This is a genomic window from Buchnera aphidicola (Cavariella theobaldi) (assembly GCF_964059165.1).
In the GTDB taxonomy this organism is placed as follows: domain Bacteria; phylum Pseudomonadota; class Gammaproteobacteria; order Enterobacterales; family Enterobacteriaceae; genus Buchnera; species Buchnera aphidicola_BO.
In genome coordinates, this window is record NZ_OZ060413.1 from 403,701 (window position 1) to 519,043 (window position 115,343).

Consider the following 115,343-nt stretch of genomic DNA (forward strand, 5'->3'; position numbering starts at 1 on the left):
AAATCTCCAAAATCTAAATCTCTTACATATAATTCATCTAAAAATGATAATATATCTGAATGGTGTATTTTATTCGTAGTTAATAAAGATTCAGTAACTAATTCAAATGTCATTTTTACTCACTTATTTAAGATAATGTTCATTGTACCACTAAATATTTTTTAAAAATATTACTACCACTTCTTAAAAAAAATTTACTTTTGTATATTTTACATATTATTAATATTATAATATAATAATCAATTTTATATATGATTATTTAAAATAAAATAAGGTTTAATTCTAGAATTAAGTATTAACAATATAATATTATTGTTATCAAAAAAATATTATACAATATATAACATATTTTTATAATTTATATTTAACATATGCTCAATAAGAAGAAATAAAAAAATGAAAAAAAATAAAATGAAAATTTTATTAATCAATGGGCCTAATCTAAATCTTTTAGGAACAAGAGAAACTAGTATTTACGGAAAAACTACATTAAAAAATTTATTAAATGATCTAAGAAAAGAGGCAGATAATCTCAATATAGAATTAATTGATACACAATCTAATGCAGAGCACGTATTAATTGAAAAAATTCATACAGCAAAAGATATCATTAATTATATCATCATAAATCCCGCTGCTTTTTCCCACACAAGTATTGCTATTAGAGATGCATTAATGGCGATCGATATTCCTTTTATTGAAGTTCATATTTCTAATATTTATGCACGAGAACATTTTCGCTCGCACTCATGGTTATCAGATATTTCTCAAGGTGTTATTTGTGGGTTAGGTATGGACGGTTATTTTTGGGCTTTAAAAACAGCAGCAAAAAGATTATTAGATATGCAAATTTATAAAAAAAAATAATATAAGTAATATAATAATGGAAACCATTTTATTCGATACAATACAAAAATGTTTTTAAATATTATAAACATTTTAATAAATTCCTCATATCTTTCGGTAATGGAATAACCCATTTCATCATCACCTTAGTAATTGGATGAGAAAAGGAAAGAGAATAAGAATGAAGTGCCTGACGAGGAAACATATATACTGAATCAATATCTTTGTTTATCATATTAATTATCGGACGACGACATACGCGATTAAAATATACATGATCCCCTACTAATGGATAACCAATATATAACATGTGAACACGGATCTGATGAGTGCGTCCTGTATCTAATTGAACAGATATATGTGTATACCTAGAAAATCGCTGAATAACTTTATAATATGTTACGGATTTTTTTCCCGCATGATTAACTGTCATACGAGTTCTTTGAGTATGATGACGCATTATCGGTTCATTTATTACACCCCCCGAAATCATAACACCATGTACAATAGCTTGATATTTTCGTATAATTTTTCTTTTCTTTAACAATATTAATAAATGTTTATAAGCAATCATAGTTTTTGCAATAACCATTAAACCACTAGTATTTTTATCTAATCTATGCACAATACCAGCACGTGGTATATATTTAATATTTATATAATGATAAAGTAAAGCATTTAATAGTGTCCCATTCTGGTGCCCAGCACCTGGATGTACAATTAATCCTACTGGTTTATTAATCACTAATATGTCTTCATCTTCATAAATAATATCTAAATTAATATTTTCAGGAGAATCAATACTATCATGAACAGGAGGGGGGTAGAAAAAAATTTTTTCTCCCCCGAATATTTTTTTATCGGGATGATTTTCTACTTGATCATTAATAAAAACTTTATTTTGAAGAATACATTTTTTTAAAAAAGAACGAGAATATCCTTTTAAGAAGTATGCTAAAATTTGATCTAATCTTTTTCCTAAAAAACATCTATTAGGTATATTGATATTTATTTTTTTTTTCAATATGAGAATCCTATATTTGTAGAAATCTTTATTAAAATCTACCAATTTAATTTTTATATAATATAATATTCTGTATATTATCAACTACAAAAATTTATTAATTTATACTGATTATATACTAATGAAAAAAAGAAAAAATATTTTATTTATTTTAATTATCATGTTTTTTAGTGATCCATTATATTGTCAACCCTTATATAACCATCCAGTTATTCACACCACTAATCTATATCATATAATACAAAAAAAACTAAAAAACAACGATTTTAAAGAAGTCATAACAATAATAAATAATATAAAAAATAAAGATATTATGTACTATTATAATGATAAAATTCAAATAAACTTAATTTATGCTTATTATAAAAATTCTGATTTCGATATAGCACAAGAAAAAATAGAAATATTTAAAATATTACATCCACAACATAAAAATATTGATTATATTTTATATTTACAAAGTCTAATTTATATTGCACTTGATAATGATGTATATTTTAAATATATACCTATCACACATAACAAACGCGATCCTATTTATGCGATAAAAGCATTTTTTCAGCTCAAAAATATTATTTTAAATTATCCTCATAGTCGTTATCTTATTGATGCAAAAAAACATTTGATATGCTTAAAAAATCGTCTAGCCATGCATGAATTTAACATTTTAAAATATTATTTCTCAGAAAAAGAATACATTTCTGTTATTAATCGTGGAGAAGCAATAATAAAAAATTATCAAGATACATTAATTGCAAGAAAAACATTATTATTATTAGAACAGTCTTATCGTGCATTGCATTATTTTAATCATGCACAAAAAATTTCTCAAATTATTAATTTAAATAAAATTTTTTAAAAATTGACGATAAAAATAAATTTATTGTATATGAATGCATCTATAAAAATATTAAAAAATTATTAAATTATATTATGATAAATTTATTTAATAAATTTTAAGAGTATATATGAATAAAACAACCGATGAAATACGTGATGCATTTTTGAGTTTTTTTAAGCAAAAAGGACATGTAATTATACCCAGTAGCTCATTAGTGCCTAATAATGATCCTACATTATTATTTACTAATGCAGGAATGAACCAATTTAAAGATATTTTTTTAGGTAAAAAACAAAGCTGTCATTCTAGAGTTGTTACTTCGCAGCACTGTTTAAGAACAGGAGGAAAGCATAATGACATAGAAAATGTGGGATATACTACACGACATCATACATTTTTCGAAATGCTAGGTAATTTTAGTTTTAATGATTATTTTAAAAAAGAAGCAATTATTTATGCTTGGGAGCTATTAACTTCTCCACAATGGTTTAATATACCCAAAAATAAATTGTGGATTTCCGTATATACTGACGATAAAGAAAGTTATGATATATGGAGTAAAGTTATAAAAATATCACCAAATCATATTTTTAAAATTGGTGATATTAATCATGTCAAATATAATTCCGATAATTTTTGGCAGATGGGCGATACTGGCCCTTGTGGTTTTTGTACTGAAATTTTTTATGATTGTCAAGAAAATGATATTCATGATAATGACAATATATTAGAAAACAAGAAAAAATATTTAATTGAAATTTGGAATATTGTATTTATAGAATTTAATCGTATTTCAGAAAAAAATCTTATTCCACTTCCTACTAAATCAATTGATACAGGAATGGGTTTAGAAAGAATAACTTCTATTCTACAAAATGTATTTTCGAATTATAAAACTGACATATTTAAAAAATTGATTAAGTCGATATCAAAATTTAGCCCTGTTAAAGATTTAAATCATACTTCATTTAAAATAATTGCAGATCATATTAGAGCATGTGTATTTATTATTGCAGATAATATTATTCCGTCCAATGAACATCGTGGTTATATTTTAAGACGAATTATTAGAAGAGCATTAAGGCATGGACATAAACTAGGCATTAAAGAAAATTTTTTCTATAAATTAGTTCCGGATGTTATTAAAATTATGTCTGCAAAAAATAAAATATTGAACAGTAAAGAAAAAATAATAAAAAAAACATTACAAATAGAAGAAATACAATTTACTCAAACTCTGGACAAAGGTTTAAAATTATTAAAAAAAGAAATTAAAAATACAAAAAATAACGTTTTTAATGGTGAAATAGCATTTTACTTATATGATACATTCGGTTTTCCTATTGATTTAACAGCTGATATTTGTAATGAAAAAAAAATAAAAATTGATTACGAAAAATATAAAAAAGCAAAAGAAAATCAAAAAAAAAAATCTAGTTCTATCAACAAATTTTATAAAAATTATAACGAATCCATCATTGTAAATTATCATGATACATGTTTCTTCCAAGGATATGATCAAAACAATATTCAAACAATAGTAAAAAAGATTTTTATCCACAACACAGAAGTTTTTGAAATAAATCCTAATCAAAAAGGAATTATTTTTCTTGATAAAACGTCTTTTTACGGAGAATCAGGTGGACAGGTAGGAGATATCGGACAATTATACAATGAAAAATCTATGTTTCAGGTTGAAAACACAAAAAAATACGGTAATACCATTGGACATATTGGATATTTAATTTCAGGAAAAATTATTGTCAACGACCATATATGTAGCAAAATTAATCAAACATATAGAAATTCCATTCAATTAAATCATACTGCAATACATTTATTACATGCAGCATTACGATATTATTTAGGTAATGATGTCTTTCAAAAAGGTTCGTTTGTAAATGATCAATATTTAAGATTTGATTTTTCATATTCTAATCACATTCATCTGTCTCAACTACAAAATATTGAGAAAATAGTTAATATGAAAATAAGAGATAATATTCTTATTAAAATTAAACATTTATCTCTCGAAGAAGCGAAGAAAAAAAAAGCTCTTGCTTTATTTGATTATTATAATAAATCTTCAGTCCGTGTAGTATTTATAAATGATTTTTCTATAGAATTATGCGGAGGAACTCATACTACAAGAACGGGTGATATTGGGTATTTTAAAATTATTTCATATTCTAGTATTGCATCAGGTATTAAACGTATTGAGGCAGTTACTGCAGAACAAGCAATTAATTATTTGCATGAAAAAGAGAATGATATACAAGATATTTCTATTATTTTAAAATCTAATAGTACAACAGTTAAGGATAGTATAAAAAAATTAATAAATAAAGTAAATATATTAGAAAAAAAAAATGATCATTTACAAAAAAAAGAAAATAAATATCTTATTAAACAAATAATACAACAAATTGAATATATACAAGAAGTTAAGATTATAATACAAACACTAAATAAATATGATCGTCAAATATTACGGAAAATTATTGAGCAACTACACAAAGAGATTAAAATAGGAATTATAATATTAATTAATATAAAAAATAATAATTTTGTAGTAATGTCTACTGTATCAAAAAATTTAACACATCGTATACAAGCAAATAATATCATTAAAGAAATTTTAAAAAAAACTAACGGAAAAGGAGGAGGTAATCATGAAATTGCTGAAGGTGGTGGTGTGAATATTAAAATAATACCTTTAGCATTAAAATATATTAAATTATGGATTAAAACAAAATTGTTAAATACAAAAAATTAATAATAAAAATATTATATTATTAATACGCTTTTATGGTCTACGTTTAACCCTATATTTTTTGCAATGCTAGGAACTGAATAGGCCAAACTATTTTAATTTTTTAAGGACCAAAGAATGCTTATTCTCACTCGCCGGGTTGGCGAAACATTAATCATTGGTGATGAAATTACTGTAACAGTACTAGGAGTAAAAGGCAATCAAGTTCGTATTGGTGTGAATGCTCCTAAAGAAGTTTCAGTACATCGCGAAGAAATATATCAACGTATTCAAGCTGAAAAAAAACAATCTCAGAACTCTTGATAAAAACTGCGTCTTACTATCATTAAGTAAGATGCAGTTGATTTTTTTATTATATAAAAATATAAAAAATATTTGACTTATTCAACAAAAAAAGTAATATTATAGACAATAAAAATGTTTTTATTAAAAATAAAATACAGTGGGTGAGATGGCCGAGAGGATTAAGGCGCTCCCCTGCTAAGGGAGTATACAGAAAAACTGCATCGAGGGTTCGAATCCCTCTCTCACCGCCAATATTTTGATATTGCATCCGTAGCTCAGTTGGATAGAGCACTCGGCTACGAACCGAGAGGTCGGAGGTTCAAATCCTTCCGGATGCAAAATTAAAATAGTCAATCTTATCTCTAAATATCTTTTTTCAATTATTTTAAATGTTATTATAAAATTAAATATTTAAAAAAATAAATATTGATATTAAATGTTAATATTAAATGGAATATTAAAAACATGGTAAAAAATATAAAATAAAATACAAAAAAATTAACATAGGAGATAAAATTGATACATGATATCTCGAAAAAAATTTCTTGGATTAAAAAAAATCCTATAATTTTACAAGGTATTTTTCGGGGACTTGAACGTGAAACTCTAAGAATTAAAAAAAATGGCATATTTTCTTCCAAGAAACATCCATATTCTCTTGGATCGTCATTAACACATCCATGGATTACTACTGATTTTTCAGAAAATTTGTTAGAATTTATTACTCCACCAAGTCAAAACATAGATTATGTGCTAAATTTTTTACAAGATTTACATATTTTTGTTACACATAATATGAAAAATGAATATATGTGGCCTTTAAGTATTCCACATTTTATTAGAAATAAAAAAGATATTAAAATTGCACAATATGGAAATTCTAATATTGGAAAAATAAAATATATATATCGAGTAGGTTTAAAACATAGATATGGTAGTCTAGTCAACACTATTTCAGGAGTACATTACAATTTTTCATTGCCAAAAATATTTTGGAAGCAATTTAATAAAAATGCAAAAAAAACAAATAAAAAAGAATATATTTCATCTGGATATTTGAATTTAATTAGAAATTATTATCGATTTGGTTGGATAATTCCATATCTTTTTGGAGCATCACCTGCAATATCATCCTGTTTTTTAAAAAATTCTACAAAACACATATTTACAAGAAACGAAGATGATACATTACATTTACCCTGGTCTACCTCGTTAAGACTCAGTGATTTAGGATATACTAGTACATCTATTATTGATTTAAATATTATGTTTAATGATTTACCATCGTATATACAATCCTTAAAAAGAGCAATGCAAACTACATCTAATAAATTTCTGAAAATAGGATTAAAAAATAAAAAAGGCCACTTTAAACAACTCAATACTAATATATTACAGATGGAAAGTGAGTTATATACACAAATACGTCCCAAAAGAACAATAAAAAATGGTGAATTATTATCTGATGCTTTATATAATAAAGGAATTGAATATATTGAAATACGATCTTTAGATATAAATCCATTTTCTCCAATTGGCATTAGCAAAAACCAAATACTTTTTCTAGATTTATTACTAATATGGTGTGCATTAATAGACGCACCTAAAATGGATAAACTAGATTGGTTACTAATCGACAAAAATTGGAAAAGAATTATTTTTGAAGGACGAAAACCTAATCAAACTGTATACATTAATAAAACAAAAGAAAAAATAAAATTAGTAGATATAAGTAAAATAATATTTAAAGATTTAGAAAAAATTGCTAAAATACTTGATTCCTGCACTTCAAAAAAATTATATCAAGATGTCTGTCATAAAAAGATATTATATTTTCAATATCCAGAACTTACTTATTCATCTCAATTCTTAAATATTTGTATTGAAAATGGTATTAAAAAAACCGGATTAATATTAGCTGAAAAATATTCTCACTATTTTTATAAAAAACCTTTTTCCATTCTAGACAAAAATACTTTAGAAAAAGAAACTATACGATCACACAAAAAACAAAAAAAAATGGAAGAAGAAGACATTTTATCTTTTGAAGAGTATTTAAAAAGATAAAAAGTTATCCCATTCTAATCAACATGGGAAAATTAAAAAATAGATTATATTATTACATAATATCTTCATTTCTATATATTTTATAAAATAATTGCTAATATAAAAATCTATAAAGATAAATCATTTATTTTATCAACTTTTTCCCATGGAAATTCTTCACGACCAAAATGCCCATAAACAGCGGTTTTAAGATAAATAGGCTGAAGAAGATTTAACATCTTAATCAATCCATAAGGTCTTAAATCAAAACAATGACGAATTAAAGAAATTAAATATTGATTATTTTTTCTACCAGTACCAAATGTTTCAACCATCATAGAAGTAGGTTCTGCAATGCCTATCGCATAAGAAAGTTGAATCTCACAACGATCTGCTAAGCCTGCAGCCACAATATTTTTTGCAATATACCGAGCAGCATATGCAGCTGAACGATCTACCTTCGAGGGATCTTTTCCAGAAAAAGATCCTCCACCGTGGCGTGAAGCACCACCATAGGTATCTACAATAATTTTTCGACCTGTAAGTCCACAATCTCCCATAGGACCACCTACAACAAATCTTCCTGTAGGATTAATAAAAATTTTTGTATTTTTATTTAACCACTTTTTAGGTAAAACAGGTTTGATAATTTCATCAATCACGGCTTCTCTTAAATCTCTTTGTAAAATATTTTCTATATGCTGAGTAGAAAATACAACAGTATCTATACTTAGAATAGCATTATTTTTGTATTTAAATGTAATTTGACTTTTAGCATCAGGTCTTAACCAAGATAAAGTTTTATTTTTTCTTAATTCTGATTGTTTTTTTACTAAAAGATGTGCATAAGTAATCGGAGCTGGCATTAACGTTTCTGTTTCATTAGTAGCATAACCAAATACAATACCCTGATCTCCCGCTCCTTGTTCGAAAGGATTAGAACGATATATACCTCGGTAAATATCTGGAGATTGTTTTCCAATAACATTTAATACTGTACAAGAAGAAGTATCAAATCCTGATTCTGAATCAATGTATCCTATATCTTTAATAGTATTACGAGTAATTTCTTCAACATCTACCCGAGCAGTTGTTGTAACCTCCCCTCCAATTAATACCATACCAGTCTTGATATACGTTTCACAAGCGACACGGGCTTTTGAATCTTGTTTAAGTATTTCATCCAATAATGCGTCAGAAATTTGATCAGCAATTTTGTCTGGATGCCCTTCTGAAACAGACTCAGATGTAAAAAGATATTCACTCATTTGATCTTAATCCTGTTTATTTTTAAGATTAATTAAAATGTATTTATATATTAATATTATACTATTTAGTATAACTTTTAAAAATAACATAACAAGAAACATTTAATAAAATATACAATTATCTTCAATAAAAAATTTTTATTTAAAATATTAATATATCATGATAATATTTGTTTTTTTGGAGTAATGTAAAATGTTGAAAATAATATTTATTATCATTTTTAGTTTTATATTTTTTTTTTATTTTCTTATAAAACAGAAACAATTAAAAAAAATAATATCAATACTTTTTATAAAGCAAAAATTGCAGCAAGTAAAATACACCATACAGCACCAGGATCTTTTTATTGTGGATGCAAAATAATATGGAAAGATAAAAAAGGAATACCTGATTTATCTTCTTGTGGATATAAAATTAGAAAAAATAAAAATCGAGCAATGAGAATAGAATGGGAACATGTAGTACCAGCATGGCAATTTGGGCATAAAAAAAAATGTTGGAAAGATGGTGGTCGTAAACAATGTGATCATGATCAGACATATAAATCTATTGAATCTGATCTGCATAATTTACAACCTGCTATCGGCGAAATAAATGGAGATCGATCTAATTTTATGTACAGTCAATGGAGTGGTAACGAGCGACAATATGGAAAATGTACAATAAAAATAGATTTTAAAAATAAAAGAGTAGAACCTCCTGAACGCGCAAAAGGAATGATAGCCAGGACCTATTTTTATATGCATAAAAAATATAAAATTGATTTATCAAAAAATTTAGAAATATTATTAAAAAAATGGGACGATAAATTTCCAGTAACTAAATGGGAATGTATACGAGAAAAGGAAATATTTAAAATACAAGGTAATCACAATGATTATGTCTATAAAAAATGTTATCATATAAAACCATGAACAAAAAAATACCGCGTATTTATATAATGAATTCTTTAAAAATAAATACATATCTCGTTTTACCTGAAAATGAATATCACTACATAAAAAATGTACTACGCATGCAAGAAAATGATCTTTTAGAAATATTTAATAATACTAATTATGTTTTTTTGGCAACAATAAAAAATATTAAAAAAAAAAATATAACAGTTTTTATATTAAAAAGTGTGTTCAAAAGTGTAGAATCAAATATTGATATTCACTTAGGGCAAATAATTTCTAAAGATGAAAAAATGAATTTTACTATTCAAAAATCTATTGAATTAGGCGTAAAAAGTATTACGCCATTATTTTTAAATAAGATTCATGCTGTAAATAATTATATATATACTGAAAAAAAAATAATACGCTGGAAAAAAATAGCGATTTCAGCATGTCAACAATGTCATCGCAATATCATTCCAAAAATAAAAGAACCAATTGATCTTCAATCATGGTGCGCCAATTTTCAAAAAAAAGAAACAAAAATTGTTTTTCACCCTGAATCGTTATTTAACATAAACCAATTACAAAAATCTATACAAGAAATATACATACTAGTAGGATCAGAACAAGGCTTTTCTAAAAATGAAATAAAAAAAATAAATAATTATGGATTTATTTCAATATCACTAGGACCTAGAATTTTAAGAACAGAGACTGCATCTATTGCTGCACTGTCTATTTTACAATTTCAATTTGGAGACGTAAATTAAAACAATAAAAAATATATACTAATAATTTTTTATTCATCATACTATTTTTTTAAAAAACATCACAATATATTATATATAAAAAATTATATAAATATCTTTGATAAATTATATAAACAATGTTCTTATGCGTCTTAGTAAATATTACTTTTTTTTAATGTTTGAATACCATTATTGGTACCAATAATCATAATATCAGCACTTCTTAAAGAAAATAATCCGACAGTGACTACACCAGGTAAAGAATTAATTTTTTTTTCCATAGAAATCGGATCTGAAATGCGTAGATTATAAACATCTATAATAATATTACCATTATCCGTAATAACATTTTTTCGATATTTTGGAACCCCTCCTATTTTAATCATTTCTTGTGAAATATAAGAAAAAGCCATAGGAATAATTTCAATTGGCAGTGGAAAGTGACCTAAAGTTTCAACTTTTTTAGATGGATCAATGATACAAATAAATTTTTTTGACATTGCAGAAACAATTTTTTCACCGGTTAAAGCACCACCTCCACCTTTAATCATCTGTAATTTGTAATTAATTTCGTCTGCACTATCAACATATATTTTTAAAGATGGAAAATGATTTATATTAAATACTTTTATACCGTGCTTTTTCAACAATATAGTAGAAGAATTTGAAGTAGATACTGCTCCACTGATTAAATTTTTTACTTTACTTAATGCTTCAATAAAATAAAAAACAGTACTACCCGTTCCTACACCTACCACAGTACCTGGACGTAAATATTTTAATGCTGCCCATGCTGCTTTTTTTTTTAATGTATTTGCATTCATATACAAAAAACCTATTTTCATTGAAATATATATAAAATTAAAAAAAAGAACATATTTTAATTTACTATATATAAGACTTATTATTTGATTTTAATATATAAAATATTTATTATGCAATAAAATGATTTTTTATTATGAAGGAAAAAAAGAAAGGACAATATTGAGAATTTCTGGGGTACCTGGATTCGAACCAGGGATGCCGGTATCAAAAACCGGTGCCTTGCCGCTTGGCTATACCCCATTTAAAATTATTGTTTATACTAAAATACGGAAGGCGAGACTTGAACTCGCAAACCTTGCGGTGCCAGATCCTAAATCTGGTGCGTCTACCTATTTCGCCACTTCCGTAAAAATATTGGCTACGATGGGAATTGAACCCATGACCTCAGCGTTATGAGTGCTGTGCTCTAACCAACTGAGCTACGTAGCCTAAATTAATTATAAATTGTTATTTATAAAATTTAAAATAACAATTCTATTGTATATGAGATTATAGATAAAATCAATAATTTTTACTGGTGAAAATATGAAAATAGTTTAAATATTTTAATTAATATACTTAAAGGGTATATCAAAAAATAATTTATAGGAAAAAAATGAATAACAAAATAAAAAAATATAGTAACAATTTTATTTATCATATTATTGATAAGGATTTAAAAAAAAATAAAAAATTATCTTTACATACTCGGTTTCCGCCAGAACCTAATGGTTATCTTCATATAGGGCATGCAAAATCAATTTGTTTAAATTTTGAATTAGCAAAAATATATCAAGGAAAATGTAATTTGCGTTTTGATGATACGAATCCTATAAAGGAGAATATAAAATATATTCATGCTATTCAAGATGATATTCATTGGTTAGGTTATAATGGATACAATAATATCTACTATGCTTCAGAATATTTTGAAATATTTTATAAATATGCAAAAGAACTAATCAAAAAAGGATTAGCTTATATAGATGAGTTAACAAAAGAAGAAATACGTGAATATCGAGGAACACTAAATAAGCCAGGAAAAAACAGTCCATATCGAAATAGAAGCATAGAAGAAAATATAATACTTTTTAAAAAAATGAAAAATGGAAAATTTTCTGAAGGACAAGCTTGTTTAAGAGCTAAAATTGATATGAGTTCTGCATTAATGATTATGCGTGATCCTGTTTTATACCGTATTTTATACACGCCGCATCATCAAACAAAAAGCAAATGGTGTATATATCCAATGTATGATTTTGCTCATTGTATTTCTGATTCTATTGAAAATATTAGTCATTCCCTTTGCACTTTAGAATTCCAAGATAACAAAAATTTATATAATTGGATTTTAAAAAATATAGATATTTTACATTATCCAAAACAATATGAATTTTCTCGATTAAATTTAGAATATTCTATACTATCAAAAAGAAAATTAAATATATTAGTTAAAAAAAAAATAGTTTTAGGATGGGATGATCCTCGAATGCCCACCATTTCTGGATTAAGAAAAAGGGGATACACGCCATCTTCTATTCAAACATTTTGTGAAAAAATTGGTATAACAAAACAAAATCATTTAATACAATTATCTCTATTAGAACATTGTATTAGAAAAGAACTTAATGAAAATGCAATTCGTACCATGGCGATATTGGAACCAATTAAAATATTTTTATATAATTTACATGAAAATTATGAAGAAACATTAACCATTCCTAATCATCCGTTTCATGCTGAACTAGGTACTCATGAAATTCTTTTTACTAATATGATCTATATTGAAAGAAAAGATTTTCAAGAAAAATATGATAATCAATATAAAAGATTAAAAATCGGACATGAAATTCGATTAAGACATGCATATATAATAAAAGCAGAAAAAATAAAAAAAGATAAGAATAAAAATATTATTTATATAATATGTTCTTGCAATCTAAAAACTTTAGGTAAAAAATCGAGTAATAATAAAAATCCTGCAGTGATACACTGGATATCAGTAAAAAATTCTTTTCCAGCACACTTTAGATTATATAATTCTTTATTTAATATCAAAAATCCCGAACAAGAAGAAAATTTTTTATTACATATCAATAAAAATTCTTTCATTATTAAAAAAGGTTTTATTGAAAAAAATTTAGCAAATGATATAAAAAAAAATAGCATTGATAAAAAAATAAAATTATTTTTTCAATTTGAAAGAATTGGTTATTTCTGCACAGATACTGATACTATACAAAAAAAATATTTAATATTTAACCGAACTGTGAGTTTAAGAGATACATGGAATATAAAAATGAAAATAAAAACTACGACTAATAATTGAGATCAGTATATAATCTTTAAAAAAACAATATTTGTTTTTTAAAATACATAGTTTATTAATAATAATTCAATTATAAGTTGTCAACTATAATTTAATTCCTTATGATTAATCACTTTAAAAACAAATTTTATATTATTTATAATCCTAAAAATTAAATAAATATATTCTAAACACTTTTTAAAAGTATATTTAAGAATAACTATATTATTTAATATAACTTATATTTTTATTTAGAATGACTAAAAATTATATTTTTATCACCGGCGGAGTAGTATCGTCTTTAGGAAAGGGAATTACAGCTGCTTCTCTGGGTGCGGTATTAGAAGCAAGAAATTTAAAAGTAACTATTATCAAGCTAGATCCATATATTAATGTTGATCCAGGAACAATGAGCCCTATGCAGCACGGAGAGGTATTTGTTACTGAAGATGGTGCAGAAACGGATTTAGATTTAGGGCATTATGAACGTTTTATTCATACTAAAATGACTCATCTTAATAATTTTACTACAGGAAGTATTTATTCTGAAGTATTACAAAAAGAGCGAAGAGGAGATTACTTAGGATCCACTATTCAAGTTATACCTCATATTACTAATGCTATTAAAGAAAGAATAATTTTATGTGCTAAGAATAATGATATTATTCTAGTAGAAATAGGCGGCACAGTTGGTGATATTGAATCTTTACCTTTTTTAGAAGCTATCCGTCAAATGGCTGTAGATATTGGTCGAAAAAATATTATATATATACATTTAACATTAGTACCGTATATTTCTACAGCTGGAGAAATCAAAACTAAACCTACTCAGCATTCAGTAAAAGAATTACTTTCTATTGGAATACAGCCGGATATACTAATTTGTCGATCTGAAAAAAAAGTGCAAATAAAAGAACGAAAAAAAATTTCCCTTTTTTGCAATGTACCTGTAAATGCTGTAATTTCTTTAAAAGATGTTAAATCAATCTATACTATACCTAAATTATTACAAAAACAAAAATTAGATCAATATATTTGTGAATATTTTAAAATAAATGCTCCAGAAGCAAATTTAAAAACATGGGAAAAATTAATTGACGCAGAAAAAAATTCTCATAATACAGTAATAATTGGTATTATCGGAAAATATATTACTTTACCTGATGCTTATAAATCAGTAATCGAAGCTTTAAAGCACGGCGGTTTAAAAAATCGAATTAAAGTTAAAATTAAATTGATTGATTCTCAAGAAATAACAAATAAAACATGTGTACTTCTTCACAAACTTAACGGTATTGTAATCCCAGGTGGTTTTGGAGATCGTGGTATTATAGGAAAATTACTTTCAGTACAATATGCACGTGAAAATAATATTCCCTATTTTGGAATATGTTTAGGAATGCAAATAGCCATTATAGAATTTGCAAAAAATGTTGTTGGTATTATTAATGCAAATTCTACAGAATTTGATTCACAGTGCACATTTCCTATTATTGATTTAATGAAAAAAGAAAAAAACATAATATATAATATTGAAAAAAAAAATACAAATATAAATTTTGGTGGAACAATGAGATTAGGAAGTCAAACTTGCAAATTAAAAAAAAATAGTTTATCTAGGCATCTTTATGACAAAGAAAAGATTATAGAAAGACATCGACATAGATATGAAGTTAATAATATTTTATTTAAAAAAATAGAAAAAGCAGGATTGATTGCAACAGGACACTCTGAAAATAATAATATCATTGAAATAGTTGAAATATTACATCATCCATGGTTCGTAGCATGTCAGTTTCATCCAGAATTTACTTCTACACCTCGTGATGGACATCCATTATTTATAGATTTTATAAAATCTGCTGCAAAAAATAAAAATTTTAAAAAGGTTTGAAAAATGTCAAAAATTACAAAAATTATTGCTCGTGAAATAATAGATTCTCGAGGAAATCCTACTGTAGAATCTGAAGTACATCTTCTAGATGGTTGCATCGGAATTGCTTCCATTCCTTCAGGAGCTTCTACAGGATCTAAAGAAGCAGTTGAACTAAGAGATGAAGATAAAAATCGATTTATGGGAAGAGGAGTTAAAAAAGCAGTATCATCTGTTAACACCATAATATCTCACGCTTTAAAAAATAAAAATTCGTGTAATCAAAAAGAAATTGATAATATTATGATCCAGTTAGATGGGACAGAAAATAAATCAAAATTAGGAGCAAATGCTATTTTATCTGTATCATTAGCAACTGCCAAAGCGGCTGCACTATCTAAAAAAATACCATTATATGCTCACATTTCAGAATTAAATAATACAGATAATATCTTTTCTATGCCCCTTCCTATGATGAATATTATTAACGGTGGAAAACATGCCAGTAATAATATTGATTTACAAGAATTCATGATTCAACCGATTAGCGCTGTTAATATAAAAAATGCTATTCGTATAGGTTGTGAAATATTTCAATCCTTAGGAGAAGTTTTAAAAGATTATAGAATGAATACAACAGTAGGAGATGAAGGGGGATACGCTCCCAATTTAACATCTAATGCTGAAGCTTTCAATCTTATTTATAAAGCTATAAAAAAAACTAAATATAAATTAGAAAAAGACATAACATTAGCTATAGATTGCGCTGCATCAGAAATATACGATAAAAAGAAAAAAAAATATGAACTTAAAGGTGAAAATCTCAGTTTAAATTCTATAGAGTTTACTGATTATTTAGAAAAATTATCAAATCAATATCCCATTCTCTCTATTGAAGATGGACAAGATGAATCAGATTGGTCTGGTTTTTTATATCAAACAAAAAAACTAGGTGATAAATTGCAATTAGTAGGAGATGATTTATTTGTTACTAACACCAAAATTCTAAAAAAAGGTATTAAAAAAGGTATTGCGAATGCTATTTTAATTAAACCAAATCAAATTGGTACTTTAACTGAAACTTTATCAGCAATTCAAATGGCAAAAAATGCAAAATATAATGTAATTATTTCACATCGATCTGGTGAAACAGAAGATTCTTTCATATCTGATTTATCTGTAGGGACATCTTCAGGCCAAATAAAAACTGGTTCTATGAGTCGATCAGATAGAACATCGAAATATAATCAACTCATAAGAATTGAAGAAAGAATAGGAAAACAGAATGTACCATTCTTTCATTTTAAAAAAATTTAAAAATTATTTTTTGATATTTTTTATATCTTTATTTTAAAAATCTATTATTCCCAGAGAATCAGGTATATCTTACACCTGCTTCTCGCAAGAGAATATAATTTATATATCAAATAATCTTTTGTTATAATAAAGATACTTATATTTTTAAAAATGATTCAATCATACTCTTGCAAAGATACTGATGAATATTTATTAAAAATATAATAAAAAAAGAAGTTTAAATCTACATTTAAAAAAATTTTTTAATATTACATAATTTTATATATTACATTTTTATTTAACAATAAACCTTTATCATTATATAATAATTTAAAATTAAAAAAAAATATTTTCTATATGTTTTTTATATTTTTATAATAACTTTAAATATTATTTTTTTATATTTTATAAAAAAATTTGACAAGAGTAACATAAAAAAATTTAGTAAATTTTATATCGTTTTAAATAATTTATAGTCAAATTATATTGATAAATTTTTATATAAAAAATATTATTTTAATTTAAATTTAATGAAATAAAATTACGATTATGTAACATTTGAATAATCTTTTTTACATTGCTTTCTAATATTAATGTGCCATTTAAATGTAAATCAGGTTGTTGAGGAATTTCATATGCTAACTGCAGACCAGTAAAATTAGAAATTTTTCCAGAGCGCGCTTTTTTATATAATCCTTTCGTATCACGCTTTTCACAAATACTTAATGGTGTATCTACATAAACTTCTACAACATTCTTTCTTCCTAACAATTGATAGACCATATTTCTATCGTATTCATAAGGGGAAATAATAGAAACTAATACTATAATACCCGTATCTAAAATAATTTTTGTCACCTCTCCTATACGTCTAATGTTTTCTTTGCGATCAGACGTACTAAAGCTCAAATCCGAACATAAACCAGATCGAACATTATCTCCGTCTAATAAATAAGTACTAATACCATGCCGAAATAAAAATGTTTCTACAGCATTAGCAATAGTTGATTTTCCTGAACCAGACAATCCGGTAAACCAAATTACAATGGATTTATGATTATGATTTTTTTCGCGATGTATACGCGTTATGTCATATTGTTTCCAAAAAATATCATTTTTTTTATTATTATTCATATCATTTACAGCCTTTATTTATATTATCTATATTGATACTCCAATGAGGAAAATATTGACATATTAAAGAACGCAAATCTAGTTCAAATTGTTTCATATCAGGTTCTTTTTTTATTATTTTTTCATTTATACTTTCAACAATCATACCGGCACCCACTGTATTATTTGTCAATAAATCAATCAATATTATATTACCGGTAAATCTATTATCTTGATATGAATCAAAAATCATAGGAATATTGAAAATTATTTGAATACGACCAATATTATTTAAAGAAAGTTTATTACTTTTTATTTTTTTTAAAGTATTAATATCAATTGTATATAAAATTTTTTCTATATAAACACGTGTTTTTTTCCCAGATAATTTAATCATATACTCTTGCCCTACTAACAATGTTGTATCAGTCATCCATACAACATCTATAACAGCTTTTTTATGAGCGATTAAATCTGAATTCACATTAACCAAGAAATCACCACGACTAATATCTATATCATCTTCCAATACTACTGTAATAGCTTGTCCACTATAAGCTATTTTTAAATCCTTTTCAAAAGTTACAATACGAGCAATACGAGAAGAAATATTTGCAGGTAATATTTTTATTTTCTGCCCCACAAGCATTTTACCAGAAACTAAAGTGCCAGAATAACCGCGAAAATTAGCATTAGGCCGATTAATGTATTGAACTGGAAATCTGATTTCTTCTATATTAGTATGATGGTGGATATCAATTGTTTCTAAAATACGTAATAATGTAATACCATCATACCAAGCCATAAAAGAACTAGGAAATACAATATTATCACCTAATAACGAAGATATCGGTACAAAAAAAATTTTTAAATTATGAGAAATTTTTTCAGAAAAAATAAGAAATTGCTTTTTTATATTTAAATATATATCTTTTTTATATTCTACTAAATCCATTTTATTAATAGCAACGATAAAATATTTAATACCTAACAATGAAGAAATAAAAGTATGTCGATATGTTTGTTTAGATAAACCTTTTCTAGCATCTACTAATAAGATTGATAAATCACATGTTGACGCTCCCGTAACCATATTACGTGTATATTGTTCATGACCCGGTGTATCAGCGATAATAAATTTTCTTTGATTAGTAGAAAAATAACGATATGCCACATCAATAGTAATTCCTTGTTCACGCTCATCTTGTAAACCATCTACTAAAAGCGCAAGATCTATAGTATCCTTATCTTGTGTTCCGTACCGTTTACTATCATTCTTTAATACATTTAATTGATCCACATAAATTTGTTGTGTATCATGTAATAAACGACCAATTAATGTACTTTTTCCATCATCTACACTACCACATGTTAAGCACCGTAATAAAGGGCGATTTTTATCAGAATAACACCAAGATTTAAAATTGTCTGATGTTTTTATTTTTGTGTTTATATTACTATTCATTTTATACTATTAACCTATTAATTAAAAATAACCTTGTTTTTTTTTAAACTCCATAGAACTCTTTTTATCATAATCAATTAATCGTCCTGTTCGTTCACTAGTAGTCACTTGTAATGTTTCTTTTATAATATCTAATAAGTTTTTTGCTTGTGATTCAATGGCACTAGTTAAAGGCCAGCAACCTAAAGTTCTGAAACGAATCATTTTATTTTCTATTATTTCGTGTGGTTGTATATTAATACGATCGTCGTCAATCATTAATAATATTCCATTTCTTTTTAATACCGGTCGCATTGCAGAAAAATAAAGAGAAACAATTTCAATTTTTTCTAAAAAAATATAATGCCAAATATCTAATTCCGTCCAATTTGATAAAGGAAAAACCCTCATATTTTCTCCTTTGTTAATTTGTCCATTATAATTAGACCATAATTCTGGACGTTGCTTCTTTGGATCCCATTGATGCAACCCATCTCGAAAAGAATAAATACGCTCTTTAGCTCGTGATTTTTCTTCATCCCGTCTTGCCCCGCCAAAAGCTACATCAAAATTATATTTGTTTAAAGCCTCTTTTAACGCTTCAGTTTTTAAAATATCAGTATATTTAGAACTGTCGTCAGTAAAAGGATTTAATTTTAATTCTATTCCTTTTGAATTAGTGTGTACAATTAATTCTATTTTTGAATCTTTAGCAACATAATCACGGAAAGAATACATTTCTTTAAATTTCCACCCAGTGTCAATATGTAATAAAGGAAAAGGTATTTTCCCTGGATAAAATGCTTTTTTAGCGAGATGTAACATGACTGAAGAATCTTTTCCGATCGAGTATAACATTACTGGAGAATCAAAATCAGCCATTACTTCTCGCATAATATAAATGCTTTCTGATTCTAATTGACGAAGATGAGTAGAATTTTCTTTAAACATATTTTATCCTTATAATAAATTTATTATAGAAGATCTATAATTAATCGTCTTAAATACATTCGAATCATAAAACCATTCTAATTTTTTATGTAAATTAACAACATTACCAACAATTAATAGAGAAGGATGCAGAGTTAGTTTAATCATTTTTTTCATTTCATCTAAGCGTCCAATAATAACTTTTTGATTAATAGTAGTACCTTGTCCTACAATAGCCACAGGAGTAGACTGTAAGCAGCCATGTAAAATAAGTTTTCTAGAAATATCCACCGCTTGTAAGCTACCCATATATATAACTAAAGTATAAAAAGAATCACACAACATTGATAAATTTTTTTTAGTAAAATAAGCAATATTATGTCCAGTGATAAATATGACACCTTTAGCATATTTACGATGTGTAAGAGGAATACCAGTATATGCTGAAATACCAATACCAGCAGTAATACCCGGTACAACTTGTATATTAATACCAGCTTGTTTTGCTGCTTCTAATTCTTCACCTCCGCGACCAAAAATAAAAGGATCACCACCTTTTAAACGCACTACTGTGTTACCTTTATGAGCTAAAGATATTAATAAATCGTTAATTTGACTTTGAGAAATAGTTTTTATACCAGCACTTTTCCCTACGCAAATACGCTTTGCATCACGACGAATTAAATCTAAAACATCTGTAGTAATTAAATAATCATATAAAACAATATCAGCTTCTTGTAAAACTTGTAAACCACGTAATGTAAGCAGGCTGCTATCACCCGGACCAGCTCCTACTAAAATAATTTTCCCTGTTGATAGAGTAGAACCACTAATATACTTTCTAAAAGTATTAATAGCATTTTTAATTTTTCCACTAATAATTTGCTCAATAAAAACACTTTTAAATAGTTTTTCCCAAAAATGTCGTCTCTCTAAAGTACTAACAAAACGATTTTTAACTAATATTCTTAATTTACCCGCTATTTTTGCTACTGTACCTAATTTAATAGGAATTATAGATTCAATTTTTTCACGCAAAAATCGCAATAAAACCGGTGCAGTACCACCTGAAGAGATAGCTATCATAATGGGAGATCGATCAATGATAGATGGAAAAATAAAAGAACATTTAGACTGATTATCCACGATATTTACAAATAAAAAAAGATCATTACATATTTGAAATATTCTTTTATTTAAATCCATATTATTTGTAGCGGCTATCACTAAAAAAACTTTTTTTAAATATACTGGATCAAATTCTTTGGCAATCCAAAAAATTTTTTTTTTCTGTAAAAGCATTTCTATTTCTGTATTAACTTCTTGTGCAATAATTTGTACTTTTGCCCCAGCGCGTAACAATAATACAATTTTATTAAATGCTACAGATCCAGCGCCAACAACAAGCACATTCTTATATTTTAAATCTATAAAAATAGGAAGATAGTTCACATTCACCTTAATTTAAGAAAAGAAAATATTTTTATATATATTATAAATTCCAAAAATTATAATATAAAAATACTTTATGTTTTTATATAAAAAAATTAATTTTAATCTTTATAAGATACCAAAGTACTACAAATTTTTTAGTATTAATGTGTTACAATTAATACTGTAAAAAATATTTTATATTATATATATTTTACTACTAAAAATTTTGTTTTCGCTAAATAAAATATTTTAATAATTTAACTCTCGTGTAATCCACATTCACGTTTTAACCCAAAAAAACGAGTATCTTCTTCTAACATGCCTTTTTTATATTTTTTTGTTGTATGAATATCACCTATTGATCGATAACCCTCTTTCCATAAGGGATGATATTCTAAATTATTTTTTTTTAAATATTCGTCTACCTTCTTATTAGACCAATCTAAAATAGGTAAAATTTTAACAATATTTTTTTGAATAGAAATATACTGTAATTTAGATCGGCTACTTGATTGGATACGACGTAATCCTGAAAACCATGTTCCTACTGATAGCTGATTAAAAGCTTCATTCATAGGTCTAACCTTATTAATCATATTATATAAATTTATCCCGCGAACATCTTGTTTCCATAATTTTCCATATCTTGCCTCTTGCCATGCTGGAGATATATATGATCTGAAAACTTTTAAATTTAACGTAAACTTCTTAGTTAACATATCAATAAAATGATATGTTTGAGGAAATAAATAACCAGTATCAATCAAGATAACAGGAATATCAGGTTTATACTGAACCATAAGATGTAACAAAACAGAAGATTGAATACCAAAACTAGATGACATAATCTGTACGTTAGGTAAATTTTTTAATGCCCAAATAATACGTTTTTCTGTAGAAAAATTTTTTAACATTAAATTAGTATTGTGTAAAATTATATTTTTTTCTTCATCTTGTAATAAATGAACATTCTGAAAATCACATGTAGACATTTTTCTATCAACTCCAAAAATCATTTATTGGATTAATAATTTCTTTAACAATACCCTTGCGAATAACAAAATCTCCAAAATCTTCTTCTAGAATTTCACTTTCGGACCACATTTTTACAATATTCTCTAAATCAATTAATATCTCTTTTTCATTAAGATTTTCTTTATAAATCTTTGCAATACGATTACCAATTCTATTTCCACCTAGATATAAATTATATTTTCCAAGCGATTTTCCAATTAATCCTATCTCTGCTAATAACGATCGTCCACAACCATTAGGGCATCCTGATACCCGAACAATAATAGATTTTTTTTCTAATCGGTGTTTTAGTAGTAAATCTTCTATTTTTTTTATAAAACATGATATCATTCGCTCAGCTTCCGCCATAGCCAATGGACAAGTTGGAAAAGAAACACACGCCATAGAATTTTTTCGGACATTACTAACATGTTTTATTAATCCATATTCTATAGCAATTTTTTCTATTTTATTTTTATCTCCAAGTGGAATTTCAGAAATTATTATGTTTTGATTAGCTGTCAGTCTAAAATTGCCTTTATGAACAGTAGCAATTTTTAATAATCCCGTTTTTAATAATTGATTTTTACTATCGCATATTCGTCCATTTTGAATAAAAATCGTTAAATTCCAATAATTATCAATTCCTTTTATCCAACCAAACCTATCCCCTCTATCAATAAAATGGTATGAATGAACTGATTGAAATAGTACATTCGCTCTTTTTTCTACTTCTTTCTTAAAAACATTTAAACCAAAATTATGTATCGTATATCGTGTTTTTGCATTTTTTCTGTTAACGCGATTCCCCCAATCACGCTGTGTTGTAACAATAGCTTTTGCAACAGATAAAGTATTTTTTGTTGAAATATAACCTAACTCTACAGCAGGAAAAGGCCAAGTCATATGATTTCCATGATCAATAGATAACCCTCCACCTACTAGAACATTAAAACCTATTAAGTGATTGTCTTTCACAATAGATATAAAATTCATGTCGTTAGCATATAAATCTACATCATTATATGGAGGAATAACAACAGTAGTTTTAAATTTTCTCGGTAAATAACTCTTACCTAAAATAGGTTCTTTTTCTGTTTTTATTTCTGTGATTTTTTTATGATCTAACCAAATTTCTGCGTATGCCTTAGTTTTTGGTAATAAATATTCCGAAATTTTTTTTGCCCATTCATAAGATTCTTTATGAATTAAAGATTCCATAGGATTGGAAGTACAAAGTACATTTCTATTGACATCATTAGCAGTAGCTAAAGAATCTAAACCTATATCATGCAACATTTTATGTGCATTTTTTAAATCTTTTTTTAAAATCCCATGTAATTGAAAAGTCTGACGATTAGTGAGTCTAATTGTTTTATATAGCGTATGATGAGTAGCAAAATCATCAATTTTTAACCATTTTTTTGCTTCAATGATCCCTCCAGGCATTCTGCAACGTAACATCATTGCATGACGAGGCTCTAATTTTTGTTGATTTCTTTCCAAGCGCAAATCACGATCATCTTGTTGATACATACCATGAAATCGAATTAATGAAAAATTATCCCCAATAAAGCCATTAGTCATCTCATTTTTTAAATCTTTACTAATAGTACCTCTTAGATAATTACTTTGAATCTTAATACGTTCTGCATCTGTAATTATTGCATCTAAAGATATGTTGTCATTATCCTTTTTTTTCATTAATATACATCTCTTTGATAACGTCGATTGCAACGTAAATTATTTAAAAAATCACAAGCATGTTCCATGTTCATACCACCATTTTCAATAATAATATTAATTAATGTTCTTTCAACATCTTTAGCCATCTTGGCAGCATTTCCACAAACATATATAAATGCTCCGTTTTGTATCCAATCCCATATATCTTTAGCATTGTCTCGTATTTTATCTTGAACATATATTTTATTTTTTTGATCTTGTGACCATGCAGCATTAAATTTTGTTAAAAGACCTTTCTTGATATATCTTTGCCATTCTACTTGATACAAAAAATCTTCAGTAAAACTAGGATTACCAAAAAAAATCCAATTTTTTCCTTTTGCATTGTCAATATCCCTTTGCTGCATAAAAGCTCGAAATGGAGCAATGCCTGTACCAGGACCAATCATAATAATGGGAGCATTTTTATCTAAAGGTAAACGAAAGTTATTATTAGTTTCTATAAAGATTTTGATCTTATCATCTTCTTTTAAAAACTGTGATAAATAACCAGACGCACCTCCAAAATGTAATTGTCCATCAAATAAATTTTTCACTACACCAACTGTAATATGAACTTCATTTTCTACATCATCTTGGGATGAAGAAATAGAATATAATCGTGGAGTTAAAGGACGTAAAAAACTAATTAAATCTTCTGATGATATTTTGGCTGGATAATCACGAATCATATTTATCAAAGGAGTATTAATAACATATTCTTTTAATTTTTTATTATCACATATAATGTTTTTTAAAAAATTATTACCAATGCAATCAGCATATGCTTTAACAATAGATTGAGTATTAATTGTTAACTCAAAATGATACTCTAATGCATTCATAATAGTCATAGAATTATTATTAATAATAATTTTTTTTAAAGAATTTATAGATAACAATTGTAATATTTCTTTTACTAAATTTATATCATTTCTATACCATACACCTAAAGCATCACCTGGTTGATATGTAACATTTAGATGACTAAGATCAATCTCAATATGATGTACATCTTTATTGGAATAACGGCCAGTAATTTTTTGATTGGTTAATATAGGTGCTAATAGAGGATTATTTTTAGTGCAAATAGAAATTGATTCTTTACTATGTAGTTTATTATCTGACACTGTTTCGGTGTTAACAGGCGATAATTTCATACTATTAACAATATGAAATAATTCTTTTGACCATTTGTTATAATAACTTTGATAATCTATATCAGCATCTATACGTTTGCATAAACGAATTGCTCCTAATTCATTAAATCTTTTATCAAAATCTTTTCCTGCTTGACAAAACAAGTTATAAGATGTATCGCCTAATGCAAATATACTATAACGCAAACTAGGTAGTTTTGGAGCTTTTTTTGACATAATAAATTGATATAAAGACCACGCTTCTTCTGGAGGTTCACCCTCACCTTGCGTCGAAATAATTAAAATTAATATTTTTGCATGAATAATTTTTTTAAAATTATAATCATAAGCACTTGATAAATTACTTTTAATTTTTTTTTTAGTAAAAAATTCATGAAGATTTTTTGCTAATAGCTTCGCATTACCAGTTTGTGAAGCAGAAACGATAGTAATAGCATTTCCTGTGTCTATCTTTTTAGAACCATTAGATATAATATTAGACGCTTGATTAGCTTTTTGCCATAAATATCCTGAAAGCCATGCTAGCTGAATATTAGAGCAGGTGCTAATAGTTTTTTTAAAATCATTTAGTTGACTTGCACTTATTGGCAACGCATTATCAAATAGATTATTATTTTTCATAATACTAATAACTCATATTTTTCAATAGATTATCATTTATAAAATATTAGTTTTATCTATTTTAATAAGCAAATAAATATTTATATTTTATGATATGATAAAATTTTTACGTAGAATCCTATAAAAAATTATTTTAATAAACATTAAATTTTGGTTTAAAAAAATACTTGAAATAAAATAATATGTTCTTTTATGGTTAATTATTTAAAGAATTTTTATACAAAAGTTTCAAAAAATTTTTAAATAAAAATATATTTGTATTTTATACATAATAATATGTAATTCCTAAAGATTATATTATAGAATTAGCATTTTTAAAATATATAGTAATTTTCATAAAAACAAAAAAATTTCTAATAGAATGTTATAGTGGTATTTTTGAAAAAAATGTTTTTTATTTTAAATAAAACAAGAATTAAATTCGCATGTTATTAAGTATGAAATTTTAATACATATATATAAATATATTTCATTTTTCATGTTTAATAGTGATAAAAATACATAAAATATATAAAAAATAAAAAATAATATTTATATTATGACACAATTAAAAATCAGGTGAAAGATGAAAAAAATATTAATGATATTATTCAGCATTATTTTATCGTGGAATACTTATGCTAATAATTTTACTAATGGTAAAGAATATTATATATTAAGCCAACCAGTATTACACGTTCCTAAAATAATAGATTGCTTTTCATTTTTTTGTCCATACTGTTATGAATTTGAACAAAAGCATCATATAAGACATTTTATCAACCAGGTCAAGGATAAAAATATAATATTTCACTCTTATCATGTGAATTTTTTCGGTGGAAAACTAAGCACTTTATTAACAAAAGCTTGGATAATGGCTAAATATCTTAGATTAGAAGAAAAAATAATGATTCCGTTTTTTAAAGCTGTTCAAGAAACACATACAATTAAAAATGAAGATAGTATTCGAGCGTTATTTATAAAAGAAACTAATATTAGTGTTAATCAATATAATAAATTATGGAATAGCTCCATTATTAATACATTAGTGCAAAAACAAGAAAAATACATCAATAAAATTCCACTGGATCATGTTCCAGCAGTTATCATACAAGGAAAATATATACTAGATTATTATTTGTTAGAAAAATCTTTTAAAGATGATTTTGTCACAAAATATATAAGTTTATTGAAATTTTTAAGTACAAAATAAACATTTTTAATATTCAAAAAATATAAAATAAAATCTTGTTTATATTCTTTTAAATTATATCTTTTAAACTAAATAATATTTCTATATCCAACATGTGTTTCATTAAAATATGCAGTATATTAAAAAAAATCCTATTATTATTATAGACGGAAGCTTGTATCTGTATCGTTCTTATTATGCATTTCCAGATTACATAAATACTTTAGGCGAACCATACGGTGCAATATATGGTATGTTACAAATGATCTATAATATTTTAAAAAAATACCATAATATAAATAAAATGATTGTTGTTTTTGATGAATCAAAAAAAACATTTAGAAATGATCTCTTTAAAGACTATAAAAAAAATCGATCACGTATGCCAAATACGTTAGCAATACAAATTCCACCGCTTTTAGAAATAATGAAAAAAATTGGCGTCAAAACCTTTTCTATTCCGGGGGTGGAGGCAGATGATATTATTGGAAGTTTAGCACACACATTAGAAAGTACAGGAGAAAATGTGCTAATTATTAGTAATGATAAAGACATGTTACAACTTGTTACAAAAAATATTTATATTTTTCAAAAAAATAAAAATCTTCTAATTAAACCAAATATTATCAAAGATATATATGGTATCAATCCAAAAGAATTTATTGATTTTCTAGCATTAATGGGAGATCCTTCGGATAATATTCCCGGTGTACCAAAAATAGGAAAAAAAACTGCATTATTCTTATTACATAATTTTTATAATTTAAAAAATATTTATAATAATATAGAAAAAATATCTACGTTATCACTACGTAATTCCAAAAATATTTCAATAGAATTAAAAAAAAATAAAGATATGGCTTTTCTTTCATATCAACTAGCAAAAATAAAACTTAATATAAATATAAATATTACTCTTCAGGATATGACAATAAAAAATTCTTATAAAAAAAATTTATTTTATTTTTTAAGGCTATGTAATTTTAATAAAAATAAATTTTATTTATAAAATATTTTAAAATTTCTATAAAAAAGAATTATGCCATAAATTCAATGTATTTTTTAATATATTGATACCTGTTTTACGAATGGATGAAAACAGTACTACAGGGATATCATGTATAAAATTATTTAATTCATTTTGTACTATTTTAAATTGATGATTTTGCTGACTTAATGTCATTTTATCAGATTTAGTTAAAAGAACTAAAAAAAAAATTTTTCTCTTTTTAACCAAATCTAATATTTTATAATCTAACTTTTTTAAAGGATATCTAATATCCATTAAAAGAATAATACCTTTTAAAAAATCTCTTTTTTCTAAATAATGATATAATATTTTTTGCCATTTTAATTTTACTATTTCAGGAGCAGTAGCATAACCATATCCAGGTAAATCTACAATCCTAAATTCTGAATTGACTTGAAAAAAATTAATTAACTGAGTTCTTCCTGGCATTTTACTAAAACGTGCTAAATTTTTTTTATTTGTCAAAGCATTAATTGCACTAGATTTTCCAGAATTAGAATATCCGACAAATGCAATTTCAATTCCATCTTGAATATTTATATCGTTTATTTTTGAAAAACTATTTAAAAAATATGTTTTATTATAATTTAGAACAAACATAAAAAAGTCCTTATTATCAAAATTTCAGTAATAATATATACAAGAATATTTAATATTTATTATTGGAACAAATAATTATAACATGTTTATCATATGTAAGATTTCTTTTAATAAGAGTCTATTTAAAAGAAATATTGAAAATGTTTATATAAATTAATATTTTATTCTTATAGATACGATATCTCAAAAATTTTTTTAACTCACATCGTAAATGTAATAATACTTTTAAAAAATTTGCTCAATTTTCTCTATAAAGCAAGGAAATACTATGCATAAAAATATAAGAAATATTGCCATAATAGCACATGTTGATCACGGAAAAACAACTTTATTAGATCAATTGTTACAACAATCTGGCACTTTTCAAGCTCATGAAGAAAGAACTGAGCGTATTATGGATTCAAATGATCTAGAAAAAGAAAGAGGAATTACTATTTTATCAAAAAATACTTCCATCCAATGGGGAAAATATAAAATCAATATTGTTGATACTCCAGGACATGCAGATTTTGGTGGAGAAGTAGAGCGCGTAATGTCGATGGTAGATTCAGTATTATTAGTAGTAGATGCATTAGATGGTCCTATGCCTCAAACAAGATTTGTAACTAAAATAGCTTTTAAATATAATTTAAATCCTATTGTTGTTATCAATAAAATTGATAGAAAAAACTCTCGTCCTGATTGGGTAGTAGATCAAATATTTGATTTATTCGTCAATCTTAATGCTACAGATAAACAACTAGATTTCCCTATTATTTATACTTCTGCTATCCTTGGTGCATCAGGAACTGATTATCTAAAAACACAAGACAATATGGAGCCATTATATCATGCTATTATAAAATATGCCCCGCATCCTCCAGTAGATGTTAACGAAAAATTTCAAATGCAAATTTCACAACTAGATTATAATAATTATTTAGGTGTGATAGGTATAGGCCGTATTAAACAAGGTTATGTTAAACCTAATGATACAGTTACTGTAATTGATCGTTTAGGACAACATAACAATGGAAAAATTAATAATGTATTAAGTTATGTTGGATTAAAAAGAATAGAAACAAAAATAGGATATGCCGGGGATATTATTGCTATCACTGGATTAAATAAACTGAATATTTCAGATACTATATGCCATCCTGAAAATTTAAAACCTCTTCCCGCGCTTATTGTTGATGAACCAACAGTAAACATGTTTTTTTCTGTAAATACTTCTCCTTTTTCTGGAAAAGAAGGAAAATATATTACATCTCGTCAAATTTTGGAAAGATTAAAAAAAGAAACTATACATAATATTGCTTTACAAATTAAGGAAACAAAAAATGCAAATATTTTTTCCGTTTCTGGGCGTGGAGAATTGCATTTAGCAATATTAATTGAAAATATGCGCCGTGAAGGTTTTGAATTAGAAGTATCTCGTCCAAAAATAATTTTTAGAGAATCTAATAATATCATAGAAGAACCTTTTGAAAATGTTATTTTAGATATTGAAGATCGACACCAAGGCAATGTAATGCAATTTATTGGCGAAAGACGAGGTGATTTAAAAAATATGACAATCGATATCCAAAATAGAGTGCGTCTTGAATACATACTGTCAAGTCGCGCTTTAATTGGATTTCGCGCAGAATTTATGAGTATAACATCGGGCACGGGGCTATGCTACTCCTCTTTTAGTCATTATAACACATTACAAAAGAATGATATCGGACAAAGAAAGAATGGAGTATTAATTTCTAATGGAACAGGTATGACAGTTGGTTTTGCATTATTTAATTTACAAGAACGAGGTAAATTATTTATAGGGCATGGCACTCAAGTCTATGAGGGTCAAATCATTGGCATACATAATCGTGCTAACGATTTAACAGTAAACTGTTTAACTGGAAAAAAACTAACTAATATGAGAGCTTCTGGAACAGATGAAGCTATCACATTAACTACTGCCATCAATTTAACATTAGAAGAATCTTTAAGTTTTATTAATGATGATGAATTAGTAGAAATTACTCCTCATTCAATACGTTTACGTAAAAGATATTTAACTGAAAGCATAAGAAAAAATTCTTATAGAAAAAAAAATAATACAATATAAAATTGTTTAGAGAACATTATATATTATATAATTCTATCTAAAAATAGAATTATATAAAAATATTCATGAACTTCTTATTCCTATAATATAGTTTCGTTTACACTTTAAAAAATTTTGTCCATTTATCATGTTATATTTTTAATAAATTTGAAATTAAAGCATGATATTTATTTTTTTGATAAGATAGTCTAAAATGTTCCGCAGAAATAATTTTTTTTAAATCATCAATCGCTTTTTTAAAATCGTCATTAATAATTAAATAATCATATTCGATATAATGACGCATTTCTTCAATAGATTTTTCCATTCTTCTATGAATAACTACATCACTATCTTGCCCTCTTGATCTTAATCTTTTATACAATTCATCTCTAGATGGAGGTAAAACAAAAATACTCTTTGATTCTGGTATTTTGTAACGAATTTGCTCGGCACCCTGCCAATCAATATCCAAAAATACATCAATTCCTGACATCATCATTTTTTCTATTAAATATCGAGATGTACCATAATAATGATTAAACACTTTTGCATACTCTAAAAAATGTTCATTTTTAATCATTTTTTGAAATTTTCTATGTGATATAAAATAATAATGTTTTCCATTATATTCTCCTGGGCGTATACTACGAGTAGTATGAGATATTGAAACTTGTATATTATGTAAAGATTTAGATTTTAATAATTCTTGAATTAAACTAGACTTTCCTGTACCACTAGGGGCGGAAATAATAAAAAGAATACCGTGGGCCATGATATTTTCAACATATGCTATAAATGGTTACAGGATAAAAAATATAAAAACTATAATACAATGCGAAAAAACTTTATATCAAAATATATTACATAAAATATAAAATGTATTAAAATGTTTAATATTTTTTAAAAAAAATTTTTTCAAATTGATTAATTCTAAATATATTATTATTATGTACTGGTTTATCTAAAACTACCTGTATCCATATTGTAGATTTTTTAAGGTGTACAAAAGACAAAAGAACACCAATTTTATACCATGTTTTTTCAATTTTCATTTCAATTAAAGAACCAATTGAAGGAATAATATGTTTTTTACCTTTTAAAATACATAAAAAACGTTTATTGAGATTCCTAAAATGTATTCGAGCTATTATTTCTTGCCCATAATAACATCCTTTCTGAAAATTAATAGCTTGAAGAAATTCTAAATTAATAGATTGTGGTATAAATTTTGCAGATGAAGCATCATCTATAATCGGTATTTGTGATTCTATATCCAAAGATAACCATTGTTTGCTATCATTTAAAAAAATTTTTTTACCCATTCTCTCTTTTAACCAACAGACATTTTGTATCGATAAGATTAATAAAAATCGCTCAGATGGATTTTGAAACCAAAGAATTATTGCTTTTTTATTCTGTATAATTGGAGTGGTTTGATCTGGTATTTTTTCAAATATAGTTAATAATATAAGTCTGGCATCATATCCAGCTAATCCTAACAAACACACATCATTATTTTTTTTAATTATGACTCGAGAAAATATTGAATATTTCCTTAATTGTTTTATTTGATTTTCTACAACACTTGAACGTTCAATATAAGCATAATAATTATTATAATGAAATAAATACATTACACTCCATACCTTTCCGTTAAAATTGCAATGAGCAGATAAAACATAATGTGTTTGTTTTAATGAATACACATCGACTGTTAACTGATCTTGTAAATATTTTTTACTATCTTTACCTTCAACTAGAACTAAAGACCAATCCTCTAGTAGCATTAAAGTTGCTGGTAACTGATATGAAGGATAAACAGTATTCGATGAAAAACTTGATAATGACATATACTCCCCCAAAAAAAAATAGTTTTGTCATTTTTTATAATAAAAATAAATAAACTTATATTATTAAATATATAATTCAATCAAAATAAAATTATCTATATATAAAAGAGAATGATTCAATTATGCAAGAAAAAAAAAATATCACTAATCAAATAAATCAATTTATTCAACGTGTAAAATATTTAAAGAGGTATCTTTGAATATAATAAAAAAAGAATACGTCTGAAAGAAATTAATTATGAATTACTATCACCTAATATTTGGAAAATACAAAAATCTATACAAAAATTAAATAAAGAAAAATCAAAATTGTATTTTATCGTAAATAATATTAAAAAAGTAGAAAAAAAAATAAATGAAACAATTTTTTTTTTCCGCTTGTCTATAGAAGAAAAAGATAGTTCTATCTTAAAGGATATTCTTCTCGAACTAACAAAAATAGAAAACAAAATAAAAAATATCGAATTTTATTCTATGTTTTCTAGAAAAAATGATAACTGTAATTGCTATATGGATATACAATCAGGATCAGGAGGAACAGAGGCTCAAGATTGGGCTCAAATGTTGCTTCGAATGTACTTAAAATGGATCGAGAAAAAAAAATTTAAAACAGAAATTATCGCAGAATCTTCGGGAGAAATAGTTGGTATCAAATCCACTACAATTAAAATATTTGGAAAATATGCTTTTGGATGGTTACGAACAGAAACCGGTGTTCATCGTTTAATTAGAAAAAGTCCTTTTGATTCAGGAAAAAGACGTCATACTTCATTTAGTTCTGTTTTTGTATATCCAGATATTGATAGCCCTATCTTTATTGATATTGATATATCTGATCTAAGAATAGATGTATATCGTTCTTCTGGTGCCGGAGGTCAACATGTTAATAAAACAGAATCGGCTGTGCGTATTACACATTTACCTACCAATGTTGTAACGCAATGTCAAAACAATCGTTCACAGCACAAAAATAAAGAACAAGCAATGAAACAAATGAAAGCTAAATTATATGAAATACAAAAACAAAAAAAACAAGATGAAAAAAAAATATTAGAAAAAACTAAATCTGATATTACATGGGGTAGTCAAATACGATCTTATATATTAGACAATTCAAAAGTAAAAGATTTACGTACTGGTATTGAAAAAAATGATGTCCAATCTGTATTAGATGGCGATTTGGATGATTTTATTGAAAATAGCTTAAAAATGGGATTATAAAATAATGACACAAGATAAGAGCATTAATGCTGATAATAATCAAAACGAAATCAGAAAAAAAAAGTTAATTGACATGAAAAAAAATGGATTTTCTTTTCCTAATCAATTTAAAAAAAATATGTCATTACAAGACATACGCAAAAAATATGAAAATAAAACAATTGTAGAACTTAAAAAATTAAATATAAATTTTTCTATTGCTGGTCGTATGATACAAAAACGTATTATGGGACAAGCAACTTTTTTTACATTACAAGAGATGCACAGTACTATACAGCTGTATATAAAAGACCATAAAGATCATAAAGATCATAAAAAAAATTATAAAAAATGGGATATAGGAGATATATTAAGCGCAACAGGTACTTTATTTAAAACAAAAACAGGAGAATTATCTATTTTTTGCAGCGAGATAAACATCCTAACAAAATCTTTAAAACCATTACCAGATAAATTTCATGGTTTAGCAAATCAAGAAAAGCGTTATAGACAAAGATATCTAGATTTAATAAGTAATAAAAAATTATTTCATCTCTTCAAAAAAAGATCTGATATTATCATAAAAATTAGAAATTTTATGATAGAAAAAAATTTTTTAGAGGTTGAAACACCGATGTTACAAAACATGCCGGGTGGAGCAGTAGCGCGCCCATTTATTACATATCATAATGAACTTAATATGAATATGTATTTAAGAGTTGCACCAGAACTATATCTTAAACAGCTAGTTATAGGTGGATTTGAGCGTATTTTTGAGCTTAATAGAAATTTTCGTAATGAAGGAATATCTGCTCGACATAATCCGGAATTTACTATGATGGAAGCTTATATGGCTTATTCCAATTATAAAGATATGATAAAAATCATAGAAGAATTATGTCAAAACATAGCTATGTTTCTTTTTAAAAAAAATACCGTAAAATATCATAAATATTTACTCGATTTTAAAAAGCCATTTTGCCAATTAAGTATGACGGATGCTATTCTAAAATTTTATCCAGAAATTCATGCGAATGAATTAAAAGATATAAAAAAAATAAAAAATATCGCAAAAAAAATGGGAATTCTTACTTATGATGAATGGACACTTGGTAAAATACAAAATGAAATTTTTGAAAAAAATATTGAAAAAAAACTTATTCAACCTACTTTTATTACTCATTATCCAGTTGAAGTATCTCCACTTGCAAGACGAAACGACTTAAATCATAATGTTACTGATAGATTTGAATTATTTATCGCAGGGTATGAAATAGCAAATGGATTTTCAGAATTAAATGATGTTGAAGATCAAAAAAATAGATTTTTAAAACAAATTACAACACTAAAAAATGAAAAAAATAAATGTTTATTTTATGATAAAGATTATATAGAAGCACTAAAATATGGCCTTCCTCCTACTTCAGGCATGGGTATAGGTATTGATCGATTAATTATGATTTTTACTAACCAAACTAGTATTCGTGATGTTATTTTATTCCCTACTCTCCGTTCAATTGAATAAAAAAGAGATATAATTATGCCTCAGTTACTGACAAATACTAAAAATAATCTCAATATAAAAAATATAAAATTATTAATACATAAATACCCATCTCCATTCTGGATATATGATGCTCATATAATTTATAAAAAAATTAATTTATTAAAAAAATTTGATATTATTAGATTTGCACAAAAATCTTGCTCTAATACTCACATATTACGTTTAATGAGAAATAATAATGTCAAAATAGATGCAGTATCTTTAGGAGAAATCGAGCGGGCTTTATGTGCAGGATTTAATCCTCAAAATAATGAAATCGTTTTTACAGCAGATCTATTTGATCACGAAACTTTATCTAAAATAGTCAATTTTAAAATACCTGTAAATGCCGGCTCTTTAGATATGTTAGAACAACTAGGACAAAAATCTCCAGGTCATCATATTTGGTTAAGAATTAATCCTGGATTTGGTTATGGACACAGTAAAAAAACGAATACTGGTGGGGAGAATAGCAAACATGGAATTTGGAATCCTTATTTAGCATTACCTATTATTCATAAATACCAATTAAAATTAATAGGGTTACATATTCATATTGGTTCTGGTGTAAATTATGAGCATCTTGAAAAAGTATGCCAATCTATGATAAACAATGCATTAAAAATAAATCAAAAAATATCATATATTTCTGCTGGTGGAGGCTTACCAATACCTTATACATTTAACGAAAAACCCATTGATATCAATAAATACTTTGAGATATGGAATCTTGCTAAAAAAAAAATCTCTGATTGTTTAAATACAAAAATTGAATTAGAGATTGAACCTGGAAGGTTTTTAGTTGCTGAATCGGGCATGCTCATAACACAAGTAAGAGTAGTAAAAAAAATGGGTAATAAAAATTTTGTCTTGGTTGATGCTGGATTCAATGATTTAATGCGACCTGCTATGTATGGTAGTTATCATCATATTTCAGTCATAGCTTCAAATAATAGAAAAATAGATGAAAAAAATACTATCGATACTATTGTAGGCGGACCATTATGTGAATCTGGTGATATTTTTACGCAAGAAGAAGGGGGGTCGGTAAAAACGAGAAAGTTACCTATTATATATGTAGGTGATTATTTAATCTTTCATGACACAGGAGCGTATGGCTCTTCAATGTCATCGAATTATAATACTAGACCCTTAATTCCTGAAATATTATTAGAAAACAAAAAGTTTCGCATGATTAGAAGACGTCAAACGATTCAAGAAATATTAAGTCTAGAGAATAATATTGAATATAATTAATTAATAAATGCTGTACTCAAAACCAAGGATTTAACTTTAATACATGTATATAAATTTCCCTCATTTAAATCCTGTTATTTTTTCTATTGGACCCATATCAGCACATTGGTATGGATTCATGTATCTTATTAGTTTTATCTTTGCACTATGGTATAGAAAAAAAAATAATATTAATAATAAACTATTCAGTAAAAAAGAAGAAGAAATATTGTTATATTATGTTTTTTTAGGAGCATGTATTGGAGGACGTATTGGATACATTATTTTCTATCATTTTTTATATTTTACGAACCATATATTGTATATATTTGAAATCTGGAAAGGCGGTATGTCATTTCATGGAGGTTTAATAGGGGCTATTGCTGTTATTTTTTATTTTTCTCTAAAATATCAAAAAAAATTTTTAGAAATATCTGATTTTATAGTGCCATTAATACCATTTGGATTAGGTGCTGGTAGATTAGGAAATTTTATCAATGGTGAATTATGGGGTCGTATTGCACTTAATATACCATTTGCCATGATATTTCCTCAATCAAGATATGAAGATATTAAATTGACAAAAATATATCCACAATTGCAATCATTATTACATAAGTACGGATCATTACCAAGACATCCTTCTCAATTATATGAATTTTTTTTTGAAGGTGTTATATTATTTTTAATTATTTATTTATTTAAAAAAAAAAATCGACCAATAGGTAGTGTGAGTGGTGTATTTTTAATTTCTTATGGTATATTTCGAATAATAATTGAATTTTTTAGAGAACCTGATCCTCAAATTGGATTATTTTATAATCTTATTACTATGGGGCAAATATTATCTGCACCCATGGTTATTACTGGATTGATTATTATTATAAAATCATTTCATAATACTAGAAAAAAACGGCTTATATAGAATGAAACAATACTTGATGTTAATGAAAAAAATCATTAAACATGGAAATGCAAAAAGCGATCGCACAGGAACGGGCACTTTATCAATTTTTGGATATAATATAAAAATTGATTTAAAGAAAGGTTTTCCGCTCATTACTACTAAAAAATGTCATATTCCATCAATTATTCATGAATTATTATGGTTTTTAAAAGGTGATACCAACATAAAATATTTACAAGATAACAAGATATCGATTTGGAATGATTGGGCAGATAAAAATGGTGATTTAGGTCCAATATACGGCAAACAATGGAGACGCTGGTGCACCGCAAAAGGAAAAAACATTGATCAAATAAATAACATATTACACCAATTAAATAATGAACCTAATTCTCGTAGAATTTTAGTCTCCAGTTGGAATCCCGGAGAAATACATAAAATGGCTTTACCACCTTGCCATGTATTATTTCAATTTTATGTCCATAAAAAAACATTAAGTTGTCAACTATATCAAAGATCTTGTGACGTATTTCTCGGATTGCCATTTAATATCGCTAGTTATGCAATATTAATACATATGATTGCTCAGCAATGTAATTTAAAAATTGGACATTTTTTATGGACAGGAGGTGATGTGCATTTATATAAAAATCATATTGAATTAGCTAAAAAACAAATACAAAGAATACCCAGAGCGCTACCTACACTGACTATCATTAGAAAAGCTAAATCATTATTTGACTATAATATTAAAGATTTTAAAATAGAAGGGTATAATGCATACCCACATATTAAAGCTAAAATATCTATCTAAGATATTGATAAAGTTTGATTATGACAATATTTTAAAAATATTTCTGATAATATATATTATATAATCTCTTAATCCTCTAACTAATATTATAAATGAATTATGAAAAAAATATATATTAAAACTTGGGGTTGTCAAATGAATGAATATGATTCAATCATGATAACCAATCTATTAGAAAAAAAAAATGGTTATAAAACTACTAACATTCCAGAAAAAGCTGACGTTTTAATATTAAATACTTGCTCTATTAGAGAAAAAGCACAAGAAAAAGTATTTCATCAATTAGGTAGATGGAAAAAATTAAAAAATAAAAATACTTCTATTATTATAGCAGTAGGAGGCTGCGTAGCCTCTCAGGAGGGTGAAGAAATATTTAAAAGAGCTAATTATGTAGATATAATATTTGGTCCTCAAACATTACATCGATTACCTAAAATGCTTGGTCAAGTTGAAAAAAATAATCTTTCAATTATGGATATTAGCTTTCCTCTATTAGAAAAGTTTAAAAATACATCGCATTATGAAAAAATAGGATATACAGCCTTTATATCTATTATGGAAGGTTGTAATAAGTATTGTTCATTTTGTGTTGTTCCATATACGAGGGGAAGAGAAGTTAGTCGACCATGTGACGATATCTTATTTGAAATATCAGAATTAGCAGATAAAGGAGTTCGTGAAATTAATTTATTAGGACAAAATGTTAATGCATATCAAGGATTAACATTTGATGGAAAAATTTGTTATTTTTCAGAATTATTAAGATTAGTTGCTGAGATTGACGGTATTGATAGAATTCGATTTACTACAAGTAATCCTCTTGAATTTACCGATGATATTATTAACGTCTATAGAGATACACCTAAATTAGTTAGTTTTCTTCATCTACCAGTACAAAGTGGTTCTGATAAAATCCTTCAACTCATGAAGCGATCATATACTACAGATCAGTATCAAAAAATTATTGAAAAACTAATACATGTTCGACCTAATATTCAAATTAGTTCCGATTTTATTGTTGGATTTCCTGGAGAATCTGAAAAAGATTTTCAAAAAACTCTAGATTTCATTAATAAAATTAATTTTGATATGAGTTTTAGTTTTATATATTCTCATCGACCAGGAACGCCGGCATCTGAAATGATTGATAATACTCCCATAGAAGAGAAAAAAAAACGTTTATATATTTTACAAGATAATATTAACCAAAAAACTATGATTTGGAGTAAAAAAATGTTAGGGAGTATACAAAACGTACTCGTAGAAGGAATATCTAAAAAAAACATAATGGAACTATCTGGAAGAACAGAAAACAATAGGATTGTTACTTTTAAAGGATCTCCTAAGATGATTGGAAAATTTGTTCCATTAAAAATTAAACAGACTCATACACACTTATTAAAAGGCGAAATCATTTAAAAAAATTATGAAAAATATTATTGTACATATTCAAAAAAACTGTCAAAAAACTCAATCTATACCAAATAAGTTATATTTTCAAAAATGGATAAAGAAAGTTTTATATAAAAAAAAAATACTTATATTATAACAATACGTATTGTAGATGAAAAAGAAATGTCGAATTTAAACTTTACGTATAGACAGTGTAATTTTCCCACAAATATTTTATCCTTTCAATATAATCAGGTAATAAAAAAAAACCATATATTACTAGGCGATTTAATTCTATGCAAAAATGTTATAGAACAAGAAGCAATAAAATATAAAAAAAATATATATTCTCGTTGGGCACATATGATTATACATGGAACATTACATTTATTAGGATATGATCATAAAGAAAAAAATGAAAAATTACAAATGGAAAGTATAGAAAATAAAATTATGTTATATTTTAATTATCCACTGCCCTATGTATTAAACAATAATTAATATCTTATAATAACTATTTCCAATAATATTATTCTACCATAGAATGGTGTAACGTATTTAAAAAAAATAAATCATAAAAATATGAGTGATCATTCTTCAAAAAAACGCGATAAAATTAATAGAAAAGGTTTTTTTTCTATTTTATTAAATCATATGTTTCATGATGAACCTAAAACCCGTGAAGAACTATTAGTTCTCATTCGTGATGCAGAACAGAATTCATTAATTGATCAAGACACATGTGACATGTTAGAAGGAGTTATGCATATTGCTAAAACAAAAATTAAAGATATTATGATTCCACGAACACAAATGATAACATTGAAATTAAATTTTCATTTAAACAAGTGTTTAGATATCATTATTAAATCTGCTCATTCAAGATTTCCGGTGATGAGTAGTGACAAAAATTATGTAGAAGGTTTTTTAATTGCTAAAGATTTATTGCCTTTTATGAGGAATTCAAAAGGTATTTTTTGTATTCAAAAAATATTAAGACCTGTAGTAGTTGTTCCAGAAAGTAAGTATGTTGATATAATGTTAAAAGAATTTCGTTCTAAAAAAAATCATATGGCAGTAGTAATAGATGAATTTGGAGTTATTTCTGGATTGGTTACCATAGAAGATATACTCGAGCTTATTGTAGGAGAAATTGAAGACGAATATGATAATAAAGAAAATTGTAATATTCGTAAATTACATAAATATACATTTTCAATAAATGCATTAACAGAAATAAAAGAATTTAATGATACTTTTAAGACAAACTTTCAAAATCAAGAAGTAGATACTATCGGTGGATTAGTCATGAAAGAATTTGGTCATTTACCCAGTCATGGCGATACTATTAATATCAATGGGTATATTTTTAAAATATCTGTAGTAGATAGTCGAAAAGTTATTCAATTAAACGTTACTATTCCAGAAAATAGTGACGATATAATGCTTAAAAAATAACATATTTTATATAATTTTAAAATAAGTATCATACTCACATTATTTTTCATTTTAAAAAAATTGCATTATTATGTGTATAATATTTAAATATTAATAATAACATCTATTGAATCTTAATAAATCAAAATTTACGTATAAATTTATAAAATAGCACTACATTGTAAGAATGATAATATTTCAAATTATTTACTATCATCAATATATTGATATGAGAAAAAAATGCAAAAAGAATATTTACCCAAAAATATAGAACATTATGTACAAGAATATTGGAAAAACAATAACACATTTCAAGTTAATGAAGATCATACAAAAGAAAAATACTATTGCCTACCCATGCTACCGTATCCTTCTGGAAAATTACATATGGGTCATGTTAGAAATTATACCATCAGCGATGTAATTGCACGATATGAAAGAATGTTAGGTAAAAATGTTCTACACCCTATTGGGTGGGATGCGTTTGGCTTGCCCGCTGAAGAAGCCGCGATAAAAAATAATACTATTCCATCTGATTGGACAAATCAAAATATTAAATATATGAGAAAACAACTTCAATCTCTAGGTTTCAGTTATGATTGGAATAGAGAAATTACTACGTGTAAACCAGAATATTACAAATGGGAGCAATGGTTTTTTAATAAATTATATGAAAAAAAATTAGTTTACAAAAAAAATAGCATAGTCAATTGGTGTGCTTATGACAAAACGGTATTAGCTAACGAACAAGTAATTAATGGATATTGCTGGAGATGTCAGGGAGAAGTCATTTACAAAAAAATACCACAATGGTTTATAAAAATTAGAAAATATGCAGAATCTTTATACAATGATTTAAACCAGCTTAAAGATTGGCCTGAAAAAGTAAAAACAATGCAAAGAAATTGGATCGGTAGAATAAAAGGATTTGACATTACGATTGATATATATCAGAAAAAAGAAAAATTAACAGTTTTCACTGATAGATTAGATGCTTTAATGGGAGCTACATATATTTTAATATCATCTAAACATAAAATAGCAAAAAAATTATCTTATGAAGATTTTACAACAAATATATCAAAAAATAAAAGTAATAACAAAATATTATCCCTAAAAAATCTTGAAGAAATAAAATATATTGGTATTAATACTAATTTTTTCGCCGTACATCCAATTACAAAAAAAAAAATACCAATATGGATTTCTCACGTTATTCAAAAAGAATATGGCACTGATGCAGTATTAGGAATACCCGGGCACAACGAATACGCTTGGCATTTTGCTATTGAAAATAATTTAAAGATAAAATTTGTCATTCAAAACATCACTCATGAAAAAAATAGTTTTAATTCATTATTTACGACTAATAAAGGTATTTTATTTAATTCCGAAGAATTTAATGGTTTAGATTACCATAATGGTATCAAAGAAGTTTATAAGAAATTACTACAAAAGAAAATTATTAAAGAAAAAATTAATTATAAACTACAAGATTGGTGTGTATCAAGACAACGTTATTGGGGCGCCCCTATTCCTATGGCTACATTAAAAAACGGAAAAATTGTAGCTATTCCAGACAATCAACTACCTGTACTGTTACCTGATGATATAAATTCTATTCATGATTTAAAAAAATTACAAAATCAATCGACTGATTGGTCCAAAGTATATATCAATAATGAAAAAGCCACTAGAGAAAAAGATACTTTTGATACATTTATGGAATCGTCTTGGTATTATGCAAGATATACTTGTCCTAACTATAATCAAGGCATGATTAACCCTGTTTCATCTAAATACTGGTTACCGGTAGACCAATATATAGGAGGAATAGAGCATGCAATAATGCATCTAATGTATTTTAGATTTTATCATAAACTGCTACGTGATTTTAAATTAGTGGATTTTGATGAACCAGTAAAAAATTTAATTTGTCAAGGCATGGTTCTTGCAGAAGCTTTTTATTATATTGGCAAAAACTCTCAACGTTGTTGGGTTTCTCCTTTATCTGTATTAAAAGAACGTAATAAAAAAGGCGAAATAATTAAAGCGTATACAAACACAGGAAAATCAGTTATTTATGCAGGCATGATAAAGATGTCTAAATCTAAATATAATGGCATTGAACCAGAATTAATTATCAATAAATATGGTGCCGATACTATTCGTCTGTTTATAATGTTTGGAGCGCCCGTAGAATCTTCATTAGAATGGAGGGAATCTGGAGTGCAAGGCATGTATCGTTTTTTAAAAAAAATATGGAAATTAACATATTTTTATCTTCAAAAAAAACATACAGATGCAGAAATAGATTTTGAAGAATTGAATGATAAACAAAAAATATTATATTGTTTTTTACACAAAACAATTGATATTGTATCCGCTGATATGAAAAGAAAAAAAACATTTAATACAGCTATTGCAGCAATAATGAAATTTTTTAATGCTCTTGTACGGAGTCCGTTTGATGATATCAAAGACCAATATATTATGCGTAAATCTTTAATTGCCATTATAAAAATGCTTTATCCTTTTACACCTCATATATGTTTTATGCTCTGGAGATATATACATATAAAAAAAAATAATAACATTGATTATACAACATGGCCCATTGCAAAAAAAGAAATATTAAATGATAATTATAGTATAGTAGTCATTCAAGTGAATGGAAAGAAGAAATGTACTATCAAAGTTTCTAAAAATGCTACTCAAGAAGAAATTTTCTTAGAAGTAAAAAAACAAACCGTTATCAAAAAAAATATTAACATGATTGATTTTAATAATCTTGTATACATTCCACATAAAATAATTAATTTTATCGTTTCTAATACATAATATATGTTATATATTTAAAAAAATTATAATACATAACCTATATATTGGGTATCCATATTTAAATGAATAATATATATCCCGAAAACCTCAATAAAAGATTGCAGGAAAAACTACATTCATATTATATATTGCTAGGAGAAGATATTGTTTTTTTAAAAAGAAATCAAGATATTATATTTAAATTTGCATATCAACAAGGATTTATACAAAAAAATTTTATTAACATTGAAAATAATACAGATTGGATAAAGATTATTCATTTTTGTCAAAAAAAAAACTTATTTAATCACAAAAGAATTTTAGTAATTAATTATCTCATTAAAAATCATTCTATATTTCTAATAAAAAACCTCAATAAAGTTTCTTTGTTCTTTTATGAAGATATACTAATAATATTAAAATTAAATCAATCATCTTCCATTTTTTTAGAAAAAAAATTTTTTAATAAATGCATAATAAATGGAGTTATCATTTCTTGTTTTTCACCTAATACTAATCAATTTATTAATTGGATAAAAAACGAAATAAAAGAAAAAAATATAAATATAGATAACCATGCTATCTTTTTAATTTATAAAAATTATGAGGGAAATACTTTATTTTGTTCTAAATTATTAGAAATGATTTTACTAACATATCCTAATAAACATATTACAGTAGAAAAAATTAAAAAAATTATTAATGATTTTAGAATTCTTTCTCCATTAGATTGGATAAATAAAATATTGAACCGAAATAGTAAAGATGCTATGAGTATTTTAAACCGTTTTTCTAAACAACAATATAATTCCCTTATTTTAATAAGAGCCCTACAAAGAGATTTGTTAAAATTAATATATATGAAACGTGAAAAAAAAATAAATATTAATATTTTTTTTAAAAAAAATTGTATCATAGATATGAGACAAAAATATTTTATTCACGCCTATAAATATATTCATATCAATCAATGTATTCAAGCTATTAAAATATTAGTTCAAACAGAACTAAAAATCAAAAAACAATATAATAATGATATATGGATAAATTTAAAAACATTAACATTAATCTTAAGTGCATAATAATTTATATAAACCACAATGAAAAAAATTTATGCAATACTTGGTGGCAATTTTAATCCCATTCATAATGGCCATATTTATTCTGTTCAAAATATAGCTAAAGAAATAAATATTAAAAAAATAATATTATTACCTAATCATCATCCTCCTCATAGAAACATAACAAAAACATCTCTTCAGGATAAAATTAATATGATTAAATTAGCTATTAATCATAATAATTTATTTACAATTAGCTATTTAGAAACAAACTATCAGAAAATTTTTTATACTATAGACACTTTAAAAAAAATCAGAAAAAAAATTGGATATTATACGTCATTATGTTTCATAATAGGTGAAGATAACTTACAATATTTATATCATTGGAAAGAATGGAAAAAAATATTATATTTTACTCATTTACTAATATTACCCCGTCAATGCATAAAAAAAAATAACTTTTTTTTTCAAAAATGGATTGATCTTCATATTACTAAAAATATACATTTATTACATGAAAAACCTTATGGATTAATTTTTTTTTCTCAAATACCATTTATTCATATTTCATCAAGTCAAATTCGAAAAAATTATTATGAAGGAAGAAGTTGTTATGGATTATTACCATATTATGTCGATAAATATATCCGTCTTAAAAAATTATATTGCTCAATATAAAATATTAAATACTCTATATCATAGTATAAAATAAATACAAATATAGATAAAAAATATTATACAATAGAATACTATTTACATCAAAGATCATATTAATTTAAAATCATGGAAAAAATAAATAAAACATTGAATTTAATAGGATTACGATGTCCCGAGCCCATTATGATAGTTAGAAAAAATATACGAAATATGAAATTAAACGAAACAATATTTCTTTTGTCTGATGATCCTGCAACTATTAGAGATATTCCAAAATTCTGTTATTTCATGAAACATGAATTATTATATGTTGATATTGAAATCAAACCATATAAATATTTATTAAAAAAACGATAAAATAAAAAAATAATATACACTAATTATAACATATATACTAAAAACAAGTAAATATGCTAAATATAGTGTATATTGAATATCTTTTTTAAAAAATGTATTAAATTCCTTAATGAATTAATAAATTTAACATTCTTCTGAGAGGTTCTGCTGCACCCCATAATAACTGATCACCCACAGTAAAAGCAGATAAATATTTATTACCTATATTTAATTTTCTTATACGTCCTATCGGTATGCTTAAAGTACCTGTTACAGCTGCGGGAGTTAATTGAAGTAATGTATCTTTTTTATCATTTGGAATAATTTTTACCCAATTGTTATGTCTTCTAATAATACTTTCAATATCACATAAAGATATATCTTGTTTTAATTTAATAGTAAAAGATTGACTATGACAACGAAAAGAACTAATTCGTACACATATACCATCTATTATAATAGGAGAAGAAGATTGTATAATCTTATTAGTTTCGAATTGCCCCTTCCATTCTTCACGACTTTGACCATTATTCATTTTCTTATCAATCCACGGTATTAAACTTCCCGCTAAAGGTATAGAAAAATTATCTAATGGAAAATCTATATGATCATAAGCATTTGTGACTTTCTGTAAAATATCTAAAATAGAAGATGAATTATTATATAATTCATCTGAAACAATATGATGTAACATACCCATCTGTTGTAATAATTCTTTTATATATAAAGCTCCCGCGCCAGAAGCTGATTGATAAGTTGAAACGGAAATCCATTCAATTAATTTACTTTGAAATAAACCACCTAAGGACATTAACATCAAACTTACCGTACAATTACCACCAACAAATGTTTTTATTCCATCATTGATAGCATTTTGTATTATTGTATAATTAACAGGATCAAGCGCAATTACTGTATCATTATCAGTTCTTAAATTAGAAGAAGCATCTATCCAATATCCTTTCCATCCAGAATGACGTAACTGAAAATAAATATTTTTAGTATAATCTCCCCCTTGACAAGTTATAATAATATCCATTTCTTTTAAACAATCAATATCATAGGCATTGTGTAAATTTTTATATGTAATATCATTTATTGTGGGGCCGGTTTGACCAATCTGAGAAGTAGAAAAGAAATAAGGATGAATATTTATAAAATCCTTTTCTTCTTGCATGCGTTTCATTAACACCGATCCAACCATACCACGCCAACCAATAAATCCAACAGATTTTTTCATTTTTAAAAATACGGAATTATTCAAAAAATTATTTATCACTTTAAATAATTTATTTAAATAAACTACCGACCTCCAAGAAAAATTAAATATACTTTCTTATAAAAAATATATTTAAAATAGTTAATAATATATTTTTATATATACTCTAAAAACAAAAAATACTAAAATACATAAAAATAATTTTTATTAAAAAATGCATATAAAATTTATATTTTAGCGTTCAATATACTATAAAATAGTAGTCTATTTTTTAAATAATTGATTTTTTCTATAATATATTACAATAAAAAATTATTCATAATTACATATCGTAATATTATTATTTATAATTTTTAACTATTTTAATATCGAAAAAATAATTAAAAAAATTTAAGCATTAACAATAGAAAAATTTAATAAAAAATAATCAGCATAAAAGGATATAATACATTACAATGGCTGAAATAATTTCTACTACTATATTATTAACTTTAATTATGGACCCTTTAGGTAATCTGCCTATTTTTATGTCAATATTAAAAAAATTAGAACCCAAAAGACAAAAAATTATAGTAATACGTGAAATGATTATTGCACTAATCATAATGTTATTATTCTTATTTATGGGAGAAAAAATACTAAATCTACTTGATTTACAAACCGAAACAGTATCAATATCGGGAGGTATAATTTTATTTTTTATTGCTCTTCAGATGATATTTCCTTCTCAAGATATTGATAGCTATGAAGATTCTATTAATGAAGAACCATTTTTAGTACCACTAGCAATTCCTTTAGTTGCCGGGCCCTCTTTGTTAGCAACTTTAATGTTACTCTCTCATCAATATCTACATCATATATCTTATTTAGTCATATCACTATTTATGGCTTGGTGCTTTACAATAACAATATTATTATTATCAAGTTTTTTTTTACGACTATTTGGAGCTAAGAGTACTAATGTTTTAGAACGTTTGATGGGGTTAATTCTGATTATGGTATCAACACAAATGTTTTTAGACGGATTTAGAGTATGGTTAAATCATTAAAAAATAATTATTTGAGATACAATATAAAAAATATGCTTTTGATGACATCATCAAGATACATAAACATTTAAAATGAAAACAATTAATATCTATATTATATACAATGGTAATTTTATGAAAATAAAAAAAATGACTGATGTGAATTTAAGTGAAAAAAAAGTATTAATAAGAACTGATCTAAATGTGCCTATAAAAAATGGAAAAATTATGTCAGATGCTAGAATTTTAGCAGCTTTACCTACTATTCAAATTGCTATTAAAAATAATGCAAAAGTTATGATTATGTCACATTTAGGAAGACCAGAAGAAGGAATATATACAAAAAAATATTCTTTATTACCTATATTTAACTATTTAAAAAAAATATTCATAAATACAAACATTTTTTTTTCTAACAATTATTTAAATGGTGTTGATATTAAAGCTGGAGAAGTATTTTTATTAGAAAATGTTCGATTTAACAAAGGTGAATTAAATAATGATTATGAATTATCTAAAAAATATTCTAATCTATGTGATATCTTTGTGATGGATGCTTTTGGTAGTGCTCATCGTATGCAAGCATCTACTTATGGTGTAGGAAAATTATCAAAAATATCGTGTGCAGGACCGCTTTTAATTTCAGAAATTACTTATTTAAAACAGGCTATAAAAAATCCTCAGAGACCTATGGTAACTGTTATTGGCGGTTCTAAAGTATCAACAAAATTTAATGTATTAAACAAACTTTCTAAAATTTCAGATACTGTTATAGTTGGAGGTGGAATCGCGAATACCTTTTTAGCTATTAATAATAAAATTGGAAAATCACTACATGAAAAAAAATTTATATTAGCAGCAAAAAAAATATATGAAAAATATAATATTGTTTTACCTATTGATTCTCGAGTAGGAAAAAATTTTTGCAATACAGAAACAGCAGTCGTAAAATTAATTTCTTGTATTAAAGAAGATGACGAAATTATGGATTTTGGCGATAAAACTATTAAAAATTCTATTAATATTCTACGAAAAGCTAAAACTATTCTTTGGAATGGTCCTGTAGGAGTATTTGAATTTAAAAATTTTAGTATTGGAACCGAAATGATTGCTAAAACGATTGCTTCTAGTAATGCCTTTTCTATTGCTGGAGGCGGAGACACATTATCTGTAATTGATATGTTTCATATTAAAAAAAATATTTCTTATATTTCTACGGGTGGAGGAGCTTTTTTAGAATTTATAGAAGGTAAGAAATTACCTGCAATACAAATGTTAGAAGATCATTTTGAAAATACGTTATAATAAAATCTTAACATTGCATATACGATATCATAGGAAAAAAATGAATATTTTAAATTTTGTTCAACCCGGCGTTGTAACAGGTAGTGAAGCGCAAATGATATTCACACTGGCAAAAAAAAATAAATTTGCAATACCAGCAGTTAATTGTATAGGTACTGACTCCATCAATGCTGTATTAGAAACGGCTGCAAGGGTACGGTCACCAATTATTATACAATTTTCTCATAGTGGAGCTTCTTTTATTTCTGGTTATCAAAAAAGATTTCAAGATATACAAGAATCAGCTATTCAAGGGGCTATATCAGGAGCTAATCATACACATTTGATCGCTAAATATTACAATATTCCAGTAATTTTACATACTGACCATTGCCCAAAAGAACTATTATCTTGGATTGATGGATTATTGTATGCAGGTCATAATTATTATAAAAATCACGGAAAACCTCTATTTACTTCACATATGATTGATTTGTCTAAAGAATCTCTTCAAGAAAACATATCTATATGTAGTAAATATTTTAAAAAAATGAAAGAAATAAATATGATGTTAGAAATCGAATTAGGATGCACAGGCGGTGAAGAAGATGGAATTGATAACAGCAAAATAGACAAAAAATTATTATATACACAACCAAGTGATGTCAATTATGCATACGAAAAATTAAGTAAAATTAGTAATAATTTTAGCATAGCAGCTTCTTTCGGAAATATACATGGTGTTTATCAGCCCGGTAACGTTGAGTTAAAACCAGATATTTTAAAAAATTCACAAGAGTATGTAAGCATACGTAACAATATACAAAATCTTCCATTAAACTTAGTATTTCATGGAGGTTCCGGTTCGAATCTAAAAGAAATTCAAGAATCTATTGAATATGGTGTAGTTAAAATGAATATTGATACTGATATGCAATGGGCTACATGGACAGGTGTTCTTAATTTTTATAAAAAAAATAAAAAATTTTTACAAAATCAATTAGGACACGATCATGAAAAAAATAAACCTAATAAAAAATACTATGATCCTCGATCATGGATAAGAGCATCACAAAAATCTATGTCTACTAGATTAGAACAAACATTTAAAGAATTAAACGCATATAATATATTATAAATATATAATTATCATGAATTAATTTATGTATTCTTTCGGGGAATAAAAATATTCTCCGCAAAATCATTTTATATATATTATATATATAAAATAATATATTATTCAATATACTTTATCTAATCAAAAAAAAAAAAAAAAATGATAAGTTATATTTATCGTATATTACATATGAACTATTGAGATGAACATGCATGAATTAAGTGTAGTTAGTGATATTAATCACGCTGGTACTTGGTTAATACGTAATCAAGAAATTCTACTTACATACATAACTAATTTTACATCAGCTATTGTTATTTTAATAGCTGGTTTGTTTTCAGGAAAAATAATATCTAAAGGTGTGAATACGGTTTTAATTACGCGTCATATCGATGCTACTATTGCCGGTTTTCTTTCTGCTTTAATGAGATATATTATTATTACTTTTACATTGATTGCATCCTTAGGAAGAATTGGTGTACAAACAACATCTATCATTGCTATATTAGGCGCTGCTGGAATGGCGATAGGATTAGCTTTGCAAGGATCTTTATCAAATTTTGCAGCCGGAGTATTATTAGTTACTTTAAGACCTTTTAAAACTGGAGAATATGTAAATTTAGGTAATGTATCAGGTACTGTATTAAATATTCATATTTTTTATACTACATTACGAACATTAGACGGAAAAATGGTAGTAGTACCTAACAATAAAATTATTTCTGGAAATGTAATTAATTATTCAAGAGAGCCTGCACGTCGCAATGAATTTACGATTAGCGTTTCATATGATACAGATATTGATTTAGTAATTTCTGTTTTAAGACAAGTAGTGGAAAGTGAAGAACGCGTAATAAAAGATCGAGATATTATCATTGGTTTAAGCGAATTAGCACCATCATCTTTAAATTTTATTGTTCGTTGTTGGAGTAATACAAATGATTTAAATAATGTATATTGGGATTTAATGGCAAAATTTAAAAAAGCATTAGATCATAATAATATTAAAATTCCTTATTCTCAAATAGATGTACATCTTTATAAAAAAAATAAAATTTTTGGAAAATTTTAAAAGTATTATATGCATAATATTAATACATTATATTTATATAGTCTTAAAAATAAGGTATTTATGTTTATTATCTATAAATCTAATCAACTTCATATTTTATTTTCTAAAATATGTCAAATTATCAAAAAAAAACCAAAAAATAATATTTTTCAAAAAGAAATTTTTGTTTATGATAATAAAATATTATTACAATGGTTACATATATTTATTGCAGAAAAACAAGGCATCTCGGAAAATTTTCAATTTTATTATACTGATCACTTTATTTGGAAATTATTTCAGATTTTTGTAACAGATAAAAATACGATAAACATATACAAAAAATCTATTATGACATGGAATATTATGAAGATAATAGAAAAAAAAAATTATTCAAATCATGTCAATACTAATGATCATCCAATAAAGAAATTTAAATTTTCACTTATTATGGCGGATATTTTCGAACAATACCTGATCTATCGTCCAACTTGGATTAACATATGGGAAGAATATAAAGATATATTAAAGATTGAAAAAAATGAAGAATGGCAAAAAATAATATGGCAAAACCTTCATTGTTTAGTAAAAAAAAAATATCCATCACAATTACATTATGCAAATATATTTCATATTATTAATTCTATTCAAGAAAAAAAAAATATCATAAATGTTCCAAAACGCTGCTTTATTATGTCGTCTTTTTCATTAACTTCAACATATATAAAAATATTAGAAACATTAGGTAAATATATTAATATTTATTTATTACATGTAACATCATGTAAAAAAAATATTTTTTATTACCAAGTAAAAAAAAATAAAAATATTCTGTTTAATAAAAAAAAACACATTCAAGATGATTCATTAATTATGTTATGGGGAAAATATGAAAAAATTTATTCTTTATATATTAATTCAAAAACTATAAAAATTATTAATTGTTTTAAAATAACAAAGGCAGTAAAACTATTAAATATCATTCAAAATGATATTTTAATTACATATAAAAAAAAAAATAAAAATCATAGCATATATGATAAAAAAATACTTTATACAAATGACGATTCAATATCTGTAAATGTATGCCATGATAAAAAACATGAAATAACAATTTTATATAAAAAAATATTAAATATTTTTAAAAAAAATCCTAGTATTTTACCTGGAGATATTATAGTTGTTTCAAATACAATACATGAATACATTGATTTTATTAATTCAATATTTACATCTCAAAAAAACAAATATAAAATTCCATTTTTTATAGGTATAAAAAATTCTAAAAGAAAAAATATTATATTATCTACTTTTATAACCATACTCAACTTACCTAATACTCGCTGTAGTAATAAAGAAATATTAGAATTATTAGAAATTCCGGAAATAGCAAATAAATTTAATATTTCAGAAGACGAAATAGAAATATTATATAGCTGGGTACAAAATATAAATATTAGATGGGGTATTGATGAAAAACACCAAAATCATTTGTTAAAAATAAAAAATAAAAAAAGTACATGGTTATATGGAATTAAAAAATTATTATTAAGTTATTCTATTAATGAAAAAAACTCTATTTGGAATAATATTTTATCACCTTTATCTATTAACAGTAGTCAATCAGAACTAATTGGGAAAATTGCACACTTTATCTTCATTCTGAATAAATGGCGTGTTAAATTATCTCAACCTAAAAAATTCAAATCATGGTACAAATTATCTCAATATTTAATTAATGATTTTTTTCAGAATAATATTTTAATACAAAAAACTCTTGATACCATTCAGAACAATTGGGAAAACATGATACATGATGGAATGTTATCTGAATATAAAAAAAAAATTTCTATTAATATACTAAAAATTTGTTTCACCAACCGCATAAATTCTATTTTAAATAAAAAAAAATTTTTACCTGGTGTAATTAATTTTTGTCATCCTAAATCAACACATAATATTCCTTTTAAAGTTATATATATTATTGGTGCTAATGAAGAAGATATACCAAGAAAACAAAAAATATTACCATTCAATTTATTACATTGTCATCCATATATAGGAGATAAAAATATACATATAGAAGATTCTTACTTATTTCTTCAAATCTTATCTTCTGCTAAAAAATATTTTTATATAAGTTATGCAAGATATTCAATACAATATAACATTGCAAGATATCCATCAATATTAATTCAACAATTAATGGATTATATATCATCGCATTTTTGTTTTATAGGCGATGAGAAAATTAGTAACGCAGAAAACAAAAAAAAAATATTCAATTATTTTTATCAATATCACGAATATCAATACTCTTATCCAATTCAAAATATAAGAAAAAAAAATAACATTATTCATTTAAAAAATACATTTAAAAAAGAAATTTTAAAGATAAATTATAAAGATTTAATTGATTTTTGGAAAAACCCAATTTTATATTTTTTTAAAAAAAAATTCAAAATACAATCTATCTTTAAAAATAAAGAAATACTTACGAACGAAAATTTTTTTTTAAATAAATTCAATTGTTTGCAATTTAATACTATTTTATTAAATAAAATTATACATAATGAGGATATAGAAACATGGCTCAAACAGTATGAATTATCAGGTATTTTACCTTATAAATATTTTGGAAAAATATTTTTGACAAAACAAAAAAATGCTATGCTAAAAATAGCAAATCTTGTTTCTCAATTTAGAATAAATACAGTAGAAACAGAAATTAATTTAAAAATTAAAAAATACGAAATTTATGGAATTCTATCAGAGGTACAAGATACAGGTTTATTACGCTGGAAGCCAAATATTATCAATTATAATGACAAAATATCTTTATGGATAGAACATCTTCTTTATTGTGTCCTAGGAGGATCGGAAGATAGTAGAATAATTAGCTATAAAAATCATATTTGGTCTCTTTCTGCATTACAATCTGATATAGCATCTGAATATCTTCTAAGATATATTATAGGCTATCAAAAAGGAATATATAAACCAGTATTTTTATTAAAATCAGGAATAATGTGGTTAAATTATATATTTGATACTTTTAAAAACTGCATTACACGAGATAAAATTAAGAAAAAAAAAGGATACTTAATACTATTAAAAAACTGGCATGGAGATAACTATTTTATAGGCGAAAAAGAAAACTTATATATTAAAAGTATTATTCCGGAATTAAATCCAAAAAATATACAAAAAATTTATGCAACAACTCAAAAATGGTTATTGCCTATTCTAAAAAATCAAAAAAAATAAAATAATGAAAATAACCATGAAAATAATACAAGAAAAAAAATTAAATGTATTCAAAATATCATTAATAGGTGTAAAACTTATTGAAGCATCAGCTGGAACTGGTAAAACACTTACCATAGTATTATTATACTTGCGATTCTTACTCGGCTTAGGGTATAAAAAAAATTATGTAAAACCATTATTAGTACGTCAAATACTCATTTTAACTTTTACTAATGCAGCCAAAGAAGAATTAAGAACACGTATTTATAAATATCTTAATGATCTGTATGTATCTTGTATACAAAAAAAAAGTGATAATCCTGTCTTAAAATTATTTTTAAAAAAAATTTCAAATATGGATGAAGCTATTTATTTATTAAAACAAGCGCAAAACCATCTTGATCAATCTGCTATTTATACTATACATGAATTTTGCCAAAAAATGTTAGAATTAAATACGTTTCATTTTAATTCTATTTTTCATAAAAAAATTGTTGAACATGAAGATGATTTATATCTTCAAGCAACTGAAGATTTTTGGAGATATTATTTTTATCCTTTAAAAAATGATATAGTTAAAAATATTTTAAAAGAATATTCTGAACCAAAAGTTCTTTTTAAAAAAATTAAACCATTATTAAAAATAAGTTTAATTAACATTCAACATGATTTTAAAAAAAATGATACATTAACCATTTATTACAATAAAATTATACAAAAAATAAATAATTTTAAAAAAAAATGGTTGCTATATCATAGTAATATATTATCCATTATACAAATGTTAAAGATTAATAAAAGAGTATATAATCAATATAATATTACACGATGGGTAAATATTATTACATTATGGGCTAATAAAAAAACAGATGATTTTTATATCCCTAATTCTTTAAAATATTTTACTAAAATAAGCATAGAACAATATGCTAACAATGATATTGTTAAACCATATTTTTTTTTTGAAGAAATAAAATATATTTTAAATAAAAATTTTTCTTTAAAAAATATTATTATTTTTTATGCCCTGCGTAATATACCTAAATTTTTAAAAAAAAATAAAGATCAACAATCATGCTTGAATTTTGATGATTTATTAACATTATTATTAAAAAATATAAAGCAAAATAATTTTATCAGTGAATTTATTAGAAATACATATCCAGCTGCTTTTATTGACGAATTTCAAGATACTAATATTCAACAATACAAGATATTTGATTTAGTTTATAAAAAAAATAATAGTATAGCATTATTCTTTATTGGAGATCCCAAACAAGCTATATATAGTTTTAGAGGCGCTGATATTTTTTCATATTTATATGCAAAAAAACATATAAAAAAACAATATTATCTTGATATTAACTGGCGCTCTTCAGTTAATATGTGTAATAGCATTAATGCTTTATTTTCTCATCATAAAAATCCATTTTTATTTAAAAATATAAAATTTACTCCTATTATACCATCAAATCAAAATATAGAGATGAATTTCAAAATCAAAGGAAAAGTACAAACTGCATTACATGTTTTTTTTCAACCTAAAGAAGAAGTATCTCCTGAAGATTATCAAATATGGATTGCCAAACAGTGTGCATATGAAATTAATTATTGGTTGATATGTGCTAATATAGGAGATGCCACTATCAGTATACATCAAAAAGAAAAAGTATTAGAAAAAACAGATATATGCATTCTTGTTAGAAATACACAAGAAGCACTTCTTATTCAACATGAACTAAAAAATATTAACATACCTTCAGTATATTCATCTAATAAAAAAAATGTATTCAATACGTTAGATGCTAGCGCATTATTGATTATACTAAAAGCAATTTTAAATCCGACGAATAAAATTTTGCTTTATCAATTAAGTATAACACATATTTTTTCACAAATATTCTTTCAGAATACTGATAAAAAAAAATATCAAATAATACAAAAACTATATTCTTATTATCATATATGGGAAGAAAAAGGAATTTTTTGTATGATTAAAAAAATAGTTTTAGATTATCAAGAAAATACTTCTTTTATTGAATTAAATAAAAATTATAAAAAAAACATTAATTTTTTACATTTAGGTGAACTATTAGAAGAAAGATTCAAACATACTATTAAAATAACACATTTAGTGCGCTGGTTTGAAAATGAAATATTTAATAGAAATAATAATTCAAATTTTGAAAAAATAAAAATATCACATACTCTAAAAAATGCAATACAAATAACAACAATACATAAATCTAAAGGATTAGAATACCCTATTACATGGATACCTTTTGGTGTTCAATTTCGTCCAGCGAATATCGCTTTGTTTCATAGAAAAAAAAATAAAAAAATAATTTTTGATTTAGAATCTAAAAATGAAAGTTTTAAACTAGCTGATAAAGAAAGATTATCAGAAGACATAAGATTTTTGTATGTAGCACTTACACGATCTATATTACATTGTAGTGTAGGTATAGCATCAATTATTAAAAAAAAATCAAAAAAAATAAATTATTATAGTGAGACACATAAAACTGCATTAGGATATATTGTTCAAAATGGACGTAAAATGCATTACAAAACATTAAATACTCAATTAAAAAAACTAAGTGCACTGAATTATATTAAATTAAATAGTACAATAATCAAATCAAAAGTATCTATAATACATAAACAAAATAAAAATGTAATACGATCTAATCCATATAACAAAAAATTACATAACATATGGAGTATTACTAGTTATACACAGTTGTACCAAGAAAATTTATTATATAAATATAATTTCAAGAAAATATGTACAAAAAAAGTGTTTTCTAGCAATCCGAAAAAAAATACTACACTATTAAATACCTATAATTTTCCAAGAGGAAAAAAAACAGGAATTTTAATACATGATATTCTTAAAGAAATAAATTTTACAAAAACAATAGATTATACTTGGTTTTACAAAAAAGTAGAAAAATATAACATACATAAAAAATGGCTATTAATATTATATAATTGGATAAATAATATTATTCATACACCGTTTACAGAAAACAACATTATCCTATCTGACTTAAAAAAAAAAAATTATATACAAGAATTAGAATTTTTTTTACCTATAAAAAAAAAAATATCCAGTAAATCATTAAATAATATTCTTCCACTTGTAAACTCTATAGATAACATTTCAAAACCATTATTTTTTAATTCTTTTAGTGGTTTTATAAAAGGTTTTATTGATTTATTATTTATGTGGAATAAAAAATATTATATATTAGATTATAAATCTAATTGGTTAGGAAACAATAATAGCGAATATTCTCAAGAAAATATAAAAAAAGAAATAATCAAACACAGATATGATTTACAATATCACATATATGCTACAGCCGCACACCAATATTTAAAACAAAAAATTAAAAAATATCATTATGACACCCATTTTGGTGGAATTTTATATATTTTTTTACGCGCTATAGATAATAAAAACAAAAAAAATGGCATTTTTTATATTTTGCCCAAGTATCATGTCATAAAAAAAATTATTTCTTTATTCTAAGGGTAAAATACTTTAAAACTATGAAAATGAATCTATTACTCAAAAATGCTTGTAAAAAAAAAATAATACGACTAATAGATTTTTATTTTGCAGAATATATTGCTAATAATAATCCTGCGATTATGTTAATAGCAGCTTGTGTAAGTTATGAAAACCAGCATGGACATACTTTTTTATCTCTTAATTACTTTAAACAAAATTGTTTTTTTTCTCAAAAAAACCCAAAATTTATCAAAAAAATTTTAAATTCTTTAGGTAATACGCATAATTGGCTAAATTGTATTGCAGAATGTTCTGCTATTGGAAATGGTTCTGTTATTACACCTTTAGTTTTTTATGATAACAAAATATATCTGTATAAAATGTGGAAAGCTGAAAAAAATATTTTAAAATTTTTATATGAAAAAAATATTATTAATAATATTAATATAGAACAATGCTTTAAAGTATTAGAAAAATTATTTCCTCAAGATAATAATCATGATCAAAAAATAGCAGTAGCACTCTCTTTAATTCGTAATATAACGTTTATTATTGGAGGACCTGGAACGGGAAAAACAACTACTATTTTAAAAATTATCATTGCTTTCATAAAAACATCAAAAAATCCTATAAAAATACAATTAGCTGCACCAACTGGAAAAGCTGTAAATAGATTAATAGAAGTTATTAGAAATGATATATTTAATAGAGAACTTAACGAAAAAGAAAAAAAAAATGTTCCATCTACTGCTATCACAATACATAAATTGTTAAAAATTCAAAAAATATCTCAAAAAAATTTTTTTAATAGTAATAATCTATTAAAATTAGATTTATTAATTGTAGATGAATCCTCTATGATAGATATGTTAATAATGGAAAAATTACTATTTTCTTTATCAAAAAACACTAAAATTATTTTTATTGGTGATTACAATCAATTACCCCCAATAGAAGCAGGATTTATTTTAAGAGATCTTTGCTATTATTATCAACATGGCTATAGTATCGATGTGTTATTGATATTACAAAAAATTACTAAATGTTTAATTTTAAAATGTAATAATAATAAAAAAAGTTTTTTTATCAGTAATAACATTTGTATATTAAAAAAAAATTATAGATTTTATGAAAATTCTGGTATTCATACACTTTCTAAAGCCATTTTTTATAATAAAAAAGAAATCATTCAAAAAACTTTAAATAATCAGATTCCAAATGTATTTTTTTTTACTGTCAAAAATAATCAAGAATATAATAATATGATTGATAAAATTGCTAAAAGATATGAATATTATTGGATGCTTATTCTAAAAAAAGAAAAAATACACTTAATAATAAAAGAATTTCAAAATTTTCAAGTATTATGTATATTGCGCAATAGCGAATTTGGTGTATCTGGTTTAAATGAACATTTAGAATATCAAATGTACAAAAAAAGAAAAATTAAATTTTTTAATAAAAATGAAAAAATATGGTATGTTGGCAAACCTATTATGATCACTAAAAATAATCAATATTTAGGTTTATATAATGGAAATATTGGAATTACCAATACTAGCAAAAATGGTATCTTACAAGTATCTTTTTTAGAAAAAAACAACTTAACTAAAAATATTCCTGTTGATATTTTAAAAGATTACGAAACTGCATGGGCTTTAACAGTACACAAAGCTCAAGGATCAGAATTTAAAAATATTATTTTAGTCCTACCTAATACATCTTCTCGAATTTTAAATAAAGATGTATTATATACTGCAGTAACACGGTCAAAAAAAACAGTGTCAATATATTCTAAAATAAATATATTTATTGAAATGGCTGGTAGAAAAGATGAAAAAGAAAGGAATTTTAATATAATTTAAATATTTTATATGAAAATATTATTTTTTATAAATTTTTTAATAAAAAAATAATAAAATTTTTACTGGTTGCGGGGGCTGGATTTGAACCAACGACCTTCGGGTTATGAGCCCGACGAGCTACCATACTGCTCCACCCCGCGTCTTTAAATATAAATTACACCTTATATAAAAAAAATGCAACCTTTTTTTAAATATATTTTATATCATTAATATGATAATATTATGTTCTATTAAAAAAATTTTTATTATATCATATAAATCATTTTTTAAAATGTATTCAAAAAAATCAATTTGTCTTTATAAAAACAACAGTATTACATAAAAAATCAAATTTTATTTCATGATTTAAAATTAAAAAAAATAAATATGAAAAATAAAAAACAGATATATACTAAAATCTATTTATTATTCATCAGAATAAATGCATAATCAATTTACGAAGTAACAAGAAAAATATGAAAACAATTGAAGAAGGTGTAAAATCAACAAATGTATCTATAGCTATCGTTATTTCTAGATTTAACGATTTAATTAATAAAAATTTATTATTGGGAGCTATTGATACACTAGTAAGAATAGGTGAAGTGTCACAAGAAAAAATATTAAAAATATACGTTCCAGGTGCTTACGAAATACCTATAGTATCAAGTTATATCGCTCATTCTGGAAAATATGATGCCATTATTGCCATAGGTACTATTATTCAAGGAAGTACTCATCATTTTAAAAATATATCATATGATACTACAAGTAGCCTCTCAAAAATCAGCACCAAGTATTTTATACCTATTACATTAGGATTATTAATAACAGAAAATATTCAACAATCTTTTGAGAGATCAGGTAGCAAAATGGGTAATAAAGGTTCTGAAGCCGCTTTAGCTGCATTAGAGATGATTAATGTCATGAAAAAATTAAAAAAAATAATTAAATAATAAAATATAAAAAATGTATATCCGCATAAAAACATTAATATATGGTTTAAACATGAAAAATATATTTTATATGAAAAGAGCAATAAAGATTAGCAAAAAGGGAGAATTTACTACCTCTCCCAATCCCAATGTAGGCTGTGTAATCGTTAATAATAATAATATTGTTGGGGAAGGATGGCATGAAAAAACAGGTCATAACCATGCAGAAATAAATGCCTTGAATATGGCTGGGAAAAAAGCAAAAGGAGGAACTGCATACGTTACACTAGAGCCATGTAATCATTTTGGAAAAACACCTCCTTGTACACATGCACTTGTCAATGCAGGAATTAAAAATGTTATTATATCAAATTTAGATCCCAATCCTAAGGTTTCTGGGAAAGGAATATCATATTTAAAAAACAAAGGAATAAAAATTACTACTAATCTTTTATCTCAAGAATCAAAAAAAAATAATTATGGATTTTTTAAAAGAATGAACACGGGATTTCCATGAATACAATTAAAATTAGCAATGTCATTGGATGGTAGAATAGCGCTAAAAAATGGCGATAGTAAATGGATTACATCAAAATATGCACGACAAGATGTTCAGATTTTTAGAGCAAAAAGCTCTGTTATGCTAAGTACTAGTTCTACTATACTAATAGATGATCCATATTTTACTGTGCGCACAGAAGAATTTCCTAAAAAAATACAATCTATATTTCCATATAAAATTTTTCAACATCCGATTCGAGCTATTATAGACAGCCAAAATAGAATTAAATTATCGCACAAAATAATCCAAACCAATGGGCCTATTTGGTTAATTAGACTTAAATCAGATAAAAAAACATGGCCAAAAAATGTTAAAGAAATTATCGTACCAAAATATGATGATAATATTGATATATTATCTCTTCTAAAAATATTTGGTCAACAAGAATTAAATAAAATATGGATAGAATCGGGAAGTAAATTTTCTAGTTTTTTATTAAAAAAGGGTTTAATTGATGAAATAATTATTTATATAGCACCAAAAATATTAGGTAATCAAGCTCAACCACTCTTTATATTAGAAAATATAATAAAATTATCTGAATGCTTAAAATGGAATTTTAAAGATATAAAAAAAATAGGTTCTGACATACGATTAAGATTAGAAATCAAAAAAAATAATACCATTTTATAAAATAAAGAGATTTCTATGAAACCATCATTGCGACACAAAGCCCGTATATACGCTTTACAAATATTGTATGCCTGGGAATTATCTAAAAATAATATAAAAAATAGTGCTGCCGAATTTTTAAAAGAAAATAATGAAAAAAAAATTGATATTGTATATTTTTATGAGCTCATTCTCAATATCACCAATAATTGTAAAAATATAGATAACTTGATGATACCATATTTATCAAGATCATTTAAAGAATTAGGGCAAATAGAAAAATCCATTCTTAGAATTTCTTTCTATGAATTATCTCATAGACAAGATATACCTTATAAAGTATCTATTAATGAAGGAATTGAACTAGCTAAATTATTTGGAGCAGAAGACAGTCATAAATTTATCAATGGAGTTTTAGATGCAGCCGCATTAAAAATAAGATGTTGTAAAATATAATATACAAGAGTGTTGAATATTGAATATTCAATATAACAAAATAAAGTTTATATATTCAAAATGCTTAAACGCTTTTGTAATAAAAAGATTTTCATTTTTTTTGAGTATAACTTAATTTTATTTTAATTTTAAAAATATAAACAATGCTCATGTTATAAAAAAAGAAAATATAATTAATGAACGGTATTAAAGAAATATAATAGATATTTTTATTCATTATAAATAAAAAAATTTATGTGTATAATACAAAAAATTATTTTCATCAATATTGTGTATTTGAAAAGTTTAAAATATACCTATTTAATGCAGTATATTTACTCTGTAAAATATATTATCTAATCAATAATTAAAAACTTTTCTTTTAGAAAATTTGAATAACATATAAAAAAATTTTTTATTGCATAAAAATTTTATTACACTATAAATAGTGAAAATAATGAATAAAAAAATCTATATTTTTTAAAATTCAATAGCGTCAATATATTACCATTTTAAAAAATATGACATATGAATATAGAGCATGCATTAAATATATCAATTTCTATAATACTAATATGGTATCAAACTCAGTTTTTTTAGAATATAAAAAAATATTTATATATATTATTATGAATAATTCATCTTATCTTTACACCAAAAACTTATTGATAACCATAAAAAAATAATACAAGCTATTAACAAAAAAATATTTTTATAACTGAAAAAATTTAATAAAAAACCACTAAAGAAACTACCTAAGAATACACCTAAAAATTGACTAATAGAATATATACTCATTATGCTACCTTTATGTGGTAATAATACTTTTTTACTTAAATCAGAAGGAAGTAAAACTTCTAACATATTAAAACATATAAAAAAAATCTGTATAGCAATAAATAAAAAAATTAAATTGTTCTCTGCATACAGAAATATTATATCTGATAAAAACAACAATATTATAGACATTTCAATAATATTTTTTAAAAAAAAATTAGATTTAAAATAAAACAAAAATAAAAATATAAATAAAAAAGAAAATAATATCGTTATACCATATAATTTCCAATGATCACTTATAAAAAATTTTGCCATTTCTAATTCATGAGGAATAATCATAAAATTTATCATTAATAAAAAATGAAGAAAAAAAATACCAAGATAGTATCTAAGAAACTGCTTATGAAATATTATTGCTAATAATTCTCTATTAAATATATTTAATGTATTACTTATATTGCATTTATTAGAATCAGGAATAAAAAAAAATACAATTATTATACATAAAATAGAAAAAAATACAGTTAACCAAAAAATAGAAAAAAAACCAAAAAAATGAGCAATAAATGGTCCAGATACCATTGATATTAAAAAAGAAATTGCAAAACTTAAACCAATCAATGCTAAAGATTTAGATCGATTTTTCTCACAAACAAAATCAGATAACAAAGCCATCGATACACCAGAAATAGCTCCAGAACCTTGCAAAAATCTACCAATAATTAAACTCCAAATTGAATGTATACTAGCTGTAATGAGATTACCTAAAAAAAATAAAAAGAGACCTAACATCATAATAGGCTTGCGTCCAAATTTATCAGATAAAAAACCAAATGGAAACTGAAAAATAATTTGAGCAATACCGTAAATACCCATTGCTAATCCAAGTAAAAAATGATCTGCACCTCTTAAAAATATACCATAAGTACTAATAACAGGCATAATCATAAACATACCCAACATTCGCAATAAAAAAATAATACAAATACTTAATGTTACTTGTAATTCTGTAAAATTCATTTTATAATTCTTCATTATTAAATTGATTTTTTAAAAAAAATTTTTTTTACTATAAATTGTTGATAAAAATGAATATCTTAAAAAAAAAATATACACATATAAAAATATTCAAAAAGATTCCGAGGGATACTTAAAAAACAGTCAACATTGGAGCATTTCATTAGCTAAAGAGATTGCTGAAAATGAAAAAATATGTTTAAACAGTGATCACTGGGAAATAATATACTTTATGCGAGATTTTTATTTAAAATTTAATGTCACACCTTCAATAAGAATGTTAATTAAAGGTCTTCAAAAAAAAAGATATAATAAAAAAATTAACAGCGTTAATTTATTTAAACTTTTTCCCAAAGGACCTGCACAACAAGCAAGTAAAATTGCTGGTATACCAAAACCCGTAAAATGTTTATAAAAAATTAAAAATATAATCTATTGACATTAAAAAATTACACCATATCACAACAATAAGAGAAAAATAAAATAACTGTATTGAATATTTTTTTTCATCTGATCTTTTAAAATTAACATATGCTAAATACAACCATATTAAATTTATAAAAAGTGATAAAAATAAAAAATAATAACTTACATAACCAATTAAGCTTAATAAAATATTAGATATAATATATGAAATAATATAATAAATAATATGTTGTTTTGCTAATAAAACACCTTTTACAACTGGAAATATGGGAATATTTGCATTTTTATAATCACTAATACGAAAAATAGAAATAGAATAAAAATGAGACATTTGCCAAAAAATAAAATTTATGAACAATAAAAAAGAAAAAAAATCTATAGTATTAACAACAGCCGTGTATCCTATTACAGATGGTATGGATCCTGAAACGCTTCCTATTAAAGTGGAATAAATTGAAATTCTTTTAGTTAGATAAGTATAAAAAAAAACATATACTATAAAACCAAATATTGCTAATAACATCGATAAAAAATTAACGAAGTAACCTAATATTAATAATCCAAACAATCCTATAATCACACCAAAAAATAATACCTGACCCAATTTTAAATATTTTTTTACTAAAACTCTTTTATGAGTACGTGTCATTTTCCTATCTATATCAGAATCTATTATATTATTAAATACGCAAGCAGATGCAATTACGCATGATAATCCTATAACAGTATACAAAAATAAATACAAATGAAAATAAGTACGAGAAGAATATAAAAAACTCCCTGTCATTAAAACCATATTCCCAAAAATAATACCCGGTTTAATTATCTCTATATAATAATTTAACATAATCAATAATACTATTTTAATGCAATAACATATGATGATTAAGATTAGACATAATCCATATAGATCCAAATACAATAATGAAAACAATTATCATGACAAATAGCAATGAAATAACGTACCAATGCTTTTGGAAAGTAAAATTTAAATTTAAAAAATACACAAAATGAACAAAAATTTGCATTATCGCACATATGATAATAGTAATATAATTTATTTTGTTTGAAAAAAAATGTGTCATTGTTATAACAAAAGATAACGCCGTTAAAATAATAGAAAATAGAAAACCTAATGCATAAGATTTTATCTTTTCATAATAATATGCATTATCTTGTAAAGTATTAGACATCAAATAACTCCATTTAAATAAACAAAAGTAAATACGCAAACCCATATAATATCTAAAAAATGCCAAAAAAAGCTAAAACATGTAATACGAGTACAAACACAATCAGTAAAACCTATTTTTTTTACTTGATAAAATATTGTTAAAATCCACATAAGACCAAAAAAAACATGCAAACCATGAATTCCTACTAATGTAAAAAAAGCAGAAAAAAAAGCATGTCGACTTGGACCTAAATTTTTCATAACTAGTTCATAAAACTCATAACTTTCCATACAAACAAACAATAAACCTAAGACAAATGTCAAGAATAAATATAAAAAAAATTTTTTTATTTCTTTTTTAGATACAGCAATACCCATTATTCCACATGATAAAGAACTTATTAATAATATAAATGTTTCTAATAAAATAAAAGATAATTTAAAAAAATTTAAATGTATTAAATATTTTGACACACTAGAAGAATATATAGCATATACTGCAAATAGAATAGCGAAAATAATACAATCGCTCATTAAATAAATCCAAAAACCTAATAATTTATTATTTCTTACATCTAGATGATGTTTTTCAGTAGAATTTAAGCAATTGTTAATTTTTTTATTTCTAATCATTTTCAACCTATATATCTAATTTTTTTAAATGTTTGTGTTCTATTTTTTTGATATCATGAATGGATATAACATATTCATTATTTTCATCAAGGCTTTTAATTAGTAAACTCATTATAATAGTTAAGAAAGATAATAAACATATCCAGACAATATGCCATACCGCTGCAAATCCAAAACATAAAGAAAAAATACTAATTATAAATCCTAAACCAGTATTTTTTGGCATATGAATACAGTGATATTCATTATTTATTAATTTTTTATTATTTTTCTTTATACTCCAAAAATGATCTCTATCTTGAACGGTTGGAATGATAGCAAAATTATATACAGGAGCGGGAGAAGATGTAGACCATTCCAATGTTCTTCCATCCCATGGATCTCCAGTCACATCCATATTATCTTTACGATCTCTAACTGAAACAAAAAATTGTATAATTTGACATATTATTCCAATACCAATTAAAAGAGAACCTATAGCAGCAATACATAATAATATATGAAAATGAGAATCAATATTTTGACTTAAACGACGTGTCATACCCATTAAACCTAAAAAGTACAAAGGCATGAAAGCTATAAAAAAACCAGTGATCCAAAAATAAAATGCACGTTTACCCCAAATCTCATTTAAAGTAAAACCAAACATTTTAGGAAACCAATAATTAATTCCAGCAAAACATCCAAATACTACTCCACCAATGATTACATTATGAAAATGAGCGACTAAAAATAAACTATTATGTAAAACAAAATCAGCCGGAGGCACAGATAATAATACCCCAGTCATACCACCAATAGAAAAAGTTATTAAAAACCCTAAAGTCCATAACATGGTAGAATGCATGTATATTCGACCTTGATACATAGTAAATAACCAATTAAATATTTTTACTCCAGTCGGAATAGCTATAATCATAGTGGTAATACCAAAAAAAGCATTAATGTTTGCATTGGCGCCCATAGTAAAAAAATGATGCAACCAAACAATAAAAGACAAAATTGTAATTGCTAAAGTGGCCCACACTAACGAAACATACCCAAATAGACGTTTTTTAGAAAAAGTTGCAACAATTTCAGAAAATACACCAAAAACGGGAAGCACTAAGATATATACTTCTGGATGACCCCAGATCCATATTAAATTTACATACATCATCATATTTCCACCTAAATCATTAGTGAAAAAATGAAAATTAAAATAGCGATCCAATGTTAATAAAATTAAAGTAATAGTTAAAACAGGAAAAGAAATAACGATCAGAATATTTGTACATAGAGACGCCCAAGTAAAAACTGGCATTTTAAAAAAATTCATACCTGGTGCTCTCATTTTTAAGATTGTTACTATAAAATTAATTCCTGTTAATGTAGTACCAATACCAGAAACTTGCAAGCTCCAAATCCAGTAATCTACTCCAACTCCGGGACTATATTGAATACCTGATAGCGGAGGATAAGCTAACCAGCCTGTTTGCGCGAATTCACCAATTCCTAAAGATAAAGTAATTAAAATAGCACCGCTAGCTGTCAGCCAAAAACTTAAATTATTAAGAAATGGAAAAGCAACATCTCGAGCCCCGATTTGTAAAGGAATTACTAAATTCATCAATCCAATAACCAATGGCATAGCAACAAAAAAAATCATTATCACGCCATGAGCAGTAAATATTTGATCATAGTGATGAGGTGGTAAAAATCCTGCATGACCAGATGATGCAAGCACTTGTTGAGAACGCATTAATATGGCATCGACAAATCCACGAAATAACATGATAAAAGCTAAAATACCATACATAATAGATATTTTTTTATGATCTACTGTAGTGACCCATTCATACCAAAGATATTGCCATTTTTGATAATATGTAATACTAAATGCAATACATAACGTAATCAAAATAATAGCAATATAAGTAATCATAATAATAGGTTCGTGATAAGGAATAACATTCCAATGCAATTTGCCAAACATTTTTATTTCTCCAAATTTTTTAGCAAATATTGTGTTTAATTCATTTTTATTCAAGGAAATTTATGTATATGAAACTGATTAATTATTTGATAAAATAAACTATCATTAACTCTTGAAAAATATTGTATAGAATAATTTTCGTTCGGCACAGCTATTTTTGTAAACTGGTCCATATTATTTAGTACATGCGAAGAATGTTGAATATTTTCTATCCAATTTTTAAAAATAAAATCATTCTCAACAGTTATGGCAGTAAATTTCATATTTGAAAATCCTAAACCACTATAGTTAGAAGATATTCCTTTATACTGCCCTACAGTATCAGAAATGATATTTAATTGTGTTATCATCCCAGGCATAGCGTAAACTTGACTGCCAAGAGCGGGAATAAAAAAAGAATTCATAACAGAATTAGAAGTAATATTAAATATAACAGGTCTGTTTATCGGAAATACAATTTCATTAATAGTAGCAACATGATATTCTGGATAAATAAATAACCATTTCCAATCTAATGCTATAACATTTATTTTTATTGGGGTTAATTCAGATTGTATAGACTTATTTGGTGCTAGCACATGACTGTAATGCCAAGTTAATAATCCCAAAAAAGATATAATTATAATGGGCACAGACCATACTACTATTTCTATTCTTTTTGAATCACACCAATCAGGCGTATATATTTGATTTTTATTTGAAGAACGATATTTTCTAGAAAAATATATAGTCATAAAAATTACTGGCAATACTACTATTAGCATCATTAAAAAAGACAGTAATATTAGTGACAACTCCTCTCTTGCGATCATACCTTTAGGATTGAATAATGAACTATCGCAACCATTCAAAAAAAACATAATTAAAAAAAACAATACATTTTTAAAAATATTTCTGTATTTTGTACATGTCATTAAAAACCTCAAATCCGATTGAATATTATTTTTAATAATATAATTTAATTATTTTAGTATTATATTAAAATTTTATTAAAATAAAATAAATAATAGCAATATTTTTTGAAACAATTGAATTATTTTTTAAACATTGATAAAATTTTAGATCACACTGTATTTTTCATTAAAAATTTTAATATTTTATCTTTTTAAGATATTAAGGATATAGAATTCATGATTTTAAAAAAAATAAAAAAAAATTTAAAATCTAATATAAATATCCACTTGATGGATATTTACGATGATAGCACATCTCATAATCATTCCGAAAATTGTCTCACTCATTTAATAATAACTATTATTAGCGATGATTTTATCAAAAAAAATTGGGTAACTAGACATCGTATAATTTTTAAAATTTTAAAAAAAACAGTAAAAAATAAAATATATTCAATTACACTGAATACTTATACTATAATTGAATGGAAAAATAAACATGACAACAAAATTGGTAAAATACCATGTTTTAAAAAAATACGATAAACATGTAACATAATATTACTAATCATATTAAATAAGCATATATGCTAATATTTGTCTTATTTTAAATTAATTTTATGAATACGAGAATATATAACATGATTTAATGAACATGATTGATTTGGAGTAAAAATGAAATTCTTAATAGAAAAAAATAAAAATTCAGAAAATCGAGTAACCATTAATATTTCAAAAATCACCATTCAAAAAAAAATTTTTAAAAGATTAAATGAAATCAGTAAAAACGAAAATATCAATGGATTTAGAAAAGGCAAAATTCCTATTAATATTATCCAAAAAAAATATGGTGATAAAATTTATTATGATGTTTTGAATACACTAATGCAAAAACTTTTTAATGAATTCACACAAAAAGAAAAAATAGAAGTTATTGGATCACCTAAATATTATATACATCCAGAAGACACTGGTGATGATATAAAATATTTCAAATATTCTGTAATATACGCATCAAAACCAATATTTCAAATACAAGATATTGAATTAATTCACGCAAAAAAAATAATAGCTAAAATTAACAAAAAAGATATTTTAAAACAAATAGAAAAAGATAAAAGATGTTTCAATGCTTGGAAAAAAGTAAACAGATCTATTAAAATGAATGATCGTGTTTTAATAGATTATCAACTTTATATACATAATCAAATCATCCAAAAATTTAACAAAAAAGATTATTTTATTGTTTCTAAAGATATTATTATACCTCAATTATATTTTAAAATTATTAATAAATGTATTAATGATGTATTTTTTATTAAAATTAAATTTTCTAAATTTCATCCTGAAAAAATACTACAAAATCAAGATATAATATTAAAAATTAAAATCATCACAATAGAGGAAAAAGAAAATAGAAATGTTGTTTTATTAAAAAATAATATTTCTGCATTATGTTATAAAGAAACAGAGCAGAAAATAAACAGAAAAATAAAAAAAATAAGCGATGATTATTTATGTAATCAGATTATAGAACAATTAATTAAAGCGAATCCTATTTTAATACCAGGCCTCTTGATTGAACAAGAAACACAAAAATTATTTTATAATAATAAAAAAAGATACAAAAAAAATAAAGGTAGCATATTAGAAAAAAAATATCATATAAATATTGAAGAAAAAGCTAAAAAAAATGTACATATTTCTTTAATCTTTCAAAATATTATTACCACAAAAAAATTGTTAACAAATTCTAACACTGTTGATCAACTTATTAAAAAAATATCTATAAATTATCAAAAACCATCAGAAATTATCAATCTATATAAAACAGATAAATATTTAATAGAAAAAATAAAAAATATTGAACTAGAAATGCAGGTCATGCAATTACTCTTGAAAACAATAAAAATCAAAAAAGAACATTATACTTTAGATGAAGCTATATATTATACTAAAAAAAGAATTGATGATGATTTATATTATACTGAATAACTAGATGCAATAAAATATCAACAGTAAAATACTGTAATCTTTTTTAGGAATAAAAAATGCTATATAACCAGAATATTCAAAATAAAAAAATCATATCTGCACAATCTTTCATTCCTATGGTAGTTGAGCAAGATTCACGCGGAGAAAGAGCATACGATATATACTCGCGTTTATTAAAAGAACGCATAATTTTTATGACAGGTACTATTGAAGATAGTATGGCGAATAATATTATTGCTCAAATGCTATTTTTAGAATCTGAAAATCCCGAAAAAGATATATTTTTATATATTAATTCCCCAGGAGGTATTATTACATCAGGAATGTCTATATATGATACTATTCAATTTGTTAAACCAGATATTCACACTATTTGCATGGGTCAAGCATGCTCTATGGGTGCATTTATATTAGCTTCCGGCACAAAAGGAAAAAGATCCTGTCTGCCGAATGCAAGAATTATGATTCACCAACCACTCGGTGGCTATCAAGGACAAGCATCCGATATCGATATTCATTCTCGTGAAATAATAAAAATAAAAAAAACCATTAATCAATTAATTGCATTACATACTGGTCAAACAATAAAAAAAATTAATAAAGATACCGATCGTGACTGCTTTTTATCAGCAGAGGAATCTAAAAAATATGGATTAATTGATTTTGTTTTAACTAATCGTCAATAAAAAAATCTATTTATTCAAAAAAAATCAATATAATATAGAGGTGTGAGAGTGATAGATAAAAAACAAGACGATACGAAGAAAATTCTTTATTGTTCTTTTTGTGGTAAAAATCAAAAAGAGGTAAAAAAATTAATTGCTGGTCCTTTAGTATATATTTGCAATGAATGTATTATATTATGTAATAATATTATATTAGAAGAAAGAATAGAACAGCAAGAGGATACAACAAGCACGCTTAAATCATTGCCAAAACCGCATGAAATTAAAAAATATCTTGATGAATATGTCATCGGGCAAGATAAAACAAAAAAAGTATTGTCCGTTGCTGTATATAATCATTATAAACGGCTTCGTAATATTATAGAAAAAAAAAATAACATTGAATTAGGAAAAAGTAATATTTTACTCATCGGACCCACCGGTAGTGGAAAAACATTATTAGCGAAAACACTTGCTAAAAAATTAAATGTACCATTTATTATTGCTGATGCCACTACTTTAACAGAAGCTGGCTATGTAGGAGAAGATGTTGAAAATATTATTCAAAAATTGCTACAACAATGTCAATATAATATAAAAAAAGCTGAGATTGGTATCATTTATATAGATGAAATTGACAAAATAGCAAAAAAATCTGATAATCCTTCAATTACTCGCGATGTTTCGGGAGAAGGAGTACAACAAGCACTTTTAAAGTTAATTGAAGGAACAATAGCATCAGTCCCTCCTCAAGGCGGTCGAAAACACCCTCAACAGGAATTTCTTCAAATTAATACAGAGAATATCTTATTTATATGTTCTGGTTCATTTTTAGGCTTATCTAAAATTATTACTAAAAGAATAGACACGGGTAATAATATTGGTTTTACTGCAATGGTTAAGAAAAAGAATAAAAAATTATCTCAAAACAATACTTTAGAAAAAGTACAACCAGAAGATTTAATGAAATTTGGACTCATACCCGAATTTATTGGTCGATTGCCTATAATAACTATTTTAAATGAATTAAATGAAAACACATTAATCAAAATATTATGTGAACCCAAAAATTCTTTAATTAAACAATACCAAACTTTATTTGAATTGGACAAGGTAAAATTAGAATTTAATATAGAATCTATTATAGCCATAGCAAAAAAAGCAATGTCTCGCAATACAGGTGCTAGAGGATTAAGATCTATTATTGAAAATATTTTACTCGAAACGATGTACGAGTTACCATCTATGACACATGTAAAAAAAGTGTTAATAAATAAAGAAGTCGTTAATACCAATTCATCACCTAAGATAATATTAGAAAAAAATAAATCTCATAGCGTGTTTAATAGTTAAATCATTAATATATAATATTTCAAACAAAAGGAACAGCCCCTTTTATTTTGCGAACTGCTTAGTATAGAATGCCAAATAACATCCCCAAAATGAAATAATTATAGCTACAACGGTATAATTTATAATCTTGTATTTTCAAAAATAGCGGAAATTCAACTAAGAGAGAGCTCTATGAATTCTGAGCGTTCTGAACGCATTACAATTCCTGTTTTACCATTACGCGATGTCGTTGTATATCCTCATATGGTTATTCCTTTATTTGTAGGCCGTAAAAAATCAATTCATTGTATTGAAACGGCAATACAAAACGACAAAAAAATTCTGTTAATTGCACAAAAAGAAGCTACTCAAGATGAACCTAATGAAAATGATTTATTTAATATAGGTACTATCAGTTCTATTTTACAAACATTAAAATTACCAGATGGTACTGTTAAAGTACTGGTAGAAGGAGTTCAACGTGCTTGTATTAAAAAATTAACCAATGACGGTCAACACTTTGTTGCAGAAGTAGAAGTTATTATTCCTGCAGAAATATTAGAGAAAAAACAAGAAGTTTTAATTCGAACAACTATGAATCAATTCGAATCCTATATTAAACTCAATAAAAAAATTCCATCAGAAATAATAAATACTTTAAGTAATATTAAAAATGCTGAAAAACTAGCAGATACAATTGCAGCTCATATGCCATTAAAATTATCTGATAAACAATCAGTTTTAGAAATATATAATACCAATGAAAGATTAGAATTTTTAATGGTTATTATGGTAACAGAAATAGATTTACTGAAAATAGAGAAAAGAATTAGAAATCGTGTTAAAAAACAAATGGAAAAAAGCCAAAGGGAATATTATTTAAATGAACAAATAAAAGCAATACAAAAAGAATTAGGCGATATGGATGACATTGTTGATGAAAATAAAATACTAAAAAGAAAAATAAATTCTTCAAAAATGCCTAAAGAAGCAAAAGAAAAAACGGAAGCAGAGCTAAAAAAATTAAAAATGATGTCACCTATGTCAGCAGAAGCTACAGTCGTTCGAAGTTATATTGATTGGATGATACAAGTTCCATGGAGTATAAGAACAAAAATCAAACGCAGCATACAAGAGGCTAAAAAAATTCTTGATGCTGACCATTTTGGTCTAGAAAAAGTAAAAGAAAGAATATTGGAATATTTAGCAGTACAAACTCGCATGAAAAAAGTCAAAGGACCTATTTTATGTTTAATTGGACCGCCAGGTGTAGGAAAAACTTCATTAGGCAAATCTATCGCAAGATCTACAGGTAGAAAATATGTCAGAATGGCCTTGGGAGGTATTAGAGACGAAGCTGAAATTAGAGGTCATAGACGTACATACATAGGTTCTATGCCGGGCAAACTTATTCAAAAAATGATTAAAGCAAAAGTTAAAAATCCTTTGTTTCTATTGGATGAAATAGATAAAATGTCTTGTGATATAAGAGTGGATCCAGCATCAGCACTATTAGAAGTATTAGATCCAGAACAAAATATAAATTTTAATGATCATTATTTAGAGGTAGACTACGACCTTTCTGACGTGATGTTTGTAGCTACATCTAATTCTATGAATATACCAGCACCGCTTTTAGATCGAATGGAAATTATTCGGCTTTCAGGATATACAGAAAATGAAAAATTAAATATAGCTAAAAAATACTTATATCCGAAACAAATCGAAAGAAACGCATTACAAAAAGATGAACTAACAATTACCGACTGCGCTATTACAAGTATTATTCATTATTATACTCGAGAAGCTGGAGTCCGAAATTTAGAACGTGAAATCTCTAAAATTTGTCGAAAAGTCGTCAAAAATATATTATTAGATAAAACTATAAAACATATTGAAATAAATGAAAAAAACTTAAAAAAATTTCTAGGAATTAAACGTTTTGATTATGGTAAAGGAAAAAGCTCCAATCATATTGGACAAGTCATCGGATTAGCTTGGACAGAAGTAGGGGGAGAACTATTGACTATTGAAGCAGCTTGTATATCCGGAAAAGGAAAACTAACTTATACAGGATCTCTCGGAAAAATTATGCAAGAATCTATTCAAGCTGCATTAACAGTAGTGCGATCTCAGGCAAAAAAATTAAATATCCAAGAAAATTTTTATGAAAAAAATGATATACATGTACATGTACCTGAAGGGGCAACTCCAAAAGATGGTCCTAGCGCAGGCATTGCAATGTGTACTGCTATAGTATCATCTTTAACGAATAATCCTATAAAATCTAATATTGCCATGACAGGTGAAATTACATTATGTGGACAAGTATTACCAATTGGAGGTTTAAAAGAGAAATTATTAGCTGCACATCGAGGAGGTATTAAAATAGTTGTAATTCCATATCAAAATAAAAACGATTTAGAAGAAATACCTCACAATATTATAGAAGGATTGTTAATACATCCAGTAAAAAAAATTCAAGAAGTATTGGAATTAGCATTGCAAAACAAACCTTATATTTAAATATACAAAAAATTTCATCCTATATTTTGATAAGGCTGACAAAATAAATTGTCAGCCGTTGCGCGCAAAATATTCTTTTTAAAAAACTATTAGGATAATTTAATTTTTAATATGAAGAATATAAAATTATGGTTAAAAAATATAATTGTAAAATCGGTATTGGGAATCGTTATTGTCTCATTAATATTAAGTACTATTTTTAGTTATACACCTTATAACAATTAAAATATATCGCTGCAGTTAAATACACAGAATTTAATTATGCATATAGAAAATATTCATATTCTAAACAAGAAGAAAATACAATATTTAGTGAAAAATTTTTAATATTTCTGATAATAAAAAAAATTAAAATTAACTATATACGATAAAGAAAAATTATTTTAATTATTTATTTTCTGAACAATGAGAATAGTAAATGTATTAATAAATATAAATATTTTATTAAAAATTAAAAATCATAAATAATAGAATGATTCTCTTATAAAAAAATTCTTTAATAAAAAATGATTAATATTAAAAAAATATAATACAATCAAAAAAAATAAACACAAAGAGAAAGTATTTTTCAACAGTGAAATAATCTTTATACTACAGAAAAAATTATATAACAGTATCATTATAAACGAATTTAGTGGAAAAAAAATATATAGTATTATGTGAATTCTAACTAAAAATTGATAATTTTGAAAATATCTATAAGATTTAAAGATCTTATGGTGTCTATTTTAAGGAAAGTATATTAAGTAAATATTGCAAAAAAATTATTTCTACAGATATAAAATCGATTTTTTAATAAAAAAAGCATGTTATCTAAAATAATTTTATTTAAAAAAAATATTAAAATACTTTAATTATATTTAAAAAAAATTAAATATAAAATTCTTTAAAATTATATAAAACAATAAACAAGAAATTTCTTACAATTTTTATGATCAAGAAAATAAATTTAATGTTCTAATTAAAAAAATTTATTTTTTAATTAATATTTTTTAAAACATGCATGATTCATGATTATCATAAAAATGCAAAGAATAAATTTAAAAATTTAAAGATGCAAAAAGATATTATATATTTATTAATTATATACAAGCATATAAAAGATATTCAAAAAAAATCGAAAATATATACAAAATACCGAGATAAAAATAATTATTATAATAATTATTATCTAATAATATATATATCAAACAAATTATCCTTAAGACAAAGAAAATTATTGAAAAATATTAAAAAAAAAATAATACTGAAATAGGATTTAATTCCATTTAAAAAATGAACATAAAATGTTATGTATAAAAACAACAATATAAAATTCTTTTATAATCACTAAATAGTACAAAATATTATTGTTCCTATCACATTGGTACTTACAAGAAAATTGTGATATCAATATTAAATTTATATATATTAACTGTTAGGATTCTTTGTGATCTTATTTAAACAATTAAAATGGTATTTTATACGAGAATGGAAAAAATATATAGGATCTATTGTGCTTTTAATTGTAATTGCTTTTTTACAATTAATTCCACCTAAAATAATTGGAATATTAATAGACTGTATTGTTAAAGATAACATTCATAGTACGACTATGTTACCTGGTGTTGGTATGATTGTATTAATTTCTATTGTGGTATATATTTTACGATATATATGGAGAATACTTTTGTTTAGCGCCTCTTATCAGCTAGCAACTGAACTACGAGTAAAATTTTATTCTTATCTTAGTCAACAAAATCAAAAATTTTTTTTAAAAAATCGTACTGGCGATTTAATGGCTAGAGCTACAAATGATGTCGATCGTATAGTTTTTGCGGCTGGTGAAGGTGTTTTAACATTAGTTGATTCATTAGTAATGGGTATTTTAGTATTAATAATAATGAGTATACAAATAAATTTTCTATTGACAATTTTTTCATTAATACCAATGCCGATTATGGCTTATTTAATTAAAAAATATGGAGAAAAATTACATTATCATTTTACTCAATCTCAATCTGCTTTTTCTTTATTAAATACTGAAACACAAGAAATATTGAGCAGTATTCGTATGATAAAAGCGTTTGGTATTGAAAAAAAACAAGAAGAAAAATTTTATCAAATAATTAAAAATGCAGGAAAAAAAAATATAAAAGTATCAAAAATAGATGCTTGTTTCGATCCTGTAATTTACTTATCAGTAGCTTTTTCAAACTTATTAGCTGTTATTGGAGGAAGTTGGTTGCTTGGCCATAAAATTATTACCATAGGTCAATTAACTACTTTTATTATGTATCTTGGATTAATGATTTGGCCTATGTTAGCGTTTGCATGGATGTTCAATATTCTTGAAAGGGGCAGTGCAGCTTGGAATAGAATGAATCTTGTAATGCAAAACAAAAAAAATATTCAATCTAAAAAAAAATCTATTCCCAAAAATCCAGGTATATTAAATATTAATATCCATTCATTTTTTTATCCAAACAATCATTACGCAAATTTGAAAGATATTCAAATCACTTTGCATCCTGGAAAAATTTTGGGTCTTTGCGGACCCACGGGTTCTGGTAAAACTACTATTTTAAATTTAATCCAACAACAATTTCAAATAAAAAACGGTCATATATGTTATCATTCATTACCATTATCAGAATTAAATATTGATCAATGGAGAAGTCGTATTGCTATCGTGAATCAAAACATATTTTTATTTTCAGACACGATAGAAAATAATATTTCTTTAGGAAATCCTCAGATATCTCTAAAAAAAATTGAACAAGCCGCGCAAATAGCAAATATTCATGAAGATATTTTAAATTTTTCTAAAGGATATCAAACCCAAATCGGAGAACGCGGAATTGCACTATCAGGCGGTCAAAAACAGCGTATATCAATTGCACGCGCATTACTATTAGATGCTGAAATACTAATATTAGATGATTCCTTATCTGCTGTAGATGGTAAAACTGAATATAATATTTTAAAAAATATTTATCATTGGAAAAAAACTAGACATACATTGATTATTTGTGCACATCGTTTATCTGCATTATTGCATGCAGACGAAATTATAGTAATGAAAAATGGATTAATTACACAGCGTGGTAATCATATTTCTTTAAAAAAAGAAGATAATTGGTATAAAAATATGTATTATTACCAAAAACTAGAAATAAAGTAAAAATAACCATAAAAATAGGTGAAAATTTATAATATGGATTGTCTTATTGAATTTTGGACTATTTTAAAACGTTTACTGATTTATACGATTCCCTGGAAAAAAAAAATAATATTTGCATGTATTTTAATTTTAATTGGAGCTATCTCTGAAGTATTAGGGCCTGTTTTAATAAATTATTTTGTTAAAAATATTACTATTCAACAAGATTTAAATTTAACATTAAGTATCATATTAATTATTTTATTTATAATATTACAATTAATATCAGTATTTTGTAATTATTTTCAAAGCATTCTATTTACTAATATATCCGTACAAATTATCAATAAATTACGTAAAAATATTATGAATAGTACTTTATATCAACCGATTCATTATTTTGATTCTCAACCTATAGGCACTATTCTTTCAAAAATCACCAATGATACTGAAGTTATAAAGGAACTGTATGACACAGTAATTCCAAATCTATTACGTAATATAATTCTTATGTTGATTATATTATTGACTATGTTCGCTTTAGAATGGCATATGGCAATAGTATCGGGATTAATGATACCATTAATTATCATAATAATGACATTATATCAATATTACAGCACACCATTTTTAAGAAAAATACGGTATTATAATGCAATAATTAATAATAAATTTAATGAAAGCATTAAAGGAATAAATATAATTCAACAATTCCGACAACAGTATAGATTTGAAAAAGAAATAAAAAAAATTAGTGACTTATATTATAAAGAACGTATAAAAATATTAAAATTAGATAGTTTTTTATTAAGACCTTTATTAAGTTTAGTTTCTTCTTTAATATTATGTGCATTTATTATTATATTTAGTTCTTTTCCTATCGGTATTTTAGAAATAGGTGTTTTGTATGCATTTATCACATATTTAAGTCGTCTTAGTGAACCATTAATTACTATTACTGTTCAGCAATCTATATTACAGCAAGCTATTGTTGCAGGTGAAAGAGTTTTTAATATTATTGATTTACCAAAACAAAAGTATGGAAATAATAAAGAAAGTTTTACAAGTGGAACGATTAACATTACGAATCTTGACTTTTGTTATAAAAATAATGTAAAAAATACATTATATAATATTAATATCGACATACAATCAAAAAATTTTATTGCATTGGTTGGTCATACTGGATGCGGAAAAAGTACTCTAGCAAATCTATTAATGGGATTTTATGAGATTAAACATGGTCAAATTTATTTAGATAATAAACCAATTAATTCCATTGATCATGATATTTTACGAAAAAATATTTTAATGGTAGAACAAGAGCCAATAATTCTTGCAGATACTTTTTTTGAAAATATTGCTCTTGGAAGAAAAATATCTGAGAAAAATATTTGGAAAATATTAAAAACTGTTCATCTTACGTCATTAGTTTTGTCTATGCCAAAAGGTATTTATTCTCCTCTGGGAGAGGAAGGTGATATATTATCGATAGGCCAAAAACAATTACTAGCTATTGCAAGAATATTAGTAACACGGCCTAAGATATTAATATTAGATGAAGCAACTGCTAATATTGATTCAGAAACAGAACAAAAAATACAAAAAACTTTGTTGTCTATACAAAAATACTCTACATTAATTGTAATCGCTCATCGTATGTCAACTATTGTTAAAGCAGATCGAATTATTGTTTTAGAAAAAGGACGGATGATTGAATCTGGAACACATGATCAGTTATTAAAAAAGAGAGGTAGTTATTGGGAAATATTTCAATTTCAATCGTTTTATAATTAAAATTATTATATTTTAAGCTTCTGTTAGCTTTATCACCACACCTGTATTACTTGATCTAGCTGCTTCTTTCCAGACCTGACTATTTATTCAATTTTACAGTGTGAGAGACTAACAGAAAGCTTAATATTATATTGAATTAATTTTTAGTTATATGTATATAAAAATTATAATTATATTATCTCAAAAAAAAATATTTTTTACAACTCATATTTTAAAAATAAATAAAAATTTTATTATTTAAAAATATCTAAAATAAGATAGAGTTAAAATGATTATGTAATATTGAAATATGATAAAATAGATTTTTAATAAAAAAGAATATATTGTATGAATTATAAAATATTTGCAAGAAAATGGAGACCGCAATCATTTAAAAAAATTATTGGCCAAGAAAACGTGGTAATGGCCATATGTAATAGTTTGTCTCTCGGTCGTATTCATCATGCATGGTTATTTTCCGGATCAAGAGGTGTAGGAAAAACAACTATAGCTAGACTATTAGCAAAATGTCTAAATTGTCAAAAAGGTATTACATATACCCCTTGTAGAACATGTATTACTTGTATTGAAATAGAAAAAGGATTATGTCTAGATTTTATTGAAGTAGATGCAGCTTCGCGCACTAAAGTAGAAGAAATAAAAGAAATATTAGACAATGTATATTATTCTCCTACTAGGGGAAAATTTAAAATATATTTAATTGATGAAGTGCATATGCTTTCGCGTCATAGTTTTAATGCGTTTCTTAAAATTCTAGAAGAACCTCCTCAACATGTAAAATTTATTTTAGCAACAACAGATATTAATAGAATACCCAATACTATTATTTCTCGTTGCCTACATTTTAGTTTAAAAATACTATCTCCAGAAAAAATATTACATTTTCTAAAATATGTTTTGCAAAAAGAAAAGATAAATGGTGATGATGATGCTTTAAAAATGATTTCTTATTATTCTCAAGGTAGTATGAGGGATGCCCTGAATCTCATAGAACAAGCAATTTCCATTGGGAATGGTCAAATAAATAAAAAAAATGTCATAGACATGCTTGGAATACCAACACACGAAAAAATTTTTTCAATAACATTTTCTATGTTAAAAAAAAATTCAGAAACAACAATATCATTGTTAAATGATATAAGAATACATATAGTAGAATGGGATAATGTTTTAATTGAAATATTACGCTATTTACATCATATAGCTATGATACAATCTTTTCCATTATTATGGAAAAATCAAAAAACAGAATATTATACATATAAAATAAATGATATAAAAAATATCGTTAATAAAAATGATATTCAATTATGCTATCAAATTATATTACATGGCAGAAAAGAATTACCATTTGCACCTAACCCTCAAATAGGAGTCGAAATGACTTTATTACGAGCAATCAACGCAATAAAAAAAACAAAATAAATTTTATAAAATAATTAAATTACTTAATATAAAATGAATAAACAGAGATACCTATATTTACTATGAATAATAATAACAATATTACTAACATAATATTAAAAAATAAAAAAAAAATATTATCTCAAAAAAATAATATATCATGCATAACAGATCAACAAAAAAAAAATATATCATATATACCTATATCTTCTAATCTTTCTCTCAAAAAATATACGCTAAAATTAAAAGAAGCATATACAATAATGAAAGAAGATAAAAATATAATACTATTAGAAGAAAAATTTAATATGATATGGAAAAAAGAAGATATTATATTAATATGAAAAATTTATAAAATACAAAATCACATTTTATGAAAAAATAAAAAGAGAATACAAAATATGTTTACTAAAGGTGGTTTAGGTAATTTAATGAAACAAGCTCAAGAAATGCAAGATAAAGTAGCGAAGATACAATCAGAAATATCCAAAATGGAAGTAACAGGAGAATCCGGCGCGGGATTGGTAAAAATTACTATTAATGGAGCACATAATTGTAGTCGTGTAGAATTAGATCCCAGTTTGTTAACAGAAGATAAGGATATGTTAGAAGATTTAACTGCTGCTGCTTTTAATGATGCTACCAGAAAAATCGCTGAAGCTCAAAAAAAGAAAATGTCTTCTATTTCTACAGGCATGCAACTTCCACCTGGATTTAATATACCAGGATAAAATATTTTTTATTTATATCACAATACAAACTAATCTAATTATATTAATAATTATTCTACTAATAAAAAATTATAATTATAATTTAAAATGAGATCGAAAGATGAGCGTACAAAAAAAAGAAACATATCATTTTCAATCTGAAGTAAAACAATTATTACATTTAATGATTCATTCTTTATATTCAAATAAAGAAATTTTTTTAAGAGAGCTTATATCTAATGCTTCTGATGCTATTGACAAATTAAGATTTAAATCGATATCTTCTCCAGAATTATATAAAAACGATATTGAAATGAATATACAAATATCTGTAAATAAAGCACAAAGAGCACTGATTATAAATGACAATGGTATTGGAATGACTAGACAAGATACTATTGATAATTTAGGTACAATTGCTAAATCAGGCACTAAAGAATTTATTCATTCTTTAAAAAATGAAAATAATGACAAAAATACGCTTATTGGTGAATTTGGTGTTGGTTTTTATTCTTCATTTATTGTATCTAATAAAGTTTCTGTAAAAACTAGATACGCTAATTCTGATATTAGCAAAGGAGTTTTATGGGAATCTTCCGGAGAAGGTGAATATAGTATCAAAAATATTATCAAAAAAAATATCGGTACGGAAATTACTTTGTATTTAAAAGAAGAAGAAGAAGAGTTTTTAGATACATGGCGTATTAAAAGTATTATTAGTAAGTACTCTGATCATATTATGATTCCAATAAAAATACAAATATATGATGAAAAAAATAAAACTTATTCTTGGGAACAAATAAATACAGCTAAAGCATTATGGACATTAAATAAATCGTCTATTACAGAAAAAGAATATAAAGATTTTTATAAACATCTTACAAACGATCAAAATAATCCATTAACATGGAGCCATAACAGAGTTGAGGGAAAACAAGAATATATTAGTTTATTATTTATTCCCGAAAAAGCAGACTGGGATATATGGAATAGAGATAATAAACATGGTTTAAAATTATATGTAAAACGTGTTTATATTATGGACAATTCACATGAATTTCTTCCTAATTATTTACGGTTTATAAGAGGGTTAATAGATTCTAATGACTTACCTTTAAATGTTTCTCGTGAAATTCTACAAGATAATAGAATTACACGAAATTTAAAACAGGCATTAATAAAAAAATCATTAAATATGTTAGAAAAACTAGCAAAAAATAATACTGAAAAATATCAAACATTTTGGAATCAATTTGGATTAATATTCAAAGAAGGACCAGCAGAAGATAATAAAAATATAAATAAAATTGCAAATTTATTAAGATTTGCATCAACTAAAAATAAAAATTCAGAACAAACATTATCATTACAAGAATATATATCTACAATGCATGAAAAACAAGAAAAAATATATTACATTACTGCAGATAGTTATATTTCTGCAAAAAATAGTCCTCATTTAGAATTATTTAATAAAAAAGACATTAATGTATTATTATTATCCGATAGAATTGATGAGTGGATGATGAACTATCTAGTCGAATTCGAAGGAAAAAAATTTCAATCTATAAGTAAAGAGGATATTTCATTAAACGCATTAGCAGAAGAAAAAAAAATAAATAACCATGAACTAAAAACAGAAATAATAGATTTTTTAAAAAAAGCAAAAAATATTCTAAAAAATGATGTAAAAGAAGTTCGATTAACCAATCGACTTACAGAAACACCTTGTATGGTTATTAGCGATTCTAATGAAATGACAACACAAATGGCTAAATTATTTTCTGCAGCCGGTCAAACAGTTCCCGAAATAAAATATATCTTTGAGATTAATCCAGAACATAATCTGATTAAAAAAATATGTTCTATAAAAGATGAAGACCAATTTAAAAAATGGATTTATTTATTATTAGATCAATCTTTACTGTCTGAAAAAGGAACATTAAAAAATCCACATAAATTCATTGCAAGAATGAATCAATTACTTATGCAATAAATAAATATGATTACTACTATCTAGTAGTAATCTTCATAATTATGGAACATTTTATAAAATGCGCATTATTCTATTAGGTCCACCAGGAACAGGTAAGGGTACTCAAGGAGAATTTATTATTAAAAAATATAAAATTCCACATATATCTACAGGTAATCTTCTGCGTGAAAATATTAAGAAGAACAACAAGATAAGTGCAAAAATAAAAAATAATATAATTCAAGGAAAACTAGTTGATAATGATATTATTTGTTATTTACTACTACAAAGAATACAAAAACAAGATTGTCATAATGGATTTTTATTAGATGGTTTTCCAAGAAATATTACACAAGCTGAACTTTTGTCCAATCAAGGAATTAAAATTGATTATGTTTTAGAATTATTAATACCAAATGCATTAATATTAGAACGTCTATCTGGCAGAAGAATCCATAAATCTTCTGGTCGTATTTATCATATAAAATTTAATCCTCCAAAAAAACAGGAAATAGATGATATCACTGGAGAAAAATTAGATATTAGAGACGATGACAAAATAGAAGTTGTTCAAAAAAGATTAGAAGAGTATATGAAAATGACTTATCCATTAACAAAATATTATAAAGAAGAACACATAAAAAAAAAATTAAAGTATTTTAAAATTAATGGTGCTAATAAACTATTAAAAATAAAATCTAATATAGATAATATCTTAAAAAAAAAATAATTTTTATAAAATTTTTAATGCGCTCTACAGGATTTGAACCTGTGACCTACGGCTTAGAAGGCCGTTGCTCTATCCATCTGAGCTAAGAGCGCGTAAAAAAATGAATACCCAACTAATATAATATATATAAAAATAAATTACTAGTAATATTCTATATTATTTGTATTAAAAAATTATAGAATGATAATAGTAATTTTTCAATTACAAAATAAAATTTATAGAGTTACTACTAATGTCAGCAATAATTATTAATGGCAATAAAATCTCTAAAAAAATACAATTTGAAATTTTAAAAAAAGTTTTCAATAGAAAGAAAGAAAAAAAAAGAGTGCCAGGATTAGCTATAATTTTAATCGGATCTAATATTCCATCTCAAATATATGTACAAAAAAAACAAATAGCATGTAAAAATGTGGGATTTTTCTCGGAATATTGGTCATTTCCTGAAGATACGAGTGAACAAGAAATATTAACTCTTATTCATAAATTAAATAAAAATAAAAAAATAGATGGAATTTTAGTACAATTACCATTACCTATCCATATTAATTATATCAAAATACTCAGTAGTATTATACCAGATAAAGATGTAGATGGATTTCATCCATATAATATAGGATTTTTGTGTCAAAGAGAGCCAAAATTAAGAGCATGTACTCCCAAAGGAATTATTACGATGCTAACACACTATAAGATAAAAACTCATGGGTTACATGCAGTTATGATTGGAGCATCTAATATAGTTGGAAGACCTATGAGTTTAGAATTACTATTAGCAGGATGCACTATTACGATAACGCATCGTTTTACTAAAAATCTTAAAAAACATATAAAAGATGCTGACTTGTTAGTTGTAGCTGTAGGAAAGCCGAATTTTTTAAAAGGCGAATGGATTAAAAAAGGAGCTATTATTATCGATGTAGGCATCAACAGATTATCTAATGGTGATATAGTTGGTGATGTCGAGTTTGATTCAGCATTTTTAAGAGCGTCGTATATAACGCCTGTACCGGGTGGCGTGGGACCTATGACTGTAACAACATTATTACAAAATACATTAGAAGCATGTGAAAAATATCATGATAGTTAATATTTAACTAAAAAAATTTTAATATTATTTATTTTTTACGCCATTTCGTTTTTGTGGGACAATCTTCTAATAAGATATCTTGAGATAGCAATTGGTCTCGTATCTTATCTGCTTCTATCCAATGATGTGCATGTCTAGCAATATTTCTTTTTTGGATTAAAAGCTCTATTTTTTGAATTTCAGAAGAATCAAAAAAACTTTTTTTTTGCAAAAAATTTTCAGGTTTTTGCAATAAAAAACCTAAAGAACCCCCTAAAGAACGTAATCTAAACGATAATAAATTGGCTTGCATTATATTTTGTTTTTTTAAACAATTAATATCACGAGATAAACAAAAAAGTACAGAAAAAGCTCGTGGTGTATTAAAATCATCATTCATTGCATTTGTAAAATCGATGATATAATTTTTTCCTGCTGATACATTAGAAATAGGATTAGTATCATATAACGCTAAATATAAACGTTCCAGTGAAGATCGAGCTTGATCAAGAGATTTTGTAGAATAGTGAATAGGTTGCCGATAATGTGTTGATAAAAGAAAATAACGCACACTTTCGGCATCATAACATTTTAAAATATCTTTTAAAAAATGTATATTACCTAATGATTTTGACATTTTTTTATTTTTTTCTACTACCATTCCGGAATGCATCCAAAAATTAATTTTTGTTTTTTTATCTAATGATAAAGATTGTATTCTTTCGTTTTCATGATGTGGAAATAAAAGATCAGAGCCGCCTCCATGAATATCTAAACAATTTTCAAAAAATACTTTAATCATAGCACTACATTCAATATGCCATCCGGGACGGCCGCGACCCCATGGTGCATCCCAAGAAAATTTATGATTTGTTTCTTTTTTCCATAATATAAAATCTAATGGATTTTTTTTCATATTATTTATTGGAATACGTGATCCAGAAGCTAATAATTTTATAGATTGATGAGATAAAGATCCATAATCACAATTACTATCAATAGAAAACACTACATCATTATCATGATTAATATAAGCATATTTTTTATCAATTAATTCGCTAATAACATTAATGATATCTTGTATATAATTTGTAATACGAGGTTCTTCATCAGGAACTAATAAATCTAGCAAGGCAAAATCTTTATACATTGCATTAATCATATTTTTAGTAAAAATATTAATATCTATATTTTCTTTTATTGATTTTGTAATAATTTTATCATCAATATCCGTAATATTGCGAACATATGTGACATCAAAATGGGAATTTCGCAAATATCGCACGATCATATCAAATACTGTAAAAGTACGAGCATGTCCGATATGACAAAAATTATCTACAGTGACACCACATACGTACAAATTTATTTTGTTTTTTTTAATAGGCTTAAAAATTTCTTTTTTACATGTCAATGTATTAAAAATTTTTAACATAATATTTTATTTCCATTTTTTTAATATGCTAATATAAAATTAATATTATTGATAAAAAGTATAAATTTAATATTAAATATGTAATATTTTTTATAAATTTATTATAATTAATTTTCACGATTTTTTATAAAAAAAATAAAACCAGGATTAATAATGAAGACAAAATTACGAGAAATGTTAAAATTCCCTTGTTTTTTTACTTATAAGATCATTGGTTTATCACAACCTGAACTTATTGATCAAATAATAAGAGTCATTCAAATTCAGATTCCTGGAGATTATACACCTCAAGTAAAATCAAGTAATAGAGGAAATTATTTATCCGTTTCTATTACAATATGCGCGAAAAATTTTGAACAAATTGAAATTTTGTATCATGAAATTAGTAAAATTAATATAGTAAGAATAGTATTATAAAAAAAAATAAAATATCATTTTAAAACTATTTTCAAATAGTACGGTTCTATAAGAATCCGTACTATAAAGAACATATTTATTTTAAATAAAAAAAATCAAATAAATAAATCTATAAACTAATAACATTAGCAGCAGACGGTCCTTTTGCTCCTTCAGTAATTTCGAATTCAACACTTTGACCTTCTGCTAAAGTTTTAAATCCATTACTTTGTATTGCTGAAAAATGCACAAATACATCTTTGCTTCCATCTTCCGGAGTAATAAAACCAAACCCTTTAGATTCATTAAACCACTTAACATTACCTTTAATCTTGGACATCTATATTACCTTCACATGAAAAATATATATTCAATTAAAAAAGAGATTATCATTAAATGATAAACTATTCTCCTATAGAATACTAAAAATAAAAAATATAAAGACGTACTGCATTTATCTATATATAAATATACGCAAAAAAAAAAAAAATATTATTGCATCTATAATTTTAATATTTTACAAAATAAACTATATTGATTTAATAAAAAATTAAATTGATGAATAATATTTTATTATACTAGATACTATACTATTGATAAATAAAAATAGTAATAAAATTTATTATAAAATTTTAATTTATTATATAAAATACAAAAAAACCCGAAAATTTTCGGGTTTTTTTGTATTTGCCTGGCTATAACCTACTCTCACACGGGGAGTCCCCGTACTACCATTGGCGTTTCAGCATTTCACTTCTGAGTTCGAAATGGATTCAGGTGGTACCACTGTACTATTTTTGCCAGGCATTTTATAATTTATTTAAGTATTTTAATAAAAATATGATTTAAAAAAATAATAAATTCAGTAAAAACAAGCTTGTTAATTTTTTTATTTTCTTAAAAACACCTCTGGTGTTGTAAGGTTAAGCCTCTTGGGTCATTAGTACTAGTTAGCTCAATATATTACTATACTTACACATCTAGCCTATCAACGTTGTAGTCTTCAACGTCCCTTCAGTAAACATTTCTGTTTCAGGGAAGATTAATCTTGGGGCAAGTTTCGTGCTTATATGCGTTCAGCACTTATCTTTTCCGTATTTAGCTACCGGGCAATGCCATTGGCATGACAACCCGAACACCAGTGATACGTCCACTTCGGTCCTCTCGTACTAGAAGCAGCCCCCCTCAGTCTTCCAACGTCCACGGCAGATAGGGACCGAACTGTCTCACGACGTTCTAAACCCAGCTCGCGTACCACTTTAAATGGCGAACAGCCATACCCTTGGGACCTGCTTCAGCCCCAGGATGTGATGAGCCGACATCGAGGTGCCAAACACCGCCGTCGATATGAACTCTTGGGCGGTATCAGCCTGTTATCCCCGGAGTACCTTTTATCCGTTGAGCGATGGCCCTTCCATTCAGAACCACCGGATCACTAAGACCTGCTTTCGCACCTGCTCGCGTTATCACGCTCGCAGTCAAACTGGCTTATGCCTTTGCACTAACCTCACGATGTCCGACCGTGATTAGCCAATCTTCGTACTCCTCCGTTACTCTTTGGGAGGAGACCGCCCCAGTCAAACTACCCACCAGACACTGTTCCTGTACCGGATTACGGCACTAGGTTAGAATACCGAATTTTAAAGGGTGGTATTTCACGTGTGGCTCCATTAAAACTAGCGTTTTAATTTCATAGCCTCCCACCTATTCTACACATTAAAATTTAGAATTCAGTGTCAAGCTATAGTAAAGGTTCACGGGGTCTTTCCGTCTTGCCGCGGATATACTGCATCTTCACAGCAATTTCAATTTCACTGAGTCCCAGGTGGAGACAGCCTGGCCATCATTACGCCATTCGTGCAGGTCGGAACTTACCCGACAAGGAATTTCGCTACCTTAGGACCGTTATAGTTACGGCCGCCGTTTACCGGGGCTTCAGTCTGGAGCTTCAAGTTTCCTTTAACCCCTTCGATTAACCTTCCGGCACCGGGCAGGCGTCACACCGTATACGTCCACTTTCGTGTTTGCACAGTGCTGTGTTTTTAATAAACAGTTGCAGCCAGCTGGTATCTTCGACTAGCTTCAGCTATTGGAGTAAATCCTTTCACTTACAACTAGCGTGCCTTCTCCCGAAGTTACGGCACTATTTTGCCTAGTTCCTTCACCTGGGTTCTCTCAAGCGCCTTAGTATTCTCTACTTAACTACCTGTGTCGGTTTTGGGTACGATTTAATATTACCTGATGCTTAGAGGCTTTTCTTGGAAGCGTGGTATTAGTTACTTTATTACCGTAGTAATTCGTCATCGTGCCTCAGATTAAAGATAATCGGATTTGCCTAATTATCATACCTACACACTTAAACCAGGATAACCGTCACCTGGATAACCTAACCTTCTTCGTCCCCACTTCGCAGTAATATTAAGCACAGGAATATTAACCTGTTTACCATCGACTACGCTTTTCAGCCTCGCCTTAGGGGTCGGCTTACCCTGCCCCGATTAACGTTGGACAGGAAACCTTAGTTTTTCGGCGAGCAAGTTTTTCACTCGCTTTATCGTTACTCATGTCAGCATTCGCACTTCTGATACCTCCAATATACTTTACAATATATCTTCATTGGCTTACAGAACGCTCCCCTACCCAACAAAAAAATAATTTTTTGCTGCCGCAGCTTCGGTGCATAGTTTGAGCCCCGTTATATCTTCCGCGCAGGCCGACTTGACCAGTGAGCTATTACGCTTTCTTTAAATGATGGCTGCTTCTAAGCCAACATCCTGGCTGTTTATGCCTTCCCACATCGTTTCCCACTTAACTATGACTTTGGGACCTTAGCTGGCGGTCTGGGTTGTTTCCCTTTCCACAACGAACGTTAGCACCCGCTGTGTGTCTCCCGTGATAACATTCTACGGTATTCGGAGTTTGCATCGGATTGGTAAGCCGGGATGGCCCCCTAACCGAAACAGTGCTCTACCCCCGAAGATGAATTCACGAGGCGCTACCTAAATAGCTTTCGGGGAGAACCAGCTATCTCCCGGTTTGATTGGCCTTTCACCCCTAGCCACAGGTCATCCGCTGATTTTTCAACATCAGTCGGTTCGGTCCTCCAGTTGGTTTTACCCAACCTTCAACCTGCCCATGGCTAGATCACCGGGTTTCGGGTCTGTACCCTGAAACTTAACGCCTATTTAGGACTCGGTTTCCCTTCGGCTCCCTTATTAAGTTAACCTTGCTACAGAGTACAAGTCGCTGACCCATTATACAAAAGGTACGCAGTCACATAAAATAAAAATATGCTTCCACTGCTTGTACGTACACGGTTTCAGGTTCTATTTCACTCCCCTCGCCGGGGTTCTTTTCGCCTTTCCCTTACGGTACTAGTTCACTATCGGTCAGTCAGGAGTATTTAGCCTTGGAGGATGGTCCCCCCATATTCAAACAGGATTTCTCGTGTCCCGCTCTACTTTTCGAACTCACAATTTAAACTTTTTATATACTGGGCTATCACCGTGTATCGCTGATTTTTCCAAATCATTCTACTATAGTTTAAATTGATTATAGTTCTGGGCTGGTCCCTTTTCGTTCGCCACTACTAAGGGAATCTCGGTTGATTTCTTTTCCTCAAGGTACTTAGATGTTTCAGTTCTCTTGGTTTGCTTTATTAACTTATTTAATTCAGTTAATAATGATGCAAATTTTGCATCGGGTTTCCCCATTCGGATATCGACGGTTATTGCGCTTCATATCAGCTTACCGACGCTTTTCGCAGATTAGCACGTCCTTCTTCGCCTCTGACTGCCAAGGCATTCACCATGTACGCTTATACGCTTAACCTTACAACCCACAGGTGTTTTTTTATTTAAAAAAACTTTATTTATGCTTGTTTTCCGAATTTTTAAAGAGCTTTTATTTTAAATTTTTAATAATGTTCTTAAATCTTTAAGAATAATAACACAATAATTTCAATTAGTATATATTATTTTAAAAATTTTTACTTTTTCGTCCCCTAGGGGATTTGAACCCCTGTTGCCGCCGTGAAAGGGCGATGTCCTAGACCTCTAGACGAAGGGGACTAAATGATTTATAACATAAAAACAGATATATTATTATAATGAATCATACAGATTGAAAAAAAAAGAGTCAAGCATTTTTATTGAAAAAAAATTAAAATACATGTTTATTTAAAAAAATATTTTTATAATTATAAAAAACATTTTTTTTCTAATTGTTGAATCAGAGGACTAATTTCAGGCAAAATACCATGCCAAAAAAAACAGGAATGTGCTGCTTGTAAAATTAGCATACCTATACCATCTGCCACATAATTAGCGCCTATTTCAATACACCAGTTAATAAAAACAGTATTACTAACGTGATAATTCATATCATAAAAAAATGTTTTAGAAGATACTAAAGAAACAGGAAAAAAGTCTTTTTTTATATTATTATTTCTGGATATAGCATTAATAATTAAATCAAACTTTTTTTTTATAATACTATCATCAAAAACTTTTATATTTCCAAATTGATTAAATTGTAAAACTAATTTTTTCGCATTTAAAAAAGTTCTATTTAAAATATATACTGAACATCCAAAAGTTAAAAGATGGAAAAGAATACCTCGTACTGCTCCACCAGCGCCCAGTATTAAAATAGAAAAATTTTTTTTTATAAAATTTAATCGAATTAAATCAGATAATAAACCTATTCCATCAGTATTATCACCTAAAAGTGTATTATGATTAATTTTTTTTAATGTATTCACAGATTGAGATATTTTAGCACAATCTGTTAATTGATCTGATAATAAATATGCTTGTTCTTTAAAAGGTGCTGTAACATTTGCTCCTACACCATCATATTTAAAAAAATTTGATACAGTATCAGAAAAATCAAAAATTGGTACTTTAATCGATTGATAGTTATAAACGATGCCTATTTGTTTAGAAAAAAAATTATGAATAAAAGGAGATTTGCTGTGAGCAACAGGGTTTCCAAACAGAACGTAATTATTTTTTTTAAAATTATGCATTGCGTATGAATTGTCCATTAATAACATCAATTATTGTAGAAGGTTTTTTTTCATGTCCTATCTTACCATTATATAATGGAAAGTCTTGACCAAATTCTTTAAAAACAGATTTTTCACTTAAACATGGTGGCATATTCGAAATATTAGCACTAGTAGATATTATTGCTTTTCCAAACATATTACATAGCTGAACTATACTAGAATGCGCACTAATTCTTACTGCTACGGTATTAAATTTTCCAGTTAACCAATATGGCGCGGAAAAATTAGCTGGAACTAAAAAAGTAAATGGACCTGGCCAAAAAAAAACATCATTTTTTTTTGTTGAGAAGACAGTGCTAATTCATTTATATATCTTTTTATTTGGCTATAATTTGAAGCCACTAATATTAAGCCTTTTTCAATCTTTCTTTTTTTTAAATGTAATAATTTATATACAGCTTTTGGACTGGTCGGATCGCATCCTAAACCAAACATTGACTCAGTCGGATAAGCAATAACATTATTTTTTTTTAACATTTCTACACAATAAACTAATGAATTTAAATCATTTTTCTGATGCATTACAATAACTCTGCTCTAAAGAAAAAAATTTTTTTATGTATATAATATAATATTATCAATGAATCATTTTTTTTGGTATATTAAATAATAAATTTTCTAATTTATGATAAACCATTTCACATCCAGGAATATTAAATAATACAATTAAAACAATCCATTTAAAATCTTCTAAATTAAGTTCAACAATATCTAAAGCCATGATTCTTTCAATAATCATTTCGCGCGTATTAATAGTTACAATTTCTAACTGTTCTAAAAAAAACATAAAGCCACGACAATCTATATTTAATCGCAAAGATTCTTCTTTAGTATAAATTCGTGTAGAAATCTGATTAGAAAAATCTTTTTCTGGAAAAACTATATTTTCTTTGTATGAAGATAACGTTTTCAGCCACACCAAAGCATTAAAAATATCCTTATTTTGAAAACCTATATCTGATAAATCGTTTTTTAGAATTTCATAATCAATTGATAAGTTCAATTCGTTATGAACATAAGTTTCAAATAAATATATTAATACATCAAACATTATATCCTCAATTATAATCCTAAAATATATAAATATTTTTGAGACATATTTTATAAAAAAATATGGTTAATAAATGTATAAGAAAAAAAATTTATTTTATAGCAAAACATAATTTTATTATAAGTTCATCCTTGAAACAAGAAAGCATAGTAAAAATATATATAAGAATTTTAAAAAATAATTTATTAAAACATTTTAAACTAAACTTTTTAATTACAATAAAAAAGTTTATACTAATACATAAAACTTAATCATTTTGCATAAAATACTATATGTCTTGTTTAAAAATTCTTTACTATCCTGATGAAAGACTACGTTGCGTAGCTCAACCCGTAAGTCAATTTAATCAAAAAATTTATGAAATTGTTCATAATATGATTAAAATTATGAATCAAGAAGACGGTATTGGTCTTGCTGCAACTCAAATTAATATCCCATTACAAATTATAGTTATTAAAAAACTCGACGAAAAGCAAGAAAATTTAATACTCATTAATCCTAAAATTGTAAAAAAGCATGGTTGCACTAGTATCGAAGAGGGGTGCTTATCTATTCCTGAATACAGAGCTTTTATACCTAGGTCAAATTATATTAAAGTAAAAGCTATGAATATGAAAGGTAAGAAAATAGAAATAGAAGCAGAATCTATATTATCTATTTGTATACAGCATGAAATAGATCATTTAATCGGTAAATTATTCATTGATTATCTTTCTAATTTAAAAAAGAATCGTATACATAAAAAATTTATGAAGATACAAAAAAAAATATCCGCTCAAAGGAATTAAATACATGTGAAAAAATTAAAAATTATCTTTGCTGGTACTTCATATTTTTCTGCAGAGCATTTAAATGCATTAATTTTTACATCTTATCAAGTCGTGGCTGTTATTACTCAGCCGGATAAACCATGTGGAAGAGGACAAAAAATACAATTTTCTCCTGTTAAGATAATATCAAAAAAAAATAATATTCCTGTTTTTCAACCATTGTATTTAAACGAAAAAACATTTCTGGATGATATATCCAGATTAAACGCCGATATTATGATTGTTGTAGCTTATGGTAGAATTGTACCAAAAATTATACTCACTATGTTTCCGATGGGTTGTATTAATGTACATGCATCACTTTTACCTAGATGGAGAGGAGCCACACCTATTCAATCAGCAATAATACATGGAGACAAAGAAACCGGAATCACTATTATTGAAATGAACGAAACAATTGATACTGGAAAAATAATATATTCAGAAGCATGTTCTATTTTATCTTTCGATACCACTTATACATTATCTCTAAAATTAATTAATATTGGTATTAAATCTCTATTAAAAACTTTAAAAAACATTATCAATAAAAAAATTACAAAAAAAAAACAAAATGAAAAAAATTGTCTTGTATCATATAAAATTGAAAAAAAAGATGGATTATTAAAATGGAATCAAAAGGCAACAAAATTAGAGCGCATAATAAGAGCTTTTAATCCATGGCCTACTGCATATTTTAAAATAAATAATACAATAATAAAAGTATGGCAAGCTGAAGTAATACCTCTGGATATATGCACTGATTCTGTAGGGGAAATAATTAAAACAAATCAACAAGGTATTCAAGTGAATACAGCTTATCAAATATTAAATATTCAAAAATTACAAATATCTGGAAAAAAAATAATTACTAGTAGAGAAATTCTTCTTTCAAAAAAAAATTGGTTTAAAGTTGGAGCAATTCTAGTATAAAATATATCTTAAAAAATAAGCAAACGGAATTACCACCGTTTGCTATCACAAAAAGCAACATCAATGTTTCAAAAAAATATTTTTTATATATTAAAAACTGTATGTATTCAATATACAATATTTTATTTTTTTTCTATTTCTTTATTTACATTTTTTTTTATACGATCTACTAGTTCAATATAAGCCATTGGAGCTTTATCTCCAAATCTAAAACCGCATTTTAAAATGCGAGTATAACCACCTAATCTACTGTAATATACTGGTCCTATATTTTTAAATAATTTAGCTACAATTTCATTATTACGAATTTTAGAAAATACTAGTCGTCTATTTGAAACATTATCAATTTTAGATATAGTAATAATAGGCTCAACAATACGACGTAATTCTTTTGCTTTTGCTAGCGTAGTTTTTATAATTTCATTTGAAAAAAAAGAACATGCCATATTATTTAACATTGCATTAAGATGGTTACGACTACGATTTAAATGGCGACCACTTTTACGATGACGCATATATTTATCCTTTTTCAATATTTTATATATAATAAGTTATTGATTAATCATCTGTAATACTTACAGGAGGCCAGTTCTCTAATCGCATTCCTAAAGATAAATTACGAGAAGCGAGTATATCTTTAATTTCTGTTAAAGATTTTTTTCCTAAATTAGGAGTTTTAAGAAGATCTACCTCCGTTCTTTGAACCAAATCACCAATATAATGTATAGATTCCGCTTTTAAACAATTGGCTGAACGTACTGTTAATTCTAAATCATCTACCGGTCTTAGTAAAATGGGTTCAAATTCAGGCTTTTCATCTTTAATTTCTGGTTCACGCACATCTCTTAAATCAACAAAAGCTTCTAATTGTTCTGCTAAAATAGTAGCAGCACGCCGTATAGCCTCTTCAGGATCAATTGTACCATTAGTTTCCATTTCAATTACTAATTTATCCAAGTCTGTTCTTTGTTCAACACGAGCCGCTTCAACGTTATAAGAAATTCGATCTATTGGACTATAACAAGCATCTACTAATAAACAACCAATTGGTCTTGATGAATCTTCTATATGCATCCTAGAAGCAGCTGGTACATAACCTCTTCCACGCTGCACTTTAATACGCATTTTAATAGAAGAGTGTATGTCTGTTAAATGACAAATTAAGTGTTCTGGTTTAATAATTTCTACATCAGCATCATGAATAATATCTGCTGCTATCACAGAAGAAATTCCAGACTTATTTAGTGTTAAAATAGCTTCATCTTTACCATATACTTTTACAGCTAAACTTTTCAAATTTAATAAAATTTCTAAAATATCCTCGTGTATACCTTCTTTTGTACTATATTCGTGTAAAACTCCGTCAATTTCTACTTCAGTTACTGCGCAACCCGGCATAGAAGAAAGTAAAATTCTACGAAGTGCATTACCTAAGGTGTGGCCAAATCCTCTCTCTAAAGGTTCTAAAGTAATTTTTGTATGAGTGTTACTAATTTGTTCAATATCTACTAAACGAGGTTTTAAAAAACTAATGATAGAATTACGCATATTATCTTTTTCCTTAATGACAAACTTTACTTTGAATACAGTTCGACAATTAAATGTTCATTAATTTCAGCAGATAAATCAGAACGCTCCGGAAATCGTTTAAATAATCCTATCATTTTAGTTGCATCTACTTCCAACCAAATAGGTTTTTCGCGCTGTTCATAAAAATCTAACGATGCTTTAATACGTGATTGATTTTTAGACTTTTCTCTTATTGCAATACGATCTTTAGGACTTAATTGATAAGATGCTATATTTACAATTTTATTATTAACAGATACTGATTTATGATTAATTAATTGTCTTGCTTCCGCTCGAGTACATGCAAATCCCATACGATATACTATGTTGTCGAGCCTATTTTCTAATAGCTTTAATAAATTCTCTCCGGTATTACCTTTAGAACGAGCAGCTATTTTATAATAAATTCTAAATTGACGCTCTAAAATACCGTATAAACGACGTACTTTTTGTTTTTCACGTAACTGAAGAGCATAATCAGATAATCGAGGTTTACGAAGACCATGTTGTCCAGGTGGCTGTTCTATTTTACATTTAGAATCAATAGAACGAAATCCTGATTTTAAAAATAAATCAGTACCTTCACGTCGACTTAATTTTAATTTAGGACCTAAATATTTTGCCATATAATATTCCTTATGAAATATATAAATTTACACACGACGTTTTTTAGGAGGGCGACAACCATTATGTGGAATTGGCGTAACATCAGTGATATTGGTAATACGGAATCCTGCAGCATTTAAAGCACGAATCGTCGATTCTCTACCAGGTCCAGGACCTTTAACCATTACTTCTAAATTTTTTATACCATAATCTTTAACTATTTCTGCGCATCGTTCAGCAGCTACCTGAGCTGCAAAAGGAGTCGATTTTCGAGATCCTCTAAATCCAGACCCACCTGAAGTGGCCCATCCCAAAGTATTTCCCTGCCTATCAGTTATAGTAACAATAGTATTGTTAAAAGATGCATGAATGTGAGCAATACCATCTAAAATTTGTTTTTTAATTCGTTTACGTGGACGAACTGTATTTTTTAGTATCATAATACTTATGCACCTACATTATTTTTTTATTGGTTTTCTAGGACCCTTGCAAGTTCGAGCATTAGTCTTAGTTCTTTGTCCATTTACAGGAAGACCCCTTCGATGACGTATTCCACGATAACAATTTAAATCAATTAAACGCTTAATATTTAAAGTCTTTTCTCTTCTTAAATCTCCTTCTACTAAATACTTTAAAACATGTTGCCGAATTAATTCTATTTGAGCATCGCTTAAATCTAGAATTTTAGAATTTTCAGAAATGTTTGAAAGATAACAAATTTTTTTAGAACGTGTTTTACCAATACCATATATTGAAGTCAAAGCTATTGAAGTATGTTTATTATCTGGAATATTAATACCCGCAATACGTGCCATAATATAAAATCCTTATTATTATAAAATAAAAATTAACCTTGACGCTGTTTATGCTTAGGATCATTACTACAAATCACGCGTACAACGTTGTTTCTTCGTATGATTCTACAATTACGACATAATACCTTGACTGACGCCTGTACTTTCATATTTTCCTTATATACTAAATTAATCTATAAAATTCTATTAATAAAAATGAGATTTTTTTAAAATAGACTCGTATTGATTTGACATAATTAATGTTTGAATTTGCGAAATAAAATCCATAATCACCACTACAACAATCAATAAAGATGTACCACCAAAATAAAAAGGAACATGCATTGCACGTCGCATGAATTCTGGTATTAAACAAATAAAAGTAATATATAAAGCACCAATTAACGTTAATCGCAATGTAATATTACCAATATATTCCGCAGTTTGTTTTCCAGGTCTAATTCCCGCAATAAAAGCACCTGATTTTTTTAAATTATCTGCTGTTTCTCTAGCATTAAAAACTAATCCAGTATAAAAAAAGCAAAAGAAAATAATAGAAAAAATATATAATATTAAATATATAGGTTGATTGGGTTGTAAATAAAAAGCAATCCATTTCAAAAAATACCATTTATTACTAGTTTTAAAAAATGACATTATTGTAATCGGAAATAAAACAATACTAGAAGCAAAAATCGCTGGTATTACACCAGACATGTTAACTTTTAACGGTAAATGAGTACTTGGTGAAGAATAAACACGATGTCCTTTTTGACGTTGTGCATAATGAACAGTAATTTTTCTTTGACCACGCTCAACAAAAACAACAACAAAAATCACAAAAAAAATTAATAAAAGGATCAATAAAAATAAAAAAAAATTCAAAGTACCTTCTCGTAATTGCTCAAGAGTATGTCCAATAGAAGCGGGTAATCCTGCAATAATTCCAATAAATATAATAATGGAAATTCCATTACCTAGACCACATTCAGTAATCAATTCACCTAGCCACATTAAAAACATTGTACCCGTAACTAAACTAATTACTGAAACAAAATAAAAATAAAAATCAGGCTGTATTACAATATCATGTAAACCTAAAATACTAGGCAGGCTAGTGGCCACGCCGACAGACTGAAAAATAGCTAATATTAAAGTAGTATATCGCGTATATTGATTAATCTTATTACGTCCAGATTCACCTTCTTTTTTTATTTCAGATAAAGCTGGATAGACCAATGTAAGCAATTGTATAATAATAGAAGCTGATATATATGGCATAATTCCCAAAGAAAGAATGGAAGCACGACTTAAAGCACCCCCAGAAAACATATTAAACATTTCTACGAAAGTACCTTGATGATCATTCAACAATGTAGATAATATTTTTGTATCAATACCTGGAATTGGAATAAAAGAACCAACGCGAAAGATAATCAAAGCTATAATAACAAAAAATACTCTTTGTTTTAGTTCGCCTAACCCTTTTTGACCACCTAAAAATTTTGATCTAAAATTCTTAACCATTATCAACTAATCATCCTTCAATTTTACCGCCAAAATTTTCAATTACAATACGTGCACCCTTGGTTACTCGCAATCCTTTCATGAATAAAGGTACTGAAATTGTTCCGGAAAGAATAATTTTGACACGCTGAATATTTTTATTGATAATATTTTTTTTCTTTAAAAAATCTAAATCAATAATGTTTTTAGAAAAACAAGATAAATCTGATAAACGAACTTCTGTAGTAATATTTTTTTTTCTCGAATTAAAACCAAATTTTGGTAATCTTCTATATAAAGGCATCTGCCCACCTTCAAAACCTCTACGAATACTACTACCAGATCTAGATTTTTGACCCTTATGACCACGACCTGCAGTTTTACCACAACCTGAACCAATACCACGGCCGACACGTTTCCGATTGACACGAGATCCGAATGCAGGAGAAAGAGTGTTTAAATACATTGCTCTATTCCTTTTCTATTTTTAAAATATAAGAGACTTTTTTAATCATACCTTGCAGAGATGGAGTATCTCTACGTGTTACTGTATGCCCAATATAACGTAATCCCAGTCCTAATAATGTTTTTTTATGATTAGGTAATCTTCCTATAGAACTTTTGATTTGAGTTATTTTAATAGTTTTCATGAAATAAAGTTTATCCTAATATATCTTTAACACATTTATTTCTTTTAGCAGCAACCATATCTGGAGATTTCATTTTTTTTAAACCATTTATCGTTGCCCTAACAACATTAATGGGATTAGTAGAACCATATGTTTTTGCTAGAACATTATGTATACCAGCTACTTCTAATACTGCACGCATAGCTCCACCAGCTATAATTCCAGTACCATCAGAAGCTGGTTTCATGAAAATATTTGAACCAGTATGAGAGCCTTTTAAAGAATGTTGTAAAGTTTTATTGATTAATGGTATTGAAATCATATTCCGTCGCGCTTTTTCCATGGCTTTTTGAATAGCAGCTGGAACTTCACGCGCTTTACCATATCCAAAACCTACTCTTCCTTCTCCATTGCCAACGACAGTCAATGCGGTAAAAGAAAAAACACGACCACCTTTTACAGTTTTTGAAACACGATTTACTGAGATTAATTTTTCTTGTAAATCATTATTATTATTTTTTTTTTCAATGTTAGACATTCTATCATTTCACCTTAAAACTTTAACCCAGCTTCACGCGCAGACTCTGCTAATTCTTTAATTCGGCCATGATATCTAAAACCAGATCGATCAAAAGCAATAGCATCAATAATACCCTTTTTTAGTGCTCTCTCAGCAATAATCTTACCAATAGCTGATGCAGCCTCTTTATTTCCAGTATATCTTAAATGATTACTAATATCTTTTTCTAAAGTAGACGCTGTCACTAAAACTTTAGATTCGATAGGAGAAATCACTTGCGCATAAATATGACGTGAAGTACGATGTATTACTAATCGAATAGCGTTCAATTGTTTCATTTTTTTACGTGCTTTAATAGATCGACGTATACGTGCATCAATTTTTTTATTTATAGAAGTTTTCATATTATTACTTCTTCTTAGCCTCTTTAATACGTACTTTTTCATCAATATAACGAATACCTTTACCTTTATATGGCTCTGGTATCCTATAAGAACGCAAATTAGCTGCAATTTGACCAACCAGTTGCTTATCAATTCCCTTTATTACTATTTCTGTTGAAGATGGATTTTCTGCTTCAATATCTGGAGGTAGTTGATATTCAATAATATGAGAATAACCTAGTGATAAATTAATGACGTTATTTCTTGTTATTGAAACACGATATCCTACCCCAGACAATTGTAATTTTTTAAAAAATTTTTCTGATACACCGATAACCATAGAATTTACCAGTGCTCTTGATGTACCTGCTTGTGCCCACCCATTAGAACAATTCATGCGAGAAGAAAAACTTATTTTTTTATCGTTATATTCAATTTTTACTAATGGATGAATTAGACGTGAAAGATGACCATATTTTCCTTTAATTGATATTAATTGATTTTTTAATTCTACATTAATACCGGAAGAAATAAAAATAGGACGTTTCGCAATACGAGACATTGTTTCTCCATTAAGATACATAACAGATAATTTCACCACCAAGACCAACCTGGCGCGCTCTACGATCAGTCATAACTCCTTTAGAAGTAGAAATAACTGCTATCCCCAAACCAGCCATAACTTGAGGTAATTTATTTTTTTTCTTATATATTCTTAAACTAGGACAACTCACTCGTTTAATACTTTCTATTACAGATTTTCCTTTAAAATATTTTAAAAAAATTTCTAATTCTAATTTAACATCGCCTATAATATTAAAACTTTGAATATAACCTTCTTTTTTTAATACTTCAAGAATAGCTTTTTTTAATTTCGAACAAGGCATAGTCACAGAAAATTTATTAGCTGATTGACCATTGCGAATACGAGTTAACATGTCTGCTATTGGATCTTGCATACTCATTATAAACTCCTTAAAATACAATTTTTACCAACTAGATTTTTTTAAACCTGGAATTTCACCTTTCATAGCAGCCTCTCTAACTTTAATACGACTTAATCCAAACTTCCGTAAAAAAGCATGCGGACGACCAGTTTGTCTACATCTATTTCTTTGACGTGAAGGACTAGAATCACGAGGAAACGTTTGTAACTTTAAGACGGCATTCCATCGATCTTTTTCTGGTAAAGAAACATTAGAAATAATGTTTTTTAATTCCATACGTTGAGTATAAAACTTATTAGACAATATTATACGTTTTTTTTCTCTCGCTTTCATAGATTCTTTAGCCATTGTTTAAAACCTTCATTGCTTACGAAAAGGAAAATTAAAAGAAGATAATAACTCATAACCTTCTTGGTCAGATGTTGCAGTAGTAGTAATAGTTACATCTAAACCACGCACTCGATCAATTTTGTCATAATCAATTTCCGGAAAAATAATTTGTTCTCGAATACCAATACTATAATTACCCTGACCATCAAAAGAGTTTTTTGAAAGACCACGAAAATCACGTATGCGTGGTATAGCAATAATAATTAAACGCTCAAAAAAATCCCATTTTCTTTGACCTCGTAAAGTTACTTTACAACCAATAGGATAACCTTGTCGAATTTTAAAACCCGAAACTGATTTTCGTGCTTTGGTAATCAAAGGTTTTTGACCAGAAATGACTGTTAAATCTAAAATTGCATGATCCAATGTTTTTTTATTAGAAGAAGCAGATCCCACACCCATATTTAAAGTAATTTTCTCAATTGTAGGCACTTGCATTATAGAAGTATATTTTAGTTTAAGCATTAATTTTTGTATGACTTTTGATTTATAATAATTATACAATGTCACCATTATATTACTCCAAAACCTTTTTTTATTTAATAGTTTTTTTAGTCGACTTAAAAAAACGTACTTTTTTTCCGTTTTCTATCCTGAAACCAACGCGATCAGGCTTGTTTGATTCCGGATTAAAAATAGCAATATTTGATATATGAATAGGCGCTTCTTTTTCTATAATTCCACCAATTTTATTTTGAGACGGAATAGGTTTTTGATGTTTTTTAACTAAATTTAATCCAATGATAATAGCTTTTTTAGAAGAAAAAAAATTTTTAGAAGATAAAATAGTCTTAATAATTCCTTTTTTACCTTTATCTTTACCTGCTAAAATAATGATTTCATCATTAGAACGTAATTTTGCTGCCATATATAATCCTTTTAAATAAATGGACTTATTAAAGAACTTCGGGCGCTAATGAAATAATCTTCATAAATTTTTCAGTTCTTAATTCACGAGTAACTGGTCCAAAAATTCGAGTGCCAATCGGTTGTTCGTTATTATTCAATATAACGCATGCATTGTTATCAAAACGAATAATAGAACCATCTGAACGTCTTACTCCTTTTTTTGTTCTGACTACTACTGCTTTAAGAACTTCACCTTTTTTTACTTTTCCTCTTGGTATAGCCTCTTTAATAGTAATTTTAATAACATCTCCAATATTAGCATATCGACGACGAGAACCACCTAATACTTTAATACACATGGCGTAACGCGCACCAGAATTATCAGCCACATTTAAAACAGTTTGTTCTTGAATCATATTTTGAATTCCGATAATGATTGTTATATAAAAAATTAATCTTGCGCAAATTTATATAAAAATACTAATAAAAATTTTATTATAACACTAGTTATCTTCGATTGCATAGAAAACATGAGCAGACCTAAGCTTGTTCATGTTTTTTAGAATATTACTCAAAAATAGCTTTTTCAATAATACGAACTAACACCCAAGATTTGGTTTTTGATATTGGCCGACATTCTCTAATTTCCACTAAATCACCAACAGAACATTCGTTTTTTTCATCATGCACATGAAATTTTGTAGTGCGCTTAACAAATTTTTTATACATGGTATGTTTTACAAATCTTTCAATAATAACAACAGCAGATTTCATCATTTTATTACTTTTAACATAACCTTTCAAAATTCTTATTTTTTCCATTATTTTATTCTTCTTTTTGATCTAATAATGTTTTTACTTGTGCAATATTTCGTCTTACTTTTCTCAACAAATGAGGTTTTTTTAATTTTCCAGATACAGATTGCATACGCAGATTAAATTGTTCACGCAACAATTGTAATAGTTCTGAATGAAGCTCTTTTTTATTTTTTTTACGCAATGCTAACAAAGTTATCATCACATCACCATTTTAGTTACAAAGATAGTTTTAATAGGTAATTTTGCCGCAGCTAATTTTAAAGCAGCACGAGATTCTAACTCAGAAATACCATCTAGTTCATAAAGAATTTTACCAGGCTGAACTAAAGCTACCCAATATTCAACATTTCCTTTGCCTTTACCCATTCTAACTTCTAATGGTTTTTGTGTGATAGGTTTATCTGGAAATACACGTATCCAAATTTTTCCTTGTCTTTTCATAGATCGAGTAATTGCTCTACGAGCCGATTCAATTTGACGCGCTGTTAAACGACCCCTATCAACAGCTTGTAAACCAAAAGCGCCAAAACTAACACTTCTCCCCACTGCTAATCCACGATTTCGGCCTTTATGCATTTTACGAAACTTAGTGCGTTTTGGTTGCAACATTAAAAACCTCTCTTTACTTACGATTTTTACGATGTTGTTTTTTTAATTGAACAATAGGTTTATCTAATTTTTCAATTTCCGCCATACCTCCTAAAACTTCTCCTTTAAAAATCCAAACTTTTACACCTATGACTCCATATGTTGTATGAGCTTCTGAAATACTATAATCAATATCTGCACGCAAAGTATGTAAAGGTACTCTACCTTCTCTATACCATTCTCTACGCGCTATTTCAGCTCCGCCTAAACGGCCACTGACTTCAACTTTAATCCCTTTAGCGCCTTGTCTCATAGCATTTTGTACTGATCTTTTCATAGCACGTCGAAACATTACTCTTCTCTCTAATTGCGACGTAATATTATCTGAAACTAATTTTGCATCTAATTCTGGTTTTCGCACTTCTGAAATATTAATTTGAGCTGGAACACCAGTAATTTTAGCAATAAATGTTCGTAATTTTTCTACGTCTTCTCCCTTTTTTCCTATTACAATACCAGGTCTAGATGTATAAATTGTTACTCTAATACTCTTAGACGGCCTTTCAATAACAATTCTAGAAACAGATGCTTTTATTAATTCCTTCATTAAAAATTGACGCACTTTATAATCACTATCTAAATAGTTAGCAAAATCTTTACTGTTTGAAAACCAAACAGAATTCCACTTTTTTACTATACCTAATCGCATACCATTGGGATGTACTTTTTGACCCATTACTACTTCTCCGTAATATTAACAATCCGAAACAACTACAGTGATATGGCTTGTTCTTTTTAAAACACGATCTGCACGTCCTTTAGCACGAGGCATCATTCTTTTCATAGTTGTGCCTTCATTGATAAAAATTTTTTTTATTTTTAATTCATCAATATCAATACCGTTATTATGCTCTGCATTCGCGATAGCTGATTCCAATACTTTTTTGACTAAATACGCTGCTTTTTTATTGGTATAATTTAAAATATTTAAAGCTTGAGGTACTTTTTTACCTCTAATTAAATCGGCAATTAAACGCACTTTTTGTGCAGAAGAGCGAGCTTGGCGATGTTGTGCTAAAGCTTCCATAAATACCCCTTTATTCTTATTTTTAACGTTTTTTGATCTTTTTATCTGCAGTATGCCCTCTATAAGTACGCGTTAAAGAAAATTCACCTAATTTATGCCCAACCATTTCTTCAGTAATAAACACAGGAATATGTTGACGCCCGTTATGAATAGATATTGTAAGACCCACCATATTCGGAAATATTGTTGAACGACGTGACCAAGTTTTTAAAACTTTTTTGTCATTTATTTTGATCGCTTTTTCTACTTTATTTAATAAGCTTACATCAATAAAAGGACCTTTCTTAAGAGAACGTGGCATTAAATGATCCTCTGATATCATTTTTTACGATGACGTAAAATAAATTTTTCAGTGCGTTTATTTTTACGAGTTTTCTTACCTTTTGTTTGAAGACCCCAAGGTGTAACTGGATGTTTACCAAAATTCCTTCCTTCACCACCTCCATGCGGATGATCTACTGGATTCATGGCTGTGCCTCGAACAGTAGGACGTATACCTATCCATCTTTTTGCTCCTGCTTTTCCTAATACTTTTAACATATGTTCAGAATTACCAACTTCACCAATTGTTGCTCTGCAATTAGATTCAATTTTTCGCATCTCTCCAGAACGTAATCTTAATGTTGCATAATTTTCATTACATGCTACTAATTGAACATAACTACCTGCAGAACGAGCTATTTGCCCCCCCTTACCCGGCCTCATTTCTACATTATGAATAGAAATTCCTACAGGAATCATTTTAATCGGTAAAGTATTACCAATTTTAATTGGTGCATGTATACCAGACATAACACAATCACCGATTTTTAAATCTTTAGGAGATAAAATATAACTTCTTGTACCATCTTTATATAATATTAAAGCAATATTAGATGAACGATTTGGATCATATTCTAATCTTTCTACAATAGCTTCGATATTATCTTTATTTCGTTTAAAATCTATAATACGATACGCTTTTTTATGCCCACCACCAATATGGCGAGTAGTAATACGACCGTTATTATTACGTCCTCCGCTTTTATTTTTTTTATCTAATAATAAATTATACGGTTTGCCTTTATATAGTTCTTTATTAACGATTTTTATGACGTGGCGACGACCCGGAGATGTCGGTTTGCATTTAACAATTGCCATTGTTCTTCCTCCGACTTACTCTATAGGACTTATAAAATCTAAATTTTGACCGTGTTTAACTTTTATATAAGCTTTTTTCCAATTACTACGATAGATGATTTTATTTGATTGACGTTTAGTTTTTCCTTTTATCTTTAACGTTTTAATTGCATCAACTTGTATTTCAAATAATTTTTGCACAGCGTACTTTATTTCATGTTTTGTAGCATTATTAGCAACCTTGAGAACAACAGTATTAAATTTTTCCATCAATATAGAAGATTTTTCAGATATATGGGGAGAAATTAATATTTTAAATAAACGTTCTTGAGAAATCATGATAATATTTCCTCTATCTTTTTAACTGCTTTCACAGTTATAATAACATTTTCGAACGCAATTAAGCTTAAAGGATCTATACAATGTACGTCCTTAACATCTACAGTATGTAAATTTCTAGATGCCAAGAATAAATTATTATCAAGTTTATATGTAATTATTAAAGCATTTTTTAATTTAAAATCTTCTAATTTTCGTACTAAAAGCTTAGTTTTAGGTGCTTCTAATGAAAAATTTTCAAATACTATTAACCTTTTTTGTCGTATTAGTTCAGAAAATATACTTTTCAATGCACCACGATACATTTTTTTATTAATTTTCTGACTATGTTCTTGAGGTTTAGCGGCAAATGTTACACCTCCAGATCGCCAAATCGGACTTCTTATAGATCCTGCACGTGCACGACCAGTTCCTTTTTGACGCCATGGTTTTTTACCTGAACCAGACACTTCAGCGCGAGTTTTCTGAGATCGAGTACCTTGACGAGTCGACGCTGAATAAGCAATGACAACTTGATGAATTAGAGGTTCATTGAAATCAAGACCAAAAGTAATTTCAGAAACACTAAGAACACTCTGTACGTCTTTAACTACTAATTCCATGCTTTATTCCTCACCCCTCAAATCTTAATGGCTTGTTTAATAACAAGATCACCACCAGCAGCACCGGGAACAGCACCTTTTACTAGAAGCAAATTACGATTTCGATCAATGCGTATAATTTTTAAACTTTGAACGGTTATACGAGTATTTCCTAAATGTCCTGCCATTTTTTTACCTTTAAATACCCGACCTGGCGTTTGATTTTGACCAATAGATCCTGGTACTCGATGTGATAAAGAATTTCCATGTGTAGCATCTTGAGTACGAAAATTCCATCTCTTTACTGTACCACAAAAACCTTTCCCTTTAGATGTACCAATAATATCTACTTTTTTAATATCTGAAAAAATATCAATATTAATTTTTTGACCAACTGTAAATTTTTCGTGTTCTTTTATTTTAAATTCCCATAAACCACGTCCAGGCAACACACCTGATTTTAAAAAATGTCCTAATATAGGTTTTTTTAACCGACTAGTTTTTTTTATGCCTGTTGTTACCTGAATGGCACAATATTTATCATTATTCATATTTTTGATTTGAGTAATTCGATTTTCTTGAACTTCAATTACTGTTACTGGAATAGAAATTCCTTCCACAGTGAAAATACGAGTCATACCAATTTTTTTACCAATTAAACCAATCATTTTCAACCCCTTAATCATTTATCCATCTGATTAACCCAGGCTGATTTGTACATCTACACCAGCAGCAAGATCTAAACGCATGAGTGCATCAACAGTTTTTTCAGTAGGTTCTACTATATCAATTAATCGTTTATGCGTACGAATTTCATATTGATCACGCGCATCTTTATTAACATGCGGAGATACGAGAATAGTAAATTTCTCTTTACGAGTAGGTAGTGGAATTGGCCCTCTTACTTGAGCGCCTGTTCTTTTTGCTGTTTCCACTATTTCTGCAGTAGATTGATCAATTAACCTGTGATCAAAAGCTTTTAAACGAATACGAATTCTTTGGTTCTGCATCAGACCAGAACTCCAGTTATATACACACTAAAAATGTAACCCGCTCTTTTTTTGTATATAGAGTGGATATAATGAATTATTATAACTCCTTAATTAGGAGTATTTTAAAATATAAAAAAAATTAATTTATTAATTTATCGTAATATCATAGTTGATGATATTAAATAAATTTAAATCATAAATAAAATTTATTGCAATATTTAATTTGCAAATATACATTAAGACATGTAAATATTTTCAGACATACTCTACATTAATTTTTTTAAGAAAAGAGTATATATACTCTTTTCTCAAAAAATTCAATTTAATGCTATTATAAAAAAAATCATAATAAAAATCAACTTAAAACTTTAGAAACAACACCCGCACCCACAGTACGTCCACCTTCTCTTATAGCAAATCGTAATCCCTCTGCCATAGCTATAGGATTAATTAAAGTAATCATCATTTTAATGTTGTCGCCTGGCATTACCATTTCAACTCCTTCTGGTAATTCAATAGAGCCTGTGACATCAGTAGTTCTAAAATAAAATTGAGGACGATATCCCTTAAAGAATGGAGTATGGCGTCCACCTTCTTCTTTTGATAAAACATAAACTTCAGATTCAAATGTTGTATGCGGGTGAATACTGCCAGGTTTAGCTAATACTTGTCCTCTTTCAATTTCATCACGCTTAGTGCCTCTTAACAAAACACCTACATTTTCTCCAGCTCGACCTTCATCAAGCAATTTTCTAAACATTTCAACACCAGTACAAGTTGTTTTAGTAGTTTTCTTAATTCCAACAATTTCAACTTCTTCACCTACTTTAATAATACCTTTTTCTACCCGGCCGGTGACCACAGTGCCTCTTCCAGAAATAGAAAAAACATCTTCAATAGGCAATAAAAAAGGTTGATCTATTGCTCGTTCAGGTTCGGGAATATAAGTATCTAAAAATTTAGCTAAATCAATAATCTTCTCTTCCCATGCAGCATCCCCTTCTAAAGCTTTTAATGCTGAACCTCTAATAATCGGAGTATTGTCACCAGGAAAATCATATTGTGTTAATAAATCTCTTACTTCCATTTCTACCAATTCTAATAATTCTTCATCATCTACCATGTCACATTTATTTAAAAATACAACAATATAAGGAACTCCAACTTGTCTTCCTAATAAAATATGTTCACGTGTTTGCGGCATAGGTCCATCAGTTGCTGCCACAACTAAAATAGCACCATCCATCTGAGCAGCACCTGTGATCATATTCTTGATATAATCAGCATGTCCTGGACAATCTACATGAGCATAATGCCTGACTGCCGTATCATATTCAACATGAGAAGTATTAATTGTAATACCTCTAGCTTTTTCTTCTGGAGCATTATCTATTTGATCAAAAGCACGCGCTGAACCGCCATATTTTTTTGCTAAAACAGTAGTAATAGCCGCTGTTAATGTAGTTTTTCCATGATCAACATGACCAATAGTACCCACGTTTATATGCGGTTTTAATCGTTGAAATTTTTCTTTAGACATATTATTATTCCTATGTATATCATTAAAATACTAAAATATAATGCTCACTATAAAATTTTTACCGCTCTCTTTTTTCAATAATATTATCGGAAATATGTGATGGAGCTTCTACATATTTTAAAAACTCCATAGAATATGAAGCGCGACCTTGAGTTTGAGATCTTAAATCAGTAGCATAACCAAACATTTCTGATAAAGGAACTTGTGCGTTAATAATTTTACCTATTTCTAAATCTTGCATCCCTTCAATAATGCCTCTTCGGCGATTTAAATCTCCTATTACATCACCCATATAGTCATCTGGTGTGTTGACTTCCACTTGCATAATGGGTTCCAATAATATTGGTTTTGCTTTTTTAAAACCATTTTTAAAAGCTATCGACGCCGCTATTTTAAATGCTAATTCAGAAGAATCAACATCATGATAAGAACCAAAATATAAACGAATACCAATATCTACTACAGGATAACCAGCTAGAGGGCCATATTTTAATTGTTCCTGAATGCCTTTATCAATCGCTGAAATGTATTCATTTGGTATTACTCCACCTTTAATATCATTGACGAATAAATATCCTTCGCCTCCCGGTTCAAGTGGAAATAATTCTATGACTACATGTCCATATTGTCCTCTACCCCCAGATTGTTTAATATGTTTACCTTCAATATCTGATACTTTGTTTAAAATAGTTTCACGATATGCCACCTGAGGTTGACCAATATTAGCTTCAACACTAAATTCTCTTTTCATACGATCGATAATAATTTCTAAATGCAACTCACCCATGCCAGAAATAATAGTTTGATTAGATTCATAATCTGTTTGAACTTTAAAAGAAGGATCTTCTTTTGCTAAACGACCTAATGCCAATCCCATTTTTTCTTGATCTATTTTAGTTTTTGGTTCGACTGCAATAGATATAACTGGTTCTGGAAAATCCATTTTTTCCAAAATAATAGGATTATTTAAATCACATAATGTATCTCCAGTTGTGACATTCTTTAAACCAATAGCAGCAGCGATGTCACCTGAATAAACTTCTTTAATTTCTTCTCTTTTATTTGCATGCATTTGCACGATTCGACCAAATCGTTCTTTTTGAGACTTAATAGAATTTAATACGGTATCACCAGATTTTACAACTCCAGAATATACTCTAAAAAAAGTTAAATTTCCAACAAAAGGATCAGTGGCAATTTTGAAAGCTAAAGCTGAAAAGGGTGCGCTATCATCGGAAGACCGAATCGCAAGAGTACTATTCTTATCATTTAATACTCCTTTAATATCTTGTACGTCATTAGGTGCAGGTAAAAATTCAATAATAGCATCTAATAATGCCTGAACTCCTTTATTTTTAAAAGCAGATCCGCATGTCACAAGTGTAATTTCATCCTTTAAAGCACGTTCACGCAATGCAGATTTAATTTCACATTCATTAATATCAATACCACTTAAATATTTATCCATAAGATCTTCACTGGATTCTACAGCAGATTCAATTAATTTTTGATGCCATATTTTTGCTAATTCCATCATATCGATTGGAATATTATTATAATGAAAACTGATCCCTTGATCTGCGTCTTCCCAATGAATTGCCTTCATTTTAATCAAATCTATAACACCAGTAAAATTTTCTTCTGCACCAATAGCTAATTGTAAAGGAACAGGATTCGCTCCTAATTTTGTTTTTATCTGTTCTACAACTTTTAAAAAATTTGCTCCCATACGATCCATTTTATTTACAAAAGCTATACGAGGTACTTTATATTTATTTGCTTGACGCCATACTGTTTCTGATTGAGGTTGCACACCTCCTACTGCACAATACACCATAACAGCGCCATCCAAAACACGCATTGAACGCTCTACTTCGACAGTAAAATCTACATGTCCTGGTGTATCAATAATATTAATACGATGAGGTTCAAACTGTTTTGCCATACCACTCCAAAAAGCTGTAGTAGCAGCGGATGTAATGGTAATACCTCTTTCTTGTTCTTGCTCCATCCAATCCATGGTAGCGGCACCATCATGAACTTCGCCGATTTTATGATTAATACCAGTATAAAATAAAATTCTTTCAGTAGTAGTTGTTTTACCAGCATCAATATGAGCACTAATACCAATATTGCGATAACGCGAAATCGGTGTTATACGAGCCATTCTGTGTCTCTTATGTTGAAATTTTTAAAATGTAATATTATATAAGTCCAATAAAATGACTCACAAAAGACTATAAAATCGCTTATATAATTAAATATTCATATCATTTACCAACGATAATGCGCAAAAGCTTTATTTGCTTCTGCCATACGATGTACTTCTTCACGTTTTTTTACTGCGGCACCCTTGTTTTCAACAGCATCACATAATTCATTAGATAAACGCAATGCCATAGATTTATCACTTCTTTTACGGGCCGATTCTACAATCCATCGCATAGCTAATGTATTTCTTCTGACTGGACGAACTTCTACTGGAACTTGGTAAGTAGAGCCACCAACACGTCTAGATTTGACCTCAACTGTAGGACGAACATGCTCTAAAGCCAGATCAAAAGCTTCTAATTCTTTTTTTTCCGTGCGTTTAGATAAATTTTTTAAAGCAGTATATACAATGAATTCAGCAATAGATTTTTTTCCATCTATCATTAACACATTAATAAATTTTGCTAATAATTCCGAAGAAAACTTTGGATCTGGTAAAATTTTACG

Annotated in this window: 107 protein-coding genes, 8 tRNA genes, 2 rRNA genes, 1 other RNA gene and 2 pseudogenes (2 of these 120 cut by a window edge); 54 read left to right on the plus strand and 66 right to left on the minus strand. The window is 26.4% G+C overall.

What is annotated here, in order from left to right:
• Positions 1 to 113 carry the 5' portion of a metalloprotease TldD gene (gene tldD / locus AB4W59_RS01770; RefSeq protein WP_367672952.1) on the minus strand. 1,339 nt of this gene lie to the left of the window's left edge, so 113 of the gene's 1,452 nt are visible here — the first part of the coding sequence; its start codon is at positions 111 to 113; its stop codon lies off the left edge, out of view.
• Positions 114 to 396: 283 nt separating this feature from the next.
• Between tldD and aroQ the strand changes: the two genes are divergently transcribed.
• The gene (gene aroQ, locus AB4W59_RS01775; RefSeq protein ID WP_367672953.1) at positions 397 to 867 is read left to right on the plus strand and encodes a type II 3-dehydroquinate dehydratase; all 471 of its coding nucleotides are present in this window, start codon (positions 397 to 399) and stop codon (positions 865 to 867) included.
• A 61-nt stretch (positions 868 to 928) separates the two neighbouring features.
• Here the strand turns inward: aroQ and rluD are convergent, their stop codons facing one another.
• Entirely contained in the window at positions 929 to 1,873 is a 945-nt protein-coding gene (gene rluD / locus AB4W59_RS01780; RefSeq protein WP_367673341.1) for a 23S rRNA pseudouridine(1911/1915/1917) synthase RluD, read from the minus strand.
• 118 nt (positions 1,874 to 1,991) lie between these two features.
• Here rluD and AB4W59_RS01785 point away from each other — a divergent pair, with 118 nt between their 5' ends.
• From AB4W59_RS01785 to gshA, 6 genes are all read left to right on the plus strand, one after another.
• Positions 1,992 to 2,729 (plus strand): outer membrane protein assembly factor BamD, encoded by a 738-nt coding sequence (locus tag AB4W59_RS01785; RefSeq protein ID WP_367672954.1) that lies wholly within the window; start codon positions 1,992 to 1,994, stop codon positions 2,727 to 2,729.
• 109 nt (positions 2,730 to 2,838) lie between these two features.
• The gene (alaS, locus tag AB4W59_RS01790) at positions 2,839 to 5,487 is read left to right on the plus strand and encodes an alanine--tRNA ligase (protein ID WP_367672955.1); all 2,649 of its coding nucleotides are present in this window, start codon (positions 2,839 to 2,841) and stop codon (positions 5,485 to 5,487) included.
• A 114-nt stretch (positions 5,488 to 5,601) separates the two neighbouring features.
• On the plus strand, positions 5,602 to 5,787 hold the full coding sequence (csrA, locus tag AB4W59_RS01795) for a carbon storage regulator CsrA (protein WP_367672956.1): 186 nt from the start codon (positions 5,602 to 5,604) through the stop codon (positions 5,785 to 5,787).
• A gap of 142 nt (positions 5,788 to 5,929) precedes the next feature.
• Positions 5,930 to 6,020: transfer RNA gene (locus tag AB4W59_RS01800), tRNA-Ser, on the plus strand.
• Between the two features lie 13 nt (positions 6,021 to 6,033).
• A tRNA-Arg gene (locus AB4W59_RS01805) sits at positions 6,034 to 6,107 on the plus strand.
• A 178-nt stretch (positions 6,108 to 6,285) separates the two neighbouring features.
• Complete coding sequence (gshA, locus tag AB4W59_RS01810; RefSeq protein WP_367672957.1) at positions 6,286 to 7,836, plus strand: glutamate--cysteine ligase; 1,551 nt, start codon at positions 6,286 to 6,288, stop codon at positions 7,834 to 7,836.
• A 107-nt stretch (positions 7,837 to 7,943) separates the two neighbouring features.
• Here gshA and metK read toward each other — a convergent pair whose 3' ends face one another.
• Positions 7,944 to 9,083, minus strand: a complete 1,140-nt coding sequence (metK, locus tag AB4W59_RS01815; RefSeq protein ID WP_367672958.1) for a methionine adenosyltransferase — start codon at positions 9,081 to 9,083, stop codon at positions 7,944 to 7,946.
• Positions 9,084 to 9,314: 231 nt separating this feature from the next.
• Between metK and AB4W59_RS01820 the strand changes: the two genes are divergently transcribed.
• A complete protein-coding gene (locus AB4W59_RS01820; protein WP_367673342.1) occupies positions 9,315 to 9,998 on the plus strand; it encodes an endonuclease in 684 nt (227 codons plus the stop codon).
• Positions 9,995 to 10,735: a 16S rRNA (uracil(1498)-N(3))-methyltransferase gene (locus AB4W59_RS01825; RefSeq protein WP_367672959.1), complete on the plus strand. Its 741-nt coding sequence runs from the start codon at positions 9,995 to 9,997 to the stop codon at positions 10,733 to 10,735. The genes AB4W59_RS01820 and AB4W59_RS01825 overlap by 4 nt, the downstream gene beginning before the upstream one ends.
• 131 nt (positions 10,736 to 10,866) lie before the next feature.
• Here AB4W59_RS01825 and rpiA read toward each other — a convergent pair whose 3' ends face one another.
• The 4 genes from rpiA to AB4W59_RS01845 form a co-directional block, all read right to left on the minus strand.
• A complete protein-coding gene (gene rpiA / locus AB4W59_RS01830; RefSeq protein WP_367672960.1) occupies positions 10,867 to 11,538 on the minus strand; it encodes a ribose-5-phosphate isomerase RpiA in 672 nt (223 codons plus the stop codon).
• Positions 11,539 to 11,708: 170 nt separating this feature from the next.
• A tRNA-Gln gene (locus tag AB4W59_RS01835) sits at positions 11,709 to 11,779 on the minus strand.
• A gap of 25 nt (positions 11,780 to 11,804) precedes the next feature.
• Positions 11,805 to 11,886, minus strand: a tRNA-Leu gene (locus AB4W59_RS01840).
• Positions 11,887 to 11,894: 8 nt separating this feature from the next.
• Positions 11,895 to 11,968 (minus strand) — tRNA-Met (locus tag AB4W59_RS01845).
• Positions 11,969 to 12,134: 166 nt separating this feature from the next.
• Between AB4W59_RS01845 and glnS the strand changes: the two genes are divergently transcribed.
• The 3 genes from glnS to eno all read left to right on the plus strand — a co-directional run bounded on the left by glnS (position 12,135) and on the right by eno (position 17,016).
• On the plus strand, positions 12,135 to 13,847 hold the full coding sequence (gene glnS, locus AB4W59_RS01850) for a glutamine--tRNA ligase (RefSeq protein WP_367672961.1): 1,713 nt from the start codon (positions 12,135 to 12,137) through the stop codon (positions 13,845 to 13,847).
• Between the two features lie 235 nt (positions 13,848 to 14,082).
• Positions 14,083 to 15,720: a CTP synthase gene (locus tag AB4W59_RS01855; RefSeq protein ID WP_367672962.1), complete on the plus strand. Its 1,638-nt coding sequence runs from the start codon at positions 14,083 to 14,085 to the stop codon at positions 15,718 to 15,720.
• A gap of 3 nt (positions 15,721 to 15,723) precedes the next feature.
• A complete protein-coding gene (eno, locus tag AB4W59_RS01860) occupies positions 15,724 to 17,016 on the plus strand; it encodes a phosphopyruvate hydratase (protein ID WP_367672963.1) in 1,293 nt (430 codons plus the stop codon).
• A gap of 495 nt (positions 17,017 to 17,511) precedes the next feature.
• Here the strand turns inward: eno and cysC are convergent, their stop codons facing one another.
• The 7 genes from cysC to AB4W59_RS01895 form a co-directional block, all read right to left on the minus strand.
• On the minus strand, positions 17,512 to 18,129 hold the full coding sequence (gene cysC / locus AB4W59_RS01865) for an adenylyl-sulfate kinase (protein WP_367672964.1): 618 nt from the start codon (positions 18,127 to 18,129) through the stop codon (positions 17,512 to 17,514).
• Position 18,130: 1 nt separating this feature from the next.
• Entirely contained in the window at positions 18,131 to 19,573 is a 1,443-nt protein-coding gene (cysN, locus tag AB4W59_RS01870; RefSeq protein ID WP_367672965.1) for a sulfate adenylyltransferase subunit CysN, read from the minus strand.
• Between the two features lie 21 nt (positions 19,574 to 19,594).
• Positions 19,595 to 20,503: a sulfate adenylyltransferase subunit CysD gene (gene cysD / locus AB4W59_RS01875; RefSeq protein WP_367672966.1), complete on the minus strand. Its 909-nt coding sequence runs from the start codon at positions 20,501 to 20,503 to the stop codon at positions 19,595 to 19,597.
• Between the two features lie 9 nt (positions 20,504 to 20,512).
• Positions 20,513 to 21,934, minus strand: a complete 1,422-nt coding sequence (cysG, locus tag AB4W59_RS01880) for a siroheme synthase CysG (RefSeq protein ID WP_367672967.1) — start codon at positions 21,932 to 21,934, stop codon at positions 20,513 to 20,515.
• A 239-nt stretch (positions 21,935 to 22,173) separates the two neighbouring features.
• Entirely contained in the window at positions 22,174 to 22,908 is a 735-nt protein-coding gene (locus AB4W59_RS01885; protein WP_367672968.1) for a phosphoadenylyl-sulfate reductase, read from the minus strand.
• 7 nt (positions 22,909 to 22,915) lie between these two features.
• On the minus strand, positions 22,916 to 24,634 hold the full coding sequence (gene cysI / locus AB4W59_RS01890; protein ID WP_367672969.1) for an assimilatory sulfite reductase (NADPH) hemoprotein subunit: 1,719 nt from the start codon (positions 24,632 to 24,634) through the stop codon (positions 22,916 to 22,918).
• Positions 24,634 to 26,436, minus strand: a complete 1,803-nt coding sequence (locus AB4W59_RS01895) for an assimilatory sulfite reductase (NADPH) flavoprotein subunit (RefSeq protein WP_367672970.1) — start codon at positions 26,434 to 26,436, stop codon at positions 24,634 to 24,636. Before AB4W59_RS01895 ends, cysI begins: the two co-directional genes overlap by 1 nt.
• Positions 26,437 to 27,001: 565 nt before the next feature.
• On the opposite strand from AB4W59_RS01895, the gene AB4W59_RS01900 reads away from it, so the two are divergent.
• Positions 27,002 to 27,628 (plus strand): DsbA family protein, encoded by a 627-nt coding sequence (locus AB4W59_RS01900; protein WP_367672971.1) that lies wholly within the window; start codon positions 27,002 to 27,004, stop codon positions 27,626 to 27,628.
• Positions 27,629 to 27,737: 109 nt separating this feature from the next.
• Positions 27,738 to 28,616 (plus strand): 5'-3' exonuclease H3TH domain-containing protein, encoded by an 879-nt coding sequence (locus AB4W59_RS01905; RefSeq protein WP_367672972.1) that lies wholly within the window; start codon positions 27,738 to 27,740, stop codon positions 28,614 to 28,616.
• Between the two features lie 15 nt (positions 28,617 to 28,631).
• On the opposite strand, the gene yihA is transcribed toward AB4W59_RS01905, so the two are convergent.
• The gene (yihA, locus tag AB4W59_RS01910; protein WP_367672973.1) at positions 28,632 to 29,237 is read right to left on the minus strand and encodes a ribosome biogenesis GTP-binding protein YihA/YsxC; all 606 of its coding nucleotides are present in this window, start codon (positions 29,235 to 29,237) and stop codon (positions 28,632 to 28,634) included.
• A gap of 268 nt (positions 29,238 to 29,505) precedes the next feature.
• Between yihA and typA the strand changes: the two genes are divergently transcribed.
• On the plus strand, positions 29,506 to 31,332 hold the full coding sequence (gene typA / locus AB4W59_RS01915) for a translational GTPase TypA (protein ID WP_367672974.1): 1,827 nt from the start codon (positions 29,506 to 29,508) through the stop codon (positions 31,330 to 31,332).
• 130 nt (positions 31,333 to 31,462) lie between these two features.
• On the opposite strand, the gene gmk is transcribed toward typA, so the two are convergent.
• Both gmk and ygfZ read right to left on the minus strand, forming a co-directional pair.
• A complete protein-coding gene (gmk, locus tag AB4W59_RS01920; protein ID WP_367672975.1) occupies positions 31,463 to 32,086 on the minus strand; it encodes a guanylate kinase in 624 nt (207 codons plus the stop codon).
• Positions 32,087 to 32,204: 118 nt separating this feature from the next.
• Positions 32,205 to 33,164 carry a tRNA-modifying protein YgfZ gene (gene ygfZ / locus AB4W59_RS01925; protein WP_367672976.1) on the minus strand — a complete coding sequence of 320 codons (960 nt, stop codon included), beginning with the start codon at positions 33,162 to 33,164 and terminating at the stop codon, positions 32,205 to 32,207.
• A gap of 122 nt (positions 33,165 to 33,286) precedes the next feature.
• Between ygfZ and prfB the strand changes: the two genes are divergently transcribed.
• From prfB to tusA, 12 genes are all read left to right on the plus strand, one after another.
• Positions 33,287 to 34,385, plus strand: a protein-coding gene (gene prfB, locus AB4W59_RS01930; RefSeq protein WP_367672977.1) for a peptide chain release factor 2 whose coding sequence is annotated in 2 segments (ribosomal slippage) — positions 33,287 to 33,361 and positions 33,363 to 34,385 — 1,098 coding nt in all. Because the reading frame shifts where the segments join, the coding sequence is not laid out codon by codon here.
• 4 nt (positions 34,386 to 34,389) lie between these two features.
• On the plus strand, positions 34,390 to 35,889 hold the full coding sequence (gene lysS, locus AB4W59_RS01935) for a lysine--tRNA ligase (RefSeq protein WP_367672978.1): 1,500 nt from the start codon (positions 34,390 to 34,392) through the stop codon (positions 35,887 to 35,889).
• Between the two features lie 15 nt (positions 35,890 to 35,904).
• On the plus strand, positions 35,905 to 37,167 hold the full coding sequence (gene lysA, locus AB4W59_RS01940; RefSeq protein ID WP_367672979.1) for a diaminopimelate decarboxylase: 1,263 nt from the start codon (positions 35,905 to 35,907) through the stop codon (positions 37,165 to 37,167).
• A gap of 43 nt (positions 37,168 to 37,210) precedes the next feature.
• On the plus strand, positions 37,211 to 38,071 hold the full coding sequence (gene lgt, locus AB4W59_RS01945) for a prolipoprotein diacylglyceryl transferase (RefSeq protein WP_367672980.1): 861 nt from the start codon (positions 37,211 to 37,213) through the stop codon (positions 38,069 to 38,071).
• A 1-nt stretch (position 38,072) separates the two neighbouring features.
• Complete coding sequence (gene thyA, locus AB4W59_RS01950; RefSeq protein WP_367672981.1) at positions 38,073 to 38,867, plus strand: thymidylate synthase; 795 nt, start codon at positions 38,073 to 38,075, stop codon at positions 38,865 to 38,867.
• 99 nt (positions 38,868 to 38,966) lie between these two features.
• A complete protein-coding gene (gene miaB / locus AB4W59_RS01955) occupies positions 38,967 to 40,286 on the plus strand; it encodes a tRNA (N6-isopentenyl adenosine(37)-C2)-methylthiotransferase MiaB (protein WP_367672982.1) in 1,320 nt (439 codons plus the stop codon).
• Between the two features lie 156 nt (positions 40,287 to 40,442).
• Positions 40,443 to 40,760, plus strand: coding sequence for an rRNA maturation RNase YbeY (ybeY, locus tag AB4W59_RS01960; RefSeq protein ID WP_367672983.1), 318 nt, complete (start codon positions 40,443 to 40,445; stop codon positions 40,758 to 40,760).
• 81 nt (positions 40,761 to 40,841) lie between these two features.
• Entirely contained in the window at positions 40,842 to 41,717 is an 876-nt protein-coding gene (gene corC / locus AB4W59_RS01965; protein ID WP_367672984.1) for a CNNM family magnesium/cobalt transport protein CorC, read from the plus strand.
• Positions 41,718 to 41,936: 219 nt separating this feature from the next.
• Positions 41,937 to 44,537 carry a leucine--tRNA ligase gene (gene leuS / locus AB4W59_RS01970; protein ID WP_367672985.1) on the plus strand — a complete coding sequence of 867 codons (2,601 nt, stop codon included), beginning with the start codon at positions 41,937 to 41,939 and terminating at the stop codon, positions 44,535 to 44,537.
• A gap of 62 nt (positions 44,538 to 44,599) precedes the next feature.
• A complete protein-coding gene (holA, locus tag AB4W59_RS01975; RefSeq protein WP_367672986.1) occupies positions 44,600 to 45,598 on the plus strand; it encodes a DNA polymerase III subunit delta in 999 nt (332 codons plus the stop codon).
• Positions 45,599 to 45,616: 18 nt separating this feature from the next.
• Positions 45,617 to 46,258 carry a nicotinate-nucleotide adenylyltransferase gene (gene nadD, locus AB4W59_RS01980; protein ID WP_367672987.1) on the plus strand — a complete coding sequence of 214 codons (642 nt, stop codon included), beginning with the start codon at positions 45,617 to 45,619 and terminating at the stop codon, positions 46,256 to 46,258.
• A 105-nt stretch (positions 46,259 to 46,363) separates the two neighbouring features.
• The gene (gene tusA, locus AB4W59_RS01985) at positions 46,364 to 46,594 is read left to right on the plus strand and encodes a sulfurtransferase TusA (RefSeq protein WP_367672988.1); all 231 of its coding nucleotides are present in this window, start codon (positions 46,364 to 46,366) and stop codon (positions 46,592 to 46,594) included.
• 106 nt (positions 46,595 to 46,700) lie between these two features.
• On the opposite strand, the gene asd is transcribed toward tusA, so the two are convergent.
• Complete coding sequence (gene asd / locus AB4W59_RS01990; RefSeq protein WP_367672989.1) at positions 46,701 to 47,813, minus strand: aspartate-semialdehyde dehydrogenase; 1,113 nt, start codon at positions 47,811 to 47,813, stop codon at positions 46,701 to 46,703.
• A gap of 434 nt (positions 47,814 to 48,247) precedes the next feature.
• Here asd and AB4W59_RS01995 point away from each other — a divergent pair, with 434 nt between their 5' ends.
• From AB4W59_RS01995 to recD, 7 genes are all read left to right on the plus strand, one after another.
• On the plus strand, positions 48,248 to 48,841 hold the full coding sequence (locus tag AB4W59_RS01995; RefSeq protein WP_367672990.1) for a YhgN family NAAT transporter: 594 nt from the start codon (positions 48,248 to 48,250) through the stop codon (positions 48,839 to 48,841).
• Positions 48,842 to 48,955: 114 nt separating this feature from the next.
• A complete protein-coding gene (locus AB4W59_RS02000) occupies positions 48,956 to 50,125 on the plus strand; it encodes a phosphoglycerate kinase (protein ID WP_367672991.1) in 1,170 nt (389 codons plus the stop codon).
• 40 nt (positions 50,126 to 50,165) lie between these two features.
• Positions 50,166 to 51,242: a class II fructose-bisphosphate aldolase gene (gene fbaA / locus AB4W59_RS02005; RefSeq protein ID WP_367672992.1), complete on the plus strand. Its 1,077-nt coding sequence runs from the start codon at positions 50,166 to 50,168 to the stop codon at positions 51,240 to 51,242.
• A gap of 187 nt (positions 51,243 to 51,429) precedes the next feature.
• The gene (gene mscS / locus AB4W59_RS02010; protein WP_367672993.1) at positions 51,430 to 52,293 is read left to right on the plus strand and encodes a small-conductance mechanosensitive channel MscS; all 864 of its coding nucleotides are present in this window, start codon (positions 51,430 to 51,432) and stop codon (positions 52,291 to 52,293) included.
• A 60-nt stretch (positions 52,294 to 52,353) separates the two neighbouring features.
• Positions 52,354 to 55,539, plus strand: a complete 3,186-nt coding sequence (gene recC / locus AB4W59_RS02015) for an exodeoxyribonuclease V subunit gamma (RefSeq protein WP_367672994.1) — start codon at positions 52,354 to 52,356, stop codon at positions 55,537 to 55,539.
• Between the two features lie 16 nt (positions 55,540 to 55,555).
• On the plus strand, positions 55,556 to 59,059 hold the full coding sequence (gene recB / locus AB4W59_RS02020; protein WP_367672995.1) for an exodeoxyribonuclease V subunit beta: 3,504 nt from the start codon (positions 55,556 to 55,558) through the stop codon (positions 59,057 to 59,059).
• Positions 59,060 to 59,085: 26 nt separating this feature from the next.
• Positions 59,086 to 60,906: an exodeoxyribonuclease V subunit alpha gene (gene recD, locus AB4W59_RS02025; protein WP_367673343.1), complete on the plus strand. Its 1,821-nt coding sequence runs from the start codon at positions 59,086 to 59,088 to the stop codon at positions 60,904 to 60,906.
• Positions 60,907 to 60,969: 63 nt separating this feature from the next.
• Here the strand turns inward: recD and AB4W59_RS02030 are convergent.
• A tRNA-Met gene (locus tag AB4W59_RS02030) sits at positions 60,970 to 61,046 on the minus strand.
• Positions 61,047 to 61,361: 315 nt separating this feature from the next.
• Here AB4W59_RS02030 and ribE point away from each other — a divergent pair.
• The 3 genes and pseudogenes from ribE (at position 61,362) to nusB (ending at position 63,450) form a co-directional block, all read left to right on the plus strand.
• Positions 61,362 to 61,841, plus strand: a complete 480-nt coding sequence (gene ribE, locus AB4W59_RS02035) for a 6,7-dimethyl-8-ribityllumazine synthase (RefSeq protein WP_367672996.1) — start codon at positions 61,362 to 61,364, stop codon at positions 61,839 to 61,841.
• 70 nt (positions 61,842 to 61,911) lie between these two features.
• A pseudogene (ribD, locus tag AB4W59_RS02040) lies at positions 61,912 to 63,015 on the plus strand (bifunctional diaminohydroxyphosphoribosylaminopyrimidine deaminase/5-amino-6-(5-phosphoribosylamino)uracil reductase RibD).
• A 15-nt stretch (positions 63,016 to 63,030) separates the two neighbouring features.
• Entirely contained in the window at positions 63,031 to 63,450 is a 420-nt protein-coding gene (nusB, locus tag AB4W59_RS02045; RefSeq protein WP_367672997.1) for a transcription antitermination factor NusB, read from the plus strand.
• Between the two features lie 606 nt (positions 63,451 to 64,056).
• Here the strand turns inward: nusB and AB4W59_RS02050 are convergent.
• Positions 64,057 to 65,229 (minus strand): MFS transporter, encoded by a 1,173-nt coding sequence (locus tag AB4W59_RS02050; RefSeq protein WP_367672998.1) that lies wholly within the window; start codon positions 65,227 to 65,229, stop codon positions 64,057 to 64,059.
• An 88-nt stretch (positions 65,230 to 65,317) separates the two neighbouring features.
• Between AB4W59_RS02050 and AB4W59_RS02055 the strand changes: the two genes are divergently transcribed.
• Entirely contained in the window at positions 65,318 to 65,641 is a 324-nt protein-coding gene (locus tag AB4W59_RS02055) for a TusE/DsrC/DsvC family sulfur relay protein (RefSeq protein ID WP_367673344.1), read from the plus strand.
• Here AB4W59_RS02055 and cyoE read toward each other — a convergent pair.
• From cyoE to cyoA, 5 genes are read right to left on the minus strand one after another with little or no spacing between them, the layout of a single operon-like run.
• Positions 65,636 to 66,499: a heme o synthase gene (gene cyoE / locus AB4W59_RS02060; RefSeq protein ID WP_367672999.1), complete on the minus strand. Its 864-nt coding sequence runs from the start codon at positions 66,497 to 66,499 to the stop codon at positions 65,636 to 65,638. The two genes, AB4W59_RS02055 and cyoE, sit on opposite strands and share 6 nt — an antisense overlap.
• 16 nt (positions 66,500 to 66,515) lie before the next feature.
• A complete protein-coding gene (gene cyoD, locus AB4W59_RS02065) occupies positions 66,516 to 66,845 on the minus strand; it encodes a cytochrome o ubiquinol oxidase subunit IV (RefSeq protein WP_367673000.1) in 330 nt (109 codons plus the stop codon).
• Positions 66,845 to 67,459, minus strand: coding sequence for a cytochrome o ubiquinol oxidase subunit III (gene cyoC, locus AB4W59_RS02070; protein ID WP_367673001.1), 615 nt, complete (start codon positions 67,457 to 67,459; stop codon positions 66,845 to 66,847). The genes cyoD and cyoC overlap by 1 nt, the downstream gene beginning before the upstream one ends.
• A gap of 7 nt (positions 67,460 to 67,466) precedes the next feature.
• The gene (gene cyoB, locus AB4W59_RS02075; RefSeq protein ID WP_367673002.1) at positions 67,467 to 69,434 is read right to left on the minus strand and encodes a cytochrome o ubiquinol oxidase subunit I; all 1,968 of its coding nucleotides are present in this window, start codon (positions 69,432 to 69,434) and stop codon (positions 67,467 to 67,469) included.
• 50 nt (positions 69,435 to 69,484) lie between these two features.
• Positions 69,485 to 70,348 carry a ubiquinol oxidase subunit II gene (gene cyoA / locus AB4W59_RS02080; protein WP_367673003.1) on the minus strand — a complete coding sequence of 288 codons (864 nt, stop codon included), beginning with the start codon at positions 70,346 to 70,348 and terminating at the stop codon, positions 69,485 to 69,487.
• Between the two features lie 216 nt (positions 70,349 to 70,564).
• Here cyoA and AB4W59_RS02085 point away from each other — a divergent pair, with 216 nt between their 5' ends.
• The 7 genes from AB4W59_RS02085 to AB4W59_RS02115 all read left to right on the plus strand — a co-directional run bounded on the left by AB4W59_RS02085 (position 70,565) and on the right by AB4W59_RS02115 (position 81,784).
• Positions 70,565 to 70,873, plus strand: a complete 309-nt coding sequence (locus tag AB4W59_RS02085) for a BolA family protein (RefSeq protein WP_367673004.1) — start codon at positions 70,565 to 70,567, stop codon at positions 70,871 to 70,873.
• 129 nt (positions 70,874 to 71,002) lie between these two features.
• Positions 71,003 to 72,322 (plus strand): trigger factor, encoded by a 1,320-nt coding sequence (tig, locus tag AB4W59_RS02090; RefSeq protein WP_367673005.1) that lies wholly within the window; start codon positions 71,003 to 71,005, stop codon positions 72,320 to 72,322.
• 56 nt (positions 72,323 to 72,378) lie between these two features.
• Complete coding sequence (gene clpP / locus AB4W59_RS02095; RefSeq protein ID WP_367673006.1) at positions 72,379 to 73,008, plus strand: ATP-dependent Clp endopeptidase proteolytic subunit ClpP; 630 nt, start codon at positions 72,379 to 72,381, stop codon at positions 73,006 to 73,008.
• A 48-nt stretch (positions 73,009 to 73,056) separates the two neighbouring features.
• The gene (gene clpX / locus AB4W59_RS02100) at positions 73,057 to 74,340 is read left to right on the plus strand and encodes an ATP-dependent Clp protease ATP-binding subunit ClpX (RefSeq protein ID WP_367673007.1); all 1,284 of its coding nucleotides are present in this window, start codon (positions 73,057 to 73,059) and stop codon (positions 74,338 to 74,340) included.
• A 171-nt stretch (positions 74,341 to 74,511) separates the two neighbouring features.
• Positions 74,512 to 76,845 (plus strand): endopeptidase La, encoded by a 2,334-nt coding sequence (gene lon / locus AB4W59_RS02105; protein WP_367673008.1) that lies wholly within the window; start codon positions 74,512 to 74,514, stop codon positions 76,843 to 76,845.
• A gap of 1,429 nt (positions 76,846 to 78,274) precedes the next feature.
• Entirely contained in the window at positions 78,275 to 80,008 is a 1,734-nt protein-coding gene (locus AB4W59_RS02110; RefSeq protein ID WP_367673009.1) for a SmdA family multidrug ABC transporter permease/ATP-binding protein, read from the plus strand.
• Between the two features lie 33 nt (positions 80,009 to 80,041).
• Positions 80,042 to 81,784, plus strand: a complete 1,743-nt coding sequence (locus AB4W59_RS02115) for a SmdB family multidrug efflux ABC transporter permease/ATP-binding protein (RefSeq protein WP_367673010.1) — start codon at positions 80,042 to 80,044, stop codon at positions 81,782 to 81,784.
• Between the two features lie 18 nt (positions 81,785 to 81,802).
• On the opposite strand, the gene ffs is transcribed toward AB4W59_RS02115, so the two are convergent.
• Positions 81,803 to 81,898, minus strand: an RNA gene (gene ffs / locus AB4W59_RS02120) — signal recognition particle sRNA small type.
• Between the two features lie 213 nt (positions 81,899 to 82,111).
• Between ffs and dnaX the strand changes: the two genes are divergently transcribed.
• From dnaX to adk, 5 genes are all read left to right on the plus strand, one after another.
• Positions 82,112 to 83,209: a DNA polymerase III subunit gamma/tau gene (gene dnaX / locus AB4W59_RS02125; RefSeq protein WP_367673011.1), complete on the plus strand. Its 1,098-nt coding sequence runs from the start codon at positions 82,112 to 82,114 to the stop codon at positions 83,207 to 83,209.
• 62 nt (positions 83,210 to 83,271) lie between these two features.
• Positions 83,272 to 83,532 carry a hypothetical protein gene (locus AB4W59_RS02130; RefSeq protein WP_367673012.1) on the plus strand — a complete coding sequence of 87 codons (261 nt, stop codon included), beginning with the start codon at positions 83,272 to 83,274 and terminating at the stop codon, positions 83,530 to 83,532.
• A 57-nt stretch (positions 83,533 to 83,589) separates the two neighbouring features.
• A complete protein-coding gene (locus AB4W59_RS02135) occupies positions 83,590 to 83,919 on the plus strand; it encodes a YbaB/EbfC family nucleoid-associated protein (protein WP_367673013.1) in 330 nt (109 codons plus the stop codon).
• Between the two features lie 100 nt (positions 83,920 to 84,019).
• Positions 84,020 to 85,894, plus strand: coding sequence for a molecular chaperone HtpG (gene htpG / locus AB4W59_RS02140; protein ID WP_367673014.1), 1,875 nt, complete (start codon positions 84,020 to 84,022; stop codon positions 85,892 to 85,894).
• Between the two features lie 58 nt (positions 85,895 to 85,952).
• Positions 85,953 to 86,603 carry an adenylate kinase gene (adk, locus tag AB4W59_RS02145; RefSeq protein WP_367673015.1) on the plus strand — a complete coding sequence of 217 codons (651 nt, stop codon included), beginning with the start codon at positions 85,953 to 85,955 and terminating at the stop codon, positions 86,601 to 86,603.
• Between the two features lie 18 nt (positions 86,604 to 86,621).
• Here adk and AB4W59_RS02150 read toward each other — a convergent pair.
• Positions 86,622 to 86,695 (minus strand) — tRNA-Arg (locus tag AB4W59_RS02150).
• A gap of 140 nt (positions 86,696 to 86,835) precedes the next feature.
• Between AB4W59_RS02150 and folD the strand changes: the two genes are divergently transcribed.
• A complete protein-coding gene (gene folD / locus AB4W59_RS02155; protein ID WP_367673016.1) occupies positions 86,836 to 87,693 on the plus strand; it encodes a bifunctional methylenetetrahydrofolate dehydrogenase/methenyltetrahydrofolate cyclohydrolase FolD in 858 nt (285 codons plus the stop codon).
• 28 nt (positions 87,694 to 87,721) lie between these two features.
• Here the strand turns inward: folD and cysS are convergent, their stop codons facing one another.
• Entirely contained in the window at positions 87,722 to 89,107 is a 1,386-nt protein-coding gene (gene cysS, locus AB4W59_RS02160; RefSeq protein ID WP_367673017.1) for a cysteine--tRNA ligase, read from the minus strand.
• Between the two features lie 153 nt (positions 89,108 to 89,260).
• On the opposite strand from cysS, the gene ybeD reads away from it, so the two are divergent.
• Positions 89,261 to 89,524, plus strand: a complete 264-nt coding sequence (ybeD, locus tag AB4W59_RS02165; protein ID WP_367673018.1) for a DUF493 family protein YbeD — start codon at positions 89,261 to 89,263, stop codon at positions 89,522 to 89,524.
• Between the two features lie 109 nt (positions 89,525 to 89,633).
• Here ybeD and cspE read toward each other — a convergent pair whose 3' ends face one another.
• The 7 genes and pseudogenes from cspE to AB4W59_RS02200 all read right to left on the minus strand — a co-directional run bounded on the left by cspE (position 89,634) and on the right by AB4W59_RS02200 (position 95,625).
• Entirely contained in the window at positions 89,634 to 89,843 is a 210-nt protein-coding gene (cspE, locus tag AB4W59_RS02170) for a transcription antiterminator/RNA stability regulator CspE (RefSeq protein WP_009874442.1), read from the minus strand.
• Positions 89,844 to 90,192: 349 nt separating this feature from the next.
• Positions 90,193 to 90,308: ribosomal RNA gene (rrf, locus tag AB4W59_RS02175) — 5S ribosomal RNA — on the minus strand.
• Between the two features lie 114 nt (positions 90,309 to 90,422).
• Positions 90,423 to 93,334: ribosomal RNA gene (locus tag AB4W59_RS02180) — 23S ribosomal RNA — on the minus strand.
• A 166-nt stretch (positions 93,335 to 93,500) separates the two neighbouring features.
• Positions 93,501 to 93,573 (minus strand) — tRNA-Glu (locus AB4W59_RS02185).
• Positions 93,574 to 93,701: 128 nt separating this feature from the next.
• Positions 93,702 to 94,550 carry a shikimate dehydrogenase gene (gene aroE / locus AB4W59_RS02190; protein ID WP_367673019.1) on the minus strand — a complete coding sequence of 283 codons (849 nt, stop codon included), beginning with the start codon at positions 94,548 to 94,550 and terminating at the stop codon, positions 93,702 to 93,704.
• A pseudogene (locus tag AB4W59_RS02195) lies at positions 94,525 to 95,051 on the minus strand (Sua5/YciO/YrdC/YwlC family protein). The gene aroE and the pseudogene AB4W59_RS02195 overlap by 26 nt, the downstream one beginning before the upstream one ends.
• A gap of 100 nt (positions 95,052 to 95,151) precedes the next feature.
• A complete protein-coding gene (locus tag AB4W59_RS02200) occupies positions 95,152 to 95,625 on the minus strand; it encodes a DUF494 family protein (RefSeq protein WP_367673020.1) in 474 nt (157 codons plus the stop codon).
• Positions 95,626 to 95,897: 272 nt separating this feature from the next.
• On the opposite strand from AB4W59_RS02200, the gene def reads away from it, so the two are divergent.
• Together def and fmt are read left to right on the plus strand one after the other, a co-directional pair.
• Positions 95,898 to 96,413, plus strand: coding sequence for a peptide deformylase (gene def / locus AB4W59_RS02205; protein ID WP_367673021.1), 516 nt, complete (start codon positions 95,898 to 95,900; stop codon positions 96,411 to 96,413).
• A gap of 6 nt (positions 96,414 to 96,419) precedes the next feature.
• Positions 96,420 to 97,367 (plus strand): methionyl-tRNA formyltransferase, encoded by a 948-nt coding sequence (gene fmt, locus AB4W59_RS02210; protein WP_367673022.1) that lies wholly within the window; start codon positions 96,420 to 96,422, stop codon positions 97,365 to 97,367.
• A gap of 122 nt (positions 97,368 to 97,489) precedes the next feature.
• Here fmt and rplQ read toward each other — a convergent pair whose 3' ends face one another.
• The 31 genes from rplQ to rpsG form a co-directional block, all read right to left on the minus strand.
• Positions 97,490 to 97,882, minus strand: coding sequence for a 50S ribosomal protein L17 (rplQ, locus tag AB4W59_RS02215; RefSeq protein WP_367673023.1), 393 nt, complete (start codon positions 97,880 to 97,882; stop codon positions 97,490 to 97,492).
• Between the two features lie 43 nt (positions 97,883 to 97,925).
• Positions 97,926 to 98,915, minus strand: coding sequence for a DNA-directed RNA polymerase subunit alpha (rpoA, locus tag AB4W59_RS02220; protein ID WP_367673024.1), 990 nt, complete (start codon positions 98,913 to 98,915; stop codon positions 97,926 to 97,928).
• 26 nt (positions 98,916 to 98,941) lie between these two features.
• The gene (gene rpsD, locus AB4W59_RS02225; protein WP_367673025.1) at positions 98,942 to 99,562 is read right to left on the minus strand and encodes a 30S ribosomal protein S4; all 621 of its coding nucleotides are present in this window, start codon (positions 99,560 to 99,562) and stop codon (positions 98,942 to 98,944) included.
• Between the two features lie 27 nt (positions 99,563 to 99,589).
• On the minus strand, positions 99,590 to 99,979 hold the full coding sequence (gene rpsK, locus AB4W59_RS02230; RefSeq protein ID WP_367673345.1) for a 30S ribosomal protein S11: 390 nt from the start codon (positions 99,977 to 99,979) through the stop codon (positions 99,590 to 99,592).
• A gap of 21 nt (positions 99,980 to 100,000) precedes the next feature.
• Positions 100,001 to 100,357 (minus strand): 30S ribosomal protein S13, encoded by a 357-nt coding sequence (rpsM, locus tag AB4W59_RS02235; RefSeq protein ID WP_367673026.1) that lies wholly within the window; start codon positions 100,355 to 100,357, stop codon positions 100,001 to 100,003.
• A gap of 32 nt (positions 100,358 to 100,389) precedes the next feature.
• Positions 100,390 to 100,506 (minus strand): 50S ribosomal protein L36, encoded by a 117-nt coding sequence (rpmJ, locus tag AB4W59_RS02240; RefSeq protein WP_367673027.1) that lies wholly within the window; start codon positions 100,504 to 100,506, stop codon positions 100,390 to 100,392.
• 37 nt (positions 100,507 to 100,543) lie between these two features.
• Complete coding sequence (gene secY, locus AB4W59_RS02245; RefSeq protein ID WP_367673028.1) at positions 100,544 to 101,863, minus strand: preprotein translocase subunit SecY; 1,320 nt, start codon at positions 101,861 to 101,863, stop codon at positions 100,544 to 100,546.
• Between the two features lie 10 nt (positions 101,864 to 101,873).
• Positions 101,874 to 102,308, minus strand: a complete 435-nt coding sequence (rplO, locus tag AB4W59_RS02250; protein WP_367673029.1) for a 50S ribosomal protein L15 — start codon at positions 102,306 to 102,308, stop codon at positions 101,874 to 101,876.
• A 4-nt stretch (positions 102,309 to 102,312) separates the two neighbouring features.
• Positions 102,313 to 102,492: a 50S ribosomal protein L30 gene (rpmD, locus tag AB4W59_RS02255; RefSeq protein WP_367673030.1), complete on the minus strand. Its 180-nt coding sequence runs from the start codon at positions 102,490 to 102,492 to the stop codon at positions 102,313 to 102,315.
• Between the two features lie 10 nt (positions 102,493 to 102,502).
• Complete coding sequence (gene rpsE / locus AB4W59_RS02260) at positions 102,503 to 103,009, minus strand: 30S ribosomal protein S5 (protein ID WP_367673031.1); 507 nt, start codon at positions 103,007 to 103,009, stop codon at positions 102,503 to 102,505.
• Between the two features lie 14 nt (positions 103,010 to 103,023).
• On the minus strand, positions 103,024 to 103,395 hold the full coding sequence (rplR, locus tag AB4W59_RS02265) for a 50S ribosomal protein L18 (RefSeq protein WP_367673032.1): 372 nt from the start codon (positions 103,393 to 103,395) through the stop codon (positions 103,024 to 103,026).
• A gap of 4 nt (positions 103,396 to 103,399) precedes the next feature.
• On the minus strand, positions 103,400 to 103,936 hold the full coding sequence (rplF, locus tag AB4W59_RS02270; RefSeq protein ID WP_367673346.1) for a 50S ribosomal protein L6: 537 nt from the start codon (positions 103,934 to 103,936) through the stop codon (positions 103,400 to 103,402).
• 10 nt (positions 103,937 to 103,946) lie between these two features.
• Complete coding sequence (gene rpsH / locus AB4W59_RS02275) at positions 103,947 to 104,339, minus strand: 30S ribosomal protein S8 (RefSeq protein ID WP_367673033.1); 393 nt, start codon at positions 104,337 to 104,339, stop codon at positions 103,947 to 103,949.
• A 24-nt stretch (positions 104,340 to 104,363) separates the two neighbouring features.
• Positions 104,364 to 104,669 carry a 30S ribosomal protein S14 gene (rpsN, locus tag AB4W59_RS02280; RefSeq protein WP_367673034.1) on the minus strand — a complete coding sequence of 102 codons (306 nt, stop codon included), beginning with the start codon at positions 104,667 to 104,669 and terminating at the stop codon, positions 104,364 to 104,366.
• A gap of 12 nt (positions 104,670 to 104,681) precedes the next feature.
• On the minus strand, positions 104,682 to 105,224 hold the full coding sequence (rplE, locus tag AB4W59_RS02285; protein ID WP_367673035.1) for a 50S ribosomal protein L5: 543 nt from the start codon (positions 105,222 to 105,224) through the stop codon (positions 104,682 to 104,684).
• A 22-nt stretch (positions 105,225 to 105,246) separates the two neighbouring features.
• Positions 105,247 to 105,579: a 50S ribosomal protein L24 gene (gene rplX / locus AB4W59_RS02290; protein WP_367673036.1), complete on the minus strand. Its 333-nt coding sequence runs from the start codon at positions 105,577 to 105,579 to the stop codon at positions 105,247 to 105,249.
• Positions 105,580 to 105,607: 28 nt separating this feature from the next.
• A complete protein-coding gene (gene rplN / locus AB4W59_RS02295) occupies positions 105,608 to 105,976 on the minus strand; it encodes a 50S ribosomal protein L14 (protein WP_367673037.1) in 369 nt (122 codons plus the stop codon).
• Between the two features lie 151 nt (positions 105,977 to 106,127).
• Positions 106,128 to 106,385 carry a 30S ribosomal protein S17 gene (gene rpsQ / locus AB4W59_RS02300; protein WP_367673347.1) on the minus strand — a complete coding sequence of 86 codons (258 nt, stop codon included), beginning with the start codon at positions 106,383 to 106,385 and terminating at the stop codon, positions 106,128 to 106,130.
• 1 nt (position 106,386) lies between these two features.
• Positions 106,387 to 106,578 (minus strand): 50S ribosomal protein L29, encoded by a 192-nt coding sequence (rpmC, locus tag AB4W59_RS02305; protein ID WP_367673038.1) that lies wholly within the window; start codon positions 106,576 to 106,578, stop codon positions 106,387 to 106,389.
• Positions 106,578 to 106,988 carry a 50S ribosomal protein L16 gene (rplP, locus tag AB4W59_RS02310; RefSeq protein WP_367673039.1) on the minus strand — a complete coding sequence of 137 codons (411 nt, stop codon included), beginning with the start codon at positions 106,986 to 106,988 and terminating at the stop codon, positions 106,578 to 106,580. The genes rpmC and rplP overlap by 1 nt, the downstream gene beginning before the upstream one ends.
• Before the next feature lie 13 nt (positions 106,989 to 107,001).
• Positions 107,002 to 107,703 (minus strand): 30S ribosomal protein S3, encoded by a 702-nt coding sequence (gene rpsC, locus AB4W59_RS02315; RefSeq protein ID WP_367673040.1) that lies wholly within the window; start codon positions 107,701 to 107,703, stop codon positions 107,002 to 107,004.
• 18 nt (positions 107,704 to 107,721) lie between these two features.
• Positions 107,722 to 108,054 (minus strand): 50S ribosomal protein L22, encoded by a 333-nt coding sequence (rplV, locus tag AB4W59_RS02320; RefSeq protein WP_367673041.1) that lies wholly within the window; start codon positions 108,052 to 108,054, stop codon positions 107,722 to 107,724.
• Positions 108,055 to 108,076: 22 nt separating this feature from the next.
• On the minus strand, positions 108,077 to 108,355 hold the full coding sequence (rpsS, locus tag AB4W59_RS02325) for a 30S ribosomal protein S19 (RefSeq protein WP_367673042.1): 279 nt from the start codon (positions 108,353 to 108,355) through the stop codon (positions 108,077 to 108,079).
• A 17-nt stretch (positions 108,356 to 108,372) separates the two neighbouring features.
• The gene (gene rplB / locus AB4W59_RS02330; RefSeq protein WP_367673043.1) at positions 108,373 to 109,194 is read right to left on the minus strand and encodes a 50S ribosomal protein L2; all 822 of its coding nucleotides are present in this window, start codon (positions 109,192 to 109,194) and stop codon (positions 108,373 to 108,375) included.
• A gap of 15 nt (positions 109,195 to 109,209) precedes the next feature.
• On the minus strand, positions 109,210 to 109,512 hold the full coding sequence (gene rplW / locus AB4W59_RS02335) for a 50S ribosomal protein L23 (RefSeq protein WP_367673044.1): 303 nt from the start codon (positions 109,510 to 109,512) through the stop codon (positions 109,210 to 109,212).
• Positions 109,509 to 110,114: a 50S ribosomal protein L4 gene (gene rplD / locus AB4W59_RS02340; RefSeq protein WP_367673045.1), complete on the minus strand. Its 606-nt coding sequence runs from the start codon at positions 110,112 to 110,114 to the stop codon at positions 109,509 to 109,511. Before rplD ends, rplW begins: the two co-directional genes overlap by 4 nt.
• 17 nt (positions 110,115 to 110,131) lie before the next feature.
• Positions 110,132 to 110,761 carry a 50S ribosomal protein L3 gene (gene rplC / locus AB4W59_RS02345; RefSeq protein ID WP_367673348.1) on the minus strand — a complete coding sequence of 210 codons (630 nt, stop codon included), beginning with the start codon at positions 110,759 to 110,761 and terminating at the stop codon, positions 110,132 to 110,134.
• 30 nt (positions 110,762 to 110,791) lie between these two features.
• Entirely contained in the window at positions 110,792 to 111,103 is a 312-nt protein-coding gene (rpsJ, locus tag AB4W59_RS02350) for a 30S ribosomal protein S10 (RefSeq protein WP_367673046.1), read from the minus strand.
• A 337-nt stretch (positions 111,104 to 111,440) separates the two neighbouring features.
• A complete protein-coding gene (gene tuf, locus AB4W59_RS02355) occupies positions 111,441 to 112,625 on the minus strand; it encodes an elongation factor Tu (RefSeq protein WP_367673047.1) in 1,185 nt (394 codons plus the stop codon).
• Positions 112,626 to 112,683: 58 nt separating this feature from the next.
• On the minus strand, positions 112,684 to 114,792 hold the full coding sequence (fusA, locus tag AB4W59_RS02360; protein WP_367673048.1) for an elongation factor G: 2,109 nt from the start codon (positions 114,790 to 114,792) through the stop codon (positions 112,684 to 112,686).
• Positions 114,793 to 114,899: 107 nt separating this feature from the next.
• Positions 114,900 to 115,343, minus strand: partial view of a 30S ribosomal protein S7 gene (gene rpsG / locus AB4W59_RS02365; RefSeq protein WP_367673049.1) — the 3' portion only. The gene runs 27 nt beyond the window's last position; only the last 444 of its 471 coding nucleotides appear in the window; its start codon lies beyond the right edge, outside the window; it ends in the stop codon at positions 114,900 to 114,902.

Coding starts and splice junctions, on each gene's coding strand:
- aroQ (WP_367672953.1), top strand. CDS start 397: ATGAAAAAAAATAAAATGAAAATTTTATTAATCAATGGGCCTAATCTA.
- AB4W59_RS01785 (WP_367672954.1), top strand. CDS start 1,992: ATGAAAAAAAGAAAAAATATTTTATTTATTTTAATTATCATGTTTTTT.
- alaS (WP_367672955.1), top strand. CDS start 2,839: ATGAATAAAACAACCGATGAAATACGTGATGCATTTTTGAGTTTTTTT.
- csrA (WP_367672956.1), top strand. CDS start 5,602: ATGCTTATTCTCACTCGCCGGGTTGGCGAAACATTAATCATTGGTGAT.
- metK (WP_367672958.1), bottom strand. CDS start 9,083: ATGAGTGAATATCTTTTTACATCTGAGTCTGTTTCAGAAGGGCATCCA.
- AB4W59_RS01825 (WP_367672959.1), top strand. CDS start 9,995: ATGAACAAAAAAATACCGCGTATTTATATAATGAATTCTTTAAAAATA.
- rpiA (WP_367672960.1), bottom strand. CDS start 11,538: ATGAATGCAAATACATTAAAAAAAAAAGCAGCATGGGCAGCATTAAAA.
- glnS (WP_367672961.1), top strand. CDS start 12,135: ATGAATAACAAAATAAAAAAATATAGTAACAATTTTATTTATCATATT.
- AB4W59_RS01855 (WP_367672962.1), top strand. CDS start 14,083: ATGACTAAAAATTATATTTTTATCACCGGCGGAGTAGTATCGTCTTTA.
- eno (WP_367672963.1), top strand. CDS start 15,724: ATGTCAAAAATTACAAAAATTATTGCTCGTGAAATAATAGATTCTCGA.
- cysC (WP_367672964.1), bottom strand. CDS start 18,129: ATGAATAATAATAAAAAAAATGATATTTTTTGGAAACAATATGACATA.
- cysN (WP_367672965.1), bottom strand. CDS start 19,573: ATGAATAGTAATATAAACACAAAAATAAAAACATCAGACAATTTTAAA.
- cysD (WP_367672966.1), bottom strand. CDS start 20,503: ATGTTTAAAGAAAATTCTACTCATCTTCGTCAATTAGAATCAGAAAGC.
- AB4W59_RS01885 (WP_367672968.1), bottom strand. CDS start 22,908: ATGTCTACATGTGATTTTCAGAATGTTCATTTATTACAAGATGAAGAA.
- cysI (WP_367672969.1), bottom strand. CDS start 24,634: ATGAAAAAAAAGGATAATGACAACATATCTTTAGATGCAATAATTACA.
- AB4W59_RS01895 (WP_367672970.1), bottom strand. CDS start 26,436: ATGAAAAATAATAATCTATTTGATAATGCGTTGCCAATAAGTGCAAGT.
- AB4W59_RS01900 (WP_367672971.1), top strand. CDS start 27,002: ATGAAAAAAATATTAATGATATTATTCAGCATTATTTTATCGTGGAAT.
- AB4W59_RS01905 (WP_367672972.1), top strand. CDS start 27,738: ATGCAGTATATTAAAAAAAATCCTATTATTATTATAGACGGAAGCTTG.
- yihA (WP_367672973.1), bottom strand. CDS start 29,237: ATGTTTGTTCTAAATTATAATAAAACATATTTTTTAAATAGTTTTTCA.
- typA (WP_367672974.1), top strand. CDS start 29,506: ATGCATAAAAATATAAGAAATATTGCCATAATAGCACATGTTGATCAC.
- gmk (WP_367672975.1), bottom strand. CDS start 32,086: ATGGCCCACGGTATTCTTTTTATTATTTCCGCCCCTAGTGGTACAGGA.
- ygfZ (WP_367672976.1), bottom strand. CDS start 33,164: ATGTCATTATCAAGTTTTTCATCGAATACTGTTTATCCTTCATATCAG.
- lysS (WP_367672978.1), top strand. CDS start 34,390: ATGACACAAGATAAGAGCATTAATGCTGATAATAATCAAAACGAAATC.
- lysA (WP_367672979.1), top strand. CDS start 35,905: ATGCCTCAGTTACTGACAAATACTAAAAATAATCTCAATATAAAAAAT.
- lgt (WP_367672980.1), top strand. CDS start 37,211: ATGTATATAAATTTCCCTCATTTAAATCCTGTTATTTTTTCTATTGGA.
- thyA (WP_367672981.1), top strand. CDS start 38,073: ATGAAACAATACTTGATGTTAATGAAAAAAATCATTAAACATGGAAAT.
- miaB (WP_367672982.1), top strand. CDS start 38,967: ATGAAAAAAATATATATTAAAACTTGGGGTTGTCAAATGAATGAATAT.
- ybeY (WP_367672983.1), top strand. CDS start 40,443: ATGTCGAATTTAAACTTTACGTATAGACAGTGTAATTTTCCCACAAAT.
- corC (WP_367672984.1), top strand. CDS start 40,842: ATGAGTGATCATTCTTCAAAAAAACGCGATAAAATTAATAGAAAAGGT.
- leuS (WP_367672985.1), top strand. CDS start 41,937: ATGCAAAAAGAATATTTACCCAAAAATATAGAACATTATGTACAAGAA.
- holA (WP_367672986.1), top strand. CDS start 44,600: ATGAATAATATATATCCCGAAAACCTCAATAAAAGATTGCAGGAAAAA.
- nadD (WP_367672987.1), top strand. CDS start 45,617: ATGAAAAAAATTTATGCAATACTTGGTGGCAATTTTAATCCCATTCAT.
- tusA (WP_367672988.1), top strand. CDS start 46,364: ATGGAAAAAATAAATAAAACATTGAATTTAATAGGATTACGATGTCCC.
- asd (WP_367672989.1), bottom strand. CDS start 47,813: ATGAAAAAATCTGTTGGATTTATTGGTTGGCGTGGTATGGTTGGATCG.
- AB4W59_RS01995 (WP_367672990.1), top strand. CDS start 48,248: ATGGCTGAAATAATTTCTACTACTATATTATTAACTTTAATTATGGAC.
- AB4W59_RS02000 (WP_367672991.1), top strand. CDS start 48,956: ATGAAAATAAAAAAAATGACTGATGTGAATTTAAGTGAAAAAAAAGTA.
- fbaA (WP_367672992.1), top strand. CDS start 50,166: ATGAATATTTTAAATTTTGTTCAACCCGGCGTTGTAACAGGTAGTGAA.
- mscS (WP_367672993.1), top strand. CDS start 51,430: ATGCATGAATTAAGTGTAGTTAGTGATATTAATCACGCTGGTACTTGG.
- recC (WP_367672994.1), top strand. CDS start 52,354: ATGTTTATTATCTATAAATCTAATCAACTTCATATTTTATTTTCTAAA.
- recB (WP_367672995.1), top strand. CDS start 55,556: ATGAAAATAATACAAGAAAAAAAATTAAATGTATTCAAAATATCATTA.
- recD (WP_367673343.1), top strand. CDS start 59,086: ATGAATCTATTACTCAAAAATGCTTGTAAAAAAAAAATAATACGACTA.
- ribE (WP_367672996.1), top strand. CDS start 61,362: ATGAAAACAATTGAAGAAGGTGTAAAATCAACAAATGTATCTATAGCT.
- nusB (WP_367672997.1), top strand. CDS start 63,031: ATGAAACCATCATTGCGACACAAAGCCCGTATATACGCTTTACAAATA.
- AB4W59_RS02050 (WP_367672998.1), bottom strand. CDS start 65,229: ATGAATTTTACAGAATTACAAGTAACATTAAGTATTTGTATTATTTTT.
- cyoE (WP_367672999.1), bottom strand. CDS start 66,499: ATGTTAAATTATTATATAGAGATAATTAAACCGGGTATTATTTTTGGG.
- cyoD (WP_367673000.1), bottom strand. CDS start 66,845: ATGTCTAATACTTTACAAGATAATGCATATTATTATGAAAAGATAAAA.
- cyoC (WP_367673001.1), bottom strand. CDS start 67,459: ATGATTAGAAATAAAAAAATTAACAATTGCTTAAATTCTACTGAAAAA.
- cyoB (WP_367673002.1), bottom strand. CDS start 69,434: ATGTTTGGCAAATTGCATTGGAATGTTATTCCTTATCACGAACCTATT.
- cyoA (WP_367673003.1), bottom strand. CDS start 70,348: ATGACATGTACAAAATACAGAAATATTTTTAAAAATGTATTGTTTTTT.
- AB4W59_RS02085 (WP_367673004.1), top strand. CDS start 70,565: ATGATTTTAAAAAAAATAAAAAAAAATTTAAAATCTAATATAAATATC.
- tig (WP_367673005.1), top strand. CDS start 71,003: ATGAAATTCTTAATAGAAAAAAATAAAAATTCAGAAAATCGAGTAACC.
- clpP (WP_367673006.1), top strand. CDS start 72,379: ATGCTATATAACCAGAATATTCAAAATAAAAAAATCATATCTGCACAA.
- lon (WP_367673008.1), top strand. CDS start 74,512: ATGAATTCTGAGCGTTCTGAACGCATTACAATTCCTGTTTTACCATTA.
- AB4W59_RS02115 (WP_367673010.1), top strand. CDS start 80,042: ATGGATTGTCTTATTGAATTTTGGACTATTTTAAAACGTTTACTGATT.
- dnaX (WP_367673011.1), top strand. CDS start 82,112: ATGAATTATAAAATATTTGCAAGAAAATGGAGACCGCAATCATTTAAA.
- AB4W59_RS02130 (WP_367673012.1), top strand. CDS start 83,272: ATGAATAATAATAACAATATTACTAACATAATATTAAAAAATAAAAAA.
- AB4W59_RS02135 (WP_367673013.1), top strand. CDS start 83,590: ATGTTTACTAAAGGTGGTTTAGGTAATTTAATGAAACAAGCTCAAGAA.
- htpG (WP_367673014.1), top strand. CDS start 84,020: ATGAGCGTACAAAAAAAAGAAACATATCATTTTCAATCTGAAGTAAAA.
- adk (WP_367673015.1), top strand. CDS start 85,953: ATGCGCATTATTCTATTAGGTCCACCAGGAACAGGTAAGGGTACTCAA.
- folD (WP_367673016.1), top strand. CDS start 86,836: ATGTCAGCAATAATTATTAATGGCAATAAAATCTCTAAAAAAATACAA.
- cysS (WP_367673017.1), bottom strand. CDS start 89,107: ATGTTAAAAATTTTTAATACATTGACATGTAAAAAAGAAATTTTTAAG.
- ybeD (WP_367673018.1), top strand. CDS start 89,261: ATGAAGACAAAATTACGAGAAATGTTAAAATTCCCTTGTTTTTTTACT.
- cspE (WP_009874442.1), bottom strand. CDS start 89,843: ATGTCCAAGATTAAAGGTAATGTTAAGTGGTTTAATGAATCTAAAGGG.
- aroE (WP_367673019.1), bottom strand. CDS start 94,550: ATGGACAATTCATACGCAATGCATAATTTTAAAAAAAATAATTACGTT.
- AB4W59_RS02200 (WP_367673020.1), bottom strand. CDS start 95,625: ATGTTTGATGTATTAATATATTTATTTGAAACTTATGTTCATAACGAA.
- def (WP_367673021.1), top strand. CDS start 95,898: ATGTCTTGTTTAAAAATTCTTTACTATCCTGATGAAAGACTACGTTGC.
- rplQ (WP_367673023.1), bottom strand. CDS start 97,882: ATGCGTCATCGTAAAAGTGGTCGCCATTTAAATCGTAGTCGTAACCAT.
- rpoA (WP_367673024.1), bottom strand. CDS start 98,915: ATGCGTAATTCTATCATTAGTTTTTTAAAACCTCGTTTAGTAGATATT.
- rpsD (WP_367673025.1), bottom strand. CDS start 99,562: ATGGCAAAATATTTAGGTCCTAAATTAAAATTAAGTCGACGTGAAGGT.
- rpsM (WP_367673026.1), bottom strand. CDS start 100,357: ATGGCACGTATTGCGGGTATTAATATTCCAGATAATAAACATACTTCA.
- rpmJ (WP_367673027.1), bottom strand. CDS start 100,506: ATGAAAGTACAGGCGTCAGTCAAGGTATTATGTCGTAATTGTAGAATC.
- secY (WP_367673028.1), bottom strand. CDS start 101,863: ATGGTTAAGAATTTTAGATCAAAATTTTTAGGTGGTCAAAAAGGGTTA.
- rplO (WP_367673029.1), bottom strand. CDS start 102,308: ATGTATTTAAACACTCTTTCTCCTGCATTCGGATCTCGTGTCAATCGG.
- rpmD (WP_367673030.1), bottom strand. CDS start 102,492: ATGAAAACTATTAAAATAACTCAAATCAAAAGTTCTATAGGAAGATTA.
- rpsE (WP_367673031.1), bottom strand. CDS start 103,009: ATGTCTAACATTGAAAAAAAAAATAATAATAATGATTTACAAGAAAAA.
- rplR (WP_367673032.1), bottom strand. CDS start 103,395: ATGAAAACTTCTATAAATAAAAAAATTGATGCACGTATACGTCGATCT.
- rplF (WP_367673346.1), bottom strand. CDS start 103,936: ATGTCTCGTATTGCGAAACGTCCTATTTTTATTTCTTCCGGTATTAAT.
- rpsH (WP_367673033.1), bottom strand. CDS start 104,339: ATGAGTATGCAAGATCCAATAGCAGACATGTTAACTCGTATTCGCAAT.
- rpsN (WP_367673034.1), bottom strand. CDS start 104,669: ATGGCTAAAGAATCTATGAAAGCGAGAGAAAAAAAACGTATAATATTG.
- rplE (WP_367673035.1), bottom strand. CDS start 105,224: ATGGTGACATTGTATAATTATTATAAATCAAAAGTCATACAAAAATTA.
- rplX (WP_367673036.1), bottom strand. CDS start 105,579: ATGGCAGCAAAATTACGTTCTAATGATGAAATCATTATTTTAGCAGGT.
- rplN (WP_367673037.1), bottom strand. CDS start 105,976: ATGATTCAAGAACAAACTGTTTTAAATGTGGCTGATAATTCTGGTGCG.
- rpmC (WP_367673038.1), bottom strand. CDS start 106,578: ATGATAACTTTGTTAGCATTGCGTAAAAAAAATAAAAAAGAGCTTCAT.
- rplP (WP_367673039.1), bottom strand. CDS start 106,988: ATGTTGCAACCAAAACGCACTAAGTTTCGTAAAATGCATAAAGGCCGA.
- rpsC (WP_367673040.1), bottom strand. CDS start 107,703: ATGGGTCAAAAAGTACATCCCAATGGTATGCGATTAGGTATAGTAAAA.
- rplV (WP_367673041.1), bottom strand. CDS start 108,054: ATGGAAGCTTTAGCACAACATCGCCAAGCTCGCTCTTCTGCACAAAAA.
- rpsS (WP_367673042.1), bottom strand. CDS start 108,355: ATGCCACGTTCTCTTAAGAAAGGTCCTTTTATTGATGTAAGCTTATTA.
- rplB (WP_367673043.1), bottom strand. CDS start 109,194: ATGGCAATTGTTAAATGCAAACCGACATCTCCGGGTCGTCGCCACGTC.
- rplW (WP_367673044.1), bottom strand. CDS start 109,512: ATGATTTCTCAAGAACGTTTATTTAAAATATTAATTTCTCCCCATATA.
- rplD (WP_367673045.1), bottom strand. CDS start 110,114: ATGGAATTAGTAGTTAAAGACGTACAGAGTGTTCTTAGTGTTTCTGAA.
- rplC (WP_367673348.1), bottom strand. CDS start 110,761: ATGATTGGTTTAATTGGTAAAAAAATTGGTATGACTCGTATTTTCACT.
- rpsJ (WP_367673046.1), bottom strand. CDS start 111,103: ATGCAGAACCAAAGAATTCGTATTCGTTTAAAAGCTTTTGATCACAGG.
- tuf (WP_367673047.1), bottom strand. CDS start 112,625: ATGTCTAAAGAAAAATTTCAACGATTAAAACCGCATATAAACGTGGGT.
- fusA (WP_367673048.1), bottom strand. CDS start 114,792: ATGGCTCGTATAACACCGATTTCGCGTTATCGCAATATTGGTATTAGT.